A 114122-nucleotide genomic window follows, 5' to 3' on the forward strand; every position below is an offset into this window, starting at 1 on the left:
CTGTCGCGGACCGAACGCGTCTCGCGTTGCAGGAAGTACCGCGCAACGTACTCGTCTTCAAGGGTTAGCCCCACCCGCCCGGCCGCCAGCATGCGTACCGCAACGGAAAAATTGCGCACCGGTATTTTCTGCAAGCGCACATCTGCATCGAACGCAGGCGAATAGGCATAGTCCCTGACAACGGCAATAGGATAGGGATACAAATCGCTCAATGCCTTGAACCTGAGCGGATCACCCTTGCGCTTGAGCAGGCGGATACGATTGGTCATGTAAGCGCTCGAAAACGCGCCAATATGGGTACGGCTTTCGTTGAACCAGGCATTGATCAATACGTCGTAGCGCCCTTCCTCAACCCCCAGCAAGGCCCGCGCCCAAGGCGCCTGCTCGAACTCGCTGGTGAAACCGGCGCGCTGCAAGGCGGTGGTGACAATCACCGTGGCCAAGCCGCCACCCGGCATGCTGGCGTCGGTAAACGGTGGCCAGCTGTCGGCGACCAGGCGCAGTTTTTCCGCGTGGGCGGTGTTGTACGCCAACAGCAATCCCAACAAAACCAAGGCTCGAAGCAGTGCGGCCATGCTCAAATCCTTTAGTACACACGCCATTACATGTCGTTGATATCAACTGTTCGAGCGCTATTGCTGCCTGCTCGGTTACGCAGGTTACACAAATAAGAAGCCTGAAGTCAGAACCAATGATGTCAAATGGCCTCTATTTTGAATGACATCACATTTTGTGTTGACTTGTGGCAATTTCATCCTCGTCCTGGCCCCTGGTATCTGCCATGATCAAGGCCATTAACTGCTTGAGAAGCCCCATGAGTATTGACTGGATCTGCAAACATCACAGCGACCTTGGCAAAGAACAACTCTATGCCATTCTGCAGCTGCGCACCGAAGTCTTCGTTGTGGAGCAAAAGTGCGCCTATCAGGACGTCGATGGCCAGGATCTGGCCGGTGACACCTGCCACCTGATGGCCTGGCAGGACGACCAACTGCAAGGTTATCTGCGCCTGCTCGATCCGGAGTCCCAAGGGGGTGATGTGGTGATTGGCCGGGTGGTGATCATGCCGTCGGCACGAGGACAGGGGCTGGGGCACGCGCTGATGGAGAACGCGCTGGAGCAGGCCGAGAAACACTGGCCGGGGGTGCCGGTTTACCTCTCGGCACAATCGCATCTGCAGGACTATTACGGGCGATATGGCTTTGTGGTGGCGGGTGAGGAGTTCGTCGAGGACGGCATTCCACATATCGGGATGCGTCGCGGCTGAGGGCCTCTTCGCGGGGCAAGTGGGAGCGGGCTTGCCCCGCGATCAGGCCTTCAAGGATACCCAAGCACCTCACGAATACTGCGCAGGTGCTGAATGATCCACTGTTTGTCGATCGCCCCCCAATCGCGAATCCGATAATGCCCGGCATGATTGCGTGCGCCCGCCTGCTGCTCGAACTCACAGACGATGTCCAGGTCGGCCAGCGCTGCAATGGTGTCCTGGGCGGTGCGCCGCGGCATGCCGGTGGCTTCCATCAGGGCTGGCACGGTTGTGGCGGTCTGGCTGTCGATCAGCCAGGCAACATAGAGACGGCGGTAGAAGCTGGTCTTGGTCTTGCTCACATCCATTGGCAGGTCCTCGCAGCTCACCCTATACCAGGCAGCTCGCGGTAAGTGAGGTAGACACGCAAGTCGAACTCCAATTGATGGTAGCCCGGCTGCATGTGTTCACAGAGTTGGTAAAAGGCCTTGTTGTGATCGCTTTCTTTCAAGTGCGCCAACTCATGCACAACGATCATTTTCAAAAACTGCGGCGCGGCTTCCTTGAACAACGAGGCAATGCGGATTTCTTTCTTCGCCTTCAACTTGCCGCCCTGCACCCGTGACACCGCAGTGTGCAGGCCTAGCGCACGATGGGTCAGGTCGAGGCGGTTATCGAACAGTACTTTGTCGAGGTTCGGCGCGTTGCGCAGGTATTCCTGCTTGAGGCCCTGGGCATAGCTGTACAGCGCCTTGTCACTTTGCACTGCATGACGCTCCGGGTAACGCTGCTGCAGGTAGTCGCCCAGGCGATTGCTGGCAATCAACTGGCGTACCTGCTCTTGCAGGGCAGGCGGATAAGCTTGTAAGTACTTGAGCGGCGTCATGGTCAGCAAGCGAGCGAGTAAAAACGCAGTTTACCCAACTACACCTGATGCCAGTCAAAAAAGCGCGGAAACTCGCCGGCATCGCTGGCGGTCATCGGGTGTGCCAATAGAAAGCCTTGCACGTACTCACAACCATTGGCCCGCAGCCATTGCACTTGCTCGTGGGTTTCAACCCCTTCGGCGATCACGCTGATCTGATAGGCCCGGCAAAGATCGATCACACAACTCACCATTGCCGCATCTGCAGTGGATGCCGGTATTCGCGCGAGCAGATGTCGATCCAGCTTCAGGGTGTCGATGGGCAGGTCGCGGATCATGCTCAGCGAGCACTCGCCCACGCCAAAGTCATCCAGCGCGATGCGCACACCAAGCTCGTGCAACCGGTGCAACTGTTTGACCGCATCGTCCAGGTTGTAGCGCAGCGAGGCTTCGGTAATTTCGACTTCCAACTGGGCAGGCTGCAGTTCCTGGCAGAAAATCACCCGCGCCAGTTCTTCAACCAGGTTGGGCATACTGAACTGCGCCTGGCTCAGGCTGATACTCAAGACCAGATCCGCATCGTAGGACTCATACCAGGCCCGGCGCTGCGCAGCGCCTTGCTGGTAAATCCAGCTGGCCAGACGTGTGATCAGGCGCGCCTCTTCAAGCAAGGGAATGAACAGCCCTGGCGGCACATCGCCGACACTGGGATGACGCCAGCGCAACAGCGCTTCAAAGCCGCGCAGGCGGCCGTCTGCCAGGCTCACTTGCGGCTGGTAGACCAGGCAGAAATCCTTGTGCTCAATCGCCTCACGCATGCTGTCTTCGAGCATCAGCCGCGACCGCGCGCGACCGTTGAGGTCCTGGTCGTAATACCGGTATTGCTGGCGGCCCGACTGCTTGGCGGCATACATTGCCGCATCCGCAGCCCGTAGTAATCCGTCCAGGCTGGTGCCGCTCTCGGGATACGTAGCGATACCGATGCTGACGCCCAACGTCACTTCCAGCCCGCCGATCTCCTGATAGATCGACATGCGCTCAATCAACATTTCCGCGCATCGAGCGGCCTGCTCGGGGTATTCGAGCGAATCGAGCAGCGCGGTGAACTCATCGCCCCCGATGCGCGCAAGAATCGCGCAGTGCCCCAAACAGTCCTTGAGCTGCTCAGCCACCCAGTGGAGCACCCGGTCACCGGCTTCATGCCCCAATGAGTCGTTGATACGTTTGAAGCCATCCAGGTCCAGGAACAGCAACGCGTGGGGCCGGTCTGCACGCTCGTTACGCAGCAATGCACTTTCGGCTGCCTGGTAGAAACCACGGCGGTTGAGCAGGCCGGTCAGTGGGTCGGTGATGGCCTGGTATTCAAGCTGTTGGTGCAGGCTGCGCACCACAGACATGTCCAGCACCGTAACCACCAATGCACGCTGCTCGCTGGGCAGCGGCGCGCACGACAGCGCTACCGGAATCGGGTGCCCACCCAGGGTGCGTAATACCGCATCGTGAATGCGGAAGGTATCGCGCGACAGGTAAGCTTCGTGGAACGCCGACTCTCGCCAGGATGCCGCGCCGGGTGACTGGATGAAGTCCAGCAGGTTCATTCCCTGCAAGAGCTCGAAAGGCGCATCGAGCAACCTGGAGATCGCCGGGTTGGCGAAGCGGATCACCCCGTCTTCGGCAACCACCAGAATGCCTTCGGCGGCGTTCTCAAGCACCGAGGCATTGAACGCGCGGGCAGCTTCCAGGTCATTGCTCAGGCGCTGCAAGGCACGACGGCTACGCTGCTGCTCCAGCAGGGCCTGAACCTTGGGCTTGAGGATCTGTGGGTCAAACGGTTTGAACAGGTAATCCACCGCACCACTGGCATAGCCTTTGAGCACAGCATCTTGAGACTGTTCGTTGGCGGTCAGGAAAATAATCGGTGTGAGCCGTGTGCGCTGGCTGCCACGCATCAGCCGGGCCACTTCAAAGCCATCCATGCCTGGCATCTGCACATCCAGCAGGACCAGATCGACGTCGTGCTCCAGTAACGCGCTCAGGGCTTCGGTTCCGGAGCTTGCGGTCAGTACTTGCCAGTCCTGTCGGGCCAGCAGGGCGCGCATGCTGATCAGATTCTCAGGGTAATCATCGACGACCAGTAATACCGAGCGGCCTTCGTTTATGTGAGGTTGAGCGCAATCCATGCTGCTTCTCTTGTGAAACTGACATCGAACTTCGGTTGAAATCCGAAATTAACTCTAGACCTGGCTGTAAAAATTCTGAAGTGATCAGATTGCCATCACCCAAGGAAAGTTCCGCAAGCCGACTAACGGACTGTCCATCGAGGCCAATTTATCCATAGCCGTGGCGCGAAAGGCGAAAAAAAACCCGCATCGCTGCGGGTTTTCTTGACGCGGGTCTTAGTTGACCTTGGCGGCCAGCTCACCTTTGAGGTAACGCTGGAACATGCCTTCCAGGGAGATCGGCTTGATCTTGGAGGCATTGCCGGCAGTGCCGAACGCTTCGTAACGGGCGATGCAGACGTCACGCATGGCGGTGACTGTGGCACCGAAGAACTTGCGTGGGTCGAACTCGCTCGGGTTCTGGGCCATCAGGCGGCGCATGGCACCGGTCGAGGCCAGGCGCAGGTCGGTGTCGATGTTGACCTTGCGTACGCCGTACTTGATGCCTTCGACGATTTCTTCAACCGGCACACCGTAGGTTTCTTTGATGTCGCCGCCGTACTGGTTGATGATCGCCAGCCACTCTTGCGGAACCGAGGAAGAACCGTGCATCACCAGGTGGGTGTTAGGGATGCGCTTGTGGATTTCCTTGATACGGTCGATCGCCAGTACGTCGCCGGTAGGCGGCTTGGTGAATTTGTAAGCACCGTGGCTGGTACCGATGGCGATTGCCAGGGCGTCAACCTGAGTCTTCTTGACGAAGTCAGCAGCTTCTTCCGGGTCGGTCAGCATCTGGCTGTGATCCAGGATGCCTTCAGCGCCGATGCCGTCTTCTTCACCGGCCATACCGGTTTCCAACGAACCCAGGCAGCCCAGCTCACCTTCAACCGAAACGCCACAGGCGTGGGCCATGGCCACGGTCTGCTGAGTCACACGGACGTTGTACTCGTAGTCGGTCGGGGTCTTGCCGTCTTCACCGAGGGAGCCGTCCATCATCACCGAGCTGAAGCCCAGCTGGATCGAACGCTGGCACACGTCAGGGCTGGTGCCGTGGTCCTGGTGCATGCACACCGGGATGTGCGGGAATTCTTCGATCGCTGCCAGGATCAGGTGGCGCAGGAACGGCGCACCGGCGTATTTGCGGGCACCGGCCGAAGCCTGGACAATCACCGGGGAGTCGGTCTTGTCGGCAGCTTCCATGATGGCGCGCATCTGCTCGAGGTTGTTAACGTTGAAAGCCGGAACGCCGTAACCGAACTCGGCGGCGTGGTCCAGCATCTGGCGCATGCTAATGAGTGCCATTGTGTATCTCTCTCCCGACAAGCGTCGTTTTTCGTGCAAGCCTGCCGCAGTGGCGGCTGCTATTCAAGTAGTGTGGGCCGCCATTACACGGCCCGGCCAGTCACGGCGCCTTGCAGCCCCGCCCTATCAAATCGTCGGTGGCAGCCCAGTACACCAGGCCTTCGTCACCTTTGCTGTGAAACGCCAGCACACCATCGCTGTACAGACTGCCGGAAGCGCTAGGTTCAGCCTTGAGCCGGTAAACCTGATCACCGCCGCCCAGACGCACGTCCATCTGCTGCTGGCTGCTATCGGCAAAGCGCCAAAGCACTTCGGCCTGACTGTCACACACCCAACGGGTCCAGGTGTCCGACACTGGCGCCGAGGGCGTCAGGCTTGCGCATCCGCCCAGTACTGCCAGGGCCATCAAGGCCATGACTCCTTTCATGCAATATCCTCTAGCAGACCACAAACTGGCCGGTAGGTTGCCATCAACCGATCAAGGGCAACCCGGCGCCCGGCGCTGGTGTTCGTCGTCGTATTTTTCCAGGCCATCCGGGCCGAGTCGCTTGTTGATCACCGGCACGGTTTCCGCCTGCCATTCAGACTGATAGCAGCCGCCTTTCGGCGCACCAGGCTTATCAGTCTGCGGCTCCGGGGTGCTGGAGCATGCGCCCAGCAGTGCGACCAGGACAAACACAGACAATCGCTTGACCATCAGGTCACTCCCTTTGCCAGGCGCTGAGCGAATCAGGCCTTGGCCCGTTGTTCCAGTACTTCTACGGCAGGCAGCACTTTGCCTTCGACGAACTCGAGGAACGCACCGCCACCGGTAGAAATGTAGGAGATTTGCTCGGCAACGCCATATTTATCGATGGCCGCCAGGGTATCGCCACCACCGGCGATGGAGAACGCGGCGCTGTCGGCAATGGCCTGGGCCAGTACCTTGGTGCCGTTACCGAACTGATCGAACTCGAACACACCAACCGGGCCGTTCCACAGAATGGTCTGCGACGACTTCAGCAGCTCGGCGAAGTTGGCTGCGGTTTGCGGGCCGATGTCGAGGATCATGTCGTCTTCGGCAACTTCAGCGATCAGCTTGACGGTGGCGGCAGCGGATTCAGCGAATTCCTTGGCCACGACCACGTCCACTGGCAGCGGCACATTGACCTTGGCAGCGATGGCTTTGGCAGTGTCGATCAGGTCTGGCTCGTACAGCGATTTACCGACCGGGTGACCAGCAGCAGCCAGGAAGGTGTTGGCAATACCGCCGCCAACGATCAGCAGGTCGCAGACCTGGCTCAGGCTGTTGAGCACGTCCAGCTTGGTCGAGACCTTGGAGCCGGCGACGATGGCAGCCATCGGCTTGGCCGGGGCCTTGAGGGCCTTGCCCAAAGCGTCGAGTTCAGCGGCCAGCAACGGGCCTGCAGCAGCGACCTTGGCGAATTTGGCCACGCCGTGGGTCGAACCCTCGGCGCGGTGAGCGGTACCGAAGGCGTCCATGACAAACACGTCGCACAGGGCAGCGTATTTCTGCGCCAGTTCGTCAGCGTTCTTCTTCTCGCCTTTGTTGAAGCGTACGTTCTCGAACAGCACGATATCGCCGGCTTTGACTTCGACACCGTCCAGGTAATCGGCAACCAGCGGCACTTCGCGGCCCAGGGCCTTGCTCAGGTAATCGGCAACTGGCTTGAGGCTGTTCTCGGCAGAGAATTCGCCTTCGGTCGGGCGGCCCAGGTGCGAGCAGACCATCACGGCCGCGCCTTTTTCCAGCGCCAGCTTGATGGTCGGCAGCGAAGCAAGGATGCGCGCATCGCTGGCAACCACACCGTCCTTCACAGGAACGTTGAGGTCTTCGCGGATCAGCACGCGCTTACCTTGCAGGTCGAGGTCGGTCATCTTCAACACGGTCATGAATGCAGTCCTTCAGGGCTGTTTACAAGTAGAGCGGGTTTGATTGACGACGTGCAGATAGTGTTCGGCAACGTCGAGCATACGGTTGGCAAACCCCCATTCGTTATCGAACCAGGCCAGCAGGTTGACCAGCCGGGGGCCGGAAACGCGGGTCTGACTGGCATCGACAATCGCCGAATGAGGGTCATGGTTAAAATCACAACTGGCGTGCGGCAGTTCAGTGTAGGCCAGCAAGCCCTTGAGCGGCCCACTCAGGGCGGCTTCACGCAGCACCTGATTGACCTCCGCCGCGCTGGTATCGCGGGCGGTTTGCAGGGTGATGTCCAGGCACGACACATTGACCGTCGGCACGCGTACGGCTTTGGCCTGAATTCGCCCGGCAAGTTCCGGCAGCAAGCGCTCGATACCACGCGCCAGCCCGGTGGACACCGGGATCACCGACTGGAACGCCGAACGGGTACGGCGCAGGTCTTCATGGTGGTAGGCATCGATGACCGGCTGATCGTTCATGGCCGAGTGGATCGTGGTGATCGACACATACTCAAGGCCGAACGCCTGGTCCAGCACACGCAGCAGCGGTACACCGCAGTTGGTGGTGCAGGAGGCGTTGGAGACCAACTGCTCGCTGCCATCCAGGCAATCCTGGTTGATGCCGTAGACAATCGTGGCATCGACATCCGATTCACTGGCCATCGGCTGGGAGAACAGTACGCGTGGTGCACCGGCGTCGAGAAAACGCTGGGCATCGGCACGGGTGTTGTAGGCGCCGGAACACTCCAGCACCAGGTCGACGCCGAGCGCCGCCCAGTCGATACCTTCCGGGGTGGCACTGCGCAAGACTTTCACGCAGTCACCATTAATATGCAGACAGTCGCCATCGACCTTCACCTCACCGGGGAAACGCCCGTGGGTGGAGTCGAAGCGTGTCAGGTATTCGATACTGGCCTGATCGGCCAGGTCGTTCAGTGCGACAATCTCGAAGCCCGCCTTCGCCCCCCGTTCAAAGAGTGCGCGTAAAACACAACGACCGATACGGCCGTAGCCGTTGAGTGCAACTTTGTAGGGACGCGGTTGGGGCATGGGATGCTCACGGAACAGAAGCGTTATCTGCGAATCGCGGGGCAAGCCCGCTCCTACAGGGGATACCTGTGGGAGCGGGCTTGCCCCGCGATGAATCCAACACTGTTGATCAGTCTTCCAGCAACTCTTCAGCAGTACCCAGGATGTTTTCCAGGGTGAAGCCGAACTCTTCGAACAAGGCGGCCGCAGGGGCCGACTCGCCGTAGGTGGTCATACCGATCACACGGCCTTCGAGGCCGACGTACTTGTACCAGAAGTCGGCATGGGCCGCTTCGATAGCAATACGTGCACCGACCTGAACCGGCAGCACCGACTGCTTGTAGGCAGCGTCCTGGGCGTCGAACACGCTGGTGCACGGCATCGAAACGACGCGCGCCTTGCGGCCTTGCTCGGTCAGCTTGTCGAAGGCCTGAACGGCCAGGCCGACTTCGGAACCGGTGGCAATCAGGATCAGCTCAGGCTCGCCTGCGCAGTCTTTCAGCACATAGCCGCCACGGCTGATGGCTTCGATCTGGCCAGCATCACGGGTTTGGTGCTGCAGGTTCTGACGCGAGAAGATCAGCGCCGACGGGCCGTCTTTGCGCTCCAGAGCGTGCTTCCACGACACCGCCGACTCAACGGCGTCGGCTGGACGCCAGGTGTCCAGGTTCGGCGTGCTGCGCAGGCTGGTCAGTTGCTCGATCGGCTGGTGGGTCGGGCCGTCTTCGCCCAGACCGATGGAGTCGTGGGTGTAGACGTGGATAACGCGCTGCTTCATCAGTGCCGACATGCGCACAGCGTTGCGGGCGTATTCCATGAACATCAGGAAGGTGGCGCCGTAAGGTACCAGGCCGCCGTGCAGGGCAACGCCGTTCATGATGGCGGTCATGCCGAACTCGCGCACGCCGTAGTACATGTAGTTGCCGCTGGCGTCTTCAGCGCTGACGCCCTTGCAACCTTTCCACAGGGTCAGGTTGGAACCGGCCAGGTCAGCCGAACCGCCGAGGAACTCAGGCAGCAGTGGGCCAAAAGCGTTGAGGGTGTTCTGGCTGGCTTTACGGCTGGCGATGGTTTCGCCTTTGGCCGCAACTTCAGCGATGTAGGCCGATGCTTTCTCGGAGAAGTCAGCTGGCAGCTCGCCGCTCAGGCGGCGCTTGAGCTCGCTGGCCAGCTCAGGGAAGGCTGCAGCGTAGGCGGCGAAGCGTTTGTCCCACTCGGCTTCAACGGCTTTACCGGCTTCCTTGGCGTCCCACTCGGCGTAGATCTCAGCCGGGATTTCGAACGGACCGTGGTTCCAGTTCAGCTCTTTGCGGGCCAGGGCGATTTCGTCGTTACCCAGCGGAGCACCGTGGCAGTCTTCCTTGCCCTGTTTGTTCGGCGAACCAAAACCAATGATGGTCTTGCAGCAGATCAGGGTTGGCTGCTCGCTCTTGCGTGCGGTTTCGATGGCGGTGCGAATCTCGTCGGCGTCATGGCCGTCGACATTGCGGATCACCTGCCAGTTGTAGGATTCGAAGCGCTTCGGTGTGTCATCGGTGAACCAGCCTTCGACTTCGCCGTCGATGGAGATGCCGTTGTCATCGTAGAACGCGATCAGCTTGCCCAGGCCCAGGGTGCCGGCCAGGGAAGCGACTTCGTGGGAAATGCCTTCCATCATGCAACCGTCACCCAGGAACACATAGGTGTGGTGATCGACGATGTTGTGGCCTTTACGGTTGAACTGCGCACCCATCACTTTTTCGGCAATGGCGAAACCAACGGCGTTGGCCAGGCCCTGACCGAGCGGACCAGTGGTGGTCTCGACGCCTGGGGTGTAGCCGAATTCCGGGTGGCCCGGGGTACGGCTGTGCAGCTGACGGAAGCCTTTCAGATCGTCGATGGTGACGTCATAGCCAGTCAGGTGCAGCAGCGAATAGATCAGCATCGAGCCGTGGCCGTTGGACAGCACGAAGCGGTCACGGTCAGCGAAGCTCGGGTTGCTCGGGTTGTGCTTCAGATAGTCGCGCCAAAGAACCTCGGCGATATCCGCCATGCCCATTGGGGCACCTGGATGGCCGCTGTTGGCCTTTTGCACGGCATCCATGCTGAGGGCACGAATGGCGTTGGCACGCTCACGACGGCTGGGCATCGCTTATCTCCTGGGGCTTGAATTGATTACGGAACGAAAAAAGGCGGCCATTTTCGCCCAGGCACATGCCTGGGGGCAATGACGTATGGTCGATGCAGCATGATTTTCCTGTGATTGAGAGCAGAATCAGGCATTAGCCCGGGCAAATCGCAGGTTGAGCTGACTCGGCTGCGACGATTTGCCCCGCTCATCGTCCAATATCAAAACTTTTTGATATTGCTCTTGCGGCAACCGGGTGCCGTGTCTAGACTGCCGCCCCATGAACCTACCCTTGTCGGCAATCCGTCCGGAGCAAAGCGAAGACCTGGCTGCCCTGTGCAAAGCCAGCGGTGATCCGCTACGCCTGAATGTATTGCGGGCACTGGCCAGCGACTCGTTCGGCGTGCTGGAGTTGGCGCAGATTTTCGCCATCGGCCAGTCGGGCATGAGCCATCACCTCAAAGTCCTGGCCCAGGCCGGGCTGGTGGCCACCCGCCGCGAGGGCAATGCGATCTTCTATCGTCGCGCCCTGCCCGACGGTTTGCGCCTGGGCGGCAAGCTACACACGGCACTGCTCGAAGAAGTCGACAGCTTGTTTCTGGCCGACGATGTGCAGGAGCGCATCGGCCAGGTCCAGCAGCGCCGGGCCGCCACCAGCCAAGACTTCTTCCTGCGTGTCGAAGAAAAGTTTCGCGCCCAGCAAGACCTGATCGCCGGGCTTGCGCAATACCGCGAAAGCCTCCTGGCGCTGCTCGACAAACTCAGTTTCAGCGCCGATGCCAGTGCCCTTGAAGTGGGCCCCGGCGATGGCGAGTTTCTTCCCGAGCTGGCCCGGCGTTTTGTTCGGGTCACCGCACTGGACAACAGCCCGACCATGCTCGAGCTGGCGCGCCAGGTCTGTCAGCGCGAAGCCCTGGTCAATGTGAACCTGCAGTTGGCCGATGCACTCAGTGCAACGGATGTGGAAGCCGACTGCGTAGTGCTGAACATGGTGTTGCACCATTTCAGCGCCCCGGCCGAAGCCCTGCGGCAGCTGGCCAACCGTGTGAAAGCAGGCGGCAGCCTGTTGGTTACAGAGTTGTGCAGCCACGACCAGAGCTGGGCCAGAGAAGCCTGTGGCGATATCTGGCTGGGCTTTGACCAGGACGACCTGGCCCGCTGGGCCAGCGCTGCGGGACTGACGCCCGGGGACAGCCTGTATGTGGGCTTACGTAATGGTTTCCAGATCCAGGTCCGCCATTTTCAGCGGCCGGCTGGCGACACTCAATATCGGTAAATTTTAGGAACCCGTCGAGATGAGCGAATACTCCCTTTTCACCTCCGAGTCCGTGTCTGAAGGGCATCCGGACAAAATCGCCGACCAGATTTCGGACGCCGTACTGGACGCCATCATCACCCAGGACAAATACGCACGCGTTGCCTGCGAAACCCTGGTGAAGACCGGTGTAGCGATCATCGCCGGTGAAGTCACCACCTCGGCCTGGGTCGACCTGGAAGAAATCGTACGTAAAGTCATCGTCGACATCGGCTACAACAGCTCCGACGTTGGTTTCGACGGCGCCACCTGCGCGGTCATGAACATCATCGGCAAGCAGTCGGTAGACATCGCCCAGGGCGTTGACCGCAGCAAGCCGGAAGACCAGGGCGCAGGCGACCAGGGCCTGATGTTCGGCTATGCCAGCAACGAAACCGACGTGCTGATGCCAGCGCCGATCTGCTTCTCGCACCGTCTGGTCGAGCGCCAGGCAGAAGCACGCAAGTCCGGCCTGCTGCCGTGGCTGCGCCCGGATGCCAAGTCGCAGGTTACCTGCCGTTATGAAGGCGGCAAGGTCGTCGGTATCGACGCCGTGGTCCTGTCGACCCAGCACAACCCTGAAGTGTCGCAAAAAGACCTGCAGGAAGCGGTCATGGAGCTGATCGTCAAGCACACCCTGCCTGCCGAACTGCTGCACAAAGACACCCAGTTCCACATCAACCCGACTGGCCAGTTCATCATCGGTGGCCCGGTGGGTGACTGCGGCCTGACCGGTCGCAAGATCATCGTCGACAGCTATGGCGGCATGGCCCGTCACGGTGGCGGCGCATTCTCCGGCAAAGACCCGTCCAAGGTTGACCGTTCCGCCGCCTATGCCGGTCGTTACGTGGCCAAGAACATCGTTGCTGCCGGCCTGGCCGAGCGCTGCGAGATCCAGGTTTCCTACGCAATCGGTGTAGCCCAGCCGACGTCGATCTCGCTGAACACCTTCGGCACCGGCAAAATCTCCGACGACAAGATCGTCCAGCTGGTACGTGAATGCTTCGACCTGCGTCCGTACGCCATCACCACCATGCTCGACCTGCTGCACCCGATGTACCAGGAAACTGCAGCGTACGGCCACTTCGGTCGCATCCCGCAACAGAAGACTGTCGGCGACGACACCTTCACCACCTTCACCTGGGAACGTACCGACCGCGTTGACGCCCTGCGCGCTGCTGCCGGTTTGTAAGCACCCCCTGTAGGAGCGAGCTTGCCCCGCGATGCTGCCGCCAGGCACACCGCGATCGCGGGGCAAGCCCGCTCCTACTAGCCTGACATATGGGCTGACAACTGAGATCCATGCACCGGCCAGCCATTGCCTAGGCTAAGGATTCCCTATCGCCAAGCAAGGATGCTGGCCATGTTGCACAAGCTGCTGGTTTTTCTTTCGGTTGCTTTCTACCTCCCCACACCCTTTGCCCAAACGTGCCCGGCCTGGCCCGTCGAGCGTGCGCGTGACGAAGTCGTTCGACTGCAAGAAGCCGTAAGCCGATGGGATGATCACTATCATCGCCTGGGCGTTTCGCTGGTAGCAGACGACATCTACGACCAGAGCCGACAGCGCTTGCAGCACCTTCAAGGCTGCTTCGGCCTGACTGACACCGCCAGTCCGCTGGCCAGTGCCCGCGGCCAGATCAGCCACCCCGTCGTGCATACCGGCGTGGAAAAGCTGGTCGATGATCAGGCAGTCACGCGCTGGATGCAGGGCAAGCAACACATCTGGATTCAGCCGAAGGTGGATGGCGTGGCCGTGTCACTGGTCTTCCGACAGGGCCAACTGGTGCAACTGCTCAGCCGCGGCGATGGTGTGCAGGGTCACGACTGGAGCCACCATATTCCCGCGCTTGGCGGTATCACCCGGCAACTGCCACAACCTCTCGACCTCACCCTGCAGGGCGAACTGTACTGGCGCCTCGATGCGCATGTGCAGTCAAGTGCAGGCGGGCTGGGAGCACGCGGGACCATCGCCGGGCTGATGGCGCGCAAACAATTGAGCGCAGCCAAGGGTGCGGGTATCGGGCTGTTTGTCTGGGACTGGCCACAAGGCCCCGACACTCAAGCCGAGCGCCTGGCCAGGCTGGCGGCGCTGGGCTTCGCTGACAGTCAGCGCTTCAGTGTGGCCATCAGCAACCCGACCGAAGCGGCGCGTTGGCGCCAGCACTGGTATGACACTGCCCTGCCCTTTGCCACTGACGGGGTGATTCTGCGTCAGGACAGCCGCCCACCGGCTGAGCGCTGGCGGGCCAACGCACCGTACTGGATCGCTGCCTGGAAATACCCCTTGCGCCAGGCCATGGCCGAAGTGCGTGCCGTACATTTCCGGATCGGCCGCACCGGCAAGGTCACGCCTGTTGTCCAACTACAGCCTTTCACCCTCGATGACCGGCGCATCACGCAAGTCAGCCTGGGCTCACTGGCGCGCTGGCACACCCTGGATATCCGCCCGGGTGACCAGGTGGCAGTGAGCCTCGCCGGGCTGACCATTCCGCGCCTGGAGCAGGTGGTGCATCGCAGCATTGAACGCCCTGCCGTACACCCTCCGGCAAGTGGCCGGTTTCACCCGTTGAGCTGCTGGCAAGCCGGCCCGGACTGTGAAGAACAGTTCATCGCGCGGCTCACCTGGCTGAGCAGCAAGCAGGGGTTGGACATGCCGAAGCTGGGCGCTGCGACCTGGCGTGAACTGGTGCAGGCGGGTCAGGTCAGCACCCTGGCCGACTGGCTGGCATTGAACCGCGACCAGTTGAGTGAGCTGCCGGGCATCAGCACAGCCCGCGCCGATGCCCTCGTACGAAGCTTTCAAAGCGCTCGCGAACGCCCGTTCCCCCAATGGTTGCGAGCCTTGGGCGTACCTGCGCCGCGTCATCTGACGCTGCATCCTGACTGGCCCACACTGGCCACCAGAACCGTCGATCAGTGGTCCCAGGAAGCGGGAATCGGCGCAACTCGCGCTAAACACCTGCAGGCTTTTTTCACTCATCCTCATGTGCAATCGCTGGCTGAACAATTGCTCGCCCATGGCATTCAAGGCTTCCAGCGCGCCGGCTAATCACAGCCGCCAGCAAGCGTAGGATTTCCCTGCTTTGCAACTGAAAAACCTACACAGGGTTTCTTAATTGAGCAAATCAAGGCAGGATTTCTCCCAACTTTTGCTGCCCCGCCCCGAACAAGGAGGCTCACATGAAGCTATTTTCCCACCTGGTACTGCTTGGCGTTATTGGTTTTGGCGCCACCTCGATCCAGGCTGCCCAGCCAGACGAAGGCCTGACCGGGTGCGCTGCCAAACGCAGTGCCATCGAAAATCAGCTCACCGAAGCACGCGCGCACAACAACAGCGATCAAGTTGCTGGCCTGGAGAAGGCGTTGAGCGAAGTCACGGCTAACTGCACCGACGCCAGCCTGCGCAAAGAGCGTGAGCAGAAAGTGCTCGAAGCGCGTCACGAAGTCACTCAGCGCACCAAGGACCTGGACAAGGCCATGAAAAAAGGCGACGCCGAGAAGATCAACAAGCGCAAAGACAAGCTGGCGGAATCGAAGAAAGAGCTGCAGGAAGCGTTGGATCAGCTTGAGCAGTAAGTGATTGAGTGATTATCGCGGGGCAAGCCCGCTCCCACAGAGCCTGTAGGAGCGGGCTTGCCCCGCGATCACGTATTCAATGGTTACGAAATTCGGTATGACAAGCCTTGCACGCTGCTTCAACCTTATCGGTCGGCGCGGCCAGGTCCGCTGCTTTCAGCGGTTGGGTACGGGTAACAGCCACCAGTTCAGCGGTAGCCACTTCCAACTGGCGAGCCAAGTCTTGAAAACGTGCCTGCTTCTCCCAGACCTCTGGGCGCGCACTGGTTTCATCGTCTTCGCGAACCTGCGGAAAATGCTTCCACGGTTCACGGGACAAGTTGTCGAGCTTGACGGCGCCATCGGCAAATTTCTGGCTGTCAAAAGCCAGCCGCCCGCGCAGCATGCCGCCCAGGTCCTCACTGGTCTTGAGCATCTGTTTGAACAGGGTCTTGCGCTGGCCCAACGGCGAGTTGGGATCGACACCACCGCAGGCAGTCAGGGTCAGGCAGGCCAGCACAACAACAGAGAGTCGCTTGAGCATCATGGTTATTTCGGCTCACGGTAAAAAAGGCGGCCAGTATCCTCGCCTCGCCCGCAAAGACCAATACCCTTATTAACTCTATGGATTGCCTGGACCGCTACACCCCAGGCAAACCGCCAAGGAAACCCCGTTCATGAAATTTTCGCTGCGCCACCTGGGATGGTCGCTTTCGGTACTGGCACTGCTCGCCGGATGCAACGGCGGTGGCCCGGAAAAGCCCAAACCTCACGCGCTCGCCACTTATGTCAGCAGCACCTGGAAAGACCTGCCGCAGGTCAGCGACAGCGACCTGCTGGCCGGTTTCGAAGCCTGGCGCAGTGCCTGCGAACGTCTCAAACGTGATGCCATCTGGGCCAACACCTGTGCGGCAGCCGCCGCGGTGCCCAGCGACAGCGTCCAGGTACGCAACTTTCTCCAGACCCAACTCGACGTCTACAGCATGCGCTCGGGGGGAAACAACGCGAACGGCCTGATCACTGGTTACTACGAACCGGTCTACCCCGGCAGCCTGACGCAAACCGACAGTGCGCATGTACCGGTCTACGGCGTACCCGACGACATGATCGTGGTGGCGCTGGACAGCGTCTACCCGGAGCTCAAGGGCAAACGCCTGCGTGGCCGCCTCGAAGGACGCACCCTCAAGCCTTACGACACTGCCGAAGTAATCAACCAGCAAGGCGTACCAGCCCCCGTGCTGGCCTGGCTGACCGACCCGATGGACCTGCAGTTCCTGCAGATTCAGGGTTCTGGCCGGATCCAGCTGGAGAGCGGCCGCCAGTTGCGCGTTGGTTACGCCGACCAGAATGGCCACCCCTATCGCCCGGTGGGCCGCTGGCTGGTCGAGCAGGGTCAGCTGAAAAAAGAAGACGTGAGCATGGGCGCTATCCATGCCTGGGCGCAGGCCAACCCGGCCCGCGTGCCCGAGCTGCTGGCAAGCAACCCCAGCTACGTGTTCTTCAGCACCCGCCCGGACAGCAACGAAGGCCCACGCGGCTCGCTCAACGTGCCGCTGACCGCAGGCTACAGCGTGGCCATCGACCGCAAAGTGATTCCGCTGGGCAGTCTGTTGTGGCTGTCCACCACCCGCCCTGACGGCGCCCCCGTGGTGCGTCCAGTGGCCGCTCAGGACACCGGTGGCGCAATTACCGGCGAAGTGCGTGCCGACCTGTTCTGGGGGACCGGCGCTGAAGCGGGTGAGCTGGCTGGCAACATGAAACAGCAGGGCCAGATCTGGTTGCTGTGGCCCAAAGGCGCGGCGTTGCCTGAAGTGCCGAAAGTGTTGTGAACCTATCGCGGGGCAAGCCCGCTCCTACAGTCGCTGTGGGAGCGGGCTTGCCCCGCGATCAAATCAAGCTGACACCACAAAAAACGACACGATCAACCCCACACCCACGAACCACACCAGCGAGCGCAGTGCAGCCCAGTCCGCCAGGTAGCAAATGATGTAGAGCAAGCGGCTGGTGATATACATCACCGCCAGCACATCCTGGGTCACTTGTTCGGCATTGCCGACGATATCGGCAATGATCACCGCCGCCGCAAACGCCGGGAACGCTTCAAAACTGTTCAACTGCGCCGCATGGGCGCGCCGTGGCAACCCTTCGAGGCTGTCGAGAAACGCCCGTGGATCATGGTTCTGACGCAGACCGAAACGGCCGCTGCTGAGCTTGGCGATACTGGTACAGAGAATCGGCAGGAACAACGCAATCAATACACACCACAGAGCAACGGTCATGGCTAAATCCTTGTCAGAGGGAACGTCAGAGTTTCATGATCAGCATGCCGATCAGCACCAGGGCACAAGCTAAGAGCCTGGGACCGCCAAAAGGTTCTTTGAGGTAGCGCATACCGAACAGCACCACCAGGATCACGCTCACCTCACGCAGCGCCGCCGCCTCGGCCACCGAGCCCAACTGCATGGCCCAGAGCACCAGGGCATAGCTCAACAACACGCATAAGCCGACCGCCAGACCAAGCCGCCACTGCAAGCGCCAGAACAGCATGAACGGTGCGCGACGAGCGACACCCGCCAGCAACGGAAACGGCCAGGCACTGAGCAGCGTCAACCATACAAGATAGTCCAATGGCTGCGACCACAGCCGGATCGCCTGGCCATCGAACCAGGTGTAGCAACCGATGCACAAGCCGATCAAGGCCACCACCGGCAGCATCGACCACGGCAGACGATCACCGCCCCCGCCCTGCCAGAGCAGGCAAGCCATGCCACAGGGAATCAGCAGAATGCCAATGATCTGCTGGCTGCTCAGGGTTTCACCCGCGAAGGTCAACGTCAGGGCCAGCACCACCAGCGGCGAGAGCCCGCGCATCAGTGGATACACCAAGCCCAGGTCACCGACGCGGTAAGCCTGGATCAACAGGAACCGATACAACTGCTCAAACAATGCCGAGGCCAGCAACCACGGCCACACCTCGGCGGGCGGGAACTGCACGAAGGCCACCATTACCAACGCAAACACCAATGCCACGGTATCCATGCTGGCAATGACCAGCAGGCGCTCGCCGCTGAATTTGATCAAGGTGTTCCAGGTTGCGTGCAAGAGCGCGGCAATCAGAACCAGGGAAGTGGCTAACACGCGAAAGTCCTTGGCTATGCAGGTTGGGTCATCAATGGCCAGCCGCTATCTAAGCATTTCCGTCAACGCGGCGTCGCGCAGATTCGCCTGATGCGCAACGAATTCCACACTGTGTGGTCAACGCATGCAGCAAAAAACTGTGCCCCCACCCGCCCGGCAGACCATCCAAAGGCTGCCCGATGGGATCGGGCGCCACATTGAAAGCCATTACAGGACCCGGAATGCTTGAGCTTGTTGCTGCGTTTATCTGTTTGACCACACTTCTTACCTACCTGAACTACCGCTTCATCGGCCTGCCGCCCACCATCGGCGTGATGGTCACCGCGCTGTTGTTTTCCCTGTTGCTGCAAGGCCTGAGCGTGATCGGCTACCCCGGCCTTGAAGAGCGCGTGCAAGGCTTGATGAGCCAGATCGACTTCAACGACTTGCTGATGCACTGGATGCTGTCGTTCCTGCTGTTTGCCGGCGCCCTGCACGTCAACCTCGCCGACCTGCGCAGCTATCGCTGGCCGATCGGCTTGCTGGCTACCTTCGGAGTATTGATTGCCACCGTGGTCATCGGCTTTCTTGCGCACTGGATCTTCGCCTTGTTCGGCTGGCACGTCAGCCTGCTCTACTGCTTGCTGTTCGGCGCACTGATTTCACCGACCGACCCGATTGCCGTGCTGGGCGCCCTGCGTACCGCCAATGCCTCAAAGCCACTGAAAACCACGATTGTTGGCGAGTCATTGTTCAACGACGGTACTGCGGTGGTGGTCTTCACCGTGTTGCTGGGCATTGCCCAACTGGGCGAAACCCCAACCGTCAGCGAGACGCTCGTGTTGTTCGCCCGCGAGGCGATTGGCGGTGCGGTATTCGGCGGCCTGATCGGCTATGTGACCTACCGCATGATCAAAAGCATCGAGCAGTATCAGGTCGAAGTCATGCTGACCCTGGCCCTGGTGATCGGCGGCTCGGCCATGGCCTACGAGCTGCACGTTTCGGCACCGATTGCGATGGTGGTGGCGGGGCTGATCATCGGTAACCTGGGGCGCAATCTGGCGATGAACGAGATGACCCGGCGTTATCTCGACGGTTTCTGGGAACTGATCGACGACATGCTCAATGCCCTGCTGTTCGCGCTGATTGGCCTGGAACTGCTGCTGTTGCCCTTCTCGTGGATGCACCTGGCGGCGGCCTGTGTCCTGGCGTTGGCGATCCTGCTGTCGCGTTTGCTGACTGTGGCCCCGGCCATCGTCATGCTGCGTCGCTGGCGCACAGTGCCACGCGGCACCGTGCGGGTACTGACCTGGGGTGGTTTGCGCGGCGGTGTGTCGGTGGCCCTGGCGTTGTCGCTGCCAGCGGGCAGTGAACGCGACCTGCTGCTGAGCATCACCTACATCGTGGTGCTGTCGTCGATCCTGTTGCAGGGGCTGACGATCGGGCGGGTGGTGCGCGGGGTTACCGAGCAACCTTGAGGCTCTTTCGCGGGGCAAGCCCGCTCCTACCAGTTCTCTGTGGGAGCGGGCTTGCCCCGCGATGCTTTCTTACTCTACCGCCGTATCAAACTGATCCTTGATGTACTTGATCTCGGTCCGCCCATGCGCCGCCGGCAGGCCGTCTTCACCGAGGTTGACGAAGACCATGCGGTCGACGGTCAGAATGCTCTTGCGGGTGATCTTGTTACGCACTTCACACTTGAGCGTGATCGAAGTCCGCCCGAATTCGGTGGCAGTAATGCCCAGCTCGATGATGTCGCCCTGACGCGAAGCGCTGACAAAGTTGATCTCCGAGATGTACTTGGTCACCACACGCTGATTACCCAGCTGGACGATGGCATAAATCGCCGCTTCTTCGTCGATCCAGCGCAGCAGGCTGCCGCCGAACAGGGTGCCATTGGGGTTGAGGTCTTCGGGCTTGACCCACTTGCGGGTGTGAAAATTCATATCTACTCCTGACCATCTTGCCAATCAATGTGGGTAATGATGGCAGAGCCTGCCGCCCTCCTCCATTTAACATCGACTATGGTCTCGATTAATCGACAGAAAACCTTGGGCTGATGCGCGGGCGCAGCTATAATCGCCATCGCTTTAAAACGGTAATCTGCACTTGATACCGTTCCCGCCACCTGTCCGAGGGGCGCTGCAGCAGGTTCAACCTGTCAGGCTCGGATGGGGCGTTGCCTGGCCAGGCTTGCCTGCAGGCACTAAACGCACAACGGCGCCCATTCGCACATTACGAATGGAGGCTCTTCATGAGCGCTGTAAACACGCCTGCCGGTTTTACCGATTTCAAGGTCGCTGACATCTCCCTGGCTGCCTGGGGCCGTCGCGAAACCATCATCGCCGAATCGGAAATGCCTGCACTGATGGGCCTGCGCCGCAAGTACCTGCAAGAGCAACCGCTCAAGGGTGCAAAAATCCTCGGCTGCATCCACATGACCATTCAGACTGCCGTGCTGATCGAAACCCTGGTTGCCCTGGGTGCCGAAGTACGCTGGTCGTCCTGCAACATCTTCTCCACTCAGGACCAGGCCGCTGCCTCCATCGCCGCTGCTGGCATCCCGGTATTTGCCTGGAAAGGTGAAACCGAAGAAGAGTACGAGTGGTGCCTGGAGCAAACCATCCTCAAGGATGGCGCGCCATGGGACGCCAACATGATCCTCGACGACGGCGGTGACCTCACCGAGCTGCTGCACAAGAAGTACCCGGCTGTGCTTGAGCGCGTTCACGGCGTGACCGAAGAAACCACCACTGGCGTGCACCGTCTGCTGGACATGCTGGTCAAGGGCGAGCTGAAAATCCCGGCGATCAACGTCAACGACTCGGTCACCAAGAGCAAGAACGACAACAAGTACGGCTGCCGTCACAGCCTCAACGACGCCATCAAGCGCGGTACCGACCACCTGCTGTCGGGCAAGCAAGCACTGGTCATCGGCTACGGTGACGTGGGCAAGGGTTCGGCCCAATCGCTGCGCCAGGAAGGCATGATCGTCAAGGTCACTGAAGTTGACCCGATCTGCGCCATGCAAGCCTGCATGGACGGCTTCGAACTGGTTTCGCCGTTCATCGACGGTATCAACAATGGCACCGAAGCCAGCATCGACAAAGCACTGCTGGGCAAGATCGACCTGATCGTGACCACCACCGGCAACGTCAATGTCTGCGATGCCAACATGCTCAAAGCCCTGAAGAAGCGCGCTGTGGTCTGCAACATCGGCCACTTCGACAATGAAATCGACACCGCTTTCATGCGCAAGAACTGGGCCTGGGAAGAAGTCAAACCACAGGTACACAAGATCCACCGTACCGGTGCTGGCGAATTCGACCCGCAAAACGACGACTACCTGATCCTGCTGGCTGAAGGCCGTCTGGTGAACCTGGGCAACGCCACTGGCCACCCAAGCCGCATCATGGATGGCTCCTTCGCCAACCAGGTACTGGCGCAGATCTTCCTGTTCGGCCAGAAGTACGCCGACCTGTCGCCAGCCCAGAAAGCTGAGCGTCTGACCGTTGAAGTACTGCCGAAGAAACTCGACGAAGAAGTGGCCCTGGAAATGGTCCGCGGCTTCGGCGGCGTGGTGACTCAGCTGACTCAGCAGCAAGCCGACTACATCGGCGTCACTGTTGAAGGGCCGTTCAAGCCACACGCCTATCGCTACTGATTCAAGTAAGTAGCTTCAAGCTTCAAGCTGCAAGCGGTTCGCGCCGTTTCTGCTTGAGGCTTGTGGCTTGTAGCTTGCCGCTGAAGAGAATCTTCTATGTCCCAGGAACGTCGTTACAGCTTCGAGTTCTTCCCGACCAAGACCGATGCTGGACATGAAAAACTGCTCGCCACTGCCCGCCAGCTGGCCAGCTACAACCCCGATTTCTTCTCCTGCACCTACGGTGCCGGTGGTTCGACCCGCGACCGCACGCTGAACACCGTGCTGCAGCTGGAAAGCGAAGTGAAAATCCCTGCTGCCCCGCACCTGTCGTGCGTCGGCGACAGCAAGGAAGACCTGCGCAGCCTGCTGACCCAGTACAAGGCTGCCGGCATCCAGCGTATCGTCGCCCTGCGCGGCGACCTGCCTTCGGGTATGGGCATGGCCAGTGGCGAACTGCGCTACGCCAATGAACTGGTCGAGTTCATCCGCCAGGAAAGCGCTGATCATTTCCACATCGAAATCGCCGCCTACCCAGAGATGCACCCGCAGGCGCGCAACTTCGAAGACGATCTGAACAACTTCGTGCGCAAGGCCAACGCCGGTGCCGACAGCGCCATCACCCAATACTTCTTCAACGCCGACAGCTACTTCTACTTCGTCGAGCGCGTGCAGAAGCTGGGCGTGAACATTCCTGTGGTACCGGGGATCATGCCGATCACCAACTACAGCAAACTGGCGCGCTTCTCCGACGCCTGCGGCGCCGAGATTCCACGCTGGATCCGCAAGCAACTGGAAGCCTATGGCGATGACGTCGGCAGCATTCAGAAGTTCGGTGAAGAAGTGATCACCCGCATGTGCGAACAACTGCTGCAAGGCGGTGCGCCGGGGCTGCACTTCTACACCCTGAACCAGGCCGATCCGAGCCTGGCGATCTGGAACAACCTCAAGCTGCCACGCTGATCGAAGCACTACAAAACTCGTAACAATTGCTGCGGGATACTCAAAAGGCCTTGGCATACGCTAAGGCCTTTCTGCTTTACAAGACAACGGACGCTCGTGCTTTCATGCCTCAAGGACATACCCCGCCTCGCCCGCAACTCGTTTATCTGGTTTTCGGCCCTGTAACCTACCATCAGGAAGCTCAGTTCAGCATTGTCAGCGCCCTTGCCAACCTGGCCAAAACACCAGGAGAAACCCTGGACATCCAGGTCTATAGCGACAACCCCGAACCGTACCGACATCTTCCGGTAATCGTCCACGCACTGGACGACGCTACCCGTGAAACCTGGAACCAACCTTATGGTTATCACTTTCGCAGTAAGCACGTCGTACTGCGCAAGGTCCTGGCCGATGCACCGGTTGCTGCACTGATCGATACCGACACCTTCTTCCATCAGTCGCCGATGGAGCTGTTCCGACGCATCCAGCCTGGCACGCTGTTATGTAACGCGATTGGCGCCACCTTCGGTAACGACAGGCATTGCCCGCTGTATCAAAGTCTGGCGCCCATGCTCGAGGCGCGCGGGCTGGCCGATCAGCACATGGACCTGCTCAACTCGGGCGTCATCGGCCTGACGCAGGAAGATGCGCCGCTGCTCGACCACTCGACTGCCCTGATGGACGAGTATTACCCGCATGCCAAGGGCGCTTACACCCTTGAAGAGCTTTGCCTGGCCGTTGCCGCCTACCGCCGCCTGCAGGTCAACCAGTGCACCGATCTGCTGCACCACTACTGGAGCCGCAAACAGCTGTTCAGGGCCAAAGTCCAGGCCTGGCTGGCCAAGCACCAAGAGGCGCCGTTGAGCTGCCAGGCCCTCGCGGATGTCGCCCTGGTCAATGCCGCGCTACCCCGGCCACCCGCCCTGCAACGTCTGGGCTACAAGGCGCTGAGCCTGACCTTGCCGAGCGAACAGCGCCAGTTTCTACGTGAACTGATGTACGGCTGTTACGAATACCCCAACGAGTTCGATCGAGCCTGCGCCAGCACCTGGTGGGACAAGGCGTTGGAAAACGTCACTACCCGCCAATCGCAGCCGCTATGCGAGCACACTCTGCGCCAGTGGTTCGGCCGTCCGGGCATGCGCCTGGGCCTGGGCCGCAAGCACACGACCGTGCGTGATTCGCTGCTAAAACGCGCCAAAGCCTGACAAGCTGGACTGCACAACACGCACGCCTACTAGCCATAGGCGTGCACACGTCGTAATCTCCAGCCATGCCAGATTTCTCCCGCCTGATTGCCGCCCTGTTGCTCACTTGCCTGAGTGCATTAGCCCATGGCGAGAAATTGCGTATCGTCACCGAGCCGTGGGCACCTTACGTGTACCTGGAAGATGGCCAGGCCAGAGGCTTCGACTATGAGGTCACCGTCGAGGTTTTCAAACGCCTGGGGGTAGAGTTGGACTGGCAGTTCCTGCCCTGGAAACGCTGCCTGGCGATGGTCGACCAGGGCCTGGCGGACGGCATTCTGGATATTTTTCAGACTGAAGAGCGGCGCAAACTGCTGTTCTACCCCAACGAACCGCTGTCGGATGTGGAATTCGTGCTGTTCTACGCCAACGCCCGCCCGCACAACGTCAGCAGCTTGAATGACTTGCGCGGTTTGACCGTTGGCACCTCGCCCGGCTATGCCTACGCATCCGTATTCAGTGAATCGACATTGTTCAGACGCGAGCCCGCGCCAACGCATGAAGCCAACTTCGGCAAACTGCAGCGTGGAAGAATCGATCTGCTGATAACCGACCGCCGCGTCGGGCGCTACCTCAGCAAAAACCTGGGCCTGGATCAGCAAGTCAGCGAGCTGCCGCTGGTGGTCAGCCGCCAGAGCCAGTACCTGGCGGTACGCCGCAGCGCTGGCATGGATGTGTTGATGCAGCGCTTCGCCGTCGAGCTGCGCCGCTTCAAGAGTGAACCGGCATACGCCGCCTTGAATGCCCGTTATGCCGGTGTCGGAGACAACTTTCGAACCACCGTTGAGCAGCAGGAACGCAGCACGCCCTGATTGCTCTGTTATACTCGGGCCTTCCCGCCAGGCTTACGCCCGGACGCTCGGCCTTGCAAAAGGCATCCCGACCGGCAGGATAGCGCGGCCAAACGCCCGCCCGCCATGCTCCGGATGCGCATTGAAGTCCCTGCTGGACCGGACGCGATAGCATCTTCCGATGCCCGTCGCGCCAGGCAAGATTATCCCATCGGGCTTAGCCCCCACTAAGAACAGGATTACTCATGTCCTTTGCTTCCCTCGGTCTCTCCGAGGCTCTAGTCAGCGCCATCGAGGCAGCTGGCTATACCCAGCCCACTCCGGTGCAACAGCGGGCTATTCCCGCCGTGTTGCAAGGTCGCGACCTGATGGTTGCCGCCCAGACAGGTACTGGTAAAACCGGTGGTTTCGCCCTGCCGATCCTCGAGCGCCTGTTCCCAGGTGGTCACCCAGACAAATCCCAGCGCCATGGCCCACGCCAGCCGCGGGTCCTGGTGTTGACCCCTACGCGCGAACTGGCAGCCCAGGTGCACGACAGCTTCAAGGTCTATGCCAGCAATCTCAAATTCGTCAGCGCCTGCATCTTCGGTGGCGTCGGCATGAACCCGCAGGTTCAGGCCATGGCCCGTGGTGTGGATGTGCTGGTTGCCTGCCCGGGTCGCTTGCTCGACCTGGCCGGTCAAGGCAGCGTCGACCTGTCCCACGTCGAAACCCTGGTACTGGACGAAGCCGACCGCATGCTCGACATGGGCTTTATCCATGACGTGAAGAAGGTCCTCGCTCGGCTGCCAGCCAAGCGTCAGAACCTGTTGTTCTCGGCGACGTTCTCCGAAGACATCACCGACCTGGCCGACAAGTTGCTGCACAACCCCGAGCGTATTGAGGTCACCCCGCCCAATACCACGGTCGAGCGCATCGAGCAGCGCGTCTATCGCCTGCCGGCCAGCCACAAACGCGCCCTGCTGGCACACCTGATCACCACCGGTGCCTGGGAACAGGTGCTGGTCTTCACCCGTACCAAGCATGGCGCCAACCGCCTGGCTGAATACCTGGAAAAGCACGGCCTCACCGCCGCAGCGATCCACGGTAACAAAAGCCAGAACGCCCGCACCAAAGCCCTGGCCGACTTCAAGTCCGGTGCTGTGCGCATCATGGTTGCCACCGACATCGCCGCACGCGGCCTGGACATCGACCAACTGCCGCACGTGGTCAACTTCGAGTTGCCTAACGTCGAAGAAGATTACGTACACCGCATCGGCCGTACTGGCCGTGCCGGGCGTTCGGGCGAGGCCATCTCGCTGGTTGCCCCGGATGAAGAAAAGCTGCTCAAGAGCATCGAGCGCGTGACGCGCCAGAAAATCCCGGATGGCGACCTGATGGGCTTTGATGCCTCCAAGGTCGAAGCCGAGAAGCCTGAAACCCGCGAGCGTCCGCAAAACGCCCCACGCGGTGGCCGTGGCCAGCGTGCCGATGGCACCAACAGCGGCAACGGTGGACGCAAGGACAAAGGCAAGGATCAGGGTAAAGAAAAAGGTCGCGACAAAGACAAGGAAAAAACCGCCGAGAAAGCTGCCGGTGGCCGCCAGGAACGCAAACCACGCGACAACAAAAAGCCACGCCAGCAGCAATCGGCCCAGACAGGCATCCCAGCCGTGCCAGCCGATCGCGATCCGGAAGAGTTCCTGGATGACGACGTGGACAACTTCGGCAACCGCGCCGACTACGTCAGCCCCTATCAGAACAAGGGCAACCAGGGCCGCAACCGTCGCCCGGGCGCGCCAGCCCAGAACGGTGCAGGCGCTAACGGCCAACAACGTAGCAACAACGGTGGTGGCCAAGGCCGCAACCAGGGCCAACGCAATGGTTCCGGTGGTTCGGCCAGCGGTGAGAAGCGCGGCGGCTCGCGCAGCGGTGGTGGTGGTCAGCAACGTCGTGATGGTGGTGGCCGTAACCGTCGCCCAAGCAGTGACAACCCGTCGAGCGAACCGGCTGTACGCAACCCGCGTGAGGGCCAGCCGCAGCCGAAAATCATGCACAAAGAGTCGAAGATCGACCGCTTCCCGACTGCCGAACAGCTGGAGCAACTGCCTAGCCGTCCGCGTGGTGAGAAACCTGCACTGCTGACGCGTAATCGCTGATTCAGTAACGCAGACACAAAAACGCCGCCCCTCGGGGCGGCGTTTTTGTGCGTGGTGTAGGAGCGGGCTTGCCCCGCGATTGCGATCTTCCTGATACATCGCATCGCGGGGCAAGCCCGCTCCTACAGGCGCTTACTTCTGTTTAACGCCTTCGACCGAGATGTCCAGGTCCAGAGTCTGGGAAGATGCACCTGGGCCTTTGATACCGAAGTCATTCAGGTTCAAGGTGGTGGTGGCGTTGAAACCTGCACGCTCACCGCCCCATGGATCTTTACCTTCGCCGATGAACACAGCCTTGAAGGTCACAGGCTTGGTCACGCCGTGCATGGTCAGGTCGCCCGTCACGTCAGCGGTTTTCTCGCCGGTCGACTTAACGCTGGTGGAGACGAACTTGGCGTCTGGGTACTTCTTCACATCGAGGAAGTCTTTGCTGGCGATGTGCTTGTCACGCTCGGCGTGGTTCGACCACAGGCTGGCGGTTTTCAGATCAACCGCGATTTTGCTGGCTTCTGGCTTGGCCGAGTCCCAGCTGAACGAACCATCGAAATCTTTGAAGGTACCGTGAATGAAGCTGTAGCCCAGGTGGCTGATTTTCCAGTCAACGAAAGCGTGTTGGCCTTCCTTGTCGATCTTGTAGTCTGCAGCCATGACCTGGCCAGCCGAAAGCAGTGCGGTACCGAGCGCCAGAGCGGCAAAAGTCTTCTTCAACATGCGTCTATATCCCTTTGGAGTGGAGGTTGAACATCAAGCTTTGCGGCCCAACATACGTTTGAGGGTCGCGTCACGGTCGATAAAGTGGTGCTTCAGGGCAGCCAGGCCATGCAAACCGGCAAAAATCACCAGGCCCCAGGCCAGGTAGAAATGGATCTCTCCGGCAACATCTGCCTGATCAGGCAAGTTACTCACCAGCGCTGGCACTTCGAACAGTCCGAACACCGGGATACCCACGCCATCGGCGGTGGAAATCAGGTAGCCGGCGATCATCACTGCAAACAGACCGAAGTAAAGCAGACTGTGCCCGGCCTTGGAGGCCAAGCGCGTCAGTTTGCCGTGGTTAGGCAGTGCCGGCGGCGGCGGGCTGATGAAACGCCAGGCCACGCGGGCCAGCATCACCGCCAGCAGCACCAGACCGATACTCTTGTGCAGTTCCGGCGCGTCTTTACGCCATGTGCTGTAGTAGTCCAGGCCCATCATCCACAGGCCAAGCGCGAACAGTCCGAAAACTGCCAGTGCCACACCCCAGTGCATCACGATGCTGACCAGGCCGTAGCGAGAAGATGAATTGCGCAGTTGCATTGCCGTGTTTCCCTGTAAGAACTGTGCTCAAGACTAACGCGTTATCTATCGAATTAAAGCGGAAAATTTTGCTTTGAACGATCGAGAAAGACGATTGTTAGTGTTTTACAGCGCTATTAAGGAAACATTAACTGCAGGGGAAGGTATGCAGCGATCGCGGGGCAAGCCCGCTCCCACCGACCCGGTAGGAGCGGGCTTGCCCCGCGATAAATTCAGCGCATTTACTGCGCCGAGGCAGGCTTATCGTTACTGCCAAACAGCCGAGAGAAGAAACTTTCCTTGCTCTCTTCTTTCTTCACCGGTGCCGCCGTTGGCGCCGCTTTGACCACGTCAAACGACTTGCCCGCCGCCAGGTCCTGAACCTGACTGGCCGCACGCTGGCCGCTGCGCAGGGCACCTTCCAGGGTGCCCGGGTACAATGCGTCAGTGTGTTCGCCAGCAAAGGCTACACGCTGCACCGGACGCTCCCACAGGCGCCAGAACTTACTGATCTGACCCGGACCGTAAGCCAGGTAGGCACCGCCCATGTTGGAATCGGTGCTGTAACGGCGGACTTCGTAGCCGGTGAATGCACCACGGGCCTGCGGGTAGAACGCATGCATGCGAATCAACACCTGGTCGACCATCTGCTTGTCGCCGAAAGCCTGCAGCAAGCGCGCATTGTCACCCGAGAGGTTGATCACAACGTTGGCACCACCTTTAAGCGCAGGCTCAACCCAGAGCATGCCCAGGCCGGTGTTGCTGAAGATCTCGCCAGACATACGGGCGCGGCTCTCCCACACCGGATGCTTGAACTTCAGCAACAGCTGGTCGCGCCAGCCGTAGTTGGTGCCCTTCAGGGCTGCTAGGTGCTTGGTGTCCAGGCCCGGCGTCATCTGGATCTTGGCCAGGGCCCGTAGCGGCACGGCCAGCACTACATAATCCGCCTGATAGCCGACGCTGCCGACTTTAACGGTGACGCCGTCCTTGTCCTGAACAATGGCGCTGACCGGCGAGCTGGTCTTGATGGTCTTCAGCTGTTTGACAAACGCCTGGGCCAAGACCGGGCTGCCGCCTGGCAGGCGTGCAGCGCGCAGGTCACGGTCGCTGACACCACGGTAGACACGGGTCTGTTGGGCGAAATAGAGCAGCGACAGGCGCGATGGCTCGTCGTAGCGCGTGCGGATCTGCTGGTTGATCAACTGCCGCGCCGTGGTTGGCAATTGCAGCTTGTCCAACCAGGTGGAGACGTTCAGTTGATCCAGGGCGAACAAGGTGCTGTTGGCGGCCGGATTCTGCGGATCATCAATCGAGCGCGCCAGGTCGTCGAGGGTCTTTTCGTAGCGTTTGAGCGCCTCGGCGGTGGCCGGCTGCTTGGTTGCCAGATCCGTCGAGCTGAAATACTCGCCGTCGATCAGGTAACCTGGCGTTCGCACGAATTCCGGTGCTGGCTGGGTACTGATCTTGAAGGTGTCGAGGTACTGGTTGAGGATCGGCTGGGCCTTGCTGTTACCGATCCATTCACTGGTGGCCAGGCCCGAACGCCCGCCCATCCCCGACTTGGCTTCAAGCAGGGTCACCTGCCAGCCTTTACCTTGCAATTCATAAGCAGCCGTCAGGCCAGCCAGACCACCACCGACGACGATTGCCGTCGGGGTTTTGTCCTTGGCCAGCGCAGCGCCGCTGAACAGTCCTATCATTACCAGCGCACAGGCGCGTAGCCACCCAGCAGACATGTTGGCGAACTCCGGTTTTAAGCAGAAAGTTAGGGGGAGACTCCCCCTGAAAAGAGTAGCCGAAGAATACGCGAGGCCAAGCCACCCGACCAGCGACACCAACGCTTGATTAACGGCTACGGGTTGTCCTTGAGCGACGCTTTGCATAGGCTTGCGCCGCATGTCTGCGCTGTCGTCGCCAGGAGAATGGAAATGGGCCTAAACCAACAGTGGATGCAACGTGACCTGAAGGTCCTGTGGCACCCCTGCACCCAGATGAAAGACCACGAGCAACTGCCGCTGATCCCGATCAAGCGCGGTGAAGGTGTGTGGCTGGAAGATTTCGAAGGCAAGCGTTACCTCGACGCGGTCAGCTCCTGGTGGGTCAACGTCTTCGGCCATGCCAACCCACGGATCAACCAGCGCATCAAAGACCAGGTCGATCAGCTTGAGCATGTGATTCTCGCTGGCTTCAGCCACCAACCGGTGATTGAGCTGTCCGAGCGTCTGGTGCAGATCACACCTGAAGGCCTGACACGGTGCTTCTACGCCGATAATGGCTCGTCCTGCATCGAAGTTGCGCTGAAAATGAGCTTTCACTACTGGCTCAACAAAGGCCAGCCAGCGAAGAAGCGCTTTGTCACGCTGAGCAACAGCTACCACGGCGAAACCATTGCGGCGATGTCGGTAGGTGACGTGCCACTGTTCACCGAAACCTACAAGGCGCTGCTGCTTGACACCATCAAGGTGCCAAGCCCGGACTGCTACCTGCGCCCGCAAGGGGTGAGTTGGGAAGAACATTCGCGCACGATGTTCGCGGCCATGGAGCAGACCCTCGCCGAACACCACGAAACCCTCGCGGCAGTCATTGTCGAGCCGCTGATCCAGGGTGCTGGCGGCATGCGCATGTACCACCCGGTGTACCTCAAGCTGCTGCGCGAGGCCTGCGACCGCTACGGTGTGCACCTGATCCACGATGAGATCGCGGTCGGCTTCGGCCGTACCGGAACGATGTTCGCTTGTGAGCAGGCGGGTATCCGCCCGGATTTCCTCTGCCTGTCCAAGGCCCTGACCGGCGGCTACCTGCCGCTGGCGGCGTGCATGACCACCGACGAGGTGTACAACGCCTTCTACGACGACTACTCGACCCTGCGCGCCTTCCTCCACTCGCACAGCTACACCGGCAACCCGCTGGCCTGTGCAGCGGCGCTGGCGACCCTGGACATCTTCGAGCAGGACAACGTCATCGCCAACAACCAGGCCCTGGCCCAACGCATGGCCAGCGCCACCGCACACCTGGTCGATCATCCGCATGTTGCCGAAGTACGCCAGACCGGCATGGCCCTGGCCATCGAAATGGTCCAGGACAAAGCCAGCAAAACCGCCTACCCCTGGCAGGAGCGGCGCGGCCTGAAAGTCTTCGAACACGCCCTGACCCGTGGCGCGCTGCTGCGTCCGTTGGGCAGCGTGGTGTATTTCCTGCCGCCCTATGTGATTACCCCGGAGCAAATCGACTTCCTTGCCGAAGTGGCCAGCGAAGGTATTGATATCGCGACCCGCGACAGCATTAGCGTGGCGGTGCCGGGTAATTTCCATCCTGATTTTCGTGATCCGGGCTAGTAAGAGTATCGCGGGGCAAGCCCGCTCCCACAGGTGATGTGGGAGCGGGCTTGCCCCGCGATAACAGCCAACACCTCTACCGAGTTTAGAAATGAGACTGTCCCGCTTTTTCATCGATGCCCCGCTGAGCCTCGGCGAGCACGATCTGCCTGAAGCCCAGGCCCACTACATCGGCCGGGTGCTGCGCATGGCCGCTGGCGATGCCGTACAGCTGTTCGACGGCAGCGGCCAGGAGTTCCTCGGCCAGTTGCTCGAGGTCGGCAAGAAGACCGTCCGGGTTCAGTTGAACGAATCCTTCACCGGGCAAGCCGAATCCAGCCTCACGGTTCACCTCGGCCAGGGTCTGTCGCGCGGGGAACGGATGGATTGGGCGATCCAGAAAGCCACCGAGCTGGGTGCCACTGTCATCACCCCGATCGTCAGCGAACGCTGTGAGGTGCGCCTCAAAGACGAGCGCGCCGACAAGCGCCTGGCCCACTGGCGCCAGGTGGCGATCAGTGCCTGTGAGCAGTGTGGCCGCTCCAGCGTGCCGCAGATCAATCCGCCCCAGCTATTGGCCGATTGGCTCAACGCCTGTGATGAACAGCTCAAGCTGGTCTTGCACCCGGTGGCCGAGCCGCTGCTCAGCCATCAAAAACCGCAAAGCCTGGCCTTTCTGATCGGCCCGGAAGGCGGCTTGAGCGACGCCGAAGTCGAGCAAGCCAAAGCCGCTGGCTTCCACGCTGCCCGCCTCGGCCCGCGGGTGCTGCGCACCGAAACTGCGCCGGTGGTGGCCTTGGCGGTGGCTCAGCAACTGTGGGGCGACTTCTAGAGCACGTAGAAGAACACGGCGATGAAGTGCAACAGGCTGCCGGCGATCACGAACAGGTGCCAGATACCATGCCAGTGGCGAAAGCGGCTGTCATAGGCAAAGAAGATGATGCCGATGGTGTAGAACGCACCACCGGCAGCCAGCCAGCTGAAGCCCGCAGTTCCCAGACTGGCCAGCAACGGTTTCACTGCTACCAGCACGATCCAGCCCATCACTGCATAGATAATGATCGACAGTACCCGGGCTTCGCTACGCGGCTTGATCTCTTGCAGCCCCGAGTTCGACAGTTACGCTCGCAAGTGCTTGTTTTTGCTAGAGCGCACTTTCAAAAATGCCACTACAACAGCGCCAACTGCTCCGGCGCCGCTGGTTTTTCGATTCCTAATGCATGAAACACCTCGTTCTGTTCCGTGCTGGGCGTCGACACCCCGACCACCGGCTCGCCGCCGTTCAGGCGCACGCGGTGATGCTGGATGCGCTGTAGTTGCTCGAGCGCCCGCTCGGGCGTGTAGCCCGCGTCCGCCGCCTTGAGTCGGCTGCGCATCACCCGATGCAGGATCAGCGCCATGAAGCAGATCGACGCGTGGGCGCGAATCCGCTCGGGCAGGCGGTGATACACCGGGCCAATCTCGATCTCGGACTTGAGCACCTTGAAGCCGCGCTCGATGTCGGCGAGCGACTTGTAGCGCTGAAGCACGTTCTGCGCGGCGAGCCCCTCGGCGTTGGTCACCAGCAGCAGCTTGCCGTCCATCATTTCGGCAAGACGCTTCGCCTTGTCGTCGATGTGGTAGCTGAAGAGCTCCTCGCCCAGATCCACCTTGAGAATGCGCGACAGGTGCGCTTCGCTGACCGCATGGTAGAAGCGCGCCTTGGCGCCGCTATCCGAGAGTTTGCGCCCCCGGTGCTTCACGCCTTCGTCCTGCTCGGTGAGCTTGCCGGTCCATTGGTCTGCCTGGCGGATCAGCGCGTCGATACGCGCATTGCGCTGCTCGGTCTTCGTGGTTGCCGTCACCGGATCGTGCGCGACCACCAGCCGCAGGTCGTTCCAGGCGTGCTCCGAGATCACTTCCTGCGTGGCGGCTGCGCACTGCTGTTCGTGGAAGGGTTCGAGCAGCTCGATGAACTCGTTGTATCGGCGGCCCGGCACCGCGACGATGAATTCGAGCGGCTTGCCGCTGGCCAGGCGCACGGCCTTCAGCGCCTCCAGATTGTCCAGGCTGAGCAGCCCCCGGTCAGCGACCAGCACCAGGCGCTGCACCGACGGGAAGCGCTCGAGCACCTTGGAGAGTGTGGGCAGCAAGGTACGCGTCTCGGCCGTGTTGCCGTCGAACACCTCGTGGTAGATCGGCAGCCCCTCGGCGGTCTGCACCACGCCGAGCATGAACTGGCGGGCAATCAGCCCTTCCTTGGCCATGCCGTACTGGCGCACGTCACCGGTCTGCTGGCTGAGTCCTTCGCTGCGGATCGTGGTGAGGTCGTAGAACACCATCGACAGATCCTGGTCGATCAGCGGGCGCAGCAGCCCGGCGACCACGGCATCGACCTCGTCCTGGTGATCCATCAGCGCATCGAGGCTGCGCAGCAACTGCTGGTGCGTCACCGCCTTAGGCCCGAAGTCGGGCAGCGCCACGGTCTGCACCCAGCGCAACACGCCGAGCTTGGACTCGGGGTCGCACAGGCGGTTGAGCACCATCAGCCGGATCAGCGCTTCTACATCCGTGGTCCGGCGCGTGCGCCGGAACACCCGGCGCAGCCCCGAGAAGCCGAGCGACTTCCACAGCTCGGTCAGCGCCCATACGTTACCGAGCGCGCGCGCGGACTCGAACGACACCGTGGGCGCCGGCGGTTTGGCGCCCATCGGCGCGCGGCCAGTGATCTTCAGCAGACCGTTGATCACCGCGTCGAGCGACCCATCGACCTGCTCGGCGCGGCCGAGCGTGGCGACGGTGCGCTTCTTTACCCGCCCAGCCTCGTCGCGGTAGGACTCGACGAGCTGGACGTAGCGGCGACCGCCGGAGGTGGTGAGCTTGACGTGCATGATGCCGCCACTTTAACCACCTACAAGTTCGCGTCAAGCTTGAGGTCGTCTGTTACAAACGTGCCACCACAGCGCTTTTGCAATTGCGGCCGTCAAACCCGCGCCGGCGCTGGAGGCACTTTCCGAAAAGGGGCGAAAATTGCGGTTAAGTGTCGAACCCCGGTGCAGCATGCCGATCAGCGCCAGCCCCCAGACCACGCCGAACAGGCTCCAGCCCCAGGGCCCGCGCAGGCTGACCAGGCAAAACGGCGTGTAACTGCCGGCAATCAGCAAATAGATCGACAGGTGGTCGAGCTTGCGCATCACCACTTTGGCCTTGCCACGCACGCTGTGATAGAGGGTCGAGATGCTGTAGAGCAACAGCAGGGTGAAGCCATAGATCGCCAGGCTGACGATCTTCCACGGGTCGCCCTCAAAGCTGGCGATTACCAGCATCCAGATGGCGCCGATACAGGCCAGCACGGCGCCGACCAGGTGGGTCCAGGCGTTGAAACGTTCACCGTGATACATACAAACGGGTCCTCCGAACGACGGACAAGCGTTCCATCCTACACAGGTGAATGTGTCAAACCAGCCCGGCCTCCTCAAGTAGCTGCTCAAGTGCAGCAAGGTCAGGCACCCGGGCAACCTGATCGCCCACCTGCACCGCCGCCAGCTCCAATGCTGCCAGCGGCACATCAACATAATTGAGTTGGCTGTCGAGTTTGCAAGAGCGCGGAATGCCTTGCACCAGCATGGCAATAAAACGCAGGCGGCTGCCGCCCAAGGCATTGAGCACCACAATCCGCGCCCGCTCACCGACCCGTACCTGACCGCCGCAGGCGGCCTCGAAGTTGAGCAGCGGCAAACGCTGATTACGCCAATCGATCCAGCCCAGCATCCATTGCGGTTGTTCAGGCGCCGGCAAGCCAGCCTGATAACCGATCAGCTCGGCCACCGCGACGTTGGGTAGCACCAGGCAGCGGTCATCCAGTGCCAGCAACAGCCCGGTGAGGCTGCTGCGCCGACCATTGCGGGCAGGTTGTTCAAGCATGGCGGGCACTCCACAGGGCAATGCTCTGCAGCAGCACAGACTCTTGATAGGGTTTGCCCAGGTAGTCGTTGACCCCGATGGACATGGCCCGGTCGCGGTGTTTCTGCCCGGTTCGCGAAGTAATCATGATGATCGGCAGGTCCTTGAGGTCCGGATCGTGACGCACCAGGGTGGCGACCTCAAAGCCATCCATGCGTGGCATTTCGATGTCCAGCAGCAGGACGTCCGGGCGGTGTTCCTGCAGCAGCGCCATGGCGTCGACGCCGTCTTTGGCGGTCAGCACGTTCATGCCGTGACGCTCAAGCAGACGGCCCGTCACTTTACGCACCGTCACCGAGTCATCCACCACCATTACCAGCAACGGCCGCTTCGGCGCCCGCTCGATCTGCTGTTGGCGCACGTAGGGGCTGCTGCCTGCTTGCTGCAGTACATGCCGCTGTTGCAAGCCGCGCAATTGTCCGGGCAGGTCGAGAATCAGCACGACCCGGCCGTCACCGAGCAAGGTCGCCCCGGACAGTCCCTGAACGCTGGCAAACTGCGGCCCCAGGCTTTTCACCACGATCTCGCGGCTGGCCGCCAGGCTGTCGACCTGAATCGCAAACTGCTGCTCATGCACATGCACCAGCAGTACCGGCAACGGCAGGCTCTGCCCAAGCAGGCGCGGTTGTACTGCACCCTGGAGCAGTTCACCCAGGTAACGCAGTTCGTAGCGATGCCCGGCGTATTCATAGTGCGGCGAGTCGAGTTGGTAACACGCCTCCAGCTCGGCAGGCGGTACCCGCACAATGCCCTCGATGGTGTTCAGCGGCACGGCATATTGTTCCTCGCCGTAGTGCACCATCAGGGCGCGGTTGACCGATACGGTGAACGGCAAGCGAATCAGAAAACGCGCGCCCTTGCCCGCACTGGACTCGATCACCATCGAGCCACCCAGCTGCTTGACCTCCTCATGGACCACGTCCATGCCCAGGCCGCGTCCGGAAATCTGGGTGATTTTCTCCGCCGTGGAGAAGCCCGGCTGGAGGATGAACTGCATCACCTCATGGTCGCTGAGCACCGCTGCCGGGTCGAGCAGCCCGCGCTTGATCGCCTTGCGTCGCACAGCATCCAGCGGCACACCGGCGCCGTCGTCGGTCATTTCGATGACGATGTCGGCGCCTTCGTGCAACAGGTTCAGCGAAATCAGCCCCTGCTCCGGCTTGCCCGCCGCCAGGCGCGCTTCGCGGGCTTCCAGGCCATGGTCGACGGCATTGCGCAGCATATGCTCCAGCGGCGCCACCATGCGCTCAAGCACACTGCGGTCCATCTCGCCTTCCGCATTGCCGACCACCAGCTCAACCTGCTTGCCCAACTCGCTGGCCACCTGCCGCACCACACGTTGCAAGCGCGGTACCAGGCGTTCGAATGGCACCATGCGCGTACGCATCAGGCCTTCCTGCAGGTCACTGTTGACCCGTCCTTGCTGCTGCAGCAGGCCCTGCGCTTCCTGGGCGCGGACGCTCAAGGTTTCCTTCAGATCAAGCAGGTCGGAGGCCGACTCGAACAAGGCCCGCGACAACTGCTGCAGTTGCGAATGGCGGTCCATTTCCAGCGGGTCGAAATCGTCGTAGACCTGACCATCGCCATCACCCGCCTGACGGCTGAGAATCCGCCCCTGGGTTTCGGTGTCCAGGCGGCGCAGCTGATCGCGCATGCGCTCCAGCGTGGTTTCCATCTCGTTCAACGCCACTTGCGCGTCATTGACCTGCTGTTCGATGCGCCCGCGGATGATCGAGTGCTCGCTGGCCAGGTTGCCCAGGTCATCGAGCAGTTCCGAGGCCACCTTGACCATGTCCACCGGCCCACGCTCCGGCACGGCCGCCGGCACTTCCAGCGGCGCCACATCAACCTGTGACTGATGTGCAGCGGTATCGGCCAGCGCTGCGCTACTGAAATTGCGGATGTAATCGATCAGCGCCGTCGCCGCGTGCAGCGGCTGTTGCAAGCGAACCGCGTCGAGCATGTGCGCCAGACGGTCATGGCAGTTCTGCAGCAAACTGAACAGCGCCGCACTGGGTTGCAGTTGCCCGGCCGCCAACAGCTCGTAGAGAAATTCCAGTTCATGGGCGAGGTCGCCAATCGGTGCGATCTCGACCATCCGCGCGCCCCCTTTGAGGGTATGCAGGTCGCGCAGCAGGTTCTCCACCTCGACGCTGTTGCGCGGCTCGGCCTGCCAACGCAGCAAGGCGGCCCCGGAGCTTTCGACAATGTCGAAAGATTCTTCGAGGAAGATCTCCAGCAGCTCTTTGTCCCCGGCTTCTTGCACCGGGTCGGCAACTTTGTCGGCGGCCACCGCCGGGGGCGCGTTATGCCGGTACTCGCGCAGCGCTGCCAACAACTCCACTGCCGCCACCGGTGAAGCACCGGCCTGCAACTGTTCAAGCATACGGGCCAGCTTGGCGTGGCTGCGCTCAAGCAGGGCATACAGCTCTGTTGTGGGAGAGAAGCGCCGATCAACCAGGCCTTCGTACAACAGCTCAAGCGCTTGAGCGAGCACCTCGACCGTGCCAATTGCCGCCATCTGCGCGCCGCCTTTGAGGGTCTGCAGGTCGCGTTGCAGCGATGACAGCGCCGAGGCATTGTCCGGCTCGCTGAGCCAACGCTGCAGCGCCTGATTGGCACTTTGCAGCAAGTCGCTGGCTTCTTCGAGAAACAGCTCAATCACTGCCGGATCGGTCGCCAGGGCTGCGGTTGCGGCGCCAAGATCGGCAATCTGCGCCTGACCATCCTGGTGGCTGATCAGGCCGGTTGCGTCTGGCGCCAAGGCTTCCTCAAGCAACTCGCGCAAGGCTTCCAGACGTTCCGGTCGCGGGTCCACTTCTTGCCCGGCGGCAAGCTGATCGAGCATGTCGATCAGCGCTTCATGGGCCAACTGCGCCTGTTCGAAAAAGCGCGCGCTGACCGCCAGGCTGCTTTCCTCGACCGCGCCGTACAGGTCCAGCAACGCCTCGCACAGTTCATCCACCTGCCACAAATCCGCCAGGTGCGCACTTTCGCCCAGTGTGGTCAGTTCATCGAGCAGCGCGCTGAGCTCCTGACGTTCGCCGGGGTGCTCTTGCCAGCGCAGCAACAGCGATTCGGCATCCAGCAAAATATCCATGCCCTGGGCGAGGAAGCTGGCGATCAACTGCGGGTCGCGCTTGATCCGCCCGCCTTGGCTTGGCGCCTGCAGCAATGCTTGCAGGCGTGCTTCCACCACTTGATGGATTTCGTCGATCAGGGTCGAGGCGCCTTTGATCGCCGCCAATGGCGCACTGGATAACTGCTCCAGGCCCCGACGCAGCAGCGGTTCGGCGCTTTCCAGCAGGTAGATTTCTTCCAGGTCGAAGGCCAACTGATGCGCCTTGAACTCGCGTGCCAGCAGATCGAGGGCCGCAGCCAGCTCTGCAATCGGCGCGACACCGGCCATCGCCGCACTGCCTTTGAGGGTATGGAAGGCGCGCTGCAAACTGTCGCTGACCGGCAGCGGCAACTGTTGATCGGCGGTTTCCAGAAAGCGCTCAAGGCTGGCCAGATGCCCGGCCGCCTCGTTGCGGAAAATCTCCAGCAACTGCGGGTCGATGGCTTCGTTGCTGTCCGCCTCATGGGGCGCGTCGTTCATGGCCAAGGCATGCAGGTGCTGCGCCAGCTGTTGGACATCACTGGACACTTGCGCCTGGCCATTGGCGAAGGCCGCCAACAGACCGGGAATCAGGTCCAGCGCCTGCTGCAGACTGGCCAACGGCGCCGCCGCCATTTCCACCCGGCCTTCCAGAACACGGTTAAGCAAATGCTCAGCGGCCCAGGCCAGCTCGGCCAAGCCTTGCGCCCAGACCATCCTGCCGCTGCCTTTGAGGGTATGCAGGCCTCGACGCACATCTACCAGTGCGTCGCGATCCGCGTGATTGGCCTGCCAGCGTGCCCACTGTTGGTTCAGCAGTGGCAGTAGCTCATCGGCCTCTTCAAGGAACACCTCGCGAAGCTCGTCATCGACCACCGGTGTTTCGACAACGGCGGCCTTGATTTCCACCGCTTCGGGCTCGGGCTCGGGCGCTGGTGCATAACCCAATGCGAGCAAGCTGGCCTGGGCCGCATCGAGAAACCGCCACGGATTGGCCTGAGCGTCGGCGGCCAGCCACTGCAAGTAGCATTCACCGGCACTCAAGGCATCGGCCAGGTGCGCCAAAGCCGTGTCATCCGGTGGCGCAGCGCCGAGCATGCGCCGCTGCATGAATTCGGCACAACCGCCCATCAACGCTGCGGCACGCGGCAACATCAGCATGGCCAAGGCACCGCGGATCTGATGCAGCAGGTTCGGTAGCACCAGCAAGCGCTGGGGTTGCCAGCCAGCATCGAGGCAATCGCCAATCTGGTCCTTGACCTGTTGCAACACCGCACGTGCTTCTTCGAGCACCAACTGACGGATTTCCGCCAGGTCAGTGCCGGGCAGCGAGCTCTGGTTCGGGTGCTGCTCCAGCGGTCCGACCATGCCCGCCAGCGTCGCCTCGACATACAGCAAGGCCCCGGCCACATCCATCAGCACGGCATCGTCGGCAACGCGCTGACCCTGGGCCAGGCTTTGCAACACCAGTACCTGATCGATGATCACCCGCCGCGGCTGGTTAAAGCCGAGCACCGCCAAGGTGTCGGCAATCTGCCGCAGGGGTGCCAGCAAGGGTTGCAAGTCGTCCAGACGCTGACGGTCGCTGCGTACGAACAGGTCCAGGCGCTCCTTCACCCGCATCAGGTCTTCACACAACGCGGCGACCACCGAGCGCAGGGCATCGCGGTCGGAGCCGGCCTGCAGACGCTCACGCAGGGAGCTCAACGACAAGTCGAGGTTGGCCATCTCTTCGGCGGCCACAGGCGCTGCATCCGACAGACTCCCCGGCGCCAGTGGCTCGGCACCGCGCTCGGCACGCAACTGGTTGAGCACCGGCAGCACCACCAGCGGCAGGTCGCTGCGGGCGCTACGCAGGCGCTCCAGGTACAGCGGCAACTGCTCAAGGCCGCGAAACAAAGCGCCCAGTGCTTCGCCGCGCTGGCTGACGCGCTTCTCTTTGAGCGCCAGCCCCAACTGCTCAAGCTCTCCGGCCAGAAACGCTGCGCCGCTGAGTTCGAGCATCACCAGGCAGCCGTGCACCTGATGCAGGTTATCGATGAACCCGGCCAGGTCGTCTTCGTCGCCAGGTTCGGCACAAAAATGCTCCAGCGCCAGCCGCGCCTGCGCCAGGCAGTCTTCGATGGCGCCTTTGACCCAGGCCAGGGCTACCGTATCGCGCCGCTCAGCCATATTTGCTCCCGTAGCCATGCTCACCTGCAGGCGCTCAACGTGGTGGTGTCGGTGGCAAGGTAAAACCGGACACCGAACGGCGCATTTCACTGGCCATACGTGCCAGGTTGCCAATGCTTTCAGCGGTTGCGTTGGAACCGGCTGAGGTCTGCGAGGTGATCTGCTGGATAACCGCCATGGTATGCGAGATCTGCCCGGCCGATGAGGTCTGGAGCTGGGCGGCATCGGAGATGCTGTGGATCAGTTCGGCGAGGGTCTGCGATACCCCTTCGATTTCTTCCAGGGCAACCCCGGCGTCCTGCGCCAGGCGGGCACCTCGTACCACTTCGGCGGTGGTCTGCTCCATGGAGATGACCGCCTCGTTAGTGTCGGTCTGAATGGTGCGCACCAACGCTTCAATCTGCCGGGTGGCCGACGATGAGCGCTCTGCCAGGCGCTGCACCTCGTCGGCCACCACGGCGAAGCCGCGCCCGGCCTCACCGGCCAGCGACGCCTGAATCGCGGCGTTGAGGGCGAGGATGTTGGTCTGGTCGGCAATGTCATCGATCAGGCTGACAATGTCGCCAATTTCCTGGGATGACTCGCCCAGGCGCTTGATCCGCTTGGCGGTGTCCTGGATCTGCTCGCGAATGTTGTCCATGCCGTGGATGGTGTTGTGCACCACCTCGTTACCCTTGTTGGCAATGGCCACGGAGCGCTCGGCTACTTTCGCCGACTCGTAGGCGTGGGTAGACACCCGGTCGATCGACTCGGCCATGTCCCCCACCGCCACCGATGCCTCGGTAATCTGTTCAGCCTGATGCTCCGAGGCCTTAGCCAACTGGTGCGCGGTGTTCTGGGTGTCCTGCACGGCGCTGGCCACTTCCTCGGCACTGAGGTTGATGGTGGCAACCAGATCGCGCAGTTGGTCGATGGAGTAATTGATCGAGTCGGCAATCGCACCGGTGAAGTCTTCGGTGACCGACACCATCACCGTCAGGTCGCCATCAGCCAGGTCCTCTATTTCATCCAGCAGGCGCATGATCGCTTGCTGGTTGCGCTCGTTCATCTGCGCGGTTTCACGCAACTGCCGATGCGTCTCACGCACCATCACCAGGCCAATCAGAATGATCGAGGCCAGCGCCAGCAGGCCCAGCACATAGCCGCCGACGGTATCCAGGGTGCGCCCGCCGGCCAGGTTCTCAAAGCCGTTGGCCAGGCGCGAGGCCTCGTCGAGCAGGGTCTGCGACTGATTGAAGATGTTCCCGGCGGCCTCGCGTACCCGGAACAGCTCTGGCGAGGTTTCGAGAATTTCGTCCACCGAACCGGCAACGAACTGGAACAGCTCGGCAATCTCTGCCAGGCGTGCCCGGGCATCCGGGTCCTGAACGCGAGTGACCTGGATGCTCGGGTTGCCGCTGAGCATGCCTTCAAGCACCTGACCGAAGCGGCTGGCGTCACGCCCGAAGGCATCTGCCGCCTGCACCGAGGTTTCATCACCGGCCAGCACTGTGTTCACCGAGCCGAGGATGCGCTCGGCAAGCAGCGACTGGCGTTGAGCTACCACCACTTGATTGGCCGGTGCTCCGCTCTGCAGCAGGATTTCCACGACTTTCTCGTATTCCACCTGAAGCTGCGGCACCGTCTCAGCCAGAGTCGCGGCAACTTGATGCAACGACAGCACCGTTTGTTCGCTGGCCAGAATGGTATCGGTGTTCTTGCGCAGGCCTTCCCAGTCGCGCAGTACGGCATCCATTTCATTGCGCACTGCCGGTGGTGCGGCAGGCAAGCCGGTGGCAGCATCGCCCTTCTTCAGATACCCCCAGCGCTGCTCAAAATCGTTACGCGCCTCACTCAGCAGCCGAAACGCGCGGGCCTTGCCCGCTGCTGCTTCGGTGGCGTTCTTGGCAATGCGCTGGGACAGCACCCGCAGCTCACCGGCATGGCCGATGTACTGCTTGTCATAGTTGGCCTGAGTATTGAGATAGGCAAAATTGGCGAACAGCAGGATGATCGACAGGATCAGCACGACGAACAACGCCGCGATCCGTGCGCTGCTGCGCGAGCCTGGGGTCGAAGAAGCCGTGGTGGTCTTGGTCATGAATCTGGCATTCCTTTACAGCGCCACGTCGAGAAAGCCCGGCGCCTGGGCCAAGGCCAGCGGGCTGAAAATGGCCCAGCAGCGTTGCTGCTGGAAATGACCCTGAACAAAGGGTTCCGCCCCGCTCAGCAAGGGATCGGGCGGCGACAGTTCAAGGCTGTGCAGGGGAAAATGCTGCAACCCCAGCACCTCATCGACCAGCAAGCCGGCAAACAGCTCCTCCTGATCGAGCACCAGCACCCGGCGTTGCTTGCGTGGCGCCGACAAGCCCAGGCCAAAAAAGCCGCACAGGTCCATGACCGGCAACAACCGCCCGCGCAGGTTAGCCACACCACTGACCCAGGGTTTTACCCCGGGAATCCGGCTCAGGCGCGGCTCATGCAAAACTTCGGCAACCTCGCCCATCGGTGCGACGAACCACTGCTCACCGATGCGAAAGCCAATACCGCTCCAGCTCTGCAACCGGGTTTCCTGCAACGGCAGGTCCGCCGCCAGCAGCCGGCAGCGCCGGTCGATATCCAGCAGCAGCTCGAACGCCGTCAGCGACTCGCCCATCGGCCGGGTGGTCAACCTTTGAGGACGCCGTTGAGCACTTTGATCAAGGTTTCTTCATCCACCGGCTTGGTCAGGTAGTCGCTGGCGCCCTGGCGCTTGCCCCAGACCTTGTCGGTTTCCTGATCCTTGGTGGTGACAATGATCACCGGGATGGCAGCGGTTTCCGGGTCTTTGCTGAGCTGGCGGGTGGCCTGGAAACCGTTGACCCCTGGCATGACGATATCCATCAGCACCGCGTCAGGCTTTTCATGACGCGCCAACGCCACGCCATCGGCGCCGTTTTCGGCTTTGAGCACCTGATGCCCGTGTTTTTCGAGCATTCCGGTCAGTTTGTACATTTCGGTCGGCGAATCGTCGACGATCAGAACTCGGGCCATGCTGTTCCCCATCAAAAGACTGGACGTCGCTGCCGCGGCGCGGCGTCAAGGTGCGTGTTGTTCTTCTGCGGCGAACCCGGGCACGTGCGCCCTGATTGCATCCAGCAGTTCTTCCTTGCTGAAAGGCTTGGTTAAAAATTGATCAGAGCCAACCACGCGGCCTCTGGCCTTGTCGAACAGACCGTCACGGGACGACAGGAGGATCACCGGGGTGTCCTTGAAGACGCTGTTGTGCTTGATCAGTGCGCAGGTCTGGTAACCATCCAGACGTGGCATCAGCACGTCGACAAAGATGATCTGCGGATGCTGGTCGACGATCTTGGCCAGCGCATCAAAGCCGTCGGTGGCCGTGATGACCTCGCAGCCGGCTTCACTGAGCAACATTTGTGCGGTGCGACGGATCGTTTTCGAATCATCGATGACCATCACCTTCAGTGCCGCGCCGGGCTGTTCCATAATTGCTCTACCATCGCTGCTCGCTATGAGCGGCAAGCTGTAAGATTCAAGCTTCTGGCTTGCAGCTGGAGACGACCGTGCAGGCCACGTGCCAGGCCTTTTTAGCACACTCTGGGGGTGCATTCCATCGGCCCGCGCCACGGCCGGTTGAGTCATCGCCCAAGATGCGTTTTTCCCTTGACCGCCAGCGTTGCGAGCGCCACCCTGACGCCACTTTTCATTTGAGCCAACGCGGCACACTGCCGCCAGAGGATATAGCCCATGAGCGTTCGCCTCGGGATTGTCATGGACCCCATTGCGCGCATCTCCTATAAAAAGGACAGCTCGCTGGCCATGCTGCTTGCCGCCCAGGAGCGCGGCTGGTCGCTGTTCTACATGGAGCAGCAAGACCTCTATCAGGGCAAGGGCCAGGCCCGCGCGCGGATGCGCCCGCTGAAGGTGTTCGCCGACCCTGAGCACTGGTTCGAGATTGAAGCCGAACAAGACTGCGCCCTGAGCGATCTGGACGTGATCCTGATGCGCAAGGATCCGCCGTTCGACATGGAATTCGTCTACAGCACCTATTTGCTGGAACAGGCCGAAGCGGATGGCGTGCTGGTGGTCAACCGCCCGCAAAGCCTGCGTGACTGCAACGAAAAGCTGTTCGCCACCCTGTTCCCGCAGTGCACGCCGCCAACCCTGGTCAGCCGTCGCCCGGACATCATTCGCGAATTCGCCGCCGAGCATGGCGATGTGATCCTCAAGCCGCTGGACGGCATGGGCGGCACGTCGATCTTCCGCCACCGCGTGGGCGACCCGAACCTCTCGGTGATTCTCGAAACCCTGACCGCACTTGGCGCGCAGCAGATCATGGCGCAAGCCTACCTGCCGGCGATCAAAGACGGTGACAAGCGCATCCTGATGATCGATGGCGAGCCGGTGCCTTACTGCCTGGCGCGGATTCCGGCCAGTGGCGAAACCCGTGGCAACCTGGCCGCTGGCGGGCGTGGCGAAGCGCGTCCATTGACCGACCGTGACCGCTGGATCGCTGAACAGGTCGGCCCGACCCTGCGCGAAAAAGGCCTGCTGTTCGTTGGCCTGGACGTGATCGGCGAGCACCTGACCGAAATCAACGTCACCAGCCCGACCTGCATCCGCGAAATCGACAACGCCTTTGGCACCCGCATTGGCGTGCAGTTGATGGACGCCATTGATCGCAAGCTCAAAGCGCGCTGACAGCCGACGCGGAGCAACTGCCCAGAGTGGGGTATCATGCCGGTCGTTTTTTTGACCTGCGCACCCACTCTGGCGGTTTTCCCCGAGCCTTGTGGTTGCTGGATACCTGATGACGCTGCCTGCTGACATCCCTGCCGACTTCAACCCGCCCCGCGTTCGCCCGGCGGATCGGCTCGGCTTTACCCTGTTTATGGCAGCCTTGGTACACCTGGCGCTGATTCTCGGTGTGGGCTTTACCATGACCAAGCCGGAGGAAATCCGCCGGACCATGGAAATCACCCTGGCGACGTTCAAAAGCGAGAAGGCACCGGAAAAGGCTGACTTTCTGGCTCAGGATAACCAGCAAGGCAGCGGCACCCTGGACAAGAAGGCGGTGCCGAAAACCACCGAAGTCGCACCATTTCAGGACAGCAAGATCAACAAGGTAACACCGCCCCCGGCCGCCAAGCCGGAGGTGAAGCCACAACCTGCACCACCCAAGGCGGTGGTCGCCACCCAGGCACCTAAACCGCAAAAAGTCGAAACACGGCCCAAAGAAGCCAAGCCGCAGCCTAAACCCAAGGCCGCAACCCCGGATTTTGACAGCTCGCAACTGTCCAGCCAGATCGCCAGCCTTGAAGCCGAGCTTTCTCATGAGCAGCAGCTGTACGCAAAGCGTCCGCGTATTCACCGATTGAATGCCGCCTCGACCATGCGCGACAAAGGCGCCTGGTACAAAGACGAATGGCGCAAGAAGGTCGAGCGTATTGGCAACCTCAACTACCCCGACGAAGCCCGCCGTCAGCAAATCTACGGCAGCCTGCGGCTAATGGTCTCGATCAACCGCGATGGCTCGCTGTATGAGGTGTTGGTGCTGGAGTCTTCCGGACAGCCGCTGCTCGACCAGGCCGCCCAGCGCATCGTCCGCCTGGCGGCGCCCTTTGCACCCTTCACCGGTGATTTGGCCGACATCGACCGCCTGGAAATCATCCGCACCTGGCGCTTCGCCCGCGGCGACCGCCTGTCCAGCAACTAACTGTAGGAGCGGGCTTGCCCCGCGATGCGGTTTACCTGACAGACCGCTATCGCGGGGCAAGCCCGCTCCCACCTAGAACTCCGCGAAGCCAGCACGAGCCCACAAAACAAACATGCTTCAGGCTTGTCAGTCCGGCGCCCCGACGCCACACTAATAGCCATGAAAAACCTCAGCCCGAGTTACCTCAAGCATCAGTTCCTGATTGCCATGCCGCACATGGCCGATCCGAACTTCGCGCATACCTTGACCTACATCGTCGAACACAACGCCAATGGCGCGATGGGGCTGGTGGTCAATCGGCCTCAGGAGCTGAACCTGGCCGATATCCTCGAACAACTGCGCCCGGACGTCGAGCCGCCAGCAGGCTGCATCCAGATGCCGATCTACATGGGCGGCCCGGTACAAACCGACCGCGGTTTTGTCCTGCACACCAGTGACAAGAGCTTTCAGGCCACTGTCGAACTCAATGGCTTGTCGCTGACCACCTCCCAGGATGTGCTGTTCGCCCTCGCTGATGGCGTTGGCCCCAAGCAAAGCCTGATCACCCTGGGCTATGCCGGCTGGGAAGCCGGGCAACTGGAGGCTGAACTGGCCGACAATGCCTGGCTCAACTGCCCGTTCGACCCTGAAATCATCTTCGGCATGGCCTGCGAGCAGCGTCTGGCCGCAGCAGCAGCGAGCCTGGGCATCAATCTGAGCCTGCTCACCAGCCAGGCGGGGCACGCCTGATGGCCGAACTGCGACTGCTGCTGGGTTTTGACTACGGCACCAAACAGATCGGCGTGGCCGTTGGCCAGGTGGTCACCGGCCAGGCCCGCGAGCTGTGCACGCTCAAAGCGCAAAACGGTGCCCCGGACTGGGCCCAGGTGGAAAAACTGATAAAGGAATGGCAACCCGATGCCATCGTCGTTGGCCTGCCGTTGAACATGGACGGCACCCCCAGCGAAATGAGTGCCCGCGCCGAGAAGTTCGCCCGGCGCCTCAACGGCCGCTTCAACTTGCCCGTGCACACCCACGACGAACGCCTGACCACCTTCGAAGCCAAGGGCGAGCGTATGGCCCGCGGCGGCCAACGTGGCAGTTACCGCGACAACCCGGTCGACGCTATTGCCGCCGCCCTGCTGCTGCAAGGCTGGCTGGAGGCCAATACCGGGCAATCCTGATCATCGGATTCAAGCCGGGGTAGCGCTACGCCCCCGGCCTCTTGAGGAGCAAGCATGAGCCTACCCAATCCCGCCGAACTGATCCGGCAGATGGCTGTCGACCTTCGTGCCCACCTGGCCCGGCGCAATATCAGCGAACCACGCTTTATCGGCATTCGTACCGGTGGCATCTGGGTTGCCCAGGCCCTGCTGGAAGAACTGGGCAGCGACGAGCCACTCGGCACCCTGGATGTTTCCTTCTATCGCGATGACTTCAGTCAAAACGGTCTGCACCCGCAAGTGCGACCCTCGGACCTGCCGTTCGAGATCGAGGGCCAGCACCTGATTCTGGTGGACGACGTACTGATGAGCGGTCGCACCATCCGTGCGGCGCTCAACGAATTGTTCGATTATGGCCGTCCGGCCAGTGTGACCCTGGTGTGCCTGCTCGATCTGGATGCCGGCGAATTGCCAATCCGCCCGAATGTGGTCGGCGCGACCCTGTCGCTGGCGGCCCATGAACGGGTAAAATTGACCGGACCCGCACCGCTCGCCCTCGAGCGCCAGGACCTCGCCTCCGCTTCCGCACTTTAAGAGTCCCTCGCGATGACGCCAATCGACGCCAAGCGCCCGCTGCAGCTCAATGATCAGGGCCAGCTGCGCCACTTTCTCTCGCTCGACGGTTTGCCCCGCGAACTGCTGACCGAAATCCTCGACACCGCCGACTCCTTCCTGGAAGTCGGCGCCAGGGCCGTCAAGAAGGTTCCGTTGCTGCGCGGCAAAACCGTCTGCAACGTGTTCTTCGAGAACTCCACCCGTACCCGCACCACCTTCGAACTGGCTGCCCAGCGGCTGTCGGCCGACGTGATCACCCTGAATGTGTCGACCTCCTCGACCAGCAAGGGCGAAACCCTGTTCGACACCTTGCGCAACCTTGAAGCCATGGCCGCCGACATGTTCGTGGTGCGCCATGCCGATTCCGGCGCTGCGCACTTCATCGCCGAGCACGTATGCCCGGATGTCGCCATCATCAACGGTGGTGACGGCCGTCACGCCCACCCGACCCAGGGCATGCTCGACATGCTCACCATTCGTCGGCACAAAGGCGGCTTCGAGAATCTCTCGGTAGCCATCGTCGGCGACATCCTGCACTCGCGGGTGGCGCGCTCGAACATGCTCGCCCTGAAAACCCTGGGTTGCCCGGACATCCGCGTGATTGGCCCGAAAACCCTGCTGCCGATCGGTATCGAGCAGTACGGCGTGAAGGTCTACACCGACCTGGAACAAGGCCTCAAGGACGTTGACGTGGTGATCATGCTGCGCCTGCAGCGTGAGCGCATGGCCGGTGGCCTGTTGCCGAGCGAAGGTGAGTTCTATCGCCTGTTCGGCCTGACCACTGCGCGCCTGGCCGGGGCCAAGCCTGACGCCATCGTCATGCACCCGGGGCCGATCAACCGTGGTGTGGAAATTGAATCGGCGGTGGCCGACGGTGCCCACTCGGTGATCCTCAACCAGGTCACCTACGGTATCGCCGTGCGCATGGCGGTGCTGTCCATGGCCATGAGCGGGCAAACCGCCCAACGTCAATTCGAGCAGGAGAACGCCCAGTGACCCTCAGTATTCTCGGAGCCCGGGTCATTGACCCACTGAGCGGCCTGGACCAGACCACTGACCTGCACATCGATGCCGGTAAAATCGTTGCCATCGGCGCCGCCCCGGCAGGCTTCAAGCCTGCACGCAGCATCGATGCCCAGGGCCTGGTAGCCGCGCCTGGCCTGGTAGACCTCAACGTCGCCCTGCGCGAGCCGGGCTACAGCCGCAAGGGCAGCATTGCCAGCGAAACCCGCGCAGCCGCTGCGGGCGGTGTAACCAGCCTGTGCTGCCCACCGCAAACCAAGCCGGTGCTGGACACCTCGGCGGTCGCCGAACTGATCCTCGACCGCGCCCGCGAAGCCGGGCACAGCAAAGTGTTTCCGATTGGCGCTCTGAGCAAAGGCCTGGAAGGCGAGCAACTGGCCGAGCTGATTGCCCTGCGCGACGCGGGCTGCGTAGCGTTCGGCAATGGCCTCAACGCCTTTGGCAACAACCGCACCCTGGCACGCGCCCTGGAATACGCGGCAACCTTCGACCTGACCGTGATTTTCCACTCTCAGGACCGCGACCTGGCCCAGGGCGGCCTGGCCCATGAAGGCGCCATGGCCAGCTTCCTCGGCTTGCCAGGCATCCCGGAAACCGCCGAAACCGTGGCGCTGGCCCGCAACCTGTTGCTGGTCGAGCAGACTGGCGTACGCGCGCACTTCAGCCAGTTGACCAGTGCCCGTGGTGCACGTCTGATTGCCCAGGCTCAGGAACTAGGCCTGCCGGTCACCGCTGACGTCGCCCTGTACCAGCTGATCCTCACCGACGAGGCGCTGCGCGACTTCTCCAGCCTGTACCACGTGCAACCACCGCTGCGCACCCGTGCCGACCGCGACGGCCTGCGTGAAGCGGTGAAGTCCGGGGTGATCCAGGCTATCTCCAGCCACCACCAGCCGCACGAGCGCGATGCCAAGCTGGCGCCATTCGGGGCCACCGAGCCGGGCATCAGCAGCGTCGAGCTGTTGCTGCCGCTGGCCATGACCCTGGTGGAAGACGGCTTGCTCGACCTGCCGACTTTGTTGCAGCGTTTGTCTGCCGGCCCTGCCGACGCCCTGCGTCTGCCTGCGGGTCAACTGAAGGTAGGCGGTGCTGCCGACCTGGTGCTGTTCGATGCCAACGCCTCGACCGTAGCCGGTGAGCAATGGCGCTCCAAAGGCGATAACTGCCCGTTTATCGGCCACTGCCTGCCAGGCGCGGTGCGTTATACCTTGGTCGATGGCCACATCAGTCACGAGGCCTGATTTTCGCGAGGCAAGCCCGCTCCTACCGCTTACCGTAGGAGCGGGCTTGCCCCGCGATGCATTCAACCGCTCATCCCCCAAGGTTGAAATCCTTCCCTGCACCCCCATATGAGTCTGCATCGGCATTTTCGCCCCGCTGCGTGGAGACTCTCCCTTGACCACTATCGTTTCAGTTCGCCGCCACGGCAAAGTCGTCATGGGCGGCGACGGCCAGGTTTCTCTCGGCAATACCGTGATGAAAGGCAACGCCAAAAAGGTTCGCCGTCTGTACCACGGTCAGGTCATCGCTGGTTTCGCCGGTGCCACCGCCGACGCATTCACCCTGTTCGAACGTTTTGAAGGCCAGCTGGAAAAGCACCAGGGCCACCTGATCCGTGCCGCCGTCGAGCTGGCCAAAGAATGGCGTACCGATCGCTCCCTGAGCCGCCTGGAAGCCATGCTGGCGGTCGCCAACAAGGACGCTTCGCTGATCATCACCGGCAACGGTGACGTGGTCGAACCCGAAGACGGCCTGATTGCCATGGGTTCCGGTGGCGCCTATGCCCAGGCTGCGGCCCGCGCCCTGCTGCAAAAAACCGACCTCTCGGCGCGTGAAATTGCCGAGACCGCCCTGAACATCGCCGGTGACATCTGTGTGTTCACCAACCACAACCTGACTATCGAGGAGCAGGACCTGGCCGAGTAAGTCAGCTGTTCTGGCGCCTGGCCCCGGTGGCCAGGCTTTTCCACGCTGACTTATCGAGCCCAAGGACCATCACTACCATGTCCATGACCCCCCGCGAAATCGTCCACGAACTCAACCGCCACATCATTGGCCAGGACGACGCCAAGCGCGCCGTCGCCATTGCCCTGCGTAACCGCTGGCGGCGCATGCAGCTGCCTGCCGAGCTGCGCGTTGAAGTCACCCCCAAGAACATTCTGATGATCGGCCCGACCGGCGTCGGCAAAACCGAAATCGCCCGTCGTCTGGCCAAGTTGGCCAATGCGCCGTTCATCAAGGTCGAAGCGACCAAGTTCACCGAAGTCGGCTACGTTGGCCGTGACGTCGAGTCGATCATCCGTGATCTGGCCGATGCCGCCATCAAGATGCTCCGCGAACAGGAAATCATCCGTGTCGGCCACCGCGCCGAAGACGCTGCCGAAGAGCGCATCCTCGACGCCCTGCTGCCGCAAGCACGGGTCAGCAGCTTCGCTGAAGAAGCCGCACAGACCAGCAGCGATTCCAACACCCGCCAGCTGTTCCGCAAACGTCTGCGCGAAGGCCAGCTGGACGACAAGGAAATCGAGATCGAAGTGGCCGAAGCCATGGGCGTCGACATTTCCGCGCCGCCTGGCATGGAAGAGATGACCAACCAGCTGCAGAACCTGTTTGCCAACATGGGCAAGGGTAAGCGCAAGAGCCGCAAGCTGAAGGTCAAAGAAGCACTGAAAATGGTGCGTGACGAAGAAGCCAGCCGCCTGGTCAACGAAGACGAACTCAAAGCCAAGGCCCTGGAAGCGGTCGAGCAGCACGGCATTGTGTTCATCGACGAAATCGACAAGGTGGCCAAGCGTGGCAACGTGGGCGGCGCCGACGTTTCGCGTGAAGGCGTACAGCGCGACCTGCTGCCGCTGATCGAAGGCTGCACGGTGAACACCAAGCTGGGCATGGTCAAGACTGACCACATCCTGTTCATCGCCTCCGGTGCCTTCCACCTGAGCAAGCCAAGCGACCTGGTGCCTGAGCTGCAAGGCCGTCTGCCGATCCGCGTTGAACTCAAGGCCCTGAGCCCGGAAGACTTCGAGCGCATCCTCAGCGAGCCGCACGCCTCGCTGACCGAGCAATACCGCGAGCTGCTCAAGACCGAAGGCCTGCACATCGAGTTCGCGCCTGAAGGTATCAAGCGCCTGGCTGAGATCGCCTGGCAGGTCAACGAAAAAACCGAGAACATCGGTGCCCGTCGCCTGCACACCTTGCTCGAGCGTCTGCTCGAAGAGGTGTCGTTCAGCGCCGGTGACCTGGCCAGCGCCCACAACGAAGCGCCGATCCGTATCGACGCCGAGTACGTCAACAGCCACCTCGGCGAACTGGCGCAGAACGAAGACCTGTCGCGCTATATTCTGTAACTGAGCTGCAAGCTTTAAGCTGCAAGTTTCAAGCTGGACACCGGTGTCTTGCAGCTTGTAGCTTGCAGCTTATAGCCCAAGAGCAATTTAGCCATGCCCCGAATTCCTACCGGTATCAACCTGCACAAAGCCTCCAAGACCCTGTCGCTGACCTACGGACCTGATGAGGTGTACCACCTGCCCGCGGAATTCCTGCGTGTGCACTCCCCTTCCGCCGAGGTTCAGGGCCACGGCAATCCCATCCTGCAATTTGGCAAACTGGGCGTCGGTCTCACACAGATCGAAGCGGCCGGCCAGTACGCACTCAAGCTGACCTTCGATGACGGCCACGACAGCGGCCTGTTCACTTGGGAGTACCTGGAGCAACTGTGCCTGCGTCAGCAATCTCTGTGGGAAGACTACCTGCAGGAGCTGGAAAAGGCCGGAAAATCCCGCGACCCTTCCGAGTCTGTAGTCAAGCTGATGCTCTAGTTCGGGCCTCCCAGGATTTAGAGCGCATTTTCTAATTCTATTTGCTTGAATGCCTGCGTAACGGCCAATGGATGGCCGTCTTGCGCAGCACTCGAAAGTCGGGTAACCAATAGATCTGGCAAGTTCCCTGCATCCTTTTGACGCAGGGTCGGGCCGGTACGCAGGTGTCGCGAGCGAAAGCAGGCAGTCTTCTCAAGCAGAACAAACCCGCAGGGCTCATCGTCGTTTGCATCCGGCCGCAGGACCGTAGTTCGATATCACTGGTCACCCGAGCAGCAGTACCGGACCTCGTCTGTGTTACGCGCACAGCACACCGGTACTCGTCTCAGGACAACGGAGCGTCGTAGATGAGTAACAAGAACAACGATGACCTGCAGCGCCAAGCCTCGGAGAACACACTGGGCCTGAACCCGGTGATCGGTTTGCGCCGCAAGGATTTGCTGACTTCTGCGCGCATGGTGCTGGGCCAGGCTATTCGCCAGCCGCTGCACAGCGCCAAGCATGTCGCACATTTCGGCCTTGAGCTGAAGAACGTCATTTTCGGCAAGTCGGCACTGCAACCGGAGAACGACGACCGTCGCTTCAATGATCCGGCCTGGAGCCAGAACCCTCTTTATCGCCGCTACCTGCAAACCTACCTTGCCTGGCGTAAAGAACTGCACGAATGGATCGACACCAGCAACCTGTCAGACCAGGACATCAGTCGCGGTCACTTCGTCATCAACCTGATGACCGAGGCCATGGCGCCGACCAATACCGCCGCCAACCCGGCTGCGGTCAAACGCTTCTTCGAAACCGGTGGCAAAAGCCTGCTCGACGGCCTGTCGAACCTGGCCAAGGACATGGTCAACAATGGCGGCATGCCCAGCCAGGTGAACATGGAGGCCTTCGAGGTCGGCAAGAACCTGGGCACCAGTGAAGGCGCCGTGGTGTATCGCAATGACGTGCTGGAGCTGATCCAGTACAAACCGATCACCGAACAGGTGCATGCCCGCCCACTGCTGGTGGTGCCACCGCAGATCAACAAGTTCTACGTCTTCGACCTCAGCCCGGAAAAGAGCCTGGCGCGTTTCTGCCTGCGCTCCAACGTGCAAACCTTCATCGTCAGCTGGCGCAACCCGACCAAGGCCCAGCGCGAATGGGGGCTGTCGACCTACATCGATGCCCTCAAGGAAACGGTCGACGTCATTCTCGCCATCACCGGCAGCAAAGACCTGAACATGCTGGGCGCCTGCTCAGGCGGGATCACCTGCACCGCTTTGCTCGGGCACTACGCCGCACTGGGCGAGAACAAGGTCAACGCCCTGACCCTGCTGGTCAGCGTGCTCGACACCACACTCGACACCCAGGTTGCGCTGTTTGTCGACGAGCAGACCCTCGAATCGGCCAAGCGCCAGTCCTATCAAGCCGGTGTGCTTGAAGGCAAGGACATGGCCAAGGTGTTCGCCTGGATGCGGCCCAACGACCTGATCTGGAACTATTGGGTCAACAACTACCTGCTGGGTAACGAGCCGCCGGTCTTCGACATCCTGTTCTGGAACAACGACACCACGCGTTTGCCGGCCGCCTTCCACGGCGACCTGATCGAATTGTTCAAAAGTAATCCACTGACCCGCCCCGATGCACTGGAAGTGTGCGGAACGCCGATCGATCTGAAGAAAGTCACCGCTGATATCTACAGCCTGGCAGGTACCACCGATCACATCACACCGTGGCAGGCCTGCTACCGCTCGGCCCAGTTGTTCGGCGGCAATATCGAGTTCGTACTGTCCAACAGCGGGCACATCCAGAGCATCCTCAACCCTCCGGGCAACCCCAAGGCGCGCTACATGACCGGTAGCGAACTGCCGCCTCAGGCCACTGACTGGCAAGAGAATGCGCACAAGCACACCGACTCCTGGTGGCTGCACTGGCAGAACTGGCTGGCCACGCGTTCCGGTGAGCTGAAAAAAGCGCCCACGCGCCTGGGCAATAGGGCCTACGCCGCTGGCGAGGCGGCACCGGGGACTTACGTACACGAGCGCTGATCACAACGGCCGCCGGGGCCACAGGCTGGCCTCGGCGACTCATCCACTACAGGGCCTCGCGCATGCCGCAACCGTATATCTTCAGAACTGTCGACCTGGATGGCCAAAGCATCCGTACCGCAGTTCGCCCCGGCAAGCCGCACTTGACGCCATTGCTGATTTTCAACGGCATTGGCGCCAACCTGGAGCTGGTGTTTCCGTTCATTCAGGCGCTTGACCCTGACCTGGAGGTGATCGCCTTCGATGTTCCCGGGGTCGGCGGCTCATCCACGCCCAAGCGCCCCTACCGTTTCCCCGGGCTGGCCAAGCTCACTGCACGCATGCTCGATTACCTCGACTACGGCCAGGTCAATGCCATTGGTGTGTCGTGGGGCGGTGCACTGGCCCAGCAGTTCGCTCATGACTACCCCGAGCGCTGCAAAAAACTGGTACTGGCCGCCACCGCCGCAGGTGCGGTGATGGTGCCGGGCAAGCCCAAAGTGCTGATGCTGATGGCAAGCCCACGGCGCTATGTCCAACCGTCCCATGTGATTCGCATCGCTCCGCAGATCTATGGCGGAGCCTTTCGCCGCGACCCGGACCTGGCAATGGCGCATGCCGCCAAGGTGCGTTCCTCGGGCAAGCTCGGGTACTACTGGCAGCTATTTGCCGGCCTCGGCTGGACCAGCATCCATTGGCTGCACAAAATCCAGCAGCCGACCCTGGTGCTGGCCGGAGACGATGATCCGTTGATCCCGCTGATCAATATGCGCCTGTTGGCCTGGCGCATTCCCAATGCCCAGCTACACATAATCGACGACGGTCATTTGTTCCTGATCACCCGGGCCGAAGCCGTTGCTCCAATCATCATGAAGTTTCTCCAGCAAGAGCGCCAACGTGCCGTTATGCACCCTCGCCCAGCACCTACCTGAGGCGTTGCGTCCACTTGAGTCTGTGGCAAGACGCCCGCGACATGAGATTGGTGTCGCTCTTGCATTGATCTGTTAGTTGATGGCCTGACGACGGAGTGTTGCCTGATGAAAGACAAACCCGCGAAGGGGTCGGTACCGGTCCCCGCTTCGTACATGAACGTGCAGAACGCAATCACCGGCCTGCGTGGTCGCGACCTGCTGTCGACGTTGCGCAATGTCAGCCGCCACAGCCTGCGCCATCCGTTGCACACGGCCAAACATATGCTCGCCCTGGGCAACCAGTTGGGCCGGGTGCTGCTCGGCGACACCCCGCACCAGCCAAGCCCACGCGACAATCGCTTCAATGACCCGGCCTGGCAGCTCAACCCCTTTTACAGCCGTGGCCTGCAAGCATATCTGGCCTGGCAGAAGCAAACCCGCAAATGGATTGATGAAAGCCAGCTGGACGCCGATGACCGTGCCCGCGCACATTTCATCTTCGCCTTGCTCAACGATGCGATGGCTCCGACTAATTCCTTGCTCAACCCGGCCGCCGTCAAAGAGCTCTTCAACTCCGGTGGCCTGAGCCTGGTGCGCGGCCTCAACCATCTGCTCGACGACCTGCGTCATAACGATGGCTTGCCGCGCCAGGTCAATCCCGAGGCGTTCGAAGTGGGCCGCAACCTGGCCACCACCCCCGGCGCGGTGGTGTTTCGCAATGAACTGCTGGAACTGATCCAGTACAAGCCAATGAGCGAAAAACAGTACGCCCGGCCAGTGCTGGTGGTTCCGCCGCAAATCAACAAGTTCTATATCTTCGACTTGAGCCCGGCCAACAGCTTTGTGCAGTACATGCTCAAAAATGGCCTGCAGACCTTCATGATCAGCTGGCGTAACCCCGACCCGCGGCATCGTGAGTGGGGCTTGTCGAGTTACGTCGAGGCACTCGAAGAGGCCATGAATGTGTGCCGGGCAATCACCGGCAGCCGCGAAGTCAACCTGATCGGCGCCTGCGCCGGCGGCCTGACCATGGCGGCCCTGCAAGGTCACCTGCAGGCCAAGCGGCAGTTGCGCAGGGTCAGCAGCGCCACGTACCTGGTGAGCCTGCTCGACAGCCAGATCGACAGCCCCGCCAGCCTGTTCGCCGACGAGCAGACCCTGGAAGCAGCCAAGCGCCGCTCCTATCAACAGGGTGTACTCGATGGCCGGGAGATCGCCAAGGTCTTCGCCTGGATGCGCCCCAACGACCTGATCTGGAACTACTTCGTCAATAACTACCTGCTGGGCAAAGCACCGCCGGCCTTCGACATTCTCTACTGGAACAACGACAACACCCGCCTGCCCGCCGCCTTGCACGGCGACCTGCTGGACTTCTTTAAGCACAACCCGCTGACCCACGCCGCTGGCCTGGAGGTCTGTGGCACCCCGATCGATTTACAGAAGGTCAACGTCGACAGCTTCAGCGTTGCTGGCAGCAACGACCACATCACCCCGTGGGATGCGGTGTACCGCTCGACCTTGCTGCTGGGCGGCGAAAAACGCTTCGTCCTGGCCAACAGTGGCCATGTGCAAAGCATCCTCAACCCGCCGGGAAACCCCAAGGCCAACTACGCCGACAACCCGCGCCTGAGCAGTGATCCACGGGCCTGGTTCTACGACGCCAAGCAGATTGAAGGCAGTTGGTGGCCGCAGTGGCTGGAATGGATACAGGCGCGCTCTGGCGCCCAACGCGAAACCCTGATGACCCTGGGTAACCAGAACTACCCTCCCATGGACCCCGCACCCGGAACCTATGTCCAGGCGCGCTGAACAAGTAGAACGGATGAAAACCCGCGACCGAATTCTCGAGTGTGCCCTGCAGCTGTTCAACCAGCAGGGCGAACCGAATGTCTCGACCCTGGAGATCGCCAATGAGATGGGGATCAGCCCGGGCAACCTGTACTACCACTTCCATGGCAAGGAGCCGTTGGTGCTGGGTTTGTTCGAGCGTTTCGAAGACGAACTGACACCCCTGCTCGACCCGCCGCTGGAGGTGCGCCTGGATGCCGAGGACTATTGGCTGTTCCTGCACCTGATCGTCGAGCGCATGGCCCAGTACCGTTTCCTGTTCCAGGACCTGTCGAACCTTACTGGCCGCCTACCCAAGCTGGCTCGCGGCATGCGTAACCTGCTCAATGCCCTCAAGCGCACCCTTGCAGCACTGCTTGCCAGCCTCAAAGCACAAGGCCAGGTGGTCAGCGACACACGCGCGCTGGGACAGCTGGTGGAACAGATCACCCTGACGCTGCTGTTCTCACTGGATTACCAGCGTGTGCTGGCCCGTGATGGCGAGGTCGGTGTGGTGGTGTATCAGGTGATGATGCTGGTGGCGCCGCATCTGGAAAACGGCTCGCGGCATGCGGCTGAACAGCTAGCACTGCGGTATCTGGATGGCTGAAAAGCATCGCGGGGCAAGCCCGCTCCCAGCGAATACCACTGTGGGAGCGGGCTTGCCCCGCGATAAAGCCCAGATCAGTTCTGACTGATCGGGCTTACGGCTGCCGACGGTGCCGGCGCGACAGGTGCTGCCGTTACGACAGGCGCTGCGGTAGCTGCCGGTGCTGCACTGGCAGCAGGTGCTGCTGGTTTGGCGGCGGCAGGTTTGGCCGGCGCTTTTTTCACTGCAGGCTTTTTCGCCGCTGCCGGCTTGGCTGCTGCCGGTTTCGCTGCGGCTTTGGCGGCTGGCTTGGCTGCAGGTTTTGCCGCTGGTTTGGCTGCCGCGGTTTTCGCTGCAGGCTTGGCCGCCGCTTTCGGCGCGGCCTTGGCCAGTGGCTTGGCTGCAGTTTTGCTCGCTGCCGGTTTGCTGGAGACCGACTTGACCGAAGCGCCGGTCAGTTTCTCGATCTGCTTGGTCAGGGTATCGACCTGCTGGTGCAGTGCCTTGACTTCATTGCGGCTAGGCACGCCCAGACGCGAGATCGCACTGTTCAGGCGCTTGTCGAAAGCCTCTTCGAGCTCGCTCCATTTGCCCAGCGCGCGGTCTTTCACATCGCCCACCCGAGAGGTGGCCGACTTGGCCGACGTCTTGGCCGCATCGACAGAACTCTTGGCCTGTTTTTCAGCCTTCTCGCCATCTTTGACCAGCGACTCGAACAGCTTGCTGCCGTCCTGATCGATCTTGGAGTAGATACCCAAGCCAGCCAGCCAGATCTTGCGGGAGTACTTCTCGACCCCACCGACCCAGGAGCTGCCTTCTTTTTCGCTATTCTTCTTGCCAGCCATCCCGCTCTCCTTATTGTTTACGTGCGACACGTTCAAGCAATGCCGTCAGCTCGTCGAGCTTGACAGAGAGTGTCTCCACGTCATGTTTAGACGGAATACCGATGCGATTCAAGGCGCTGGCAACCCGTGAGTCGAAAGCCTTTTCGATTTTATCGAGCTGAACTTCGACCTTGCCTTTGACGCTGCTGATCTCACCCTTGACCGAATCGATCTGGCTGTTGGCGGCATCGAGCTCATGGTCGATGCGTTTCTTGCCACGCTTCTCGACCGTCTCGCCAGCCTTGACCAGCTCTTTCAGGTAGTCAGCACCTTCCTGACCAACCCGGGCATAAGCACCCAGACCCGCCAGCCAAATTTTGCGCGCGTAGCCGCGCACTTCACCCAGCGTGCTCTGGGCGTCGTCTTTTTTCTTCAGAATCACTTTTGCCATGCTCTGCACCTCACGCTCGAAAGATATGGAGGAACTGCCCATGGAAGCTGGGCTTGAGCATAAGGTAGGGAGAAAAATTAGAATCCTCACCCTAAGGAGGGAAATTTTCGGTAGGAGCGGGCTTGCCCCGCGATATCGGTGTGTCAGACATATCGCTATCGCGGGGCAAGCCCGCTCCTACCGGGTGTTTCAAGTCAGTGCTTTGTCGAGCGCTCGCTCGATCTCGCTCTTGATGGTTGCGCCCATCATCGACAGCATCATGCCGAGCTTCAGTTCGACCTTGATGGTGTCTTCACCGATCTGCACGCTGCCCGAGGCACCACTGCGTTTGACCTCGACACGGTCACCGTTCCAACGGGCGCTGAGGTCGTACTCACGCGCCAGCTTGTCGACCAGAGCCTGGGCCTTTTCCCGCGCCGCTTCGCGGCCCAGGCTGTGTTTGCGCTCAACGCTGATCTGGGTCATTCATTCAATCCTGAGTTCAGAGGCATACTTCTATTATGCCCGCGCCCTGACCTGCGACACACCCCGCCAAGACAAATCCGACCGTACGCCCTAGAATGGCCAGTAATTTTTTCCGGTGAAGCGATATGAACGACCAGCGCAAAGGCGACCACGCCGAACCCACCACCCATTTCGGTTACCAGAACGTGCCGGAAAGCCAGAAAGCAGAGAAAGTCGCTGAGGTTTTCCATTCGGTAGCAGCCAAATACGACTTGATGAACGATGTGCTTTCCGGCGGTATGCACCGCTTGTGGAAGCGTTTCACCATCGAGCTGTCTGGCGTGCGCAGCGGCAACCGTGTGCTCGACATCGCCGGCGGTACTGGCGATCTGGCCGCCAAGTTTTCCCACCTGGTCGGCCCAACCGGCCAGGTAGTGCTGGCCGACATCAACGAGTCGATGCTCAAAGTCGGTCGCGACCGCCTGCTCGACCGTGGCGTGGCTGGCAACATTGAATTCGTCCAGGCCGATGCCGAGAAGCTGCCGTTCCCGGACAACCACTTCGATTGCGTCACCATCGCCTTCGGCCTGCGCAACGTCACGCACAAAGACGAAGCCATCCGCTCAATGCTGCGGGTGCTCAAGCCCGGCGGCCGCCTGCTGGTGCTGGAATTCTCCAAGCCGACCAGCAAGCTGATGTCCAAGGTCTACGATGCCTATTCGTTCGCCTTCATGCCGCTGGCCGGCAAGCTGATCACCAACGACTCGGAAAGCTACCGTTACCTGGCCGAATCGATCCGCATGCACCCTGACCAGGAAACCCTCAAGGCCATGATGGTCGATGCCGGTTTCGACCGTGTGACCTACCACAACATGACCAGCGGCATCGTCGCCTTGCACCGCGGTATCAAGCCCTGATGCTCCTGGCCGGCGTACTTGCCAGCGTCGAGCACGGTTTGAACCGTGTCTTGCGCCTGGACAGCACTGCGCTGCCGCGCCTGGCGTCGCTCGATGGCAAAGTGATTGCCATCGACTGTCGCCAGCCGGCAATGCAGGTGTTCATTCTGCCCAGTGATGAAGGCTTGATGCTTGCCTCGCACTGGGCCAATGCGCCCGACTGCACCTTGCGCGCTCCTGCCAGCAGCCTGCTGCGTTTGGCCCTGAGCCAGGACAAGAGCGCCGTGCTGCACAGCCCGCAGGTTGAGCTCGAAGGCGACAGCGCCGCGCTGCTGGACCTGGTCGCCGTGCTTCAGGACCTGGAGCTGGACTGGGAGTACGAAGTCTCGCGCTGGCTTGGCCCGGTGGCCACGCAACTGCTCAGCGGTCACCTGCGCAGCCGCGCCAGCTGGACGCGCCAGGGCCTGGCCGCGATCAGCCAGAACCTCTCTGAGTACCTGGCCGAAGAAGCCCGTACCCTGGTCGGTCAACGCGAAGCTGAAGCCCGCTTCAGTGAACTCGACACCTTGAAAGTCGATATCGAACGCCTCGAGGCGCGCATTGAGCGCCTTGCCCGATCCCTTGATACCAGCGATAACGCATGAAGCTGCTTGCCGTCCGCCGTCTGTTTCGCATCCAGCGCGTGGTCATCCGCTACCGCCTCGATGACCTGCTGTTCGACCTGCCCCTGCCCTGGTGGCTGATGGCCTTACGGCACGTGATGCCCTGGCGCTGGCTGCCACGCAAACCGCTGGACCTCAGCCGTGGCGCGCGGTTGCGCCTGGCCCTGCAGGATCTTGGGCCGATTTTCATCAAGTTCGGCCAATTGCTGTCAACCCGCCGCGATCTGCTGCCTGAAGACATCGCCGACGAGCTGATGCTGCTGCAAGACCGCGTACCGCCGTTCGACCCGCAAAAAGCCGTGGCGATGATCGAAGAACAGCTCGGGGCGAAGATCAGCGAGGTGTTCAGCCGCTTCGACGTCGAGCCACTGGCCTCGGCCTCGGTCGCTCAGGTGCATGCGGCCAAGCTCAAGAGTGGCGAAGAGGTGGTGGTCAAGGTCGTGCGCCCTGGCCTCAAGCCGATCATCGCCCAAGACCTGGCCTGGCTGTTCCTGATCGCCCGCGGCGCCGAGCGGGTGTCGGCCGATGCCCGTCTGCTGCACCCGGTAGAAGTGGTCAGCGATTACGAGAAAACCATCTACGACGAACTCGACTTGCTGCGCGAGGCGGCCAACGCCAGCCAGCTCAAGCGCAACTTCGAAGGCTCGGAGATGATGTACGTGCCCCAGGTGTACTGGGACTGGTGCCGCCCCAAGGTGCTGGTAATGGAGCGCATCTACGGCATTCAGGTGACCGACCTGGCAACCCTCGCCGACCAGCGCACCGACATGAAACTGCTGGCCGAACGCGGTGTGGAGATCTTCTTCACCCAGGTGTTCCGCGACAGTTTCTTCCATGCCGACATGCACCCGGGCAATATTTTCGTCAGCACCGTCAAACCGTGGAGCCCGCAGTACATTGCGATCGACTGCGGTATCGTCGGCAGCCTGACGCCGGAAGACCAGGACTACCTGGCGCGCAACCTGTTTGCCTTCTTCAAACGCGACTACCGCCGCGTGGCACAGCTGCACATCGACTCGGGCTGGGTCCCGGCGCATACCAAACTCAACGAGTTCGAAGCGGCGATCCGTACCGTTTGTGAGCCGATCTTCGAAAAACCGTTAAAAGATATTTCTTTCGGCCAGGTACTGATGCGCCTGTTCCAGACGGCGCGGCGCTTCAACATGGAAGTGCAGCCACAGCTGGTGTTGCTGCAAAAAACCCTGCTTAACATCGAAGGCCTGGGCCGTCAGCTGTACCCCGAACTGGACCTGTGGAGCACCGCCCAGCCGTTCCTGGAGCGCTGGATGCGCGAGCGAGTCAGCCCCAAGACCCTGCTGCAGAACCTGCATGGCCAGGTTGAGCAGATCCCACACCTGGCCGGCATGACCCGTGACCTGCTGGAGCGCATGTCGCAACCGCACCAGGCCGAAGCCTCTGGCCAGAAGAACGTCGATGGCTGGGCCTTGCGTCTGCTCGGTGCCGGCCTGCTCGGCGGTGGCGCCACCCTTGCCGCCGGTGCGGTCAGCCTCAGTGCCCCGGCGGCCTGGCCGGCCTGGCTGATGCTCGCCGCAGGCCTGTACCTGATCGTGCGTCGATAGCCAGCCGGGCCGCCGACTGGCACACTAGCGCAAGAAGTCGGAGGCGGATCGGGCCTCTAGTTTTGGAGTCGTACATGAAAGACTGGCTGGACGAGATCAAGTGGAACAGCGATGGCCTGGTACCGGCTATCGCCCAGGACCACAAGACCGGGCGCGTGCTGATGATGGCCTGGATGAATCGCGAGTCGCTGGCCCTGACGGCCGCCGAGCAGCGGGCCATCTATTGGTCGCGCTCGCGTGGCAAACTGTGGCGCAAGGGCGAAGAATCCGGGCACGTGCAAAAACTGCATGAAATGCGCCTGGACTGCGACGCCGATGTGATCATCCTGATGGTCGAGCAACTGGGGCATATCGCTTGCCATACCGGTCGCGAAAGCTGCTTCTACCGTGTGTACGAAAACGGCGAGTGGAAGACCGTCGATCCCGTCCTCAAAGACCCTAACGCCATTTACCACGCAGGACACTGACATGAGCGACACCCTGAACCGCCTGGCCGAAGTGCTGGAAGCGCGCAAAGGCGCCGAACCTGACAGTTCCTACGTGGCCAGCCTTTACCATAAAGGCCTGAACAAGATTCTGGAAAAGCTCGGCGAAGAGTCGATCGAGACCATCATTGCTGCCAAGGATGCCGCCCACAGCGGAGATTACAGCGATGTCATCTACGAGACCGCCGATCTGTGGTTCCATAGCCTGGTCATGCTCGCCCAACTGGGCCAGCACCCTCAAGCGGTGCTGGATGAGCTGGATCGCCGCTTCGGCCTGTCCGGGCACGCCGAGAAAGCCGCACGTCAGCCATCGGCCTAACTGAATTAAATCGAGGGATTGCACCATGGGTATTTTTGACTGGAAACACTGGATCGTCCTGTTGGTCGTGGTGGTACTGGTGTTCGGTACCAAGAAGCTGAAAAACTTCGGCAGCGACCTGGGTGAATCGATCAAGGGCTTCAAGAAAGCCATGAACGAAGAAGAAACCAAACCGGCCGAACAAACCCCACCGCCGGTGCAACCCGTTCAGCCACAAGCCACTTCGCCATTGAACCAGCCGCAAACCATCGACGGCCAGGCGCACAAGGTCGAAGAGCCGATCAGGAAAGATTGATCAATGTTCGGGATCAGCTTCAGCGAACTGTTGCTCGTGGGCCTCGTCGCCCTGCTGGTACTCGGCCCTGAGCGCTTGCCGGGGGCCGCGCGTACGGCTGGCCTGTGGATTGGCCGTCTCAAGCGCAGCTTCAATAGCATCAAGCAGGAAGTGGAACGCGAAATCGGCGCCGATGACATCCGCCGTCAATTGCACAACGAGCACATCCTCTCCATGGAGCAGGAAGCGCGCCGGATCCTCAACCCGCAGAGCGTCAGCCCTGAAGCCCCTGCGGCGCCGGTAGCCAACAGCGAAGCCGTCCCGCCCTCACCTGTCGCCAGCGCCGAAAGCACACCGGCTGCCAGCGCAACCACCGAACCGACACAGCCGCCGCGAGCCCCATGAGCGATATTCCGGAAAACGACCAGCCGATGCCGCTGGTTTCGCACCTCACCGAGCTGCGTACGCGCCTGCTGCGTTGCGTCGCGGCCATCTTCCTGATCTTCGCCGGGCTGTTTTCCTTCGCGCAGCAGATCTACACCCTGGTGTCGGCGCCACTGCGTGAGCACCTGCCGGCCAACGCCACGATGATTGCCACCGACGTGGCCTCGCCGTTCCTGACGCCGTTCAAGCTGACCATGATCGTTTCGCTGTTTCTGGCGATCCCGCTGATTCTCCAGCAGATCTGGGGCTTTATCGCACCGGGTCTGTACCGTCATGAAAAGCGCATTGCCATCCCGTTGCTGATCTCCAGCATCATCCTGTTCTACGCCGGGATGGCCTTTGCCTATTTCCTGGTGTTCCCGCTGATTTTTGGTTTCTTCGCCAGCGCCACCCCTGAAGGGGTGTCGATGATGACCGACATTGCCAGCTACCTGGACTTTGTCATGACCCTGTTCTTTGCCTTCGGCGTGGCCTTCGAGATCCCCGTTGCGGTGGTCTTGCTGGTGTGGATCGGCGTCGTCGATGTGAAGTACCTGAAGAAGATCCGTCCGTACGTGATCATCGGCTGCTTCGTGGTCGGCATGATCCTTACGCCACCCGACATCTTCTCGCAGACCTTGCTGGCGGTGCCCATGTGGCTACTGTTCGAGATCGGCGTGTTGTTTGGCGGGCTGATCCGCAAGCGCGGCGAGCATCCGGAAGACGCCACTGACGACCACAACGACCAGCCGCCAGCGACTCAACCGTGAACCTGCTGTTACTCGAAGAAGCCGATTTCATCGCGGCCGATCGCGTCGTTCTGGCTGATCGGCGCTTTACCCACATGCAGGAGATTCACCGTGTAGCCGTCGGCGATACGCTGCGCGTCGGACGCATTGGCGCACGCATGGGCGAAGCCCGGGTAGAGCGTCTGGAAGGCCATGAGGCGGAATTGTCGGTCACCTTCGACCGCGAACCGCCGACCAAACTGCCGTTGACTCTGGTGCTGGCCTTGCCACGCCCGAAGATGCTGCGCCGGGTGTTCCAGACCGTCGCCACCATGGGCGTGCCGAAACTGATTCTGGTCAACAGCTACCGGGTCGAGAAAAGCTTCTGGCAAACACCGTTCCTGGAGCCCGAGGCGATCCGCGAGCAGCTGATTCTGGGCCTGGAACAGACGCGTGACACGGTGCTGCCCGAGGTCATCATCGAAAAGCGCTTCAAGCCGTTCGTCGAAGACCGCCTGCCCGCCATCGCTGAGGGTACCCTCGGTCTGGTCGGCCACCCCGGGCCATTCCCGCCCTGCCCGCGTGGTCTGAACGAGCCCGTTACCCTGGCAATCGGCCCGGAAGGCGGCTGGATTCCCTACGAGATCGACTTGCTGGGCAAGGCCGGTCTTACCCCCGTGCAACTGGGTGAGCGCATTCTGCGCGTAGAGACTGCAGTCACCGCCTTGCTCGCTCGTCTGTTCTGACTTCAGTTTTGCGATCTGGCGCCGATGCAAGGGCACCAGAACAACAAATCGCCTCGCCGATCGCATTGGAGTCCCACCATGTACCGTTGGTTAGCCCAGCACCTGAGCAACGTGAGCGTCAATCGAAAACTCGGCATCGGCTTCGGCCTGGTTCTGCTCCTGACCTTGAGCATTACCCTGACCGGCTGGCAGGGCGTTAACGGCATTATCAACCGTGGCGACACCCTGGGTGGCATCTCCCAGGTGCTGCAGGCCACCCTTGAACTGCGCATCGCCCGGCAAAACCTGCAGCTCAAGGCTGATGACGCCTCGGCGCAGAACCTCGAAAACGCCCTGGCGAACCTTGAGCGTCAACTGCAGCAGGTTGGCCAACGCATTGTCCTGCCCGAGAACCTGCGCCGCATCGAGCAGCAGAAAGAAGCCGTGCGCCAGTACCGCCTTGCCCTCGACAGTGCCGAGAAAGCCGCGCGCCAGCGTGAGGCCGCCCGTGCAGTACTGGGCAGCAGTGCCGATGAAGCGGCAAAGCTGACGACCGAGGTCGAGCAGCAGTTGCTCAGCGGTAGCGACCTGAACCTGTTCAACAGTGTCGTGGGGGCAAACAAACTGCTGCAGCAGGCACGCTTCCAGGTGCGCGGCTACACCTACAGCGGCAAGGCCGAGTTTCAGCAAACCGCGCTTGAAGCCATTGACCAGGCCGTCTCCCAACTCAAGACGTTGGCCGATGTACTGCCAGCGAGCTACACCGGCAATCTCAACCAGGCGGCTCGCGCGCTGGGCAATTACCGAGCGGCGGTGATCGAGTTCGGCAGCGCACAAAATGCCTCGGAACAAGCTGCTCAGCAAATGGCTGCGCAAGGCCAGATCCTGCTGGAGCAAAGCCAGCATTTGACCAGCACACTGACGCAACTGCGCGACGAAGAATCGCAACATGCGAAATCCACGCTCACCCTGGCCACGGCGATTGCCTTGCTGTTCGGCATGCTCGCTGCCTGGGCCATCACCCGCCAGATCATTATTCCGCTGCGCCAGACCCTCAATGCCGCCGACCGCGTTGCCAGTGGCGACTTGCGCCATGATCTGGTGGTCGAGCGTCGTGACGAGTTGGGTCAGTTGCAACACAGCATGCAACGCATGACTGTCAGCCTGCGCGAGTTGATTGGTGGCATCGGTGACGGTGTCACGCAGATCGCCAGTGCAGCTGAAGAGCTCTCGGCGGTGACCGAGCAAACCAGCGCCGGGGTCAACAACCAAAAGGTCGAGACCGATCAGGTGGCCACCGCCATGAACGAAATGGCGGCCACCGTGCAAGAAGTCGCACGCAATGCCGAAGAAGCCTCGGAGGCCGCTCTGGTGGCCGATCAGCAGGCCCGTGAAGGCGATCGTGTGGTCGGTGAAGCCATTGCCCAGATCGAGCGCCTGGCCAACGAAATGAATCTCTCCAGCGAGGCGATGGGCCTGCTCAAGAGTGAGAGCGACAAGATCGGCAGCGTGCTCGATGTCATCAAGTCGGTCGCCCAGCAAACCAACCTGCTGGCCCTCAACGCGGCTATCGAAGCTGCCCGCGCAGGCGAGGCCGGACGTGGCTTTGCCGTGGTCGCCGATGAAGTGCGCAGCCTGGCTCAACGCACCCAGCAATCGACCGAAGAGATCGAAGCCTTGATTGCCGGTTTGCAAAGCGGCACGCAACAGGTCGCCAGCACCATGGATGCCAGCCGCAACCTGACCGATAGTAGCGTCGAGCTGACCCGTCGCGCCGGCACTTCTCTGGACACCATTACCCGCACCGTCTCTTCGATCCAGGCCATGAACCAGCAGATCGCGGCGGCAGCCGAGCAGCAGAGCGCGGTGGCAGAAGAGATCAACCGCAGCGTCATGAACGTGCGCGACGTGTCGGACCAAACCTCCGCTGCCAGCGAGGAAACTGCAGCCTCCAGCGTCGAGCTGGCACGCCTGGGCACTCACCTGCAGGGCCTTGTAGGCAAATTCCAGCTCTGAGCTAAACAACCTGTGCTACCGCATTGTGTAGCACAGGTTGGACCTCTCGCCGTTCAGGCAATCTGCCTTTGGGCAACCTTCCTACATACCCCGAAATTCAGCCGTTTTCCTGACCTATCAGGGCGAAATCTCCTACACGGTTTGCAGGTCTAGGCCGCTGCATGTCTGCCGATCAGCAAGGGGCAGCGCCTGAACCCTTCATGGCGTCTGCTCCCCAAAACTGCAGGAGCCCCTCCATGTTCGGAGCTATGAATCGGATGCTAGGCAACATGAGCGTCAGGCTGAAACTGACCCTGGCTTTTGCCTTGGTCCTGGTACTGACACTATTGATCACCTTCAGTGGCTGGCACGCGCTGGAAGGCGCCATTGTGCGCTCGGAAAAACTTCAGGAAATCGCCCACCTCAACGCCACGGGTAAAGACCTCAGGGCCGAACGCATCACCTTTCGGGTACTCAGTGATGCCCAGAGCAAGGCCCAGGTCGAGCAGTCACTGGCCGCCCTGCACACACTGCTGACAAGCATGCGCGAGCGCTATGAAGCGCCCGAAGATCGGCAGATGATTGCCAGCATGCTGCAAACCGTTCAGGGCTTTACCCAGGGCTTTGCACAACTGCAGCAAGCGGTAGCGTTACGCCTTACGCGACAACAGGCCATGCACGCGGCTGAACAGCGCCTGGTCGAACTGAGTGACGCGCTGCAGAGCCAGGTGCTGGTGAACCTGCGCGACGATAGACAACAAAGCGCCCAAGGCCGTCTGCTGAACCTGATCGAAGCCTTCACGCGACACATCGACGTCGCCAACCAGCAGAGCCTGGCACCGGCCTATACCTTCGACCCCATCGACAGCTACAGCGCTGTCGGCCAGATTGCCGTCGAGGCCGCTGTGCAGGCCGTTGTACAACTGGCGCAACTGATGCAGCAACACGGCCTGTCAGGGACCGCGCTGGATAACCTGCGCTCGGCACTCTCTGGCTATCAAAGCAGCCTTGATCAGTATCGTCGCGCTGCCATTGAGGTGGAGCAGCTGCAGGGCCGCCTGGAACAGCTAGGCATCCAGCTGCGTGATACCAGCGGTGCACTGAGTGAACACCAGATCGAACAGCGCGACACTGAAGCGGTACAGGCCGAGGCGGGCCTGACGCTTCAGGCCGCCTTGGCGTTGATCTTTGGCAGCCTGGCCGCGTGGTTGATCACCTTGCAGATCACCACACCGCTCAAACACACGCTGGCGTTGGCCGCCCGGATTGCCAAGGGCGACCTGCAGCACGCCGAGAAGGTCCAGCGACGCGACGAAATGGGCCAATTGCAGAACAGCATGTATGCCATGACCCTGAGCCTGCGCGAATTGCTCGGCGGTATCGACCAGGGCATCAGCCAGTTGTCTGCGGCAGTCGAGCAGCTGGCGGCGGTCAGCGAACAGACCAAGGTCAGGGTCGCCCAGCAAAAAGATGAAACCGACCAGGTTGCCACGGCCATGAACCAGATGAGCGCCACCGTTCATGAGGTTGCGCGTAGTGCCGAACAAGCCTCACAAGCGGCGACCGCGGCGGACCAGCAGGCACAACTCGGTGACCGCGTGGTAAGCGAGGCAGTGGAGCAGATTGAAGAGCTGGCCAAACAGATGGACCACTCGATCAGCGCCATGCATCAACTGGCCGGTGAAAGCCAGCGTATCGGCAGCATTCTGGATGTGATCAAGTCGGTGTCGGAGCAAACCAACCTGCTGGCACTCAACGCGGCCATCGAGGCCGCACGGGCGGGGGAAGCGGGACGTGGCTTCGCCGTAGTCGCCGATGAAGTCCGCGGGTTGGCGCAACGCACCCAACAATCAACCGAAGAGATCGAATTGTTGATCGGCAACCTGCATGAAGGCACCGATCAGGTTACCCGCCTGCTCGACAACAGCAAGAACCTGACCCGCGACAGTGTCGAATTGAGCCGCAAGGCAGGCGACGCGCTGGGGCAGATTACCCACACGGTGTCGAACATTCAGGGGATGAACCAGCAGATTGCCACGGCCAGCGAAGAGCAGAGTGCCGTTGCTGAAGAGATCAACCGCAGTGTGATCAACGTACGCGAAGTGTCGGACCAGACCAGTACAGCCAGTGAACAAACGGCGGCGTCCACGGCTGAACTGGCACGGCTGGGCCGTCACCTGCAGACACTGGCAGGACGCTTCAACCTGTAACCCTGTAGGAGCGGGCTTGCCCCGCGATTGCGGTGTGTCAGGCATACCGCAATCGCGGGGCAAGCCCGCTCCTACCGGGTTACAGCACCTGGCGCAGGAAGGCTTGGGCCCGCAGGTCTTTGGGCGAGGTGAAGAACGCCTCAGGCGGCGAGTCTTCCAGCAATTTGCCATGGTCGAAGAACAACACGCGGTCCGCCACTTCACGGGCGAAGCCCATTTCGTGGGTCACGCAAACCATGGTCATGCCTTCCAGGGCCAGGGTTTTCATGACGTCGAGTACTTCCCCGACCATTTCCGGGTCGAGCGCCGAAGTGGGCTCATCGAACAACATGACTTTCGGGTCCATCGCCAACGCCCGGGCAATGGCGACCCGCTGCTGCTGCCCACCGGACAGGCGCGAGGGGTATTCATTGGCCTTCTGGCCAATACCGACTTTCTCCAGCAATGCACGGGCCTTGGCCTCACGCTCAACCTTGCTGCGTTTACGCACCACTTTCTGCGCCAGGCACAGGTTCTCCAGCACGGTCATGTGCGGGAACAGGTTGAAGTGCTGAAACACCATGCCGACTTCACGGCGGTAGGCGTTGACGTCGGTCTTCGGGTCAGCCAGTTGCAGACCATCGATTGCCACAGTGCCTTCGTCGAACGACTCCAGGCCGTTAAGGCAACGCAGGAAGGTCGATTTGCCCGAGCCCGAAGGCCCTAGCACCACCAATACTTCACCCTTGGCCACGTTGGTGCTGACGTGATCGACAGCACGCACCACTTGGCCCCGGGTATCGAAGACTTTTACCAGATCACGGACTTCAATCACTTTGCGCAAGCCTCCGCTCAAGCCGGCCAGCAATCTGCGACAGCGGCAGGTTGATCAACAGGTACAGCCCGGCGACGCAGAACCAGATCTCGAACGTCGAGAACGAGGTGGTGATCGCTTCGCGGCCGCTCTTGGTCAGTTCGGTAATGGCAATCACCGACACCAGCGAGGTGTCCTTGACCAGGCTGATGAATTGCCCGGCCAGCGGTGGCAGCACGCGTTTGAAGGCTTGTGGCAGCACCACATGGCGCATCGACTGACCGGCGCTCAAACCCAACGAACGGGCCGCTTCGCCCTGCCCTTTGGCGATCGACTGCACACCAGCACGGACGATTTCGGCAACATACGCGCCGGTGAACAAGGCCAGCGCAGCCACCCCGGCAAACTCGCGGGAGAGGTTGAGCACCGTACCGATGAAAAAGTAGAAGATAAAGATCTGAACCAGCAGCGGCGTACCGCGCACCAGCTCGACATACACCGTCGACAGGTCGCGCAGGGTCGGGTTGTTGGACAACCGGCACAACCCGGCGAACAAGCCGATCACCAGGCCCAGAATGCCCGAGGCCACAGAAATCCAGATCGTGGTCCACAGGCCCCAGGCCAGCGGGCCTGCAGCCCAGTGATGGGTCACACCGATCAGGTCGCCTTCAGCCACGTCGTCACCGCGCGACAGCAACAGGCTGGCCGATTCGACGTCGAACACTTGCTCGCCACCACTTTCGTCGCGCAGCGTAACGCTGGCCATGTCACCTTTGTTGGTGATCGACTCGATGGTGCCATTCTCGCTTGCGCGCTGGGCCACTTCGGCCTGGTAGGCGAAATACTGCGGCACCCGATTCCAGCTCCACTCATAGGAGATCGTCGAGGTCGCGTAGTACAGGCTCAGCGCCAGGCCCACCAGAACCAATGCGGTCAGCCCGTGCCAGGGCCACTGGGCTTTCTTGTGTTTGATCACGTCAGGGTACTTCCGTAAAAGCGAACGCGCAGGGCTTGGCCTGCGCGTCGGGTTTCAAACCGGGCGTGGTGCCTCGGCCTTATTCCATGTCCTTGAGCCAGGCGGTGTCCTTGAACCACTTGTCGTGGATGCGATCGTAGGTACCGTCGTGCTTGATCTGGTGCAGGAAATTGTTGATGAAGTTCAGGCTGTCGTAGTCGCCTTTCTTCAGGCCAAAGGCCAGGGGTTCGAAGGTGAACGGCTTGTCGAGGAACAGCAGCTTGCCCGCACCGGCTTTGTTGACTGCAACGACGTTGTACGGCGCGTCGTAAACGAAGGCATCGGCCTTGCCGTTGACCACGTCCATCACCGCTTCTTGCTCGTTGTCGTAACCGTGGTACTTGGCTTTGCCGATCAGCTTCTTGGCGACCATCTCACCGGTGGTACCGAGCTTGGAGGTCAGGCGGTACTTCTCGTTGTTCAAGTCTTTGTAGGACTTGATTTCGCCAGCCAGTTCCTTGCGGATCAACAGGGTTTGACCGACCACGATGAAGGGTTCGCTGAAGTTCAGCTTCAGGTTGCGCTCTTGAGTCAGGGTCATGCCGCTGCTGATGATGTCGAACTTGTCGGTCATCAGGGCCGGAATGATGCCGTCGTAGGCGGTGGAAACCATCTCCAGCTTGACGCCCATGGACTTGGCCATGGCCTTGAGGATATCGACTTCGAAGCCGACGATTTCGCCGCGCTTGTTGGTCATCTGGAACGGCATATAGGTCGGGTCCATGCCCGCACGCAGGGTACCGCGCTTGACCGCCTCATCAATAGCGCCGGCCGCCTGTGCGGCATTGACTGCCATCAGTGCGGTGACGCCGACCAGCAGCATCGACAGATATTTCTTGAACATCACCAGATCCCCCAGCAAGAAAGCTCGAATTTTATTCTTGGCGCGAACCGTCCTACAGACGGGTGCGAGATATCGGGAGGGATGCTAACGCATGGACAGCGTTGTGGGTATCAGAAAAAGGGCTTAAACAAAACGCGGGGCAAGCCCGCTCCTACAGGGTGTAGGAGCGGGCTTGAACTGGTCAAGTAATCCTGGACACCCGTTAAGGTTTACGCCGCCAGCTTCTCTGCCTCGACCGGCGACCGGTATCCGTTGTAGCTGTGAGGCCTAGTGGTGTTGTAGCGGGTGATAAAGCGCTGCACATCCATTCGGGCCTCATGCTCCGAGTCGTAGCCATCTTCGGGTACCCACTCAGATTTCAGGCTTCCAAAAAACCGCTCCATCGGGGCGTTGTCCCAGCACTCGCCTTTACGGCTCATGCTCTGCCGGTGCCCATGCTCGCGCAGCTCATTTCTGAACTTGTGGCTGGTGTACTGACAGCCTTGGTCAGAGTGAAATAGCACACCCTTGGGGCGTCCGCGCAGCTCGGTTGCCATGCGTAAGGCCGCGCAGGTCAGTTCAGCATCCGAGATCATCGAGAACGACCAGCCGACAATCCGCCGTGCAAACAAGTCCAAGACAGCCGCGAAGTACAGCCAGCGCTTACCAGCCTTGATGTACGTTACATCTCCGCACCAGACCTCATTTGTCGCCCGCACATCGAATTGCCGTTTGAGCTCGTGCGGTGCGGTCAGGGCTTCAACGCCTGAAGATTTGTATTTGTGGCGTCTGCGTTGACGGCTGCTGATCCCAGCTTCTTGCATCAGGCGGCGCGCCTTGAAGCGGCCGACTGGGTGTCCACTGGCTTGCAGCATCTTGGCCAAGGTGCGCGAACCTGCCGCCCCTCTCGACTCACGATGATGTCTGATCAACTGGGCCTTGAGTTTTTCCCGTCCGGGGTAACGCCGGTCCTTACGCTGGCGCCAGCAGTAGAAACTGCTGCGGCTGACCCCAAGCACCCGACAACACTCATTAACGCCGTATTGCTCACCCAGCTCATCGATCAACGCGAGTGATCTTTGGCGTCCAAAAGCAGGAGAGCGCTGGCCTTTTTTAGGATTTCGATATCCCGGTCTTTCTGCTTGAGCAGGGCTTTGAGCCGTTGGATTTCCTGCTGGTCTGCCGTTATTGCCTTGGCACCCACAGGGGTTAAGCCTTGACGCTCCTGGCGCAGTTGATCGACCCAACGACGCAACGCTGTAGGGCCAATGCCTAAACTGGCACAGACCTGTGGAACTGATTGGCCTTCGTCCAGCACCATGCTGGCCGCCTGTAGCTTGAAGTCACTCGAGTAAGAATTACGCATATCCAAACACCTCAGGTTTGGGCGCCATCATAGCGCCCGATTGAGGTGTCCAGGATCATTAGGCCAGTTCAGCTTGCCCCGCGATCAATCAGGCGCTGGCCAAAGAAGGCTGCGCCTCAGGCTCCGGATGCAGAGGCAGCAACGGCGAGTGCGGATCGTTGGCGATCGACTTGCGCCAAACGTCCAGCCAGGCCTCGTTGCTCTCAGCCCAGACCCGGTTGTGCAGGCGCGCCAAGGCGACCGGATCACTGAGCAGGGCCAGACGGGTATTGCCGTCCAGATTGCCTGGGCCGACCTCCAGCGCCTTACCGATACGCTCGGCACGCAACGCCTCGATCGGCGCCGCGACACCGTGACGCGCCGTGGCCAGGGCACAGGCCAGGGCGTTTTGCTGCGGATCGACCACCGCCCGGGCAAAACCGTCGTGCATGGCGTGCCAGCGGTTCTCGTGGGTGTACTCATCGGTTGCCAGTAGCTCGCGTGGCGTCGCGTATTCCTCAGGGATCAGGAACAGGCTTTCATCCTTGGCACGCAGGCCCAGGTGCACGCGGCTGGAGATCACCGACACCGGGATCGACAGCATCAGCGAACCGACAATCGGCACCAGCCACCACAGGAAGCTCGGGTTCAACCACGCCACCAGCAGAGCCCAGGCCACACCCAGCAAGGTTTGCGGGCCATGACGGCGCACCGCCTCGCTCCACGGCGTGGAGTCATCGTCACGTTGCGGCGAGTTCCAGGTCGCCGCCCAGCCGAGGAACGCGGCCAGAACGAAACGGGTGTGGAAAATCATCCGCACCGGCGCCAGCAGCATGGAGAACAGCATCTCCAGCAGCATCGACAGGGTGACTTTGAAGCGCCCACCGAACTCTTTCGCACCCTTGGCCCAGATCAGGATGACGCTGAGCAGTTTGGGCAGGAACAACAAGACAATGGTGGTGGAGAACAGCGCAATGGCCTTCTCCGGATGCCACTGTGGCCACAACGGGTAGAGCTGACGCGGCTCAAGGAAGTACTGCGGCTCCATCAGGGTGTTGGTCGCCAGCAACGCCGTCGACAGCACCAGGAAGAAGAACCATAGCGGTGCCGACAGGTACGACATCACGCCGGTGAGGAACACCGCACGGTGCACCGGGTGCATGCCCTTGACCAGGAACAGGCGGAAGTTCATCAGGTTGCCGTGGCACCAGCGCCGGTCGCGCTTGAGCTCATCGAGCAGGTTGGGCGGCAGCTCTTCGTAGCTGCCCGGCAAGTCGTAGGCAATCCACACGCCCCAGCCGGCACGGCGCATCAGCGCAGCTTCGACGAAGTCGTGGGAGAGGATCGCACCGGCGAACGCACCCTTGCCCGGCAACGGCGCCAGGGCGCAGTGCTCGATGAACGGCTTCATGCGGATGATCGCGTTGTGCCCCCAGTAATGCGACTCACCCAGCTGCCAGAAGTGCAGGCCAGCGGTGAACAGTGGGCCGTAGACGCGCGTTGCGAACTGCTGCATGCGCGCATACAGGGTATCCATGCCCGAGGCTTTCGGCGCGGTCTGGATGATCCCGGCATCCGGGTTGGCTTCCATCAAGCGCACCAGGCTGGTCAGGCATTCGCCACTCATCACGCTGTCCGCGTCGAGGACCACCATGTAACGGTAGTCGCCACCCCAGCGACGGCAGAAGTCGTCGAGGTTGCCGCTTTTGCGTTTCACCCGGCGACGACGGCGACGGTAGAAGATCCGCCCGAAGCCTTTGGCTTCACGGCAGACTTCCAGCCACGCCTGTTGTTCGGCCACGGCAATATCGGTGTCGTTGGTGTCACTGAGGACAAAGAAATCGAAGCGGTCCAGGTCACCGGTGGCGGCAACCGACTCGAACGTCGCGCGCAAGCCGGCAAACACCCGTGGGACGTCTTCGTTGCAGATCGGCATGACGATGGCGGTACGCGCACCGGCCTCGATCGGCTCGTTACCGGCGCTGCTGCCGGAAATGCGGTACTTGTCGCGCCCGGTCAACAGCTCAAGAAAGCCCATCAACGCCGTCCAGAACCCGGCTGACACCCAGCAGAACAGGATGCCGAACAGAATCAGGATGCTGGTCTGCAGCGCATACGGCCAGACCTGGGTGATGGTCTGCATCAGCGACTGGTGCATGACTTCATCAAGGTCCACAAACGACCAGCCCTGGTACGGCAAGATGCCTTTCATGTACCAACCGGCAACGATGGTCTGCCCGAGCATCAGCGCCAGCAGAATGTAGCGGCGCATCGAGCCGACCCAGCGCCAGCGCGCCTTTGGCAGCTCGCGCTTGGGCGGGGGCGGCGCGTTGGTGCGCCCGGTCAGGCGGCGCCAGGCGCGGATCAGAATATTGGTGCGCCACGGCTCGGGAATCACCCGTGTGCGGCGGATTGGCGGCGTCGCTTTCAGGCACACCCGGCCACTGGCATCGACGGCCAGCATCTCGGCGTCGTGCATGTCCTGGGCGCAGGTCAGCGTCAGCCGCTCACCCACCGAAGCCTGTACGGCTTCGGCGTCACGGGTGCCCGGCTGCGCCGACAATCGTTGATGCAGCTCGCTGAACGAGGTGCAGCTGGCAAGTTCTGCCCGCTGCTCATCGCTCAGTGGTAAGTGGGCCAGGTATTCGCCAAGCGATTCTGGCCGTGCTTGAGAGTTACTCATCGGCAGGCAACTGATAGCTCCAGGTCTCGGTCAGCACCTGTTCGGTGGTGGCCGGTGCCCCAGTGGTGGACGCCGCATCGGCGGCAGGTTGCTCGGCAGGTTTCTCGGCTTTGGCGGTCTTGGCCGCAGCCTTGTCCTGTTTAGCCGGCTTGGCAGGCTCGACCGGAACGTCACGCAGCAGCGCTGCACGCATTTCAACGGACTTGCTCGGATCCTTGACGTTCATCCGCAAGGTCAGGCGCCAGCCTTTGATTTCCGGGTTGTAGCGCAGGTTATTTTCCACCAGTTCAGCGTTGTCACCAAGGCTGACCTGACTACGAACAGCAGTGTCTTCCGGCAGTTTAGCCAGCACCGGGCCTTCAAAGTCGACCAGGAAGGCAATGCTGCCGTCTGGCTGGCGAATCAGGTTGGACTGCTTGACGTCACCGGTCGAACGCAGGGTCTGCTTGACCCAACCCAGGTTCGGCGAGTGGAACTCGGACTCGTCGATAGTCCAGTGTAGACGGTAGGCGTATTCGAACGGCGTACCTGGCTCCGGCAGCTTTTCCGGGCTCCAGAAGGCAACGATGTTGTCGTTGGTTTCATCGGCGGTCGGAATCTCGACCAGATCGACGGTACCCTTGCCCCAGTCACCCACCGGCTCGATCCAGGCACTTGGGCGCTTCTGGTAGTTGTCATCGAGGTCTTCGAACTGGCTGAACTCGCGCTGACGCTGCAGCAGGCCGAAACCACGTGGGTTTTCAACGCTGAAGTTGCTCACGGCCAGGTGTTTCGGGTTGTTCAGCGGACGCCACAGCCATTCGCCATTGCCGGCATGGATCGACAGGCCTTCGGAGTCGTGCAGGGCCGGACGGTAGTTCGGCACCTTCGACGGCTGGTTGCCACCGAACAGGAACATGCTGGTCAGCGGGGCGATGCCCAGGCGGCTGACGTGGTCACGCAGGAACACCTTGGACTTGACGTCGACAATGGTGTCGCTGCCCGGACGCAGGGTCAGCTTGTAGGCGCCGGTGGAGCGCGGCGAGTCGAGCAGCGCATAGATCACCAGGTGCTTGTCGGTAGGCTTTGGCTTCTCGATCCAGAACTCGGTGAAGCGTGGGAACTCTTCACCCGACGGCAGCGCGGTGTCGATCGCCAGGCCACGGGCGGACAGACCGTAGACATGGCCCTTGCCGACGACGCGGAAATAGCTGGCCCCCAGCAGGGTCATGATTTCATCCTGCTTGTCGGCCTTGTTGATCGGGTACAGCACGCGGAAACCGGCGTAGCCGAGGTTTTCGGTGGCCTTGGCATCGAACTGCACGTTGCCGAAATCGAAACGGCTCGGGTCGTACTTGATTTCCTCGACCTTGGTCGCGGTCACTTCGTTGATTTTCACCGGCGTGTCGAAATGCATGCCCTGGTGATAGAAGGACAGCTTGAACGGCGTCTTGTCGTTGGCCCACTCGGCTTTTTCCGAGCGGAAGCGGATCTGCTGGTAGTCGCCGTACTTCATGTCACGGAACACGGCTGGCAAATTGCTTTTCGGCGCCTCGTACTTTTGCCCGGCAAGATCCTTCGCCTTGGCCGCAACATCGTCAAGGTTGAACGCCCAGAGCTGGCCAGCGCTGAGCAGGCCTACCAGTGTTGCGCCTGCCAACAAGGCTTTACGCAGCCGATTGCCAGAGGTTATTGGTGCATTACAGGGACTTACAATCACGAGCAACCCTCGCCGAAAACAGATCAATAAACCAACGGCCAGCTACAAATGCCAGGTTGGCGAGCACTGTTCGGACTCCGAAAGGGCGCAATGATTCCCCAAACGGTTCCGGACAGTCTCAAGTCAGAGTAAAACGAACCTACGAACGCAGGTCCTTAAAGCGCGCGATTATCCAGCAGGCTGCGTTACAACGCATCAGGCCAAGCAAACTATTTATGCTACAAACCCCCTTGTTTTCGTGCAAACAGGGGTTTTTTGCCATCAGATTTGTAACATAAATGTTACCGGGCCATCATTGACCAAATGCACCTGCATGTCAGCCCCGAACAGACCGCTGGCTACCGTGCCATGCTGCGCCTGTGCCCGGGCCAATAAATAGTCAAACAGTTCGGCACCGAGCGCCGGAGGCGCCGCGGTGGAAAAGCTTGGACGCAGACCACTTTGGGTATCTGCGGCCAGGGTGAACTGCGAAACCAGCAGCAACCCGCCGTCGATATCCTTGAGCGACAGGTTCATCTTGCCCTGCGGGTCGCTGAACACCCGATAGTTAAGCAGCTTATGCAGCAATTTATCGGCGTGCGCCTGGGTGTCGCCCGGCTCGACGGCGACCAACACCAACAAACCCTGGTCAATCGCCCCTACGGTTTTGCCTTCGACATCGACCCGCGCACCACGTACGCGCTGCAGCAGCCCCTTCATGCTTCTTCCAGAGGCAGATCGAGCAAACGCCGGGCCATCTGGTCGGCAGCACGCACCAACGCATCGGTAATCCCCGGCTCGGAGGCAGCGTGACCAGCGTCGCGAATCACCTTCAATTCGCTGTTCGGCCAGGCCTGGTGCAGCGCCCAGGCGTTGTCCAGCGGGCAGATCACGTCGTAGCGGCCATGCACGATGACGGCTGGCAAATGAGCGATCTTGGGCATGTCACGGATCAGTTGGTCTGGTTCAAAGAACGCATTATTGGTGAAGTAGTGGCATTCGATACGGGCGATCGACAGTGCCCGCTGTGGTTCAGAGAACCGATCGACCACCAACGGGTTAGGGCGCAGCGTTGCAGTGCGGCCTTCCCAGGTGGACCAGGCCTTGGCTGCATGCATCTGGGCAATCTGGTCGTTGCCGGTCAGGCGCTTGTGGAAGGCTTTGACCAGGTCGCCGCGCTCTTCGGCCGGAATCGGCGCGATATAGTCCTGCCAATAGTCCGGGAACAAGCGGCTGGCGCCAGCCTGGTAGAACCATTCGATTTCTTGCGGGCGGCACAGGAAGATACCGCGCAGAATCAGGCCGTGAACGCGCTCGGGGTGCGTCTGGGCATAGGCCAGGGCCAGGGTCGAACCCCAGGAGCCGCCGAACAGCACCCACTTTTCGATACCCAGGTGCTTGCGGATGCGCTCCATGTCTTCGACCAGGTGCCAGGTGGTGTTGTTTTCCAGGCTGGCATGGGGAGTGGAGCGCCCGCACCCACGCTGATCGAAGGTGACGATCCGGTACAGGTTGGGATCGAAGTAGCAACGGCTCTGGGCATCACAGCCAGCACCCGGGCCGCCATGGATGAACAGTACCGGCAGACCCTCCGGCGAACCGCTCTCGTCGACATACAGCACATGCGGTGCTTCCACGGCCAGATCGTGCCGTGCGTAAGGTTTGATCTGCGGGTACAAGGTCTGCATTACGCACTCCGTGTGGGAATTATTCTGCCGTTGGGCATCATAAACCTGAATTGCGCTTTGAGCATGTCCCTGTGTTGCGCACAGGGACGTTATTGCTCGCTTTGCCGGTTCCCACAGGTGTCAGTACAGACGAATCGATTGAGGTCGGGGCGTTGGCTCCCTCCCAAGATCAGGCCTGGTAACGCTCCCGTCCCCAGGCCAGCACTGTCTCCAGCAATTTACGCAACACCACCTGGGTCGGTTGCGCCAGGTCTTCGCGATACTTGAACGGCTCGACCTCTTCCATATAGGTGCTCTGCGCCAACTCCAGCTGCACGGCATGGATATTGTTGGCCGGGTCGCCGTAATGGCGGGTGATGTGGCCGCCTTTGAAGCGGCCATTGAGTACGTGACTGTACTGCTTGGCTGTGGCGCAGACGTCTTGCAGTCGTTCGGCAAGCTGAGGATCACAACTGGCGCCATTGAAGGTGCCAAGGTTGAAGTCGGGCAGTTTGCCTTCGAACAGGTGCGGGATGTGCGAGCGGATCGAGTGCGCATCCCACAGCAGCGCATAGCCGAACTGCTCGCGCAGGCGCGCCAGCTCTTTGCCGATCGTCTCGTGGTAAGGACGCCAGATGTTGTCCAGGTACTCGGCACGCTCTTCCGGCGAAGGCTCCTTGCCCGCCTGGAACAGCGGCTCGCCTTCAAACAGTGTGGCTGGATACAGGCCTGTAGTAGCCCCGGCGTACAGTGGTTTATCGTCGTCCGGGCGGTTCAGGTCGATCACAAAGCGCGAGTATTCAGCCGCTACCACACTGGCACCCAGCTCACGGGCAAAGTCGTACAACTGCGGAATATGCCAGTCGGTATCGGGCAGGCTTTGCGCTTGCGCTACCAATCCGGCCTTGACCACCGGCGTCAGGCGCAGGCCGGCGTGCGGCATGCTGATCAGCAGCGGCAGGCTGCCTTGGTGAAAGCTCAGTACCTTGTCCATAGGCCCTCCTTCAATTGAAAATTTCACGGCCCAGGCGCACCACCCGCTTGGGCAGGTCACCGCCCAGCCAGTAGCACAGGTCTGCCGGACGCTCGATCTGCCAGGCGACAAAGTCGGCGACCTTGCCGACCTCCAGCGAACCATGGCTGTGGCCCAGCCCCAACGCCGTTGCCGCATGCGTGGTGACGCCGGCCAGGGCTTCTTCCGGCGTCATGCGGAACAGGGTACAGGCCATGTTCATCATCAAGCGCAGCGACAGGGCCGGCGAGGTGCCCGGGTTCAAGTCGCTGGCAATCGCAATCTTCACCCCATGCTTGCGCAAGGCATCCATCGGCGGCAGTTGGGTTTCGCGCAGGAAATAGAAAGCGCCTGGCAGCAAGACCGCGACAGTACCGGATTTGGCCATGGCGATGGCATCGTCTTCGGTCATGAACTCCAGGTGATCCGCCGACAGCGCCTGATAGCGCGCCGCCAAGCTCGATCCGTGCAGCGACGACAGCTGTTCGGCATGCAACTTCACCGCAAGCTGCAGTTGCTGAGCCTTGATGAACACGCGCTCGACCTGTGCCGGAGAAAAGGCCAGGTATTCACAGAAGGCATCCACCGCATCGACCAGCCCCTCAGCGGCCAGGGCCGGGAGCATGTCATCGCAGATGTGGCTGATGTAATCGTCCGCCCGATCCTTGTATTCCGGCGGCAAGGCATGGGCCGCCAGGCAGGTGCTGCGTACGGTCAGCGGCAACTCCTCACCCAGACGACGAATCACCTTGAGCATCTTGCGCTCGTTGGCCAGATCCAGGCCATAGCCAGACTTGATCTCCACGGTGGTCACGCCATCGCGCATCAATGCCTGCACCCGCTGGCGAGCGCTGGCCAACAGCTCATCTTCGCTCGCCGCACGGGTGGCACGTACGGTGCTGGCAATACCACCGCCTTGTGCGGCGATTTCGGCATAGCTGACCCCCTGCAAGCGCTGCTCGAATTCGCCGCTACGATTGCCACCGAAGACCGCGTGGGTGTGACAATCAATCAGCCCCGGCGTGACCCAGGCGCCGCCCAGGTCCACGGTTCTGTCAGCGTTCAGGGTCGGCAGCGACGCGCGCGGTCCGATCCATTCGATGTGACCGCCACGGGTGACAATCGCCGCATCCTCGATGATCGAGTAAGTGCCTTGGGCCATGCTCGCCACATGGCAGTGCTGCCAGAGGGTTTTCATGCAATCGCTCCGTTTTTAGCGTTGAAGTTGAGACGGATCCTGGGCCACCAATGCTGCATTCTTCGCTGCCCGCGGCTTGCACCACAGCAGGTAGGACGCAACCAGGAACAGCACCCAGACCAGGCCAACCAGCAGCGCCGCCTGAGTATCCGGAAAATAACCGAGCACGCCGAACACAAACAGCATGAAGGCAATCGCCGCCGCCGGCCCGTACGGCCAGAACGGTACCGGGAACTTGAGTTCGGCAACTTGCTCAGGCGTCATGCTGCGGCGCATGGCAACCTGGGTGAGCAGGATCATCAGCCAGACCCAGACCGTCGCGAAGGTGGCGATCGAAGCGATCAGCAGGAACACGTTTTCCGGAATCAGGTAATTGAGCACCACGCCACCGAGCAACGCCGCGCCCATGACCAGTACGGTCATCCACGGCACACCGTGGCGCGAGATCTTGGCGAAACCTTTTGGTGCATGCCCTTGCTGGGCCAGGCCGTACATCATTCGCCCGGCACCGAAGATATCGCTGTTGATCGCCGACACCGCCGCCGAGATCACCACGATGTTCAACACCGTTGCCGCCGAGCCAATGCCCAGGTTGTTGAAAATCTGTACGAACGGGCTGCCCTGGCTACCAATCTGCGGCCATGGGTACAGGCACATCAGCACGAACAGGGTGAGCACGTAGAACAACAGAATACGCATCGGTACTGCGTTGATCGCTTTGGGCAGTACACGTTGCGGGTCTTTGGCTTCACCGGCGGTGATGCCAATGATCTCGATGCCGCCAAAGGCGAACATCACCACGGCAAACGAGGCGATCAGGCCCGCAATACCGTTGGGCATGAAGCCGCCATGGGCGAACAGGTTGCTGACACCTACCGCGTTTTCAGCACTGGCGTTGTTCAGGCCAAAGATCATGATGCCGAAACCGGCGAGGATCATCGCGACGATGGCGCCGACCTTGAGCAGCGACAGCCAGAACTCCATTTCGCCGAACACTTTGACGTTGCACAGATTCAGGCCGCCAATCACGAAGACGATGCCCAACACCCAGATCCAGCGTGCGACTTCCGGAAACCAGAAGCCCATGTAGATGCCGAATGCCGTGACGTCAGCGAGGCAGACGATGATCATCTCAAAGGCATAGGTCCAGCCGAGGATGAACCCGGACATCGGCCCCAGGTAGGTGCTGGCATAGCTGCCAAATGAGCCGGAGACGGGATTGTGCACAGCCATTTCGCCCAGTGCGCGCATCACCATGAAGACGGCGGCGCCACCGATCAGGTAGGCCAGCAAGACTGCCGGACCAGCCATCTGAATGGCCGAGGCAGAACCATAAAACAGCCCGGTACCGATCGCCGAGCCGAGCGCCATAAAACGAATATGACGGGCCGTCAGGCCACGTTTGAGCCCTTCTGCTTGTTGCATGTCACGTCCTTATTGTTGTTCTGGTCGTGAGGGGAATGATCGCGGGGCAAGCCCGCTCCCACTGCAGACAATCTGTGGGAGCGGGCTTGCCCCGCGATAGGCTGAATTACAGGCTAGGCAGCACCTTGGCCGGCAGCAGACCGGTCAGTGTGCCTTCAGCCAGCAAGGCGATTGCCGCCTCGATGTCAGGGGCAAAGAAACGGTCTTTCTCGTAGAACGCCACTTTGCCACGCAGCGTCTGGCGCGCCTGCTCAAGCTTCACCGAGGTTTTCAGACCTTCACGCAGGTCCAACCCCTGAGCCGCCGCCAACCATTCCACAGCAACTACGCCACGGGTGTTCTCAGCCATTTCCCACAGACGCTTACCAGCAGCCGGCGCCATCGACACATGGTCTTCCTGGTTGGCCGAAGTCGGCAGGCTGTCGACGCTGTGCGGGTGGGCCAGTGCCTTGTTCTCACTGGCCAGTGCCGCAGCGGTCACCTGGGCAATCATGAAGCCGGAGTTGACCCCACCATTGGCCACCAGGAACGGCGGCAGCTGGGACATGTGCTTGTCCATCATCAGCGAGATGCGGCGTTCGCTGAGCGAGCCGATTTCGGCAATGGCCAGGGCGATGTTGTCGGCGGCCATGGCTACTGGCTCAGCATGGAAGTTACCCCCGGAAATCACATCACCTTCGTTGGCGAACACCAGCGGGTTGTCGGACACCGCGTTGGCCTCGATCCCCAGCACTTCGGCAGCCTGGCGCAGTTGCGTCAGGCAGGCGCCCATGACTTGCGGCTGGCAGCGCAGCGAGTACGGGTCTTGAACCTTGCCGCAGTTCTGGTGCGAGGCGGACACCTCGCTGCCGTCGCCGAGCAAGTCGCGATAGCAGGCCGCGGCGTCGATCTGACCACGCTGACCACGGGCGGCGTGGATACGGGCATCGAACGGCGAGCGCGAGCCAAGCACCGCTTCAACCGTCAGAGCACCAATCGAAGTGGCTGCTGCGAACAGGTCCTCACCTTCGAACAGGCCGCGCAACGCATAAGCAGTCGAGGCCTGGGTGCCGTTGAGCAGCGCCAGCCCTTCCTTGGCCGCCAGGGTCAGCGGCTCAAGGCCAGCGACCGCCAGGGCTTCGGTGGCAGGCAGCCACTGGCCGTTGTGGCGTGCCTTGCCTTCACCCAGCAACACCAGCGACATGTGCGCCAGCGGTGCCAGGTCGCCGGACGCGCCCACCGAGCCTTTCAGCGGAATGTGCGGGTAAACCTCGGCATTGACCAGGGTGATCAGCGCGTCGATGACTTTGCGGCGAATACCGGAGAAACCACGGCTGAGGCTGTTGATCTTGAGCACCATGATCAGGCGCACCAGGGCATCGTCGAGCGGCTGTCCCACGCCAGCGGCGTGCGACAGCACCAGCGAACGCTGCAGGTTTTCCAGGTCGTGGCTGGCGATGCGGGTCGATGCCAGCAGACCGAAACCGGTGTTGATGCCGTAGGCGGTGCGGTTTTCCGCAAGAATTTGCTCGACACAGGCCACGCTGTCATCGATCTGCTGATCGGCGCTGGCATCCAGCTTGAGGGTTACTGGCTGCTGGTAGATCGCACGCAGCTGAGCCAGGGTCAAGGTGCCAGGCTTCAGGGTCAATTCAGTCACGTTAATGCTCCGTACTCGTGAGGCGCTATGGCCTGCATAGTTATCAGTATCAACCATTTGGCGCAGATCAGCCTGTGATCATCGGCAGGTTCAAACCTTGTTCCTTGGCACAGTCGATGGCGATCTGGTAACCGGCATCGGCGTGACGCATAACACCGGTGGCCGGGTCGTTGGTCAGGACGCGAGCGATACGTGCAGCCGCCTCGTCGGTACCGTCGCAGACGATGACCATGCCCGAGTGCTGGGAGAAGCCCATGCCCACGCCACCACCGTGGTGCAGCGAGACCCAGGTGGCGCCGCTGGCGGTGTTGAGCAAGGCGTTGAGCAGCGGCCAGTCGGAGACGGCGTCGGAGCCATCACGCATGGATTCGGTTTCACGGTTAGGGCTCGATACCGAGCCGGAGTCGAGGTGGTCGCGGCCAATCACGATCGGTGCCGACAGCTCGCCGCTGCGTACCATTTCGTTGAATGCCAGGCCGAGCTTGGCACGCAGGCCCAGGCCTACCCAGCAGATACGCGCTGGCAGGCCCTGGAAACTGATGCGCTCGCGGGCCATGTCCAGCCAGTTGTGCAGGTGCGCGTCGTCCGGGATCAGTTCCTTGACCTTGGCGTCGGTCTTGTAGATGTCTTCGGCATTACCCGACAGCGCCGCCCAGCGGAACGGACCAATACCGCGGCAGAACAGCGGACGGATGTACGCTGGGACGAAGCCTGGGAAGTCGAAGGCATTGCTTACACCCTCCTCCTTGGCCATCTGACGGATGTTGTTGCCATAGTCGAAGGTCGGCACGCCTTGCTTCTGGAATTCGAGCATGGCTTGAACGTGCACGGCCATGGATTGCTTGGCGGCTTTGACCACGGCAGCAGGTTCGGTCTGGGCGCGGTCGCGATACTGCTCCCAGGTCCAGCCGGCGGGCAGGTAACCATTGAGTGGGTCGTGGGCGCTGGTCTGGTCGGTGACCATGTCCGGACGCACACCGCGCTTGATCAGCTCAGGCAGCACTTCTGCAGCGTTACCCAGCAGGGCGACGGAGATGGCTTTGCCTTCGGCGGTGTATTTGGCGATGCGGGCCAGGGCGTCATCCAGATCCTTGGCCTGTTCGTCGACATAACGGCTGCTCAGGCGGAAGTCGATACGGCTCTGCTGGCACTCGATGTTCAGCGAGCAGGCACCGGCCAGGGTTGCGGCCAGCGGCTGGGCGCCGCCCATGCCACCGAGGCCAGCGGTCAGCACCCACTTGCCCTTGAGGCTGCCGTTGTAATGCTGGCGGCCAGCTTCTACGAAGGTTTCGTAAGTGCCTTGAACGATGCCCTGGCTGCCGATGTAGATCCAGCTGCCAGCGGTCATCTGGCCGTACATGGCCAGGCCCTTGGCATCCAGTTCGTTGAAGTGTTCCCAGTTGGCCCAGTGCGGTACCAGGTTGGAGTTGGCGATCAGCACACGCGGCGCGTTGGCGTGGGTCTTGAACACGCCGACCGGCTTGCCCGATTGCACCAGCAGGGTCTCGTCTTCGTTAAGGTTGGTCAGGCTCTCGACGATCTTGTCGTAGCACTCCCAGTTACGCGCGGCACGGCCAATACCACCGTAAACCACCAGCTCTTTCGGGTTTTCGGCCACTTCCGGATCGAGGTTGTTCATCAGCATGCGCAGCGGCGCTTCAGTCAGCCAGCTCTTGGCGGTGAGCGTGTTGCCACGTGCAGCGCGGATTTCAACGTCACGGAATTTATTGGATTTATTGTCGGTCACGGAAACGGCTCCTAAGCGATCAGTTCAAACCAACCCAGGCATTGGGTGTGTGATGATGCTTATACAAACACATATTTACTTGTATGTACAAGCATAGGCAATTGAAAAACCAACTCACCGCCATCCCCCTGGAACCGGCTGGAACGCAGGCAGCAGAGCGCCGCAACGCGCGGGAATGGCGATGAAAAAAATTTCTCAAGGGATAAGCCGTGCAGCAAAACCGACCAGTGGCGTTGCACCACCTCGGGTCAGCCTCAGCCGATTTGCTCGGCCGAGGCATAACTATTTCACTGAGCGATGAGTTCGATCAGGCAGCAACGGCCTTGCACGTTCAAGGTTTGCAAGGTGGCGTTGGCTTCAAGCTGCAAGCAGTCGTAACGACCAAGCTGCAGCGGCTGTTCACCGTTCAGTGCCACCTCCACATGGGCCGCAGCAGCAAACAACAACAGCGTCGAAGCAGAACTGAATACCCGCTGGCTGCCATCGAGCCACTGCAAACGGGCGCGGTAACGCTCGGGCGAATAGATCAGGTTGAAGTCGCGGATCGAACCGCCGAGCAAGGTACAGCTGACCTGGCTTTCGCCACCGAAGGCAAACGCATCGAACGGCTGCAGCGGCCGGGTGGCCTGGCCATCGACGTGCAAACGCATGCCCTCACCTTCGAGCACGGTGATGATGCGCTGATACCCGGCAAAACTGGAAAAGCCACCCGATTCGGCGATATCGGCAATCGACAGCCGCCAGCCGAAGCCTTCCAGGCCTTCGCCTGCGTCGCGGGCAATCTCTTCGGTACTGCCGCCACCGTTTTTCCACGGCATGCGGGGGTAATCTTTGGCGCGTAAAACCTGCAACTGGCTCATTTACTGAAGCGTCCTTCCAGACGGTGACGGGAACCGGGGTGAATCAGACGAGCGGCAGTCACCGGCTGACGCCCCGACCAGGTACGACGGCGAATCAGCAAGCACGGCTCGCTCGGTTCGATCTGCAACAAACGGCACTCCTCCGGCTCGGCGAGGATCGCTTCGACCACGTGCTCACCCTCGGTCAGCGGTGCGACCTGCGACAGGTACGCGTAGGGCGTCTGCCGGGTGAAGTCCTGCTTGAGGTAATCCGGGGCGATCTGTGCGTTGACGAAGCGGTCTTCGATCTGCACGGCAATACCGTTCTCGTAGTGCACGATCAGCGAGTGAAACACCCGCTGGCCCTCTCGCATGTCCAGGGCCAGGGCGCGCTCGGAGCCCGCCGCTTCCTCGGCCAGGGTGATCACCTTGCAGGTGTGCTGATGGCCACGGGCGGCGATTTCGTCGGCGATGTTGTTGACTTCAAACAGCGCTGAGCGGGTCTTGGGCTCGGCCACAAAGGTACCAACGCCTTGCATACGCACCAGCAGCCCTTCGGCGGTGAGTTCACGCAAGGCGCGGTTGATGGTCATGCGGCTGAAGCCCAATTCACTGACCAGCTCACTTTCCGACGGCACGCGGTGATGCGGCGGCCAGCTACCGTTCTGGATCTGCTGGGCAATCATCTGCTTGACCCGGGCATACAGTGGCGCCGGCCCCTCGCCCATCTGGGCAACCAGCGCGGAGACAGGAGGTGTCGGCACGGAAATATCCTTGTTCGGTTGAATGAACGTAGCTTGCCGGAGTTTACCCAGCAGGCAAACGTCTGTATATGTATATACAAATAATCACAATGAGGTGTTGCACCGATGTCCGTCTTCTTTGCCGAGCGCGCTCTGCTGCCTACGGGCTGGGCCGAAAACGTCCGAATCGAGGTCGGTGCCGATGGTTTGCTCAGCCGTATCCAGCCTGACGCCCAGGCAGAAGGCGCCGAACGGCTGGCTGGTCCGTTGCTGCCGGGCATGCCCAACCTCCACTCGCATGCCTTCCAGCGGGCGATGGCCGGGTTGGCAGAAGTCGCGGGCAACCCTAACGACAGCTTCTGGACCTGGCGCGAACTGATGTACCGCCTGGTCGGCAAGATCAGCCCCGAGCAATTGCAGGTCATCGCCCGCCAGCTGTACATCGAGATGCTCAAGGCCGGCTACACCTCCGTTGCCGAGTTTCACTACGTGCACCATGACAGCCATGGCCAGGCCTATGCCGACCCGGCCGAGTTGTCGCTGCGTATCAGCCAGGCGGCCAGCGCCAGCGGCATCGGCCTGACCTTGCTGCCGGTGCTGTACAGCCACTCCGGCTTTGGCGGGCAGGCACCAAACGACGGGCAGCGACGCTTTATCAACAGCACCGAACAGTACCTGAACCTGCAAGCGCGGCTGGCGCCGCACCTGGCGAAGCAGCCTGCCCAGGCGCTGGGCCTGTGCTTCCACTCCCTGCGCGCGGTAACCCCAGAGCAGATTGCCCAGGTGCTGGAGGCCAGCGACAAGGCCTGCCCAGTGCATATCCACATCGCCGAGCAACAGAAGGAAGTCGACGACTGCCTGGCCTGGAGTGGGCGTCGGCCGCTGCAATGGCTGTACGAGAACACCGAGGTTGATCAGCGCTGGTGCCTGGTCCACGCCACCCACGCCGAACCCGACGAAGTCGAGCTGATGGCCCGCAGCGGCGCCGTCGCCGGCCTGTGCCTGACCACCGAAGCGAACCTTGGCGACGGCATCTTCCCGGCAGTGGACTACCTGGCCCAGGGCGGACGCCTGGGAATCGGTTCCGATAGTCATGTATCGCTGAGCGTGGTCGAAGAACTACGCTGGCTGGAGTATGGCCAGCGCCTACGTGACCAGCGCCGCAATCGTCTGTATCGCGGCGATCAGCCGATGGTTGGACGGACCTTGTATGACGCCGCGTTAAGTGGCGGCGCGCAGGCGCTGGGACAGCCGATTGGTGAACTGGCCGTGGGCAAACGGGCGGACTGGCTGGTGCTTGATGGCGCCGATCCGTATCTGGCGACTGCAAGCGAGGATGGCATTCTCAATCGCTGGTTGTTCGCCGGAAGCGATCGTCAGGTGCGGGATGTGATGGTCAATGGCCAGTGGGTGGTGCGCCACGGGCGGCATGCCCAAGAAGAAGAAAGTGCGCAGGCGTTTGCCGGCGTTCTGAAGACAGTATTGAGCTGAGGCACAAGAAATGCCTTGCTCTCGGCAAAGGGCAAGGCATTAGGGTCGTACTTTGCTTTTCATTCAATTAAGCTTCTGACAAAAGAGGCTGATAAGTTCAATAGATTCAATCACCCTGCAAGCGCTCAGTCTTTTTTGGGATAAGTGTCGCTTGAGCAACTGCAGCAATTATCACCAACCAAAGAACAAGTGGATATTCATCGACACTGTTGGATACGTCACCAACGAAAAATATCTTTTCATATGTGACAACATCCAAATGCAGCGCGATAAAAAATCCATTAAACAAAAAACAAAAGAAAATACCCGTAAAACCCAAATCCGGACCTGTGAAAGCTCTCTTGAAGTGACGACCAAGACAAAGCCCGGCAATGAGCAAAATCAAGTACAACAGAAGCTTCAGTTATCCAGCCCCTCTTGTATACACCGACACACTAAAGCCTTCAAGCTCGATGGTGCAGTACTTTTCTTGTGTGCCCAAGGCACACGTACGGCATAAGCGGATCGTACAATCAACCACCTCCCAACTGATTTCAACCATCCTGGAAGCGCTCAGTCTTTTTAGGGATGAAAGTCGCATGCGCAACTACACCAATTAGCGCTGGAAAACCAACAAGTGGATATTCATCAACCCAGCTGGATATATCACCAAAAAACAGCAATCTTTCGTGCGTTACGATCCCCAGATGAACCGCCCCCAAAAGACAATTTAATAAAATACAAAAACTGCTCCTGAATAGCCTAGATCGGGACCAGTAAAAAAGCCCTTAAAAAATCGGCCTAGCCAAATTCCAAAAACAAGAAAGGCCAGATAAAGAAATAGCGTCACCTAGTTATCTCATCCTGAGCTGAACAGCCTGCAGAGATAAGACCTTGCGTCTTACCGGTGATGGTCATGTAACCGTAGCTCGCCATGCGCATTACTCCCTGTGGTCAGAGAGCGAGGCCTAGCGGGCAGGCACCAAGAGATATGTAGGGCGCTTCCGATAATTGTTACAGGAGCGGGTATTTGAGCGTCGCGGGGCAAGCCCGCTCCTACCGATGCGGTGGGAGCGGGCTTGCCCCGCGATCAGGCCATCAAGGCTTATGTACAGCGATATCGGTATCCGACACCCGCCAGATCAAACGGGTGGTGTCATACCCCTGCTGCCGCGCCTTGGCCAGCAAGCTCTCGCGCTGCCAGGCCGGAACGTTTGGCGTGCGCGACAGTATCCACAAGTACTTGCGATCCGGGTTGCCGACCAGTGCGGTCTGGTAGTCGTCGCCGATATAGAGCACCCAGTATTCACCTTTAGCGACGCCGGGCAGCACTTTCGAGAACCAGTTGTCGAACTCCACCCAGAGCTTGTCGGTTTTGCCCGGCAATTGCGCCGTGGCGGTACCACTGGCTTCCTGCCACTCGCCGTCCAGGGTCACGCAACGATTGAGCACACCCACCGAACCGTCCGGCCGCAGGTTGTAATGCGCTTCGGACTGGGCGCAGTCACGCTGGAAAAACATCGGCAAGCGCGCCAGCTCGAACCACTTGCCCTGGTAACGCTTGAGGTCGACATTGGCGACCGTCTTAGGCGGTATCGGCCCCGTCCCCGAATTTGATGCGCAGCCCCCTAGAATCAGGCCAGCACACAGGGCCAGCAGCAGATACACCGGTTTCATTATTTGAGCCCCTGCCCCGAGTACATCAGCACCTTGTCAGCAGCGTACTGCACGCTGATGAAGGTCTTTTCGTCACCCCAGGTGCAGCTGGACATACCCAATGCGCCAGAACAATCCTTAGGGGCGCCGAGCAGCTTTTCGACCTCGGCCTTGGTCATACCCGATTTGAGCTGTGAATAGTTTTCCTGATTGATCTTGTTGCACGCAGTCAGAAACACGCACAAGGACAGCAGGGCGAGGGAACGCAACGACATGAAAGGTCACTCCTGGACATGAGGGCATAGGCGCGGTGGCCTACTGACAGCTTAGAAGGGCAAAACCGCCTGTGGTTCCCAAGCCCCGGCGCTTTCCTGTAGCCATTTGCCTACCTTTGGTCGTATAGCGCGATTGGCGGTTAATCTTTTTCCAGCAACGGACGACACAGAAAGGCGCTGCGACGTTTTGCCGCGCCCTCCCCGTTGACCCGCCGTGTGCAGATAGACCTCGCAATGACAAAAAACCTGAAGTTCAGCCACAAAATCCTGCTGGCCGCCGCCCTGGTGGTCGCTGTTGCCTTTACCTGCTTTGTCCTGTTCAACGATTACCGCCAGCGCCAGACCTTACGCAACAACACCGAAGCCTCGATGCAGGAGCTCGGCAGCCTGACCAGCAGCAACATCCAGACCTGGCTGCAAAGCCGCGTGCAAATCCTGCAGTCGCTGTCCCAGCAACTGGCGGTTGAAGGCGCCAGCAAAGACACCCTGACGCGCAGTCTCAACTTTCCGGTGTACGGCAGCAATTTCCTCCTCACCTACTTTGGCGGCCAGGATGGCTACATGCAGTCGGTGCCGCTGGGCAGCCGCCCCGCCGACTACGACCCCCGCGTACGCGGTTGGTACAAGGCCGCCAGCAGCGCAGGCCAGACCATCATTACCGAGCCGTACATTTCAGCCTCCGCACAAAAACTGGTCATCACCCTGGCAACGCCTGTGCTGCATCAGGGCCAACTGATCGGCGTGAGCGGCGCCGACACCGATCTGGACAGCATCAGCGCGATCATCAACGCCCTGAACTTCGACGGTCATGGCCAGGCCTTCATCGTTAACGGTGACGGCAAAATCCTCGTGCATCCCGATGCCAAGCTGGTGCTCAAAGACCTCAGCGAAGCCTATCCACACAACACCCCGCAGATTGGCAAAGGCCTGAAGGAGGCTGAGCAAAACGGTCAGCAGCAGTTCATCACCTTCACCAAGGTCAACGGCGTACCCTCGGCCGACTGGTATGTCGCCCTGGTGCTCGATCAGGACTTTGCCTTTGCCATGCTCAGCGAGCTGCGCACTTCGGCGATTGTCGCCACGGTGATTGCGGTGCTGATCATCATTGCCTTGCTCGGCGTGTTGATCCGCGTGCTGATGGAGCCGCTGCACGCGATGGGCCGAGCCATGCAGGACATCGCAGAAGGCGAAGGCGACCTCACCCGCCGTCTGCGCATTCACGGCCAGGATGAATTCGGCAGCCTCGGGCAATCGTTCAACCGCTTTGTCGAACGCATCCATGAGTCGATTCGAGAAGTGTCTTCGGCCACTGGCCAGGTCAATGAAGTCGCCCTACGCGTGATCAGCGCCTCGAACGCTTCGATCCATAACGCCGACCAGCAAGCCAGCCGTACCAGCAGTGTGGCTGCGGCGATCAACGAGCTGGGCGCCGCCGCCCAGGAAATCGCCCAGAACGCCGCCCTTGCTTCGCAGCATTCAAGTGATGCGCGCTCGCTGGCAGAAGAAGGTCAGCAGGTGGTTGAGCAAACCATCGAGGTCATGCACCAGCTGTCGAACCGCATCAGCGACTCGTGCGGCAACATCGAAACGCTCAATGCCAACACGGTGAACATCGGCCAGATTCTGGAAGTGATCAGCGGTATCTCGCAGCAGACCAACCTGCTGGCCCTCAATGCCGCCATCGAAGCCGCACGCGCCGGTGAAGCCGGACGCGGTTTTGCCGTGGTTGCCGATGAAGTGCGTAACCTGGCCCACCGTACTCAGGACTCGGCGCAACAGGTGCAGCGCATCATCGAAGAGCTACAGGCGGGCGCGCAAGTGGCGGTCAGCACCATGACCGAAAGCCAGAGCCACAGCCAGCACAGCGTCGGTATTGCCAATCAGGCGGGTGAGCGGCTGGGCAGCGTGACCCAGCGCATTGGCGAGATCGATGGCATGAACCAGTCGGTCGCCACCGCCACTGAAGAGCAGACAGCCGTGGTCGAGTCGATCAATGTCGACATTACCGAGATCAACATGCTCAATCAGGAAGGGGTGGAAAACCTGCAAGCGACATTGCGTGCCTGCAATGACCTGGAGAATCAGGCCAGCCGGTTGAAGCATCTGGTGGGTAGTTTCAGGATTTGATGTGAGATTGATCGCGGGGCAAGCCCGCTCCCACAGGTTAGTGGATCACCTTTGTGGGAGCGGGCTTGCCCCGCGATCGCATTCAACTCAGAACCGCGACCCAGGCTCCAACAGAAAATCCATTTCCTCATCGGTACTAGGCCGATTCAAAACCAGATTGCGGTGCGGGAAGCGGCCGAAGCGGGCAATCACGCGCTGATGCTGTTCGGCATAGTCGAGAAACCCTTCGAACAGCTCCCGGTCACACTCAGGTTGGGCATCGAGCAGCATCCGGGAACGCTCGACACTGGCGTTCTGCCAATCCAGCACTTCGGCATGCTCCAGCACCAGCAGGACAAACACCCGCTGAATCGGCAGCAGCTGATAGTCCCAATCCTTCTGCAGCCCCTGCATGACCACCACCTGGGCACGCCGGTCACCCTCGAAGGCGCGCGGCGTGTCGCGGTAGATCATGCGCGGCAGTTGGTCCAGCAGCAGGATCAGCCCCAGCCAGCCTTGCGGGCTTTGCTGCCACTCATCCAGGCCGCCAGCCAGGGCGTGCTCGACCAGATCGCCGAAGCGCTCCTGCGCTTCGGCATCGTGGTGCTTGCCGAACCACAGGGTCTTCTTCTCGTCAGCGACGCTCTGAGGGCTGGTGCCCCATCCGAACCACCACTCCAGTAACGGCTGCCAAGGTGCGAGCATGACTTACTCCTGGTGATAACCGGTAACGCGCTCGACTTCCTGTTTGGAACCGAGGAACACCGCCACACGCTGGTGCAGGCTCTCAGGCTGGATGTCGAGGATGCGCTGAGTGCCGTCGGTGGAAGCACCGCCGGCCTGTTCGATGATGAAGGACATCGGGTTGGCTTCGTACATCAGGCGCAGTTTGCCTGGCTTGGAAGGCTCACGGGCATCGCGTGGGTACATGAACAGGCCGCCACGGGTCAGGATGCGGTGCACGTCGGCAACCATCGAGGCGATCCAGCGCATGTTGTAGTTCTTTTTCAGCGGGCCGGTCTCGCCTTCGAGCAACTCGCCAACGTAACGCTTGACCGGGGCTTCCCAGTGACGCTGGTTGGACATGTTGATGGCGAACTCTGCGGTGGTTTCCGGCACCTTGATGTTCTCGTGGGTCAGCACGAAGCTGCCCAGCTCGCGGTCCAGGGTGAAACCTTTGACGCCGTTGCCCAGGGTCAGGATCAGCATGGTTTGCGGGCCGTAGATCGCGTAACCGGCAGCTACCTGCTTGGTGCCCGGCTGCAGGAAGGCCTGTTCGTTGAGGCTTTCGTTCTGGCTCAGGTATTCGTTAGGGCAACGCAGTACCGAGAAGATGGTACCGACCGAGACGTTGACGTCGATGTTCGACGAACCGTCCAGCGGGTCGAATACCAGCAGGTAGGCACCTTTCGGGTATTTGCCCGGGATCTGGTAGGCGTTGTCCATTTCTTCGGACGCCATGCCGGCCAGGTGACCGCCCCACTCGTTGGCTTCGAGCAGGATGTCGTTGGAGATCACGTCCAGCTTCTTCTGCACTTCGCCCTGCACGTTTTCCGTGCCCATGCTGCCCAGAACGCCGCCCAGGGCGCCCTTGGAAACGTTGTGGCTGATCTCCTTGCACGCACGCGCCACCACTTCGATCAGGAAGCGCAGATCGGCAGGGGTACTGTTGCTGCGGGTCTGCTCAATCAAATAGCGACTCAGGGTAACGCGGGACATGTAAGGCTCCGAAGGAAGGGGGTAATAAAAACCCCCGCAGTTTACAGGGAGAGCGCAGCGCTAGCGAGCTATCCGACACGCTTGCCCGATCAGACGGCACTCAGGCCCGAGAGTTCACCCCCTCAGGCCTTGATTCACAGCTTAGTCGAGGGCTTTCCAGATCTGCGTGGCGTATTCGCGAATCGTGCGATCCGATGAGAACCAGCCCATGCGTGCAGTGTTGAGTACAGCGATACGCCACCACTGCTGAGGGTCGTGCCAGAGCGCTTCGACGCGCATTTGTGCATCCCAATAGGCGTCGAAATCGGCGCACACCAGAAAGCGGTCATGGGCCACCAGCGAATCCACCAACCCCACGTAGCGGGCTGGGTCATCCGGGGAAAACACCCCGCTGCGAATCGCCTGCAGCACGTCACTAAGCCGGTGTGAAGCGCTGATCGCAGCATTTGCACCGAAGTCGCCGCTGCGCTTGCGCGCCTCTACTTGCTGGGCGCTCAAACCGAAGATGAACATGTTTTCGGCACCCACCTGCTCGCACATCTCCACGTTGGCCCCGTCCAGCGTGCCGATGGTCAGGGCGCCGTTGAGGCCAAACTTCATGTTGCTGGTACCGGAGGCTTCGTAACCAGCAGTGGAAATCTGCTCGGAGAGGTCGGCTGCCGGGATGATGCTTTCTGCCAGGCTGACGTTGTAGTTGGGCAGGAACACCACCTTGAGCAAACCGCGCACGGTGGGGTCATTGTTCACCACACGAGCAATATCGTTGCTCAGCTTGATGATCAACTTGGCCTGGTGATAACTGGCCGCCGCCTTGCCGGCGAAAATCTTCACCCGCGGCGCCCAGCCAGCGCCCGGTTCAGCACGGATGGCCTGGTGCAGGGCCACGGTATGCAGCAGGTTCAGCAGTTGACGTTTGTACTCATGGATACGTTTGACCTGCACGTCGAACATCGCTTCCGGGTTGACCGTAATGCCCAGGCGCTCCTGAATCAGGCTGGCCAGTGCCTTCTTGCTGTGCAGGCGTTGGGCGGCAAATTGCTTGCGAAACGTGGCCTTGTCGGCAAACGGGTCAAGGTCGCGCAAACGGCCTTCGGGGTTATCCAGCACCTCCTCCCCCAGCGCCTCGACCAGCATGCCGGTCAGTTGCGGATTGGCCTGGAACAACCAACGGCGGAAAGTAATGCCGTTGGTCTTGTTGTTGATCCGCTCGGGGTAGAGCTTATGCAGTTCGGCAAACACCGTGCTGCGCATCAATTTGCTGTGCAACGCCGACACGCCATTGACACTGTGCGAGCCAAGAAACGCCAGGTTACCCATGCGCACGCGACGGCCGTTGTCTTCCTCGATCAGCGACACTGCACGCAGCACGTCGAAATCGTGAATGCCCTTGGCACGCAAGGCATCGATGTGGAAGGCATTGATCAGGTAGATGATCTGCATGTGCCGCGGCAGCAGACGTTCCATCAGGCTGACCGACCAGGTTTCCAGCGCCTCGGGCAACAGCGTGTGGTTGGTGTACGCCAGGGTCTCGACCGTCAGCTGCCAGGCGGTATCCCACGGCACTTCGTGCTGGTCGACGAGCAGACGCATCAGCTCGGCCACGGCAATCGAGGGGTGGGTATCGTTGAGCTGGATCGCGGCCTGCTGCGGCAGGTTCAACAGCGTGTCGTGCATGTTAAGGTGCCGGCGCAGCAGATCTTGCAGCGAGGCGCAGACGAAGAAGTATTCCTGGCGCAGGCGCAGCTCCTGGCCCGCTTCGGTGCTGTCGGCCGGGTACAGCACCCTTGAGATGCTCTCGGCACGCGCCACCTCGGCTACCGCCCCCAGGTGATCACCAGCGTTGAATCGCTCCAAGTGCAGCTCTTCCAAAGCCCGTGCACGCCACAGGCGCAAGGTATTAACACTGGCCCCGCGCCATCCCACCACCGGCGTGTCGTAGGCAACGGCCCGCACGGTCTCGGCAGGCCACCAGACCTGACGTTGTTGGCCATCGGCGCCTTGCACTGTCTCGACACTGCCGCCGAAGCTGATCGGGTAAATCACTTCAGCCCGCTCGAACTCCCACGGGTTACCGAAATCCAGCCAGTTTTCGGTCTGTTCCTGCTGCCAGCCATCGACCACGGCCTGACGAAACAGGCCATGTTCATAGCGAATGCCATAGCCGTGGGCAGCAATCCCCAAGGTCGACATGCTTTCCATGAAGCAAGCGGCCAAGCGGCCAAGACCACCGTTGCCCAGCGCCGCATCCGGCTCCAGCAGGCGAATGCGCTCCAGATCGACATCCAGGCCGCTAAGGGCCTCGCGGGCAATCTCCAGCAACCCCAGGTTGCTGAGGCTGTCGTACAGCAAACGCCCGATCAGAAACTCCAGCGAGAGGTAATACACCCGCTTCTGGCTCTTGCGGTAAATCTGCCGGGTGTGGTCCATCCAGTGATCGACCATGTGATCACGGGCAGCCAGGGCGATTGCTTCAAACCAGTCATGCTCAAACGCATGCTCTGGGTCTTTACCTACCGCGTAAGTCAATTTATTCAGTACAGCGGTGCGAAACGCGGCCACCTCTGCGTCACGAGCGAGTGGTTCCTGAGACATGCGACGTCCTCGATCAGGTTGACGAATGCGGATGGAGATTTCTCAGCCTAGACCGTTCGACACAGAGCGACAGTGCGGGTTCGGGTGTTTGTGCGTAAAAGCGCGATCCGGTGGTAAACAACCGGCAAATGGTTGTTCACATTTTGATCAACTCCGGTATGATCGCGCGCCTACCAAAACACCTAAAACCAGAACCTGATGAAACCGACCCTGATTGCCGCCGCCGAAGTCGACCGCCTGGAGACCTGGCAGAAGTACCAAAGCCATATGTGCGGGGGCTGCAACTCGACCTGCTGCACCTTGCCGACAGAAGTGAAAATCAAAGACCTGATCCGCATGGGCGTGGTCGATGAGTTCGAGGTGGGCGAGCCACCGAAGAACATTGCCAAGCGTTTGCAGAAGGACGGGATCATCCAGCGCTTCAACCAGAAGTCGGGGATTTTCACCCTGGCGCAGATGAGCAACGATGATTGCTTGTACCTGGATCGTAAAAGCCGCTTGTGCACCATTTACGAAACCCGTCCGGATACCTGCCGTAACCATCCACGGGTGGGGCCGCGGCCGGGGTATTGCGCGTACATTCCCAAACCTGCGGCGCGCCGCTAAACGCATCGCGGGGCAAGCCCGCTCCCACCGTAGGAGCGGGCTTGCCCCGCGATTGATTTCCAGACAAACAAAAACGCCCCCGGCCTTGCGACCGGGGGCGTTTTCGTTTCAGCCGGGCTTAGTTAGCCTTGGCTTTCTTGGCAGCGCGGGTACGCTCGCCTTCGTCGAGGATCTTCTTACGCAGACGGATCGACTTCGGCGTTACTTCACACAGCTCGTCGTCCTGGATGAATTCCAGAGCCTGTTCCAGAGTGTGACGTACTGGCGGAACCAGGGCGATGGTTTCGTCCTTGCCCGAAGCACGCATGTTGTCGAGCTTCTTGCCTTTGGTTGGGTTAACGCCCAGGTCGTTGTCGCGGCTGTTCAGACCGATGATTTGACCGTTGTAGATCTCCTGGCCGTGCTCGACGAACAGCTTGCCGCGCGCCTGCAGGGTTTCCAGGGAGTAGGTCAGGGCCTTGCCGGTTTCGACCGAAACCAGAACGCCGTTCAGACGGCCAGACATGTGGCCCGACTTCATGGTGTCGTAACGATCGAAGATCGAGGTCAGGATGCCTGCACCGTTGGTCAGGGTCAGGAACTGGTTACGGAAACCGATCAGACCACGGGCTGGAATGTTGTATTCCAGACGTACACGGCCCTTGCCATCCGGCGCCATGTTGGTCAGGTCGCCTTTACGCAGACCCATTTCTTCCATGACCTTGCCCTGAGCTTCTTCAGGGATGTCGATGGTGACGTTCTCGAACGGCTCCTGCTTGGTGCCGTTGACTTCGCGGATGATGACTTCCGGACGGCCTACAGCCATTTCGAAGCCTTCACGACGCATGGTTTCGATCAGAACCGACAGGTGCAGCTCACCACGGCCGGAAACCTTGAACTTGTCAGCCGAGTCGCCTTCTTCAACGCGCAGTGCAACGTTGTACAGCAGCTCTTTGTCCAGACGCTCTTTGATGTTACGGCTGGTGACGAACTTGCCTTCTTTACCGCAGAACGGCGAGTCGTTGACCTGGAAGGTCATCGAAACGGTTGGCTCGTCAACGGTCAGCGGCTTCATCGCCTCAACCGCGTCAGGGCTGCACAGGGTGTCGGAGATGAACAGCTCGTCGAAACCGCTGATGCAGACGATGTCGCCAGCCTGGGCTTCTTCAACGTCAACGCGGTGCAGACCGTGGTGACCCATCAGCTTGAGGATACGGCCGTTGCGCTTCTTGCCGTCGACGTCGATAGCGACAACCGGGGTGTTCGGCTTGACGCGACCACGGGCGATACGGCCAACACCGATAACACCCAGGAAGCTGTTGTAGTCCAGTGCCGAGATTTGCATCTGGAACGGACCGTCACGGTCAACAGCTGGCGCTGGAACGTTGTCGATGATCGACTGGTACAGCGGGGTCATGTCTTCAGCCATGTCGGTGTGGTCCAGACCGGCAATACCGTTCAGGGCCGAGGCGTAGACGACTTTGAAGTCCAGCTGTTCGTCGGTAGCACCGAGGTTGTCGAACAGATCGAAGATCTGGTCCAGAACCCAGTCAGGACGTGCGCCCGGACGGTCAACCTTGTTGATGACCACGATTGGACGCAGGCCGGCTTCGAACGCCTTCTTGGTCACGAAACGGGTTTGCGGCATCGGGCCGTCTTGGGCGTCGACCAGCAGCAGTACCGAGTCAACCATCGACATTACACGCTCAACCTCGCCACCGAAGTCGGCGTGGCCGGGGGTGTCGACGATGTTGATGTGGTAGCCGTTCCAGTTGATGGCGGTGTTTTTCGCCAGAATGGTAATACCGCGCTCTTTTTCCTGGTCGTTGGAGTCCATGACGCGCTCGTCGTTGAGCTCGTTACGCTCCAGAGTGCCGGACTGACGCAGAAGTTTGTCAACCAGGGTGGTTTTACCATGGTCAACGTGGGCGATGATGGCGATGTTACGCAGATTTTCGATCACTTGTGTATCTCGATCAGAGGATTCGGGTTGCCACTATTTTAAGTGGCGAATATGAATGAACGGCGCTCAGACTGCCCGGCGGTCGGGAGGGCGATGGCGGATACTTCCGCCATACAGCCCCGGCGTCTTATGCCGGACGATAAACACGCACATTGGCATGTCCCTCGCTCAGCAGGTGGTGGGCATGCAGCCGACTCATCACGCCCTTGTCGCAATACAGCAGGTACTGGCGCGTTGGGTCCAGTTCCTTGAAGCGGCTGTTGATCGCATAGAACGGCATGACTTTGACTTCGATGCCATCCAGTTCCAGCGGTTCATCTTCCTGGGCATCCGGGTGACGGATGTCGATCACGACCTGACCGGCCAGTGCCTGGCCGACTTCTTCGACCTGGATGTCCTGGCTCAGCTCCTCGATCACATGGTCGATGGAGATCAGGCGGGCGCGCTCCAGAGCGCGCTCCAGCACGGCCATGTCGAATTGTTTCTCTTCGTGCTCGATGCGGTGGCGCTTGGCGTGGGTGGTCGGGTTCACCGAAATCACCCCGCAGTATTCAGGCATGTGCTTGGCGAAGTCAGCGGTACCAATTTCCACGGCCTGGTCGATGATGTCCTGCTTGTGGGTGGCCAGCAGCGGACGCAGTACCAGTTTATCGGTGGCCTGGTCGATGATCGACAGGTTCGGCAGGGTCTGGCTGGAAACCTGGGAAATCGCCTCGCCGGTGACCAGCGCGTCGATTTCCAGGCGGTCGGCCATGTGCGCCGCCGCGCGCAGCATCATGCGCTTGAGGGTCACGCCCATGTAACTGTTGTCGACCTTGCCGAGGATCTCGCCGACCACTTCCTCGAACGGCACGCTGATGAACAGCACGCGCTGGCTGCTGCCGTATTTCTTCCACAGGAAGTGGGCAACTTCCATCACCCCCAGCTCGTGGGCACGGCCACCGAGGTTGAAGAAGCAGAAGTGAGTCATCAGGCCGCGGCGCATCATCTGGTAGGCCGCCACGGTGGAGTCGAAACCACCGGACATCAGCACCAGGGTCTGCTCCAGGGCGCCCAGCGGGTAGCCGCCGATGCCTTTGTGCTGGCTGTGGATCACATACAGGCGCTGGTCGCGCACTTCGATGCGTACCTCGACTTCGGGGTTGCGCAGGTCGATACCGGCGGCGCCGCACTGCTGACGCAGCTGGCTGCCGACATAACGGTCGACATCCATCGAGGTGAAGGTGTGGTGACCGCCTCGCTTGCAGCGCACAGAGAAGCGCTTGCCGGCCAACAGGTGACCGAAGTGGGTCTTGCACTTGGCGACGATGTCGTCGAAGTCACCCAGCGGGTACTCTTCGACCTGCAGGAAGTGGGCGATACCCGGCATGCAGGTCAGGCGCTCGGTCATCTCGCGCAGGACTTTCTCGTCCTCGACGCGGGTAACCACCTCGAGATTGTCCCAGACACCATCGACCGCCAGCTCAGGATCGAGGTCCTTGAGCACGATACGAATGTTGCGGCCCAGTTGACGGATGAAGCGCTTGCGAACCGGGCGGCTCTTGATGGTGATCTCTGGAAAGACTTTTACGATTAGTTTCATGAAAAACAGCGCGCGAGGTGCCGACTAAAAAAGTGGGGCGCGGATTATAGCGGAAATTGCTCAAGGTTTAACCAATTAATCTACAGAAGGTTTCACGCGCACTCATTTGGTGCGCTACGCACCAAAAGCGCCTCTTAAGAGTGCAGAAAACCACCGGCATTTCAGCCAAACCGCCCGTTAATGCATGAGAATCGGGCAAAACATCCAAACCGGGGCACTGGCATGCAATTTGCTCCCTTGTGAGGCAGGTTGCCTTGGCCGACTATTCGCGCCCGGCATCACCCAAATTAAAGGGCTGCACAGGCAAGCTCTACCCCACCCGGAGGACACTATGTCGAAGTCGGTTCAACTCATCAAAGATCATGACGTTAAATGGATTGATCTGCGCTTCACGGACACCAAAGGCACCCAGCACCACGTGACCATGCCAGCTCGCGATGCGCTGGAAGACGACTTCTTCGAAGTCGGCAAAATGTTCGACGGTTCCTCCATTGCTGGCTGGAAAGGCATCGAAGCCTCCGACATGATCCTCATGCCGGTCGACGACACCGCCGTACTGGACCCGTTCACCGAAGAGCCGACCCTGATCCTGGTCTGCGACATCATCGAACCTTCGAGCATGCAAGGCTACGACCGCGACCCACGTGCGATCGCCAAGCGCGCTGAAGAGCACCTGAAAGCCACCATGATCGGTGACACCGTGTTCGCCGGTCCAGAGCCTGAGTTCTTCATCTTCGACGAAGTGAAGTTCAAGTCCGACATCTCCGGCTCGATGTTCAAAATCTTCTCCGAGCAAGGCTCGTGGATGTCCGACCAGGACGTAGAAGGCGGCAACCGCGGCCACCGTCCAGGCGTTAAAGGTGGCTACTTCCCAGTTCCGCCGTTCGACCACGACCACGAAATCCGTACTGCCATGTGCAACGCACTGGAAGAAATGGGTCAGACCGTCGAAGTTCACCACCACGAAGTGGCAACTGCCGGCCAGAACGAAATCGGCGTCAAGTTCAACACCCTGGTGAAGAAAGCTGACGAAGTTCAGACCCTGAAGTACGTCGTGCACAACGTTGCCGATGTCTACGGCCGTACCGCTACCTTCATGCCTAAGCCACTGTACGGCGACAACGGCTCGGGTATGCACGTGCACATGTCGATCTGGAAAGATGGCAAGAACACCTTCGCTGGCGAAGGCTATGCCGGTCTGTCCGACACCGCCCTGTACTTCATCGGCGGTATCATCAAGCACGGTAAGGCTCTGAACGGTTTCACCAACCCTTCGACCAACTCCTACAAGCGTCTGGTACCAGGCTTCGAAGCCCCGGTCATGCTGGCCTACTCGGCCCGTAACCGTTCCGCTTCGATCCGTATTCCTTACGTGTCGAGCCCTAAAGCCCGCCGTATCGAAGCACGCTTCCCGGATCCGGCTGCCAACCCATACCTGGCCTTCGCTGCACTGCTGATGGCCGGCCTGGACGGTATCCAGAACAAGATCCACCCAGGCGACGCTGCCGACAAGAACCTGTACGACCTGCCGCCTGAAGAGGCGAAAGAGATCCCACAGGTTTGCGGCAGCCTGAAAGAAGCCCTGGAAGAGCTGGACAAAGGCCGTGCGTTCCTGACCAAGGGCGGCGTGTTCTCCGACGACTTCATCGATGCCTACATCGCCCTGAAGAGCGAAGAAGAAATCAAAGTCCGCACCTTCGTACACCCACTGGAATATGAGCTGTACTACAGCTGCTAATTCAGTGACGCCTGCGCAAGCGGCGTGACGCTACAAAAAGAGGCCTCCTTCGGGAGGCCTTCTTTTTTTCTGACAAAGGTATGCGAAGCAGCCGACAGGTAAAAAGATTGAGCCACGGCACACTCAGCGCTCCCTTTTCTGAAGGCCTTATCATGCGTACTTTCTTGCCTGTCTTACTGTTTACACCCCTGCTGCTCACCGGCTGCACCTCAACACCCTCCCCTGACAGCGAATTGCAGCGGTTGCTCAACAGCGTTGATCAACGCCTGGACATCGCCCAGGCCGTGGCCCTGAACAAATGGGACTCGGGCCAGCCCGTACAAGACCTTAGTCGCGAAGTGCAGATCATCACTAACGTTCAGGCTCAGGCGGTGCGTTTCGGCGTTGACCCACGGCGGGCGGCAATATTTTTCGGCGACCAGATTGAAGCCAACAAACTGCTCCAGTACAGCGCGCTGTCGAAGTGGCACGCCGTAGGCAGTGCACCCGGCACGCACCGCGTCGATCTGGCCATGCACTTGCGCCCGCAACTGGACCGCCTGCAGCGCAGCCTGCTCAGCGAGCTTGCAGCGTTCGATCGCAATCGTCCCGAAGATTGCCAGCGCACGGTGGCTCAGGCCATTGGCCAACGGGCAAACGACCCACAACGCGCCTTGGCCCTGGTTCGCGCCACCGCTCACCTGTGCGCCGTGCAGTAATCTTTCCTCTATGCTCTATATTGGTGCACGAAACAGCGTGCACTTGAGCGATTCAGCCCATTTTGGTTCAAGCACACTGCCGTTTTAGGGCTTTATAGCCATATTTAGCGCAAATACAGGTCTTTATCCGGCAGATCCGCTTCTTTTCGGAGCCTTGGTTTGTTTTTTGCATTTTCTTGTTACCAGCAGACAACCAGCGCCCACGACCCTGGCCCAGCCGGAGTCGTCATGAGCCAAAAGAGGTCACAGACACCCCATGACCATCAGCGATGCCCTGCACCGACTGCTACTGGACAACCTGACCACCGCTACCATCCTGCTCAATGCCGAATTGCGCCTTGAGTACATGAACCCGGCAGCGGAAATGCTCCTGGCCATCAGCGGCCAGCGTAGCCATGGGCAATTCATCAGTGAGTTGTTCACCGAGTCACCTGAAGCGCTCAACTCCTTGCGCCAGGCGGTGGAACACGCCCACCCGTTCACCAAGCGCGAAGCTCAGCTGACCTCGCTGACCGGGCAAACCCAAACCGTCGACTATGCGGTAACGCCGATCCTCAACGCCGGACGGACTTTGCTGCTGCTTGAGGTTCACCCGCGCGACCGGCTGCTGCGCATCACCAAAGAAGAAGCCCAGCTGTCCAAGCAGGAAACCACCAAACTGCTGGTACGCGGCCTGGCCCACGAGATCAAGAATCCACTGGGTGGTATTCGCGGGGCGGCGCAGTTGCTGTCGCGGGAACTCCCCGAGGAAAGCCTCAAGGATTACACCAACGTGATCATTGAAGAGGCTGATCGCCTGCGCAACCTGGTCGATCGTATGCTCGGTTCGAACAAACTGCCGTCACTGGCGATGACCAACATCCATGAAGTGCTCGAGCGGGTCTGCAGCCTGGTCGAAGCCGAAAGCCAGGGCGGCATCACTCTGGTGCGTGACTACGACCCAAGCCTGCCCGATGTGCTGATCGACCGCGAACAGATGATTCAGGCGGTGCTCAACATCGTGCGCAACGCCATGCAGGCCATCAGTGGCCAAAACGAGCTGCGCCTGGGGCGTATCAGCCTGCGCACTCGGGCCATGCGTCAGTTCACCATTGGCCATACCCGCCATCGCCTGGTGGCCAAGGTCGAGATCATCGACAACGGCCCGGGCATTCCCGCCGAACTTCAGGAAACCATCTTCTACCCCATGGTCAGCGGCCGCCCGGACGGTACCGGGCTGGGCCTGGCCATTACCCAGAACATCATCAGCCAGCACCAGGGCCTGATCGAATGTGACAGCCATCCTGGCCACACCACCTTCTCGATCTTTCTGCCGCTGGAACAAGGAGCCTCCGCCTCATGAGCCGTAGTGAAACCGTCTGGATCGTCGACGATGATCGCTCCATCCGCTGGGTTCTGGAAAAAGCCTTGCAGCAGGAAGGCATGACCACACAAAGTTTCGACAGCGCCGACGGCGTCATGAGCCGACTGGCTCGGCAGCAGCCGGACGTGATCATTTCCGATATCCGCATGCCGGGTGCCAGTGGCCTGGACCTGCTGGCGCAGATTCGTGAGCACCACCCACGCCTGCCGGTCATCATCATGACCGCGCACTCAGACCTCGACAGCGCGGTGGCGTCCTATCAGGGCGGCGCGTTCGAATACCTGCCGAAACCGTTCGACGTTGATGAAGCGGTATCGCTGGTCAAGCGTGCCAACCAGCACGCCCAGGAGCAGCAAGGCCTGGACACCGCACCGAGCCTGACCCGCACCCCGGAAATCATCGGCGAAGCGCCGGCGATGCAGGAGGTGTTTCGCGCCATCGGTCGCCTGAGCCACTCCAACATCACCGTGCTGATCAACGGTGAGTCCGGAACCGGTAAAGAACTGGTCGCCCACGCCCTGCACCGTCACAGCCCACGGGCCGCCTCACCGTTCATCGCCCTGAACATGGCGGCGATCCCCAAGGACCTGATGGAGTCCGAGCTGTTCGGCCACGAAAAAGGTGCCTTCACCGGCGCGGCCAACCTGCGCCGCGGGCGCTTCGAGCAAGCCGATGGCGGCACCCTGTTCCTCGACGAAATCGGCGATATGCCCGCCGACACCCAGACACGCCTGTTGCGGGTATTGGCTGATGGCGAGTTCTACCGGGTGGGTGGTCATGTGCCGGTCAAGGTCGACGTGCGCATCATTGCCGCAACCCACCAGAACCTGGAAACCCTGGTGCAGGCCGGCAAGTTTCGCGAAGACTTGTTCCACCGCCTGAACGTCATCCGCATCCACATTCCACGCCTGGCCGACCGTCGTGAAGACATCCCGACACTGGCGCGCCACTTCCTCGGCCGCGCCGCTCAGGAGCTGGCGGTCGAGCCTAAACTGCTCAAAGCCGAGACGGAGGAGTTCATGCGCAACTTGCCGTGGCCGGGCAACGTGCGTCAGCTGGAAAACACCTGCCGCTGGATCACCGTCATGGCCTCGGGCCGGGAAGTGCATATTGGTGACCTGCCGCCCGAGCTGCTCAACCTGCCGCAAGACAGCGCGCCCGTCACCAATTGGGAACAGGCGTTGCGTCAATGGGCTGACCAGGCGCTGAGCCGCGGCCAGTCGAGCCTGCTTGATAGCGCCGTGCCGAGCTTTGAACGGATCATGATCGAAACCGCCCTCAAGCACACCGCCGGGCGTCGTCGGGATGCGGCGGTATTGCTTGGCTGGGGGCGTAATACCCTGACGCGCAAAATCAAAGAACTGGGCATGAAAGTCGACGGTGGTGAAGAAGACGGCGACGACGAGGCCTGATTTTTTACCGATATCGCGGGGCAAGCCCGCTCCTACAGAAGACCTGTAGGAGCGGGCTTGCCCCGCGATGCTTTTTGCACCGAACCTGTGCCCCGCGCACCACCGCAAAGCACAAATCCCCCGCAAAACCCCACGCTAGACCCTTAAACCCCCTATTTCACTGGCTGCCACAAAACTGGCACACACTCTGCAATAGAATCAGTACTTCCAGTTTTGGGGGCCTTGGTACAGGCAGGCCGGGGATTCCCCTCTTTTATTCGTGCAGACGTACCTGCACACGCCAACGCCCTTCATCCTCTGCACCGGCCCAGTTGCCGTGCAGAGGACGGGCCGCCACCAGCGTCACAAGCAACCCACCATCACTTTTCTGCACCCGCCAGCTGACCGGCTTGCCCTGTTGCTGCAACTGGCCACGCGCAGCCTTGCCTTCTGCATCGAACAGCAACGCCAGGGTGCCATCGACCTCTTCGCCATGCAGCTTGGGCTCTTCGTTGAACCATAGGTCCAACCCGCCCTCCACCACCTGCACCTGTTCCAACACCCGCGGTTCAGGCGCGGTCAGGCGCCCGATCATCAGGCCCACCAACATGCCGAAGATTGCCAATGAAAACAGCACCCGTGGCCATTGTTGCGAACGGATGTCCGGTTCAGGAGTAGAATGCTCGCCATCTTTATGCTCGGAGCCGTGCATGTTTCACGTCATCCTCTTCCAACCAGAAATTCCACCGAATACTGGCAACATTATACGGCTGTGCGCCAACAGCGGCTGCGACTTGCACCTGATCGAACCCATCGGCTTCGAGCTGGACGACAAACGCTTGCGCCGCGCCGGGCTCGACTACCACGAGTACGCCAGTCTCAAGCGCCATGCCGACCTGGCAAGCTGCCTGGAAAGCCTTGGGCAACCACGGCTGTTCGCCTTTACCACCAAGGGCTCGCACCCCTATCACGAGACCAGTTACCAGCCGGGTGACGCCTTTCTGTTCGGCCCGGAAAGCCGTGGCCTGCCCGCCGAGGTGCTCGACAGTCTGGCACCCGAGCAGCGCCTGCGCCTGCCGATGCGTCCGGGTTGCCGCAGTCTGAACCTGTCCAATACCGTGGCGGTGACGGTGTACGAAGCCTGGCGCCAGCAAGGGTTTGCCTGATGTTGATCGCGGGGCAAGCCCGCTCCCACAGGTTGAACCTAATCCCTGTGGGAGCGGGCTTGCCCCGCGATAGAGCCCCATGAAAAAAGCGCCCATCGGGGCGCTTTTTTCAGTTCCTCACACTGCTTATTGCAGCGAAGGTGCTTCACCTGCTTCCTGCATGCGCTGCATTTCTTGCGCGTACAGGGCATCGAAGTTGACCGGCGAAAGCATCAGCGCCGGGAACGAGCCACGGGTCACCAGGCTGTCCAGCGCTTCGCGCGCGTACGGGAACAGGATGTTCGGGCAGAACGCACCCAGGGTGTGGCTCATCGAAGCCGCATCGAGGTTCTTGATCAGGAAGATACCGGCCTGCTGAACTTCAGCAATGAACGCCACTTCGTCGCCGTTCTTCACGGTAACCGACAGGGTCAGTACGACTTCGTGGAAATCGCCTTCCAGGCCTTTCTGCTTGGTGTTCAGGTCCAGGGCAACGCTCGGTTCCCACTGCTGACGGAAGATCGCCGGGCTTTTCGGCGCTTCGAACGACAGGTCGCGCACATAGATGCGCTGCATGGAGAACTGTGGTGCGCTTTCGTCGGCTGCAGCAGCGTCGTTGTTCTGTTGGTCAGTCATGACAGATCCTTCTTTGCAGGGTCTTTAATAAGGGTTCTGGTTCAAGCCTTGAGCAGGCCGTCGAGTTTACCGGCGCGCTCAAGGGCATACAGGTCGTCGCAACCGCCGACGTGGGTGCTACCAATCCAGATCTGCGGCACCGAAGTACGGCCGGCCTTCTGGCTCATCTCGGCGCGCACTTGCGGCTTGCCATCGACCTTGATTTCCTCGAATGCCACGCCTTTGCTCTGCAGCAGGTGCTTGGCGCGTGAGCAATAAGGGCAGTAGTCACTGGAATAGACGATGACGTCGCTCATTTCACTTCACCAACGGCAGGTTATCGGCTTTCCAGCTCGACACGCCACCCGACAGTTTGGCAGCGGTGAAACCAGCCTTGAGCAGTTCACGGGCCGTGGTGCCAGCGTGCTGGCCCATGGCATCGACCACGATCAGGGTCTTGTTGGCTTTATGCTTTTCCAGCTCGCCGATACGGGCAGCGAACTTGTCCTGCGGAATGTTCACGGCGCCGACGATGTGGCCAGCGGCATAGTCCTTGGCCGAACGGATGTCGATAACCAGGCCTTTTTCGCTGTTGACCAGAGCGGTCAGCTCGCCGGTGCTCAGGCTGCGTCCGCCTTTGCGCGCTTCGGTAACGATCAGCAGCACCAGCAGAACGACGAAGGTACCAACCAGCAGGTAGTGGTTTGTTGCGAATTCAATCAGGTGAGCAACCATCGGAGGGTGTTCCAGGCCATTAAAAATGTCGGCCAGTATACACAGCCCCCAAGGTCGGCCAAAGCCCGCCCGACCGGCTTGTCGCCAGTAATTCTCATCCAGGCGCTACTGTCCGTCGGCCAGCGCCCGCTGGTGAACAAGGTTAATTCGTCATTCATGGCCAATTTGCCCTAAAATGCGTGTCTTTATCATCTGAACAACCGTGAGTTCTATTGATGACGAGCACGCCCAAGCCTTTGGTCCTGATCATCCTGGATGGTTTCGGTCACAGCGAAAGCCACGAATACAACGCCATCTACTCGGCCAACACGCCGGTTTACGATCGTCTGCGCGCCACCCGGCCGCATGGCTTGATCTCCGGCTCCGGCATGGACGTCGGTTTGCCTGACGGGCAGATGGGTAATTCCGAGGTCGGCCACATGAACCTCGGTGCCGGTCGCGTGGTGTACCAGGACTTCACCCGCGTCACCAAAGCCATCAAAGACGGTGAATTCTTCGACAACGCCGTGCTCTGCGGTGCCGTCGACAAAGCCGTGGGTGCTGGCAAGGCTGTGCATATCCTTGGTCTGCTCTCCGATGGCGGCGTGCACAGCCACCAGGACCACCTGATTGCCATGGCTGAACTGGCAGCACAGCGCGGCGCCGAAAAGATTTACCTGCACGCCTTCCTCGACGGTCGCGACACACCGCCGAAAAGCGCGCAATCGTCCATCGAACTGCTCGACGCCACCTTTGCCAAGCTGGGCAAAGGCCGCATCGCCAGCCTGATCGGCCGCTACTACGCCATGGACCGCGACAACCGCTGGGACCGCGTATCGACGGCCTACAACCTGATCGTCGACAGCGTTGCCGACTACACCGCCGACAGCGCCCTGGCCGGCCTTGAAGCCGCCTACGCTCGCGACGAAAGCGACGAGTTCGTCAAAGCCACGCGCATCGGTGAGGCGGTCAAGGTCGAAGACGGCGACGCCGTGATCTTCATGAACTTCCGCGCTGACCGCGCGCGCGAACTGTCGCGGGTGTTTGTCGAAGCCGACTTCAATGAGTTCCCCCGTGCCCGCCTGCCGAAACTGGCGGCCTACATCGGCCTGACCCAGTACTCGGCAAAAATTCCGGCACCGGCCGCTTTTGCCCCCGGCAGCCTGAATAACGTGCTTGGCGAATACCTGGCGAAGAACGGCAAGACCCAGCTGCGTATCGCCGAAACCGAGAAGTACGCCCACGTCACCTTCTTCTTCTCCGGCGGTCGCGAAGAACCGTTCGAAGGCGAAGAACGCATCCTGATTCCGTCGCCAAAGGTTGCCACCTACGATCTGCAACCGGAAATGAGCGCACCGGAAGTCACCGACCGTATCGTCGAGGCCATTGAGCAGCAGCGCTACGACGTGATCGTGGTCAACTACGCCAACGGCGACATGGTCGGCCACAGCGGCGTGTTTGAAGCGGCAGTGAAAGCGGTCGAAGCCCTGGACCTGTGTGTTGGCCGCATTGTCGATGCCCTCGACAAAGTCGGCGGCGAAGCGCTGATCACTGCCGACCACGGCAACGTCGAGCAGATGGAAGACGCCTGCACCGGCCAGGCGCACACCGCTCACACCACTGAGCCGGTGCCGTTCATCTATGTTGGCAAGCGCGACCTGAGCGTGCGCGAAGGCGGCGTGCTGGCCGACGTGGCACCGACCATGCTCAAGCTGCTGGGCCTGGAAAAGCCGGCGGAAATGACCGGCACCTCGATTCTCGTCTGAAGGCTCAAGCCGCAAGTGATGAGCGTTAAGCGGCAAGAAGCAGCGTGTTTGCACGCCCTTCCTGCCGCTTGAACCTTAAAAGTTATCGCTAAAGCCGACCAATGCCTCAATGCATATGCCTTGAGGCGTTTTTTTTGGCGTCTATGGCGGGCATACTAGGCCAGTCTCTATCCCTGGTGTCGCCCACTCCATGTTTCGCGCCCTGATCCTACTCGCCCTGTCTTGCCTGCTCAGTCCGGCGTTTGCCGATGAGCGCGCGCAAACCCAGCAGCAACTCGACGCTACGCGTCAGGACATTGCCGAGCTGAAAAAAATGCTCGGTCAGTTGCAGCAGGAAAAATCCGGTGTGCAGAAAGACCTGCGCAGCACTGAAACCGATATCGGTAAGCTGGAAAAGCAGGTGGAGGCCCTGCAGCAGGAACTAAAAAAGACCGAGGGCGAGCTGGAGCGCCTTGATCACGAGAAAAAAAAACTCCAGAGCGCCCGCGTTGAACAACAACGCCTGATTGCCATCCAGGCCCGTTCGGCCTACCAGAACGGCCGTGAGGAATACCTCAAGCTGCTGCTCAACCAGCAGAACCCGGAAAAATTCGCCCGCACCCTGACCTATTACGATTACCTGAGTCAGGCGCGCATGACGCAACTGCGTAACTTCAATGAGACGCTGCGCCAGCTGGCCAACGTCGAGCAAGACATCAGCCTGCAACAGGCGCAGTTGCTGGCTCAACAAGGCAACCTCGACGCCCAGCGCCAGGAACTGGAAAAAGTCCGTGTCGAGCGCCAACAGGTGCTGGCCAAGCTGAACAACGACGTCAAAGCCCGCGACCAGAAGCTCCAGGCCCGTGAACAAGACCAGGCCGACCTGACCAAGGTCCTCAAGACCATCGAGGAAACCCTGGCCCGCCAGGCACGTGAAGCCGAGGAAGCTCGGAAAAAAGCCCTGCTCGCAGCCCAGGAAGCGGAAAAACAGCGCCAGCGCGAAGCCCTGGCCGCCAGCAGTAGCAGCACCCCGAGCAAACCCAAGTCGATGCCCGGCCCGCTGGTTTCCAGCAACGGCGAAACCTTCGGTGGCGCTTTTTCTTCGGCGCGGGGAAAACTTCCATGGCCAGTTAATGGTCGATTACTCGCCCGCTTTGGTGAAACCCGGGGTGACGATTCACGGGCAAAGTGGGATGGTGTGATGATCAGTGCCTCACCCGGCAGCCAGGTACGCGCCGTACACGGTGGCCGAGTAGTGTTCGCCGACTGGTTGCGTGGCGCTGGACTTCTGGTCATTCTCGACCATGGTAATGGTTACCTGAGCCTCTACGGCCATAACCAGAGCCTGCTCA

At 60.7% G+C, this 114122-nt stretch carries 104 protein-coding genes, 6 pseudogenes and 1 riboswitch (2 of these 111 cut by a window edge); of the genes and pseudogenes, 52 read left to right on the forward strand and 58 right to left on the reverse strand.

All coding sequences use genetic code 11. From position 1 onward, the window contains the following. Positions 1-575, reverse strand: partial view of a substrate-binding periplasmic protein gene (locus ACVWSC_RS26635; RefSeq protein WP_442110307.1) — the 5' portion only. 163 nt of this gene lie to the left of the window's left edge; the window shows 575 of its 738 coding nt (coding positions 1-575); its start codon is at positions 573-575; its stop codon lies off the left edge, out of view. Positions 576-814: 239 nt separating this feature from the next. Between ACVWSC_RS26635 and ACVWSC_RS26640 the strand changes: the two genes are divergently transcribed. Further along, complete coding sequence (locus tag ACVWSC_RS26640) at positions 815-1267, forward strand: GNAT family N-acetyltransferase (protein ID WP_442110309.1); 453 nt, start codon at positions 815-817, stop codon at positions 1265-1267. 50 nt (positions 1268-1317) lie between these two features. On the opposite strand, the gene ACVWSC_RS26645 is transcribed toward ACVWSC_RS26640, so the two are convergent. From ACVWSC_RS26645 to tkt, 9 genes are all read right to left on the reverse strand, one after another. Then, positions 1318-1614 (reverse strand): winged helix-turn-helix domain-containing protein, encoded by a 297-nt coding sequence (locus tag ACVWSC_RS26645; RefSeq protein ID WP_442110311.1) that lies wholly within the window; start codon positions 1612-1614, stop codon positions 1318-1320. A 17-nt stretch (positions 1615-1631) separates the two neighbouring features. Continuing rightward, positions 1632-2132, reverse strand: a complete 501-nt coding sequence (locus ACVWSC_RS26650) for a M48 metallopeptidase family protein (protein ID WP_442110313.1) — start codon at positions 2130-2132, stop codon at positions 1632-1634. Between the two features lie 38 nt (positions 2133-2170). Then, positions 2171-4291, reverse strand: a complete 2121-nt coding sequence (locus ACVWSC_RS26655) for a putative bifunctional diguanylate cyclase/phosphodiesterase (protein WP_442110315.1) — start codon at positions 4289-4291, stop codon at positions 2171-2173. A gap of 216 nt (positions 4292-4507) precedes the next feature. Continuing rightward, complete coding sequence (fba, locus tag ACVWSC_RS26660; RefSeq protein WP_045182031.1) at positions 4508-5572, reverse strand: class II fructose-bisphosphate aldolase; 1065 nt, start codon at positions 5570-5572, stop codon at positions 4508-4510. Positions 5573-5672: 100 nt separating this feature from the next. Next, entirely contained in the window at positions 5673-5999 is a 327-nt protein-coding gene (locus ACVWSC_RS26665) for an MliC family protein (RefSeq protein WP_442110318.1), read from the reverse strand. A gap of 51 nt (positions 6000-6050) precedes the next feature. Then, on the reverse strand, positions 6051-6302 hold the full coding sequence (locus ACVWSC_RS26670; protein WP_442114381.1) for a hypothetical protein: 252 nt from the start codon (positions 6300-6302) through the stop codon (positions 6051-6053). Continuing rightward, positions 6302-7465, reverse strand: a complete 1164-nt coding sequence (locus ACVWSC_RS26675) for a phosphoglycerate kinase (protein WP_442110320.1) — start codon at positions 7463-7465, stop codon at positions 6302-6304. Before ACVWSC_RS26675 ends, ACVWSC_RS26670 begins: the two co-directional genes overlap by 1 nt. Before the next feature lie 12 nt (positions 7466-7477). Beyond that, positions 7478-8545 (reverse strand): erythrose-4-phosphate dehydrogenase, encoded by a 1068-nt coding sequence (epd, locus tag ACVWSC_RS26680; protein ID WP_442110322.1) that lies wholly within the window; start codon positions 8543-8545, stop codon positions 7478-7480. Positions 8546-8654: 109 nt separating this feature from the next. Continuing rightward, on the reverse strand, positions 8655-10652 hold the full coding sequence (tkt, locus tag ACVWSC_RS26685) for a transketolase (protein WP_442110324.1): 1998 nt from the start codon (positions 10650-10652) through the stop codon (positions 8655-8657). A 259-nt stretch (positions 10653-10911) separates the two neighbouring features. On the opposite strand from tkt, the gene ACVWSC_RS26690 reads away from it, so the two are divergent. The 4 genes from ACVWSC_RS26690 (at position 10912) to ACVWSC_RS26705 (ending at position 15501) form a co-directional block, all read left to right on the forward strand. Continuing rightward, a complete protein-coding gene (locus ACVWSC_RS26690; RefSeq protein WP_442110326.1) occupies positions 10912-11907 on the forward strand; it encodes an ArsR/SmtB family transcription factor in 996 nt (331 codons plus the stop codon). Positions 11908-11926: 19 nt separating this feature from the next. Next, entirely contained in the window at positions 11927-13117 is a 1191-nt protein-coding gene (gene metK, locus ACVWSC_RS26695; RefSeq protein ID WP_045182013.1) for a methionine adenosyltransferase, read from the forward strand. Between the two features lie 171 nt (positions 13118-13288). Continuing rightward, positions 13289-14974, forward strand: coding sequence for an NAD-dependent DNA ligase LigB (gene ligB, locus ACVWSC_RS26700; RefSeq protein WP_442110328.1), 1686 nt, complete (start codon positions 13289-13291; stop codon positions 14972-14974). 131 nt (positions 14975-15105) lie between these two features. After that, on the forward strand, positions 15106-15501 hold the full coding sequence (locus tag ACVWSC_RS26705) for a DUF1090 domain-containing protein (RefSeq protein WP_442110330.1): 396 nt from the start codon (positions 15106-15108) through the stop codon (positions 15499-15501). A gap of 76 nt (positions 15502-15577) precedes the next feature. Here the strand turns inward: ACVWSC_RS26705 and ACVWSC_RS26710 are convergent, their stop codons facing one another. Continuing rightward, positions 15578-16027: a c-type cytochrome gene (locus tag ACVWSC_RS26710; protein ID WP_442110332.1), complete on the reverse strand. Its 450-nt coding sequence runs from the start codon at positions 16025-16027 to the stop codon at positions 15578-15580. Between the two features lie 130 nt (positions 16028-16157). Here ACVWSC_RS26710 and mltA point away from each other — a divergent pair, with 130 nt between their 5' ends. Continuing rightward, complete coding sequence (mltA, locus tag ACVWSC_RS26715) at positions 16158-17309, forward strand: murein transglycosylase A (RefSeq protein WP_442110334.1); 1152 nt, start codon at positions 16158-16160, stop codon at positions 17307-17309. A 63-nt stretch (positions 17310-17372) separates the two neighbouring features. On the opposite strand, the gene ACVWSC_RS26720 is transcribed toward mltA, so the two are convergent. Together ACVWSC_RS26720 and ACVWSC_RS26725 are read right to left on the reverse strand one after the other, a co-directional pair. After that, positions 17373-17759, reverse strand: a complete 387-nt coding sequence (locus ACVWSC_RS26720; RefSeq protein WP_442110336.1) for an MAPEG family protein — start codon at positions 17757-17759, stop codon at positions 17373-17375. 25 nt (positions 17760-17784) lie between these two features. After that, positions 17785-18618 carry an EamA family transporter gene (locus tag ACVWSC_RS26725; RefSeq protein ID WP_442110338.1) on the reverse strand — a complete coding sequence of 278 codons (834 nt, stop codon included), beginning with the start codon at positions 18616-18618 and terminating at the stop codon, positions 17785-17787. 221 nt (positions 18619-18839) lie between these two features. Here ACVWSC_RS26725 and ACVWSC_RS26730 point away from each other — a divergent pair, with 221 nt between their 5' ends. Then, a complete protein-coding gene (locus ACVWSC_RS26730; RefSeq protein ID WP_442110340.1) occupies positions 18840-20075 on the forward strand; it encodes a cation:proton antiporter in 1236 nt (411 codons plus the stop codon). Between the two features lie 69 nt (positions 20076-20144). On the opposite strand, the gene ACVWSC_RS26735 is transcribed toward ACVWSC_RS26730, so the two are convergent. Further along, positions 20145-20543 (reverse strand): acyl-CoA thioesterase, encoded by a 399-nt coding sequence (locus ACVWSC_RS26735; protein WP_195885514.1) that lies wholly within the window; start codon positions 20541-20543, stop codon positions 20145-20147. 182 nt (positions 20544-20725) lie between these two features. Continuing rightward, positions 20726-20830: riboswitch (S-adenosyl-L-homocysteine riboswitch) on the forward strand. Between the two features lie 21 nt (positions 20831-20851). On the opposite strand from ACVWSC_RS26735, the gene ahcY reads away from it, so the two are divergent. The 5 genes from ahcY (at position 20852) to ACVWSC_RS26760 (ending at position 27358) form a co-directional block, all read left to right on the forward strand. Continuing rightward, positions 20852-22261: an adenosylhomocysteinase gene (gene ahcY, locus ACVWSC_RS26740; RefSeq protein ID WP_442110342.1), complete on the forward strand. Its 1410-nt coding sequence runs from the start codon at positions 20852-20854 to the stop codon at positions 22259-22261. Between the two features lie 96 nt (positions 22262-22357). Further along, entirely contained in the window at positions 22358-23203 is an 846-nt protein-coding gene (gene metF / locus ACVWSC_RS26745) for a methylenetetrahydrofolate reductase [NAD(P)H] (protein WP_442110344.1), read from the forward strand. Positions 23204-23307: 104 nt separating this feature from the next. Then, positions 23308-24390: a hypothetical protein gene (locus ACVWSC_RS26750; RefSeq protein WP_442110346.1), complete on the forward strand. Its 1083-nt coding sequence runs from the start codon at positions 23308-23310 to the stop codon at positions 24388-24390. Between the two features lie 65 nt (positions 24391-24455). Continuing rightward, positions 24456-25241, forward strand: a complete 786-nt coding sequence (locus tag ACVWSC_RS26755; protein ID WP_442110348.1) for a substrate-binding periplasmic protein — start codon at positions 24456-24458, stop codon at positions 25239-25241. 224 nt (positions 25242-25465) lie between these two features. Then, positions 25466-27358 (forward strand): RNA helicase RhlE2, encoded by a 1893-nt coding sequence (locus ACVWSC_RS26760; RefSeq protein ID WP_442110350.1) that lies wholly within the window; start codon positions 25466-25468, stop codon positions 27356-27358. A gap of 132 nt (positions 27359-27490) precedes the next feature. On the opposite strand, the gene ACVWSC_RS26765 is transcribed toward ACVWSC_RS26760, so the two are convergent. The 3 genes and pseudogenes from ACVWSC_RS26765 to ACVWSC_RS26775 all read right to left on the reverse strand — a co-directional run. Continuing rightward, complete coding sequence (locus tag ACVWSC_RS26765) at positions 27491-28069, reverse strand: YceI family protein (protein ID WP_442110352.1); 579 nt, start codon at positions 28067-28069, stop codon at positions 27491-27493. A gap of 33 nt (positions 28070-28102) precedes the next feature. Continuing rightward, on the reverse strand, positions 28103-28654 hold the full coding sequence (locus ACVWSC_RS26770; RefSeq protein ID WP_442110353.1) for a cytochrome b: 552 nt from the start codon (positions 28652-28654) through the stop codon (positions 28103-28105). 239 nt (positions 28655-28893) lie between these two features. Continuing rightward, positions 28894-30369: pseudogene (locus ACVWSC_RS26775) on the reverse strand (flavin monoamine oxidase family protein); the annotation flags it as partial. Positions 30370-30561: 192 nt separating this feature from the next. Between ACVWSC_RS26775 and ACVWSC_RS26780 the strand changes: the two are divergent. Both ACVWSC_RS26780 and ACVWSC_RS26785 read left to right on the forward strand, forming a co-directional pair. Next, positions 30562-31968: an adenosylmethionine--8-amino-7-oxononanoate transaminase gene (locus ACVWSC_RS26780; protein ID WP_442110355.1), complete on the forward strand. Its 1407-nt coding sequence runs from the start codon at positions 30562-30564 to the stop codon at positions 31966-31968. A gap of 91 nt (positions 31969-32059) precedes the next feature. Then, positions 32060-32779 (forward strand): 16S rRNA (uracil(1498)-N(3))-methyltransferase, encoded by a 720-nt coding sequence (locus tag ACVWSC_RS26785; protein ID WP_442110357.1) that lies wholly within the window; start codon positions 32060-32062, stop codon positions 32777-32779. Here ACVWSC_RS26785 and trhA (ACVWSC_RS26790) read toward each other — a convergent pair. The 9 genes and pseudogenes from trhA (ACVWSC_RS26790) to pilG form a co-directional block, all read right to left on the reverse strand. Next, positions 32776-33051 (reverse strand): annotated as a pseudogene (gene trhA / locus ACVWSC_RS26790) (PAQR family membrane homeostasis protein TrhA); the annotation flags it as partial. The gene ACVWSC_RS26785 and the pseudogene trhA (ACVWSC_RS26790) overlap by 4 nt on opposite strands. Before the next feature lie 65 nt (positions 33052-33116). Continuing rightward, positions 33117-34817 carry an IS1634 family transposase gene (locus ACVWSC_RS26795; RefSeq protein ID WP_442111918.1) on the reverse strand — a complete coding sequence of 567 codons (1701 nt, stop codon included), beginning with the start codon at positions 34815-34817 and terminating at the stop codon, positions 33117-33119. A 33-nt stretch (positions 34818-34850) separates the two neighbouring features. Next, entirely contained in the window at positions 34851-35327 is a 477-nt protein-coding gene (trhA, locus tag ACVWSC_RS26800; protein ID WP_476461716.1) for a PAQR family membrane homeostasis protein TrhA, read from the reverse strand. A gap of 55 nt (positions 35328-35382) precedes the next feature. Next, a complete protein-coding gene (locus ACVWSC_RS26805; protein ID WP_442110361.1) occupies positions 35383-35850 on the reverse strand; it encodes a chemotaxis protein CheW in 468 nt (155 codons plus the stop codon). Then, positions 35843-41179: a hybrid sensor histidine kinase/response regulator gene (locus ACVWSC_RS26810; RefSeq protein WP_442110363.1), complete on the reverse strand. Its 5337-nt coding sequence runs from the start codon at positions 41177-41179 to the stop codon at positions 35843-35845. The genes ACVWSC_RS26805 and ACVWSC_RS26810 overlap by 8 nt, the downstream gene beginning before the upstream one ends. Before the next feature lie 16 nt (positions 41180-41195). Then, positions 41196-43241 (reverse strand): methyl-accepting chemotaxis protein, encoded by a 2046-nt coding sequence (locus ACVWSC_RS26815; protein ID WP_442110365.1) that lies wholly within the window; start codon positions 43239-43241, stop codon positions 41196-41198. 15 nt (positions 43242-43256) lie between these two features. Then, a complete protein-coding gene (locus ACVWSC_RS26820) occupies positions 43257-43811 on the reverse strand; it encodes a chemotaxis protein CheW (protein WP_442110367.1) in 555 nt (184 codons plus the stop codon). Next, positions 43808-44173, reverse strand: coding sequence for a twitching motility response regulator PilH (gene pilH, locus ACVWSC_RS26825; protein ID WP_038615379.1), 366 nt, complete (start codon positions 44171-44173; stop codon positions 43808-43810). Before pilH ends, ACVWSC_RS26820 begins: the two co-directional genes overlap by 4 nt. Before the next feature lie 45 nt (positions 44174-44218). After that, positions 44219-44629 (reverse strand): twitching motility response regulator PilG, encoded by a 411-nt coding sequence (gene pilG, locus ACVWSC_RS26830; protein ID WP_133211362.1) that lies wholly within the window; start codon positions 44627-44629, stop codon positions 44219-44221. 261 nt (positions 44630-44890) lie between these two features. Here pilG and gshB point away from each other — a divergent pair, with 261 nt between their 5' ends. From gshB to ACVWSC_RS26900, 14 genes are all read left to right on the forward strand, one after another. Continuing rightward, on the forward strand, positions 44891-45844 hold the full coding sequence (gshB, locus tag ACVWSC_RS26835; RefSeq protein WP_442110370.1) for a glutathione synthase: 954 nt from the start codon (positions 44891-44893) through the stop codon (positions 45842-45844). A gap of 109 nt (positions 45845-45953) precedes the next feature. Continuing rightward, positions 45954-46859: an energy transducer TonB gene (locus ACVWSC_RS26840; RefSeq protein ID WP_442110372.1), complete on the forward strand. Its 906-nt coding sequence runs from the start codon at positions 45954-45956 to the stop codon at positions 46857-46859. Between the two features lie 159 nt (positions 46860-47018). Then, positions 47019-47588: a YqgE/AlgH family protein gene (locus ACVWSC_RS26845; protein WP_442110374.1), complete on the forward strand. Its 570-nt coding sequence runs from the start codon at positions 47019-47021 to the stop codon at positions 47586-47588. Continuing rightward, positions 47588-48022, forward strand: a complete 435-nt coding sequence (ruvX, locus tag ACVWSC_RS26850) for a Holliday junction resolvase RuvX (RefSeq protein WP_128321645.1) — start codon at positions 47588-47590, stop codon at positions 48020-48022. Before ACVWSC_RS26845 ends, ruvX begins: the two co-directional genes overlap by 1 nt. 54 nt (positions 48023-48076) lie before the next feature. Next, positions 48077-48595, forward strand: coding sequence for a bifunctional pyr operon transcriptional regulator/uracil phosphoribosyltransferase PyrR (pyrR, locus tag ACVWSC_RS26855; RefSeq protein ID WP_442110376.1), 519 nt, complete (start codon positions 48077-48079; stop codon positions 48593-48595). Positions 48596-48607: 12 nt separating this feature from the next. After that, positions 48608-49612, forward strand: coding sequence for an aspartate carbamoyltransferase catalytic subunit (locus ACVWSC_RS26860; protein ID WP_442110378.1), 1005 nt, complete (start codon positions 48608-48610; stop codon positions 49610-49612). Then, the gene (locus tag ACVWSC_RS26865) at positions 49609-50880 is read left to right on the forward strand and encodes a dihydroorotase (protein ID WP_442110380.1); all 1272 of its coding nucleotides are present in this window, start codon (positions 49609-49611) and stop codon (positions 50878-50880) included. Before ACVWSC_RS26860 ends, ACVWSC_RS26865 begins: the two co-directional genes overlap by 4 nt. Before the next feature lie 154 nt (positions 50881-51034). After that, complete coding sequence (gene hslV, locus ACVWSC_RS26870; RefSeq protein ID WP_028945572.1) at positions 51035-51565, forward strand: ATP-dependent protease subunit HslV; 531 nt, start codon at positions 51035-51037, stop codon at positions 51563-51565. Between the two features lie 77 nt (positions 51566-51642). Continuing rightward, positions 51643-52986 carry an ATP-dependent protease ATPase subunit HslU gene (hslU, locus tag ACVWSC_RS26875; protein ID WP_442110382.1) on the forward strand — a complete coding sequence of 448 codons (1344 nt, stop codon included), beginning with the start codon at positions 51643-51645 and terminating at the stop codon, positions 52984-52986. 93 nt (positions 52987-53079) lie between these two features. Continuing rightward, on the forward strand, positions 53080-53457 hold the full coding sequence (locus ACVWSC_RS26880) for a gamma-butyrobetaine hydroxylase family protein (RefSeq protein ID WP_442110384.1): 378 nt from the start codon (positions 53080-53082) through the stop codon (positions 53455-53457). A 347-nt stretch (positions 53458-53804) separates the two neighbouring features. After that, positions 53805-55484, forward strand: a complete 1680-nt coding sequence (gene phaC, locus ACVWSC_RS26885) for a class II poly(R)-hydroxyalkanoic acid synthase (RefSeq protein ID WP_442110386.1) — start codon at positions 53805-53807, stop codon at positions 55482-55484. 62 nt (positions 55485-55546) lie between these two features. Further along, on the forward strand, positions 55547-56395 hold the full coding sequence (gene phaZ / locus ACVWSC_RS26890) for a poly(3-hydroxyalkanoate) depolymerase (RefSeq protein ID WP_442110388.1): 849 nt from the start codon (positions 55547-55549) through the stop codon (positions 56393-56395). 105 nt (positions 56396-56500) lie between these two features. After that, on the forward strand, positions 56501-58183 hold the full coding sequence (gene phaC / locus ACVWSC_RS26895) for a class II poly(R)-hydroxyalkanoic acid synthase (RefSeq protein WP_442110389.1): 1683 nt from the start codon (positions 56501-56503) through the stop codon (positions 58181-58183). A 13-nt stretch (positions 58184-58196) separates the two neighbouring features. Continuing rightward, positions 58197-58811 (forward strand): TetR/AcrR family transcriptional regulator, encoded by a 615-nt coding sequence (locus ACVWSC_RS26900; RefSeq protein WP_442110391.1) that lies wholly within the window; start codon positions 58197-58199, stop codon positions 58809-58811. Between the two features lie 74 nt (positions 58812-58885). Here ACVWSC_RS26900 and ACVWSC_RS26905 read toward each other — a convergent pair whose 3' ends face one another. From ACVWSC_RS26905 to ACVWSC_RS26915, 3 genes are all read right to left on the reverse strand, one after another. Further along, positions 58886-59635, reverse strand: a complete 750-nt coding sequence (locus ACVWSC_RS26905; protein ID WP_442110393.1) for a phasin family protein — start codon at positions 59633-59635, stop codon at positions 58886-58888. Between the two features lie 10 nt (positions 59636-59645). Next, a complete protein-coding gene (locus ACVWSC_RS26910; protein ID WP_442110395.1) occupies positions 59646-60065 on the reverse strand; it encodes a phasin family protein in 420 nt (139 codons plus the stop codon). 189 nt (positions 60066-60254) lie between these two features. Beyond that, complete coding sequence (locus tag ACVWSC_RS26915; protein WP_442110397.1) at positions 60255-60530, reverse strand: polyhydroxyalkanoic acid system family protein; 276 nt, start codon at positions 60528-60530, stop codon at positions 60255-60257. A gap of 125 nt (positions 60531-60655) precedes the next feature. On the opposite strand from ACVWSC_RS26915, the gene ubiE reads away from it, so the two are divergent. From ubiE to ACVWSC_RS26980, 13 genes and pseudogenes are all read left to right on the forward strand, one after another. Further along, on the forward strand, positions 60656-61426 hold the full coding sequence (gene ubiE, locus ACVWSC_RS26920) for a bifunctional demethylmenaquinone methyltransferase/2-methoxy-6-polyprenyl-1,4-benzoquinol methylase UbiE (RefSeq protein WP_442110399.1): 771 nt from the start codon (positions 60656-60658) through the stop codon (positions 61424-61426). Then, positions 61426-62049, forward strand: coding sequence for a ubiquinone biosynthesis accessory factor UbiJ (locus ACVWSC_RS26925; protein WP_442110401.1), 624 nt, complete (start codon positions 61426-61428; stop codon positions 62047-62049). Before ubiE ends, ACVWSC_RS26925 begins: the two co-directional genes overlap by 1 nt. Next, entirely contained in the window at positions 62046-63647 is a 1602-nt protein-coding gene (gene ubiB / locus ACVWSC_RS26930) for a ubiquinone biosynthesis regulatory protein kinase UbiB (RefSeq protein WP_442110403.1), read from the forward strand. The genes ACVWSC_RS26925 and ubiB overlap by 4 nt, the downstream gene beginning before the upstream one ends. Positions 63648-63721: 74 nt before the next feature. After that, positions 63722-64114 (forward strand): phosphoribosyl-AMP cyclohydrolase, encoded by a 393-nt coding sequence (gene hisI / locus ACVWSC_RS26935; RefSeq protein WP_133211315.1) that lies wholly within the window; start codon positions 63722-63724, stop codon positions 64112-64114. Between the two features lies 1 nt (position 64115). Then, positions 64116-64451: a phosphoribosyl-ATP diphosphatase gene (locus ACVWSC_RS26940; RefSeq protein ID WP_133211313.1), complete on the forward strand. Its 336-nt coding sequence runs from the start codon at positions 64116-64118 to the stop codon at positions 64449-64451. Positions 64452-64476: 25 nt separating this feature from the next. Then, a complete protein-coding gene (locus ACVWSC_RS26945) occupies positions 64477-64746 on the forward strand; it encodes a twin-arginine translocase TatA/TatE family subunit (RefSeq protein WP_010222335.1) in 270 nt (89 codons plus the stop codon). Between the two features lie 3 nt (positions 64747-64749). Beyond that, complete coding sequence (gene tatB, locus ACVWSC_RS26950) at positions 64750-65130, forward strand: Sec-independent protein translocase protein TatB (RefSeq protein WP_442110406.1); 381 nt, start codon at positions 64750-64752, stop codon at positions 65128-65130. Continuing rightward, complete coding sequence (tatC, locus tag ACVWSC_RS26955; RefSeq protein WP_442110408.1) at positions 65127-65918, forward strand: twin-arginine translocase subunit TatC; 792 nt, start codon at positions 65127-65129, stop codon at positions 65916-65918. Before tatB ends, tatC begins: the two co-directional genes overlap by 4 nt. Then, a complete protein-coding gene (locus tag ACVWSC_RS26960) occupies positions 65915-66622 on the forward strand; it encodes a 16S rRNA (uracil(1498)-N(3))-methyltransferase (protein ID WP_442110410.1) in 708 nt (235 codons plus the stop codon). The genes tatC and ACVWSC_RS26960 overlap by 4 nt, the downstream gene beginning before the upstream one ends. A gap of 78 nt (positions 66623-66700) precedes the next feature. Continuing rightward, a pseudogene (locus ACVWSC_RS26965) lies at positions 66701-67762 on the forward strand (methyl-accepting chemotaxis protein); the annotation flags it as partial. Positions 67763-67903: 141 nt separating this feature from the next. Continuing rightward, entirely contained in the window at positions 67904-68617 is a 714-nt protein-coding gene (locus ACVWSC_RS26970; RefSeq protein WP_442114382.1) for a methyl-accepting chemotaxis protein, read from the forward strand. 269 nt (positions 68618-68886) lie between these two features. Continuing rightward, positions 68887-69948: pseudogene (locus ACVWSC_RS26975) on the forward strand (methyl-accepting chemotaxis protein); the annotation flags it as partial. Positions 69949-70092: 144 nt separating this feature from the next. Then, positions 70093-70806: a methyl-accepting chemotaxis protein gene (locus tag ACVWSC_RS26980; protein ID WP_442114383.1), complete on the forward strand. Its 714-nt coding sequence runs from the start codon at positions 70093-70095 to the stop codon at positions 70804-70806. A gap of 79 nt (positions 70807-70885) precedes the next feature. Here the strand turns inward: ACVWSC_RS26980 and ACVWSC_RS26985 are convergent, their stop codons facing one another. The 16 genes from ACVWSC_RS26985 to hutC all read right to left on the reverse strand — a co-directional run bounded on the left by ACVWSC_RS26985 (position 70886) and on the right by hutC (position 89398). Beyond that, complete coding sequence (locus ACVWSC_RS26985) at positions 70886-71620, reverse strand: amino acid ABC transporter ATP-binding protein (RefSeq protein ID WP_442114384.1); 735 nt, start codon at positions 71618-71620, stop codon at positions 70886-70888. After that, positions 71613-72575, reverse strand: a complete 963-nt coding sequence (locus ACVWSC_RS26990) for an amino acid ABC transporter permease (protein WP_442110412.1) — start codon at positions 72573-72575, stop codon at positions 71613-71615. Before ACVWSC_RS26990 ends, ACVWSC_RS26985 begins: the two co-directional genes overlap by 8 nt. A 79-nt stretch (positions 72576-72654) precedes the next feature. Next, entirely contained in the window at positions 72655-73458 is an 804-nt protein-coding gene (locus ACVWSC_RS26995; protein WP_442110413.1) for a transporter substrate-binding domain-containing protein, read from the reverse strand. A 209-nt stretch (positions 73459-73667) separates the two neighbouring features. Then, positions 73668-74504, reverse strand: a complete 837-nt coding sequence (locus ACVWSC_RS27000; RefSeq protein ID WP_442107850.1) for an IS3 family transposase — start codon at positions 74502-74504, stop codon at positions 73668-73670. Then, the gene (locus ACVWSC_RS27005) at positions 74501-74803 is read right to left on the reverse strand and encodes a transposase (protein WP_442107852.1); all 303 of its coding nucleotides are present in this window, start codon (positions 74801-74803) and stop codon (positions 74501-74503) included. The genes ACVWSC_RS27000 and ACVWSC_RS27005 overlap by 4 nt, the downstream gene beginning before the upstream one ends. Before the next feature lie 88 nt (positions 74804-74891). Beyond that, the gene (gene mdoH, locus ACVWSC_RS27010; protein WP_442110415.1) at positions 74892-77465 is read right to left on the reverse strand and encodes a glucans biosynthesis glucosyltransferase MdoH; all 2574 of its coding nucleotides are present in this window, start codon (positions 77463-77465) and stop codon (positions 74892-74894) included. Continuing rightward, positions 77458-79164 (reverse strand): glucan biosynthesis protein G, encoded by a 1707-nt coding sequence (locus ACVWSC_RS27015; RefSeq protein ID WP_442110417.1) that lies wholly within the window; start codon positions 79162-79164, stop codon positions 77458-77460. Before ACVWSC_RS27015 ends, mdoH begins: the two co-directional genes overlap by 8 nt. A 261-nt stretch (positions 79165-79425) precedes the next feature. Further along, on the reverse strand, positions 79426-79863 hold the full coding sequence (dtd, locus tag ACVWSC_RS27020) for a D-aminoacyl-tRNA deacylase (protein WP_442110419.1): 438 nt from the start codon (positions 79861-79863) through the stop codon (positions 79426-79428). Next, the gene (gene pip / locus ACVWSC_RS27025) at positions 79860-80831 is read right to left on the reverse strand and encodes a prolyl aminopeptidase (RefSeq protein ID WP_133211291.1); all 972 of its coding nucleotides are present in this window, start codon (positions 80829-80831) and stop codon (positions 79860-79862) included. Before pip ends, dtd begins: the two co-directional genes overlap by 4 nt. 169 nt (positions 80832-81000) lie before the next feature. Then, a complete protein-coding gene (gene hutG / locus ACVWSC_RS27030; protein WP_442110422.1) occupies positions 81001-81804 on the reverse strand; it encodes an N-formylglutamate deformylase in 804 nt (267 codons plus the stop codon). 10 nt (positions 81805-81814) lie between these two features. Then, positions 81815-83020, reverse strand: coding sequence for an imidazolonepropionase (hutI, locus tag ACVWSC_RS27035; RefSeq protein WP_442110424.1), 1206 nt, complete (start codon positions 83018-83020; stop codon positions 81815-81817). Between the two features lie 15 nt (positions 83021-83035). Then, positions 83036-84445, reverse strand: a complete 1410-nt coding sequence (locus tag ACVWSC_RS27040) for an amino acid permease (RefSeq protein WP_442110426.1) — start codon at positions 84443-84445, stop codon at positions 83036-83038. Between the two features lie 106 nt (positions 84446-84551). Further along, the gene (hutH, locus tag ACVWSC_RS27045; protein ID WP_442110428.1) at positions 84552-86084 is read right to left on the reverse strand and encodes a histidine ammonia-lyase; all 1533 of its coding nucleotides are present in this window, start codon (positions 86082-86084) and stop codon (positions 84552-84554) included. A 67-nt stretch (positions 86085-86151) separates the two neighbouring features. Further along, positions 86152-87831, reverse strand: coding sequence for a urocanate hydratase (gene hutU / locus ACVWSC_RS27050; protein ID WP_442110430.1), 1680 nt, complete (start codon positions 87829-87831; stop codon positions 86152-86154). A gap of 287 nt (positions 87832-88118) precedes the next feature. After that, on the reverse strand, positions 88119-88691 hold the full coding sequence (locus ACVWSC_RS27055; RefSeq protein ID WP_442110432.1) for a HutD/Ves family protein: 573 nt from the start codon (positions 88689-88691) through the stop codon (positions 88119-88121). After that, positions 88688-89398: a histidine utilization repressor gene (gene hutC / locus ACVWSC_RS27060; RefSeq protein WP_442114385.1), complete on the reverse strand. Its 711-nt coding sequence runs from the start codon at positions 89396-89398 to the stop codon at positions 88688-88690. Before hutC ends, ACVWSC_RS27055 begins: the two co-directional genes overlap by 4 nt. Positions 89399-89539: 141 nt before the next feature. Here hutC and ACVWSC_RS27065 point away from each other — a divergent pair, with 141 nt between their 5' ends. Next, positions 89540-90904, forward strand: coding sequence for a formimidoylglutamate deiminase (locus tag ACVWSC_RS27065; protein ID WP_442110434.1), 1365 nt, complete (start codon positions 89540-89542; stop codon positions 90902-90904). 106 nt (positions 90905-91010) lie between these two features. Here the strand turns inward: ACVWSC_RS27065 and ACVWSC_RS27070 are convergent, their stop codons facing one another. From ACVWSC_RS27070 to bamE, 4 genes and pseudogenes are all read right to left on the reverse strand, one after another. Continuing rightward, complete coding sequence (locus ACVWSC_RS27070; protein WP_442110436.1) at positions 91011-91295, reverse strand: hypothetical protein; 285 nt, start codon at positions 91293-91295, stop codon at positions 91011-91013. Positions 91296-91738: 443 nt separating this feature from the next. Further along, positions 91739-91819, reverse strand: a pseudogene (locus ACVWSC_RS27075) (type VI secretion system tube protein Hcp); the annotation flags it as partial. A 162-nt stretch (positions 91820-91981) separates the two neighbouring features. Beyond that, positions 91982-92560 carry a lipocalin family protein gene (locus ACVWSC_RS27080; protein ID WP_442110438.1) on the reverse strand — a complete coding sequence of 193 codons (579 nt, stop codon included), beginning with the start codon at positions 92558-92560 and terminating at the stop codon, positions 91982-91984. After that, on the reverse strand, positions 92560-92814 hold the full coding sequence (gene bamE / locus ACVWSC_RS27085) for an outer membrane protein assembly factor BamE domain-containing protein (RefSeq protein WP_442110440.1): 255 nt from the start codon (positions 92812-92814) through the stop codon (positions 92560-92562). Before bamE ends, ACVWSC_RS27080 begins: the two co-directional genes overlap by 1 nt. A gap of 234 nt (positions 92815-93048) precedes the next feature. Between bamE and ACVWSC_RS27090 the strand changes: the two are divergent. Together ACVWSC_RS27090 and ACVWSC_RS27095 are read left to right on the forward strand one after the other, a co-directional pair. Then, a pseudogene (locus tag ACVWSC_RS27090) lies at positions 93049-94086 on the forward strand (HAMP domain-containing protein); the annotation flags it as partial. Positions 94087-94215: 129 nt separating this feature from the next. Continuing rightward, positions 94216-94941 (forward strand): methyl-accepting chemotaxis protein, encoded by a 726-nt coding sequence (locus ACVWSC_RS27095; protein ID WP_442114386.1) that lies wholly within the window; start codon positions 94216-94218, stop codon positions 94939-94941. Positions 94942-95028: 87 nt separating this feature from the next. On the opposite strand, the gene ACVWSC_RS27100 is transcribed toward ACVWSC_RS27095, so the two are convergent. The 3 genes from ACVWSC_RS27100 to ACVWSC_RS27110 form a co-directional block, all read right to left on the reverse strand. Next, positions 95029-95625 (reverse strand): DUF924 family protein, encoded by a 597-nt coding sequence (locus ACVWSC_RS27100; RefSeq protein ID WP_442110442.1) that lies wholly within the window; start codon positions 95623-95625, stop codon positions 95029-95031. A 3-nt stretch (positions 95626-95628) separates the two neighbouring features. After that, positions 95629-96639 carry a class 1 fructose-bisphosphatase gene (locus tag ACVWSC_RS27105; protein ID WP_403042320.1) on the reverse strand — a complete coding sequence of 337 codons (1011 nt, stop codon included), beginning with the start codon at positions 96637-96639 and terminating at the stop codon, positions 95629-95631. A gap of 141 nt (positions 96640-96780) precedes the next feature. After that, positions 96781-99231 carry a glycogen/starch/alpha-glucan phosphorylase gene (locus ACVWSC_RS27110; RefSeq protein ID WP_442110444.1) on the reverse strand — a complete coding sequence of 817 codons (2451 nt, stop codon included), beginning with the start codon at positions 99229-99231 and terminating at the stop codon, positions 96781-96783. A 198-nt stretch (positions 99232-99429) separates the two neighbouring features. On the opposite strand from ACVWSC_RS27110, the gene ACVWSC_RS27115 reads away from it, so the two are divergent. After that, entirely contained in the window at positions 99430-99837 is a 408-nt protein-coding gene (locus ACVWSC_RS27115) for a YkgJ family cysteine cluster protein (protein ID WP_442110446.1), read from the forward strand. Between the two features lie 118 nt (positions 99838-99955). Here ACVWSC_RS27115 and typA read toward each other — a convergent pair whose 3' ends face one another. Both typA and thiI read right to left on the reverse strand, forming a co-directional pair. Then, entirely contained in the window at positions 99956-101779 is a 1824-nt protein-coding gene (typA, locus tag ACVWSC_RS27120) for a translational GTPase TypA (RefSeq protein WP_442110448.1), read from the reverse strand. Between the two features lie 127 nt (positions 101780-101906). Further along, the gene (gene thiI / locus ACVWSC_RS27125; protein WP_442110450.1) at positions 101907-103361 is read right to left on the reverse strand and encodes a tRNA uracil 4-sulfurtransferase ThiI; all 1455 of its coding nucleotides are present in this window, start codon (positions 103359-103361) and stop codon (positions 101907-101909) included. Positions 103362-103692: 331 nt separating this feature from the next. Between thiI and glnA the strand changes: the two genes are divergently transcribed. From glnA to ntrC, 4 genes are all read left to right on the forward strand, one after another. Further along, a complete protein-coding gene (gene glnA / locus ACVWSC_RS27130; protein WP_442110452.1) occupies positions 103693-105099 on the forward strand; it encodes a type I glutamate--ammonia ligase in 1407 nt (468 codons plus the stop codon). 152 nt (positions 105100-105251) lie between these two features. Beyond that, positions 105252-105797, forward strand: a complete 546-nt coding sequence (locus ACVWSC_RS27135; RefSeq protein ID WP_442110454.1) for a chorismate mutase — start codon at positions 105252-105254, stop codon at positions 105795-105797. Between the two features lie 256 nt (positions 105798-106053). After that, entirely contained in the window at positions 106054-107139 is a 1086-nt protein-coding gene (glnL, locus tag ACVWSC_RS27140; RefSeq protein ID WP_442110456.1) for a nitrogen regulation protein NR(II), read from the forward strand. Further along, a complete protein-coding gene (gene ntrC / locus ACVWSC_RS27145) occupies positions 107136-108572 on the forward strand; it encodes a nitrogen regulation protein NR(I) (RefSeq protein WP_442110458.1) in 1437 nt (478 codons plus the stop codon). Before glnL ends, ntrC begins: the two co-directional genes overlap by 4 nt. Positions 108573-108825: 253 nt before the next feature. Here the strand turns inward: ntrC and ACVWSC_RS27150 are convergent, their stop codons facing one another. Further along, a complete protein-coding gene (locus tag ACVWSC_RS27150) occupies positions 108826-109263 on the reverse strand; it encodes a hypothetical protein (protein ID WP_442110460.1) in 438 nt (145 codons plus the stop codon). Here ACVWSC_RS27150 and trmL point away from each other — a divergent pair. Continuing rightward, positions 109262-109717: a tRNA (uridine(34)/cytosine(34)/5-carboxymethylaminomethyluridine(34)-2'-O)-methyltransferase TrmL gene (gene trmL, locus ACVWSC_RS27155; RefSeq protein ID WP_442110462.1), complete on the forward strand. Its 456-nt coding sequence runs from the start codon at positions 109262-109264 to the stop codon at positions 109715-109717. The genes ACVWSC_RS27150 and trmL overlap by 2 nt on opposite strands. Before the next feature lie 126 nt (positions 109718-109843). Here the strand turns inward: trmL and secB are convergent, their stop codons facing one another. From secB to ACVWSC_RS27170, 3 genes are read right to left on the reverse strand one after another with little or no spacing between them, the layout of a single operon-like run. Beyond that, a complete protein-coding gene (secB, locus tag ACVWSC_RS27160; RefSeq protein ID WP_442110464.1) occupies positions 109844-110332 on the reverse strand; it encodes a protein-export chaperone SecB in 489 nt (162 codons plus the stop codon). A gap of 41 nt (positions 110333-110373) precedes the next feature. Then, positions 110374-110628 carry a glutaredoxin 3 gene (gene grxC, locus ACVWSC_RS27165; RefSeq protein WP_442110466.1) on the reverse strand — a complete coding sequence of 85 codons (255 nt, stop codon included), beginning with the start codon at positions 110626-110628 and terminating at the stop codon, positions 110374-110376. A 1-nt stretch (position 110629) separates the two neighbouring features. Beyond that, positions 110630-111046 carry a rhodanese-like domain-containing protein gene (locus ACVWSC_RS27170; protein ID WP_442110468.1) on the reverse strand — a complete coding sequence of 139 codons (417 nt, stop codon included), beginning with the start codon at positions 111044-111046 and terminating at the stop codon, positions 110630-110632. Positions 111047-111261: 215 nt separating this feature from the next. Here ACVWSC_RS27170 and gpmI point away from each other — a divergent pair, with 215 nt between their 5' ends. Both gpmI and ACVWSC_RS27180 read left to right on the forward strand, forming a co-directional pair. Beyond that, positions 111262-112791, forward strand: a complete 1530-nt coding sequence (gene gpmI / locus ACVWSC_RS27175) for a 2,3-bisphosphoglycerate-independent phosphoglycerate mutase (protein WP_442110470.1) — start codon at positions 111262-111264, stop codon at positions 112789-112791. 190 nt (positions 112792-112981) lie between these two features. Continuing rightward, positions 112982-114122 carry the 5' portion of a murein hydrolase activator EnvC family protein gene (locus ACVWSC_RS27180; RefSeq protein WP_442110472.1) on the forward strand. 146 nt of this gene lie beyond the right edge of the window, so the window shows 1141 of its 1287 coding nt (coding positions 1-1141); it begins with the start codon at positions 112982-112984; its stop codon lies off the right edge, out of view.

The organism is Pseudomonas sp. NUPR-002 (assembly GCF_056322725.1).

What these genes read in the sequence shown, in the direction of transcription:
- ACVWSC_RS26640 (WP_442110309.1), top strand. Translation starts at nt 815, where the DNA reads ATGAGTATTGACTGGATCTGCAAACATCACAGCGACCTTGGCAAAGAA.
- ACVWSC_RS26645 (WP_442110311.1), bottom strand. Translation starts at nt 1,614, where the DNA reads ATGGATGTGAGCAAGACCAAGACCAGCTTCTACCGCCGTCTCTATGTT.
- ACVWSC_RS26650 (WP_442110313.1), bottom strand. Translation starts at nt 2,132, where the DNA reads ATGACGCCGCTCAAGTACTTACAAGCTTATCCGCCTGCCCTGCAAGAG.
- ACVWSC_RS26655 (WP_442110315.1), bottom strand. Translation starts at nt 4,291, where the DNA reads ATGGATTGCGCTCAACCTCACATAAACGAAGGCCGCTCGGTATTACTG.
- fba (WP_045182031.1), bottom strand. Translation starts at nt 5,572, where the DNA reads ATGGCACTCATTAGCATGCGCCAGATGCTGGACCACGCCGCCGAGTTC.
- ACVWSC_RS26665 (WP_442110318.1), bottom strand. Translation starts at nt 5,999, where the DNA reads ATGAAAGGAGTCATGGCCTTGATGGCCCTGGCAGTACTGGGCGGATGC.
- ACVWSC_RS26675 (WP_442110320.1), bottom strand. Translation starts at nt 7,465, where the DNA reads ATGACCGTGTTGAAGATGACCGACCTCGACCTGCAAGGTAAGCGCGTG.
- epd (WP_442110322.1), bottom strand. Translation starts at nt 8,545, where the DNA reads ATGCCCCAACCGCGTCCCTACAAAGTTGCACTCAACGGCTACGGCCGT.
- tkt (WP_442110324.1), bottom strand. Translation starts at nt 10,652, where the DNA reads ATGCCCAGCCGTCGTGAGCGTGCCAACGCCATTCGTGCCCTCAGCATG.
- ACVWSC_RS26690 (WP_442110326.1), top strand. Translation starts at nt 10,912, where the DNA reads ATGAACCTACCCTTGTCGGCAATCCGTCCGGAGCAAAGCGAAGACCTG.
- metK (WP_045182013.1), top strand. Translation starts at nt 11,927, where the DNA reads ATGAGCGAATACTCCCTTTTCACCTCCGAGTCCGTGTCTGAAGGGCAT.
- ligB (WP_442110328.1), top strand. Translation starts at nt 13,289, where the DNA reads ATGTTGCACAAGCTGCTGGTTTTTCTTTCGGTTGCTTTCTACCTCCCC.
- ACVWSC_RS26705 (WP_442110330.1), top strand. Translation starts at nt 15,106, where the DNA reads ATGAAGCTATTTTCCCACCTGGTACTGCTTGGCGTTATTGGTTTTGGC.
- ACVWSC_RS26710 (WP_442110332.1), bottom strand. Translation starts at nt 16,027, where the DNA reads ATGATGCTCAAGCGACTCTCTGTTGTTGTGCTGGCCTGCCTGACCCTG.
- mltA (WP_442110334.1), top strand. Translation starts at nt 16,158, where the DNA reads ATGAAATTTTCGCTGCGCCACCTGGGATGGTCGCTTTCGGTACTGGCA.
- ACVWSC_RS26720 (WP_442110336.1), bottom strand. Translation starts at nt 17,759, where the DNA reads ATGACCGTTGCTCTGTGGTGTGTATTGATTGCGTTGTTCCTGCCGATT.
- ACVWSC_RS26730 (WP_442110340.1), top strand. Translation starts at nt 18,840, where the DNA reads ATGCTTGAGCTTGTTGCTGCGTTTATCTGTTTGACCACACTTCTTACC.
- ACVWSC_RS26735 (WP_195885514.1), bottom strand. Translation starts at nt 20,543, where the DNA reads ATGAATTTTCACACCCGCAAGTGGGTCAAGCCCGAAGACCTCAACCCC.
- ahcY (WP_442110342.1), top strand. Translation starts at nt 20,852, where the DNA reads ATGAGCGCTGTAAACACGCCTGCCGGTTTTACCGATTTCAAGGTCGCT.
- metF (WP_442110344.1), top strand. Translation starts at nt 22,358, where the DNA reads ATGTCCCAGGAACGTCGTTACAGCTTCGAGTTCTTCCCGACCAAGACC.
- ACVWSC_RS26750 (WP_442110346.1), top strand. Translation starts at nt 23,308, where the DNA reads ATGCCTCAAGGACATACCCCGCCTCGCCCGCAACTCGTTTATCTGGTT.
- ACVWSC_RS26755 (WP_442110348.1), top strand. Translation starts at nt 24,456, where the DNA reads ATGCCAGATTTCTCCCGCCTGATTGCCGCCCTGTTGCTCACTTGCCTG.
- ACVWSC_RS26760 (WP_442110350.1), top strand. Translation starts at nt 25,466, where the DNA reads ATGTCCTTTGCTTCCCTCGGTCTCTCCGAGGCTCTAGTCAGCGCCATC.
- ACVWSC_RS26765 (WP_442110352.1), bottom strand. Translation starts at nt 28,069, where the DNA reads ATGTTGAAGAAGACTTTTGCCGCTCTGGCGCTCGGTACCGCACTGCTT.
- ACVWSC_RS26770 (WP_442110353.1), bottom strand. Translation starts at nt 28,654, where the DNA reads ATGCAACTGCGCAATTCATCTTCTCGCTACGGCCTGGTCAGCATCGTG.
- ACVWSC_RS26780 (WP_442110355.1), top strand. Translation starts at nt 30,562, where the DNA reads ATGGGCCTAAACCAACAGTGGATGCAACGTGACCTGAAGGTCCTGTGG.
- ACVWSC_RS26785 (WP_442110357.1), top strand. Translation starts at nt 32,060, where the DNA reads ATGAGACTGTCCCGCTTTTTCATCGATGCCCCGCTGAGCCTCGGCGAG.
- ACVWSC_RS26795 (WP_442111918.1), bottom strand. Translation starts at nt 34,817, where the DNA reads ATGCACGTCAAGCTCACCACCTCCGGCGGTCGCCGCTACGTCCAGCTC.
- trhA (WP_476461716.1), bottom strand. Translation starts at nt 35,327, where the DNA reads ATGTATCACGGTGAACGTTTCAACGCCTGGACCCACCTGGTCGGCGCC.
- ACVWSC_RS26805 (WP_442110361.1), bottom strand. Translation starts at nt 35,850, where the DNA reads ATGCTTGAACAACCTGCCCGCAATGGTCGGCGCAGCAGCCTCACCGGG.
- ACVWSC_RS26810 (WP_442110363.1), bottom strand. Translation starts at nt 41,179, where the DNA reads ATGGCTACGGGAGCAAATATGGCTGAGCGGCGCGATACGGTAGCCCTG.
- ACVWSC_RS26815 (WP_442110365.1), bottom strand. Translation starts at nt 43,241, where the DNA reads ATGACCAAGACCACCACGGCTTCTTCGACCCCAGGCTCGCGCAGCAGC.
- pilH (WP_038615379.1), bottom strand. Translation starts at nt 44,173, where the DNA reads ATGGCCCGAGTTCTGATCGTCGACGATTCGCCGACCGAAATGTACAAA.
- pilG (WP_133211362.1), bottom strand. Translation starts at nt 44,629, where the DNA reads ATGGAACAGCCCGGCGCGGCACTGAAGGTGATGGTCATCGATGATTCG.
- gshB (WP_442110370.1), top strand. Translation starts at nt 44,891, where the DNA reads ATGAGCGTTCGCCTCGGGATTGTCATGGACCCCATTGCGCGCATCTCC.
- ACVWSC_RS26840 (WP_442110372.1), top strand. Translation starts at nt 45,954, where the DNA reads ATGACGCTGCCTGCTGACATCCCTGCCGACTTCAACCCGCCCCGCGTT.
- ACVWSC_RS26845 (WP_442110374.1), top strand. Translation starts at nt 47,019, where the DNA reads ATGAAAAACCTCAGCCCGAGTTACCTCAAGCATCAGTTCCTGATTGCC.
- ruvX (WP_128321645.1), top strand. Translation starts at nt 47,588, where the DNA reads ATGGCCGAACTGCGACTGCTGCTGGGTTTTGACTACGGCACCAAACAG.
- pyrR (WP_442110376.1), top strand. Translation starts at nt 48,077, where the DNA reads ATGAGCCTACCCAATCCCGCCGAACTGATCCGGCAGATGGCTGTCGAC.
- ACVWSC_RS26860 (WP_442110378.1), top strand. Translation starts at nt 48,608, where the DNA reads ATGACGCCAATCGACGCCAAGCGCCCGCTGCAGCTCAATGATCAGGGC.
- hslU (WP_442110382.1), top strand. Translation starts at nt 51,643, where the DNA reads ATGTCCATGACCCCCCGCGAAATCGTCCACGAACTCAACCGCCACATC.
- ACVWSC_RS26880 (WP_442110384.1), top strand. Translation starts at nt 53,080, where the DNA reads ATGCCCCGAATTCCTACCGGTATCAACCTGCACAAAGCCTCCAAGACC.
- phaC (WP_442110386.1), top strand. Translation starts at nt 53,805, where the DNA reads ATGAGTAACAAGAACAACGATGACCTGCAGCGCCAAGCCTCGGAGAAC.
- phaZ (WP_442110388.1), top strand. Translation starts at nt 55,547, where the DNA reads ATGCCGCAACCGTATATCTTCAGAACTGTCGACCTGGATGGCCAAAGC.
- phaC (WP_442110389.1), top strand. Translation starts at nt 56,501, where the DNA reads ATGAAAGACAAACCCGCGAAGGGGTCGGTACCGGTCCCCGCTTCGTAC.
- ACVWSC_RS26900 (WP_442110391.1), top strand. Translation starts at nt 58,197, where the DNA reads ATGAAAACCCGCGACCGAATTCTCGAGTGTGCCCTGCAGCTGTTCAAC.
- ACVWSC_RS26905 (WP_442110393.1), bottom strand. Translation starts at nt 59,635, where the DNA reads ATGGCTGGCAAGAAGAATAGCGAAAAAGAAGGCAGCTCCTGGGTCGGT.
- ACVWSC_RS26910 (WP_442110395.1), bottom strand. Translation starts at nt 60,065, where the DNA reads ATGGCAAAAGTGATTCTGAAGAAAAAAGACGACGCCCAGAGCACGCTG.
- ACVWSC_RS26915 (WP_442110397.1), bottom strand. Translation starts at nt 60,530, where the DNA reads ATGACCCAGATCAGCGTTGAGCGCAAACACAGCCTGGGCCGCGAAGCG.
- ubiE (WP_442110399.1), top strand. Translation starts at nt 60,656, where the DNA reads ATGAACGACCAGCGCAAAGGCGACCACGCCGAACCCACCACCCATTTC.
- ACVWSC_RS26925 (WP_442110401.1), top strand. Translation starts at nt 61,426, where the DNA reads ATGCTCCTGGCCGGCGTACTTGCCAGCGTCGAGCACGGTTTGAACCGT.
- ubiB (WP_442110403.1), top strand. Translation starts at nt 62,046, where the DNA reads ATGAAGCTGCTTGCCGTCCGCCGTCTGTTTCGCATCCAGCGCGTGGTC.
- hisI (WP_133211315.1), top strand. Translation starts at nt 63,722, where the DNA reads ATGAAAGACTGGCTGGACGAGATCAAGTGGAACAGCGATGGCCTGGTA.
- ACVWSC_RS26940 (WP_133211313.1), top strand. Translation starts at nt 64,116, where the DNA reads ATGAGCGACACCCTGAACCGCCTGGCCGAAGTGCTGGAAGCGCGCAAA.
- ACVWSC_RS26945 (WP_010222335.1), top strand. Translation starts at nt 64,477, where the DNA reads ATGGGTATTTTTGACTGGAAACACTGGATCGTCCTGTTGGTCGTGGTG.
- tatB (WP_442110406.1), top strand. Translation starts at nt 64,750, where the DNA reads ATGTTCGGGATCAGCTTCAGCGAACTGTTGCTCGTGGGCCTCGTCGCC.
- tatC (WP_442110408.1), top strand. Translation starts at nt 65,127, where the DNA reads ATGAGCGATATTCCGGAAAACGACCAGCCGATGCCGCTGGTTTCGCAC.
- ACVWSC_RS26970 (WP_442114382.1), top strand. Translation starts at nt 67,904, where the DNA reads ATGAACGAAATGGCGGCCACCGTGCAAGAAGTCGCACGCAATGCCGAA.
- ACVWSC_RS26980 (WP_442114383.1), top strand. Translation starts at nt 70,093, where the DNA reads ATGAACCAGATGAGCGCCACCGTTCATGAGGTTGCGCGTAGTGCCGAA.
- ACVWSC_RS26995 (WP_442110413.1), bottom strand. Translation starts at nt 73,458, where the DNA reads ATGTTCAAGAAATATCTGTCGATGCTGCTGGTCGGCGTCACCGCACTG.
- ACVWSC_RS27005 (WP_442107852.1), bottom strand. Translation starts at nt 74,803, where the DNA reads ATGCGTAATTCTTACTCGAGTGACTTCAAGCTACAGGCGGCCAGCATG.
- mdoH (WP_442110415.1), bottom strand. Translation starts at nt 77,465, where the DNA reads ATGAGTAACTCTCAAGCACGGCCAGAATCGCTTGGCGAATACCTGGCC.
- dtd (WP_442110419.1), bottom strand. Translation starts at nt 79,863, where the DNA reads ATGAAGGGGCTGCTGCAGCGCGTACGTGGTGCGCGGGTCGATGTCGAA.
- pip (WP_133211291.1), bottom strand. Translation starts at nt 80,831, where the DNA reads ATGCAGACCTTGTACCCGCAGATCAAACCTTACGCACGGCACGATCTG.
- hutG (WP_442110422.1), bottom strand. Translation starts at nt 81,804, where the DNA reads ATGGACAAGGTACTGAGCTTTCACCAAGGCAGCCTGCCGCTGCTGATC.
- hutI (WP_442110424.1), bottom strand. Translation starts at nt 83,020, where the DNA reads ATGAAAACCCTCTGGCAGCACTGCCATGTGGCGAGCATGGCCCAAGGC.
- ACVWSC_RS27040 (WP_442110426.1), bottom strand. Translation starts at nt 84,445, where the DNA reads ATGCAACAAGCAGAAGGGCTCAAACGTGGCCTGACGGCCCGTCATATT.
- ACVWSC_RS27055 (WP_442110432.1), bottom strand. Translation starts at nt 88,691, where the DNA reads ATGAGCCAGTTGCAGGTTTTACGCGCCAAAGATTACCCCCGCATGCCG.
- hutC (WP_442114385.1), bottom strand. Translation starts at nt 89,398, where the DNA reads ATGGGCGAGGGGCCGGCGCCACTGTATGCCCGGGTCAAGCAGATGATT.
- ACVWSC_RS27065 (WP_442110434.1), top strand. Translation starts at nt 89,540, where the DNA reads ATGTCCGTCTTCTTTGCCGAGCGCGCTCTGCTGCCTACGGGCTGGGCC.
- ACVWSC_RS27080 (WP_442110438.1), bottom strand. Translation starts at nt 92,560, where the DNA reads ATGAAACCGGTGTATCTGCTGCTGGCCCTGTGTGCTGGCCTGATTCTA.
- bamE (WP_442110440.1), bottom strand. Translation starts at nt 92,814, where the DNA reads ATGTCGTTGCGTTCCCTCGCCCTGCTGTCCTTGTGCGTGTTTCTGACT.
- ACVWSC_RS27100 (WP_442110442.1), bottom strand. Translation starts at nt 95,625, where the DNA reads ATGCTCGCACCTTGGCAGCCGTTACTGGAGTGGTGGTTCGGATGGGGC.
- ACVWSC_RS27105 (WP_403042320.1), bottom strand. Translation starts at nt 96,639, where the DNA reads ATGTCCCGCGTTACCCTGAGTCGCTATTTGATTGAGCAGACCCGCAGC.
- ACVWSC_RS27110 (WP_442110444.1), bottom strand. Translation starts at nt 99,231, where the DNA reads ATGTCTCAGGAACCACTCGCTCGTGACGCAGAGGTGGCCGCGTTTCGC.
- ACVWSC_RS27115 (WP_442110446.1), top strand. Translation starts at nt 99,430, where the DNA reads ATGAAACCGACCCTGATTGCCGCCGCCGAAGTCGACCGCCTGGAGACC.
- thiI (WP_442110450.1), bottom strand. Translation starts at nt 103,361, where the DNA reads ATGAAACTAATCGTAAAAGTCTTTCCAGAGATCACCATCAAGAGCCGC.
- glnA (WP_442110452.1), top strand. Translation starts at nt 103,693, where the DNA reads ATGTCGAAGTCGGTTCAACTCATCAAAGATCATGACGTTAAATGGATT.
- ACVWSC_RS27135 (WP_442110454.1), top strand. Translation starts at nt 105,252, where the DNA reads ATGCGTACTTTCTTGCCTGTCTTACTGTTTACACCCCTGCTGCTCACC.
- glnL (WP_442110456.1), top strand. Translation starts at nt 106,054, where the DNA reads ATGACCATCAGCGATGCCCTGCACCGACTGCTACTGGACAACCTGACC.
- ntrC (WP_442110458.1), top strand. Translation starts at nt 107,136, where the DNA reads ATGAGCCGTAGTGAAACCGTCTGGATCGTCGACGATGATCGCTCCATC.
- trmL (WP_442110462.1), top strand. Translation starts at nt 109,262, where the DNA reads ATGTTTCACGTCATCCTCTTCCAACCAGAAATTCCACCGAATACTGGC.
- ACVWSC_RS27150 (WP_442110460.1), bottom strand. Translation starts at nt 109,263, where the DNA reads ATGCACGGCTCCGAGCATAAAGATGGCGAGCATTCTACTCCTGAACCG.
- secB (WP_442110464.1), bottom strand. Translation starts at nt 110,332, where the DNA reads ATGACTGACCAACAGAACAACGACGCTGCTGCAGCCGACGAAAGCGCA.
- grxC (WP_442110466.1), bottom strand. Translation starts at nt 110,628, where the DNA reads ATGAGCGACGTCATCGTCTATTCCAGTGACTACTGCCCTTATTGCTCA.
- ACVWSC_RS27170 (WP_442110468.1), bottom strand. Translation starts at nt 111,046, where the DNA reads ATGGTTGCTCACCTGATTGAATTCGCAACAAACCACTACCTGCTGGTT.
- gpmI (WP_442110470.1), top strand. Translation starts at nt 111,262, where the DNA reads ATGACGAGCACGCCCAAGCCTTTGGTCCTGATCATCCTGGATGGTTTC.